At 28.0% G+C, this 101516-nt stretch carries 114 protein-coding genes, 1 pseudogene and 1 riboswitch (1 of these 116 running past the window's edge); of the genes and pseudogenes, 90 read left to right on the plus strand and 25 right to left on the minus strand.

Going from position 1 to position 101516, the window contains the following annotated elements; all coding sequences use genetic code 11:
• A protein-coding gene (locus I2A66_RS04125) for an AbgT family transporter (protein ID WP_195251004.1) crosses the window boundary here: on the plus strand, positions 1-866 show its 3' portion. It extends 676 nt beyond the left edge of the window; 866 of the gene's 1542 nt are visible here — the last part of the coding sequence; its start codon lies off the left edge, out of view; its stop codon occupies positions 864-866.
• Positions 867-960: 94 nt separating this feature from the next.
• Complete coding sequence (locus tag I2A66_RS04130) at positions 961-2124, plus strand: amidohydrolase (protein WP_122640561.1); 1164 nt, start codon at positions 961-963, stop codon at positions 2122-2124.
• A 46-nt stretch (positions 2125-2170) separates the two neighbouring features.
• Here I2A66_RS04130 and I2A66_RS04135 read toward each other — a convergent pair whose 3' ends face one another.
• Positions 2171-2692, minus strand: a complete 522-nt coding sequence (locus tag I2A66_RS04135; RefSeq protein ID WP_122640560.1) for a cob(I)yrinic acid a,c-diamide adenosyltransferase — start codon at positions 2690-2692, stop codon at positions 2171-2173.
• A gap of 162 nt (positions 2693-2854) precedes the next feature.
• Between I2A66_RS04135 and I2A66_RS04140 the strand changes: the two genes are divergently transcribed.
• A complete protein-coding gene (locus tag I2A66_RS04140) occupies positions 2855-3997 on the plus strand; it encodes a DUF362 domain-containing protein (protein WP_147516577.1) in 1143 nt (380 codons plus the stop codon).
• Between the two features lie 51 nt (positions 3998-4048).
• A complete protein-coding gene (locus I2A66_RS04145) occupies positions 4049-4402 on the plus strand; it encodes a hypothetical protein (protein ID WP_122640558.1) in 354 nt (117 codons plus the stop codon).
• 60 nt (positions 4403-4462) lie between these two features.
• Here the strand turns inward: I2A66_RS04145 and I2A66_RS04150 are convergent, their stop codons facing one another.
• The gene (locus tag I2A66_RS04150) at positions 4463-5158 is read right to left on the minus strand and encodes a YczE/YyaS/YitT family protein (RefSeq protein ID WP_442970297.1); all 696 of its coding nucleotides are present in this window, start codon (positions 5156-5158) and stop codon (positions 4463-4465) included.
• Between the two features lie 266 nt (positions 5159-5424).
• On the opposite strand from I2A66_RS04150, the gene I2A66_RS17385 reads away from it, so the two are divergent.
• Together I2A66_RS17385 and I2A66_RS04160 are read left to right on the plus strand one after the other, a co-directional pair.
• A complete protein-coding gene (locus tag I2A66_RS17385; RefSeq protein ID WP_195251005.1) occupies positions 5425-7140 on the plus strand; it encodes an ammonium transporter in 1716 nt (571 codons plus the stop codon).
• A gap of 83 nt (positions 7141-7223) precedes the next feature.
• Positions 7224-7589: a hypothetical protein gene (locus I2A66_RS04160; RefSeq protein WP_122640556.1), complete on the plus strand. Its 366-nt coding sequence runs from the start codon at positions 7224-7226 to the stop codon at positions 7587-7589.
• A 15-nt stretch (positions 7590-7604) separates the two neighbouring features.
• Here the strand turns inward: I2A66_RS04160 and I2A66_RS04165 are convergent, their stop codons facing one another.
• Positions 7605-7742, minus strand: a complete 138-nt coding sequence (locus tag I2A66_RS04165; protein ID WP_195251007.1) for a hypothetical protein — start codon at positions 7740-7742, stop codon at positions 7605-7607.
• A gap of 492 nt (positions 7743-8234) precedes the next feature.
• Between I2A66_RS04165 and I2A66_RS04170 the strand changes: the two genes are divergently transcribed.
• Both I2A66_RS04170 and I2A66_RS04175 read left to right on the plus strand, forming a co-directional pair.
• Positions 8235-9353, plus strand: coding sequence for a DUF1648 domain-containing protein (locus I2A66_RS04170; RefSeq protein ID WP_195251009.1), 1119 nt, complete (start codon positions 8235-8237; stop codon positions 9351-9353).
• Positions 9354-9381: 28 nt separating this feature from the next.
• Entirely contained in the window at positions 9382-10050 is a 669-nt protein-coding gene (locus I2A66_RS04175) for a metal-dependent hydrolase (RefSeq protein ID WP_122640552.1), read from the plus strand.
• 61 nt (positions 10051-10111) lie between these two features.
• Here the strand turns inward: I2A66_RS04175 and I2A66_RS04180 are convergent, their stop codons facing one another.
• Together I2A66_RS04180 and I2A66_RS04185 are read right to left on the minus strand one after the other, a co-directional pair.
• Positions 10112-10453 (minus strand): PqqD family peptide modification chaperone, encoded by a 342-nt coding sequence (locus tag I2A66_RS04180; RefSeq protein ID WP_122640551.1) that lies wholly within the window; start codon positions 10451-10453, stop codon positions 10112-10114.
• A complete protein-coding gene (locus tag I2A66_RS04185; protein WP_195251012.1) occupies positions 10446-12362 on the minus strand; it encodes an OPT family oligopeptide transporter in 1917 nt (638 codons plus the stop codon). Before I2A66_RS04185 ends, I2A66_RS04180 begins: the two co-directional genes overlap by 8 nt.
• Positions 12363-12507: 145 nt before the next feature.
• On the opposite strand from I2A66_RS04185, the gene I2A66_RS04190 reads away from it, so the two are divergent.
• Entirely contained in the window at positions 12508-12768 is a 261-nt protein-coding gene (locus I2A66_RS04190; protein WP_122640549.1) for a YkgJ family cysteine cluster protein, read from the plus strand.
• Positions 12769-12818: 50 nt separating this feature from the next.
• Here I2A66_RS04190 and I2A66_RS04195 read toward each other — a convergent pair whose 3' ends face one another.
• Together I2A66_RS04195 and nhaA are read right to left on the minus strand one after the other, a co-directional pair.
• Positions 12819-13691, minus strand: coding sequence for a YitT family protein (locus I2A66_RS04195; RefSeq protein WP_122640548.1), 873 nt, complete (start codon positions 13689-13691; stop codon positions 12819-12821).
• Positions 13692-13879: 188 nt separating this feature from the next.
• The gene (nhaA, locus tag I2A66_RS04200) at positions 13880-15082 is read right to left on the minus strand and encodes a Na+/H+ antiporter NhaA (RefSeq protein ID WP_147516573.1); all 1203 of its coding nucleotides are present in this window, start codon (positions 15080-15082) and stop codon (positions 13880-13882) included.
• Positions 15083-15198: 116 nt separating this feature from the next.
• Here nhaA and I2A66_RS04205 point away from each other — a divergent pair, with 116 nt between their 5' ends.
• Positions 15199-16128 (plus strand): DUF362 domain-containing protein, encoded by a 930-nt coding sequence (locus I2A66_RS04205; protein ID WP_147516572.1) that lies wholly within the window; start codon positions 15199-15201, stop codon positions 16126-16128.
• A 54-nt stretch (positions 16129-16182) separates the two neighbouring features.
• On the opposite strand, the gene I2A66_RS04210 is transcribed toward I2A66_RS04205, so the two are convergent.
• Together I2A66_RS04210 and I2A66_RS04215 are read right to left on the minus strand one after the other, a co-directional pair.
• A complete protein-coding gene (locus I2A66_RS04210; RefSeq protein ID WP_124097570.1) occupies positions 16183-16389 on the minus strand; it encodes a hypothetical protein in 207 nt (68 codons plus the stop codon).
• Positions 16377-16550, minus strand: coding sequence for a hypothetical protein (locus I2A66_RS04215; RefSeq protein WP_164489069.1), 174 nt, complete (start codon positions 16548-16550; stop codon positions 16377-16379). The genes I2A66_RS04210 and I2A66_RS04215 overlap by 13 nt, the downstream gene beginning before the upstream one ends.
• Positions 16551-16823: 273 nt before the next feature.
• Between I2A66_RS04215 and I2A66_RS04220 the strand changes: the two genes are divergently transcribed.
• The 8 genes from I2A66_RS04220 (at position 16824) to I2A66_RS04255 (ending at position 25779) form a co-directional block, all read left to right on the plus strand.
• The gene (locus I2A66_RS04220; RefSeq protein WP_147516571.1) at positions 16824-17324 is read left to right on the plus strand and encodes a QueT transporter family protein; all 501 of its coding nucleotides are present in this window, start codon (positions 16824-16826) and stop codon (positions 17322-17324) included.
• 36 nt (positions 17325-17360) lie between these two features.
• Positions 17361-18086 carry a cell division protein gene (locus tag I2A66_RS04225; protein WP_195251014.1) on the plus strand — a complete coding sequence of 242 codons (726 nt, stop codon included), beginning with the start codon at positions 17361-17363 and terminating at the stop codon, positions 18084-18086.
• Positions 18087-18194: 108 nt separating this feature from the next.
• Positions 18195-18881, plus strand: a complete 687-nt coding sequence (gene yqeC / locus I2A66_RS04230) for a selenium cofactor biosynthesis protein YqeC (RefSeq protein WP_122640543.1) — start codon at positions 18195-18197, stop codon at positions 18879-18881.
• A gap of 5 nt (positions 18882-18886) precedes the next feature.
• Positions 18887-19453 (plus strand): molybdenum cofactor cytidylyltransferase, encoded by a 567-nt coding sequence (gene mocA, locus I2A66_RS04235; protein ID WP_195251016.1) that lies wholly within the window; start codon positions 18887-18889, stop codon positions 19451-19453.
• A gap of 3 nt (positions 19454-19456) precedes the next feature.
• A complete protein-coding gene (locus I2A66_RS04240) occupies positions 19457-20476 on the plus strand; it encodes a molybdopterin-binding protein (RefSeq protein ID WP_195251018.1) in 1020 nt (339 codons plus the stop codon).
• Between the two features lie 230 nt (positions 20477-20706).
• Complete coding sequence (locus I2A66_RS04245; RefSeq protein ID WP_195251020.1) at positions 20707-23298, plus strand: cation-translocating P-type ATPase; 2592 nt, start codon at positions 20707-20709, stop codon at positions 23296-23298.
• A 108-nt stretch (positions 23299-23406) separates the two neighbouring features.
• Complete coding sequence (locus I2A66_RS04250; RefSeq protein WP_122640541.1) at positions 23407-25032, plus strand: ABC-F family ATP-binding cassette domain-containing protein; 1626 nt, start codon at positions 23407-23409, stop codon at positions 25030-25032.
• 432 nt (positions 25033-25464) lie between these two features.
• Positions 25465-25779: a Thoeris anti-defense Tad2 family protein gene (locus I2A66_RS04255; protein ID WP_122640540.1), complete on the plus strand. Its 315-nt coding sequence runs from the start codon at positions 25465-25467 to the stop codon at positions 25777-25779.
• Positions 25780-25947: 168 nt separating this feature from the next.
• On the opposite strand, the gene I2A66_RS04260 is transcribed toward I2A66_RS04255, so the two are convergent.
• Complete coding sequence (locus I2A66_RS04260) at positions 25948-26937, minus strand: HD domain-containing protein (protein ID WP_122640539.1); 990 nt, start codon at positions 26935-26937, stop codon at positions 25948-25950.
• Positions 26938-27093: 156 nt separating this feature from the next.
• Here I2A66_RS04260 and I2A66_RS04265 point away from each other — a divergent pair, with 156 nt between their 5' ends.
• From I2A66_RS04265 to I2A66_RS04315, 11 genes are all read left to right on the plus strand, one after another.
• Complete coding sequence (locus I2A66_RS04265; protein WP_195251022.1) at positions 27094-28311, plus strand: voltage-gated chloride channel family protein; 1218 nt, start codon at positions 27094-27096, stop codon at positions 28309-28311.
• A gap of 42 nt (positions 28312-28353) precedes the next feature.
• Positions 28354-29436: a glycoside hydrolase family 10 protein gene (locus I2A66_RS04270; RefSeq protein ID WP_147516536.1), complete on the plus strand. Its 1083-nt coding sequence runs from the start codon at positions 28354-28356 to the stop codon at positions 29434-29436.
• Between the two features lie 276 nt (positions 29437-29712).
• Positions 29713-30501, plus strand: a complete 789-nt coding sequence (locus tag I2A66_RS04275) for a transporter substrate-binding domain-containing protein (protein WP_147516535.1) — start codon at positions 29713-29715, stop codon at positions 30499-30501.
• 70 nt (positions 30502-30571) lie between these two features.
• Positions 30572-31222, plus strand: coding sequence for an amino acid ABC transporter permease (locus I2A66_RS04280; RefSeq protein ID WP_122640535.1), 651 nt, complete (start codon positions 30572-30574; stop codon positions 31220-31222).
• Positions 31222-31950, plus strand: coding sequence for an amino acid ABC transporter ATP-binding protein (locus tag I2A66_RS04285; RefSeq protein ID WP_147516625.1), 729 nt, complete (start codon positions 31222-31224; stop codon positions 31948-31950). Before I2A66_RS04280 ends, I2A66_RS04285 begins: the two co-directional genes overlap by 1 nt.
• A 308-nt stretch (positions 31951-32258) precedes the next feature.
• Complete coding sequence (locus I2A66_RS04290) at positions 32259-33566, plus strand: amidohydrolase (RefSeq protein WP_122640534.1); 1308 nt, start codon at positions 32259-32261, stop codon at positions 33564-33566.
• A 2-nt stretch (positions 33567-33568) separates the two neighbouring features.
• Positions 33569-34681 carry a BMP family ABC transporter substrate-binding protein gene (locus I2A66_RS04295; protein ID WP_122640533.1) on the plus strand — a complete coding sequence of 371 codons (1113 nt, stop codon included), beginning with the start codon at positions 33569-33571 and terminating at the stop codon, positions 34679-34681.
• 26 nt (positions 34682-34707) lie between these two features.
• Positions 34708-36261, plus strand: a complete 1554-nt coding sequence (locus I2A66_RS04300) for an ABC transporter ATP-binding protein (protein ID WP_122640532.1) — start codon at positions 34708-34710, stop codon at positions 36259-36261.
• Entirely contained in the window at positions 36254-37342 is a 1089-nt protein-coding gene (locus I2A66_RS04305) for an ABC transporter permease (protein ID WP_122640531.1), read from the plus strand. Before I2A66_RS04300 ends, I2A66_RS04305 begins: the two co-directional genes overlap by 8 nt.
• Complete coding sequence (locus I2A66_RS04310; RefSeq protein ID WP_122640530.1) at positions 37342-38259, plus strand: ABC transporter permease; 918 nt, start codon at positions 37342-37344, stop codon at positions 38257-38259. Before I2A66_RS04305 ends, I2A66_RS04310 begins: the two co-directional genes overlap by 1 nt.
• A 118-nt stretch (positions 38260-38377) precedes the next feature.
• Entirely contained in the window at positions 38378-38587 is a 210-nt protein-coding gene (locus I2A66_RS04315) for a cold-shock protein (protein ID WP_122640529.1), read from the plus strand.
• A gap of 76 nt (positions 38588-38663) precedes the next feature.
• On the opposite strand, the gene I2A66_RS04320 is transcribed toward I2A66_RS04315, so the two are convergent.
• On the minus strand, positions 38664-39602 hold the full coding sequence (locus I2A66_RS04320; RefSeq protein ID WP_195251024.1) for an alpha/beta hydrolase: 939 nt from the start codon (positions 39600-39602) through the stop codon (positions 38664-38666).
• A gap of 176 nt (positions 39603-39778) precedes the next feature.
• Here I2A66_RS04320 and I2A66_RS04325 point away from each other — a divergent pair, with 176 nt between their 5' ends.
• The gene (locus I2A66_RS04325; RefSeq protein ID WP_122640527.1) at positions 39779-40270 is read left to right on the plus strand and encodes a hypothetical protein; all 492 of its coding nucleotides are present in this window, start codon (positions 39779-39781) and stop codon (positions 40268-40270) included.
• 63 nt (positions 40271-40333) lie between these two features.
• Here I2A66_RS04325 and I2A66_RS04330 read toward each other — a convergent pair whose 3' ends face one another.
• Positions 40334-41545, minus strand: coding sequence for a pyridoxal phosphate-dependent aminotransferase (locus I2A66_RS04330; protein WP_147516534.1), 1212 nt, complete (start codon positions 41543-41545; stop codon positions 40334-40336).
• A gap of 346 nt (positions 41546-41891) precedes the next feature.
• On the opposite strand from I2A66_RS04330, the gene I2A66_RS04335 reads away from it, so the two are divergent.
• From I2A66_RS04335 to I2A66_RS04360, 7 genes are all read left to right on the plus strand, one after another.
• Positions 41892-42797, plus strand: coding sequence for an ABC transporter substrate-binding protein (locus I2A66_RS04335; RefSeq protein ID WP_243238638.1), 906 nt, complete (start codon positions 41892-41894; stop codon positions 42795-42797).
• Positions 42787-43797: a FecCD family ABC transporter permease gene (locus tag I2A66_RS04340; RefSeq protein WP_122640525.1), complete on the plus strand. Its 1011-nt coding sequence runs from the start codon at positions 42787-42789 to the stop codon at positions 43795-43797. The genes I2A66_RS04335 and I2A66_RS04340 overlap by 11 nt, the downstream gene beginning before the upstream one ends.
• Positions 43798-43808: 11 nt before the next feature.
• Complete coding sequence (locus I2A66_RS04345) at positions 43809-44573, plus strand: ABC transporter ATP-binding protein (RefSeq protein WP_195251026.1); 765 nt, start codon at positions 43809-43811, stop codon at positions 44571-44573.
• Positions 44574-44763: 190 nt separating this feature from the next.
• A complete protein-coding gene (locus I2A66_RS17390) occupies positions 44764-44898 on the plus strand; it encodes a hypothetical protein (protein WP_279265908.1) in 135 nt (44 codons plus the stop codon).
• Between the two features lie 187 nt (positions 44899-45085).
• Positions 45086-46351 carry a 4Fe-4S dicluster domain-containing protein gene (locus tag I2A66_RS04350; RefSeq protein ID WP_195251029.1) on the plus strand — a complete coding sequence of 422 codons (1266 nt, stop codon included), beginning with the start codon at positions 45086-45088 and terminating at the stop codon, positions 46349-46351.
• Between the two features lie 62 nt (positions 46352-46413).
• Entirely contained in the window at positions 46414-47052 is a 639-nt protein-coding gene (locus I2A66_RS04355) for a lactate utilization protein (protein ID WP_207734718.1), read from the plus strand.
• 19 nt (positions 47053-47071) lie between these two features.
• On the plus strand, positions 47072-47959 hold the full coding sequence (locus I2A66_RS04360; RefSeq protein WP_122640521.1) for a YegS/Rv2252/BmrU family lipid kinase: 888 nt from the start codon (positions 47072-47074) through the stop codon (positions 47957-47959).
• A gap of 70 nt (positions 47960-48029) precedes the next feature.
• On the opposite strand, the gene I2A66_RS04365 is transcribed toward I2A66_RS04360, so the two are convergent.
• Positions 48030-49694 (minus strand): glutamine--tRNA ligase/YqeY domain fusion protein, encoded by a 1665-nt coding sequence (locus I2A66_RS04365; protein ID WP_122640520.1) that lies wholly within the window; start codon positions 49692-49694, stop codon positions 48030-48032.
• Between the two features lie 288 nt (positions 49695-49982).
• Between I2A66_RS04365 and I2A66_RS04370 the strand changes: the two genes are divergently transcribed.
• The 10 genes from I2A66_RS04370 (at position 49983) to I2A66_RS04405 (ending at position 58246) form a co-directional block, all read left to right on the plus strand.
• Positions 49983-50633, plus strand: coding sequence for a hypothetical protein (locus I2A66_RS04370; protein WP_122640519.1), 651 nt, complete (start codon positions 49983-49985; stop codon positions 50631-50633).
• 25 nt (positions 50634-50658) lie between these two features.
• Complete coding sequence (locus I2A66_RS04375) at positions 50659-51225, plus strand: TVP38/TMEM64 family protein (RefSeq protein ID WP_122640518.1); 567 nt, start codon at positions 50659-50661, stop codon at positions 51223-51225.
• A gap of 73 nt (positions 51226-51298) precedes the next feature.
• On the plus strand, positions 51299-51862 hold the full coding sequence (locus tag I2A66_RS04380; RefSeq protein WP_147516529.1) for a hypothetical protein: 564 nt from the start codon (positions 51299-51301) through the stop codon (positions 51860-51862).
• Positions 51863-51959: 97 nt separating this feature from the next.
• On the plus strand, positions 51960-53639 hold the full coding sequence (locus I2A66_RS04385) for a hypothetical protein (protein ID WP_122640516.1): 1680 nt from the start codon (positions 51960-51962) through the stop codon (positions 53637-53639).
• A 208-nt stretch (positions 53640-53847) separates the two neighbouring features.
• Positions 53848-54453: a hypothetical protein gene (locus I2A66_RS04390; protein WP_122640515.1), complete on the plus strand. Its 606-nt coding sequence runs from the start codon at positions 53848-53850 to the stop codon at positions 54451-54453.
• 151 nt (positions 54454-54604) lie between these two features.
• Positions 54605-54775, plus strand: a riboswitch (Lysine riboswitch).
• 73 nt (positions 54776-54848) lie between these two features.
• Positions 54849-55028 carry an amino acid kinase family protein gene (locus I2A66_RS17570; RefSeq protein ID WP_330615443.1) on the plus strand — a complete coding sequence of 60 codons (180 nt, stop codon included), beginning with the start codon at positions 54849-54851 and terminating at the stop codon, positions 55026-55028.
• Positions 55009-55710 (plus strand): aspartate kinase, encoded by a 702-nt coding sequence (locus I2A66_RS17575; protein WP_330615444.1) that lies wholly within the window; start codon positions 55009-55011, stop codon positions 55708-55710. The genes I2A66_RS17570 and I2A66_RS17575 overlap by 20 nt, the downstream gene beginning before the upstream one ends.
• Before the next feature lie 8 nt (positions 55711-55718).
• Complete coding sequence (locus I2A66_RS17580; RefSeq protein WP_330615445.1) at positions 55719-56045, plus strand: ACT domain-containing protein; 327 nt, start codon at positions 55719-55721, stop codon at positions 56043-56045.
• Positions 56046-56061: 16 nt separating this feature from the next.
• Entirely contained in the window at positions 56062-57357 is a 1296-nt protein-coding gene (gene lysA, locus I2A66_RS04400; RefSeq protein ID WP_147516528.1) for a diaminopimelate decarboxylase, read from the plus strand.
• A gap of 235 nt (positions 57358-57592) precedes the next feature.
• Positions 57593-58246: a tetratricopeptide repeat protein gene (locus I2A66_RS04405; RefSeq protein WP_147516527.1), complete on the plus strand. Its 654-nt coding sequence runs from the start codon at positions 57593-57595 to the stop codon at positions 58244-58246.
• Positions 58247-58288: 42 nt separating this feature from the next.
• Here I2A66_RS04405 and I2A66_RS04410 read toward each other — a convergent pair whose 3' ends face one another.
• Positions 58289-59383 carry an AI-2E family transporter gene (locus I2A66_RS04410; protein WP_195251030.1) on the minus strand — a complete coding sequence of 365 codons (1095 nt, stop codon included), beginning with the start codon at positions 59381-59383 and terminating at the stop codon, positions 58289-58291.
• Between the two features lie 191 nt (positions 59384-59574).
• On the opposite strand from I2A66_RS04410, the gene I2A66_RS04415 reads away from it, so the two are divergent.
• The 9 genes and pseudogenes from I2A66_RS04415 (at position 59575) to I2A66_RS04455 (ending at position 69818) form a co-directional block, all read left to right on the plus strand.
• The gene (locus tag I2A66_RS04415; RefSeq protein ID WP_122640512.1) at positions 59575-60291 is read left to right on the plus strand and encodes a pseudouridine synthase; all 717 of its coding nucleotides are present in this window, start codon (positions 59575-59577) and stop codon (positions 60289-60291) included.
• Positions 60292-60302: 11 nt separating this feature from the next.
• The gene (locus I2A66_RS04420; RefSeq protein WP_122640511.1) at positions 60303-60884 is read left to right on the plus strand and encodes a tRNA (mnm(5)s(2)U34)-methyltransferase; all 582 of its coding nucleotides are present in this window, start codon (positions 60303-60305) and stop codon (positions 60882-60884) included.
• 131 nt (positions 60885-61015) lie between these two features.
• Positions 61016-61897 (plus strand): MurR/RpiR family transcriptional regulator, encoded by an 882-nt coding sequence (locus I2A66_RS04425; protein ID WP_122640510.1) that lies wholly within the window; start codon positions 61016-61018, stop codon positions 61895-61897.
• Positions 61898-62023: 126 nt separating this feature from the next.
• The gene (locus I2A66_RS04430) at positions 62024-63805 is read left to right on the plus strand and encodes a BglG family transcription antiterminator (protein WP_147516816.1); all 1782 of its coding nucleotides are present in this window, start codon (positions 62024-62026) and stop codon (positions 63803-63805) included.
• Positions 63806-63896: 91 nt separating this feature from the next.
• Positions 63897-64814, plus strand: coding sequence for a 1-phosphofructokinase (pfkB, locus tag I2A66_RS04435; protein ID WP_122640508.1), 918 nt, complete (start codon positions 63897-63899; stop codon positions 64812-64814).
• A 13-nt stretch (positions 64815-64827) separates the two neighbouring features.
• Complete coding sequence (locus tag I2A66_RS04440) at positions 64828-66747, plus strand: PTS fructose transporter subunit IIABC (RefSeq protein WP_147516817.1); 1920 nt, start codon at positions 64828-64830, stop codon at positions 66745-66747.
• A 240-nt stretch (positions 66748-66987) separates the two neighbouring features.
• The gene (locus tag I2A66_RS04445) at positions 66988-68070 is read left to right on the plus strand and encodes an SIR2 family protein (RefSeq protein WP_195251031.1); all 1083 of its coding nucleotides are present in this window, start codon (positions 66988-66990) and stop codon (positions 68068-68070) included.
• A 70-nt stretch (positions 68071-68140) separates the two neighbouring features.
• A pseudogene (locus tag I2A66_RS04450) lies at positions 68141-68830 on the plus strand (DUF554 domain-containing protein).
• A gap of 103 nt (positions 68831-68933) precedes the next feature.
• Entirely contained in the window at positions 68934-69818 is an 885-nt protein-coding gene (locus I2A66_RS04455; protein WP_122640505.1) for a kinase, read from the plus strand.
• 56 nt (positions 69819-69874) lie between these two features.
• Here the strand turns inward: I2A66_RS04455 and I2A66_RS04460 are convergent, their stop codons facing one another.
• Entirely contained in the window at positions 69875-70105 is a 231-nt protein-coding gene (locus tag I2A66_RS04460; RefSeq protein ID WP_122640504.1) for a hypothetical protein, read from the minus strand.
• A gap of 226 nt (positions 70106-70331) precedes the next feature.
• Between I2A66_RS04460 and I2A66_RS04465 the strand changes: the two genes are divergently transcribed.
• Together I2A66_RS04465 and I2A66_RS04470 are read left to right on the plus strand one after the other, a co-directional pair.
• A complete protein-coding gene (locus tag I2A66_RS04465; RefSeq protein ID WP_122640503.1) occupies positions 70332-71603 on the plus strand; it encodes an FAD-dependent oxidoreductase in 1272 nt (423 codons plus the stop codon).
• Positions 71604-71829: 226 nt separating this feature from the next.
• Positions 71830-73017 (plus strand): cytochrome c biogenesis protein/redoxin, encoded by a 1188-nt coding sequence (locus I2A66_RS04470; RefSeq protein WP_147516819.1) that lies wholly within the window; start codon positions 71830-71832, stop codon positions 73015-73017.
• 68 nt (positions 73018-73085) lie between these two features.
• On the opposite strand, the gene I2A66_RS04475 is transcribed toward I2A66_RS04470, so the two are convergent.
• The 9 genes from I2A66_RS04475 to I2A66_RS04515 all read right to left on the minus strand — a co-directional run bounded on the left by I2A66_RS04475 (position 73086) and on the right by I2A66_RS04515 (position 81509).
• Positions 73086-74138 carry an ABC transporter substrate-binding protein gene (locus tag I2A66_RS04475; protein ID WP_147516820.1) on the minus strand — a complete coding sequence of 351 codons (1053 nt, stop codon included), beginning with the start codon at positions 74136-74138 and terminating at the stop codon, positions 73086-73088.
• 137 nt (positions 74139-74275) lie between these two features.
• Positions 74276-75088, minus strand: coding sequence for an ABC transporter permease (locus I2A66_RS04480; RefSeq protein ID WP_195251032.1), 813 nt, complete (start codon positions 75086-75088; stop codon positions 74276-74278).
• Entirely contained in the window at positions 75078-75251 is a 174-nt protein-coding gene (locus tag I2A66_RS04485) for a sulfonate/nitrate/taurine transporter ATP-binding protein (RefSeq protein ID WP_122640500.1), read from the minus strand. Before I2A66_RS04485 ends, I2A66_RS04480 begins: the two co-directional genes overlap by 11 nt.
• A gap of 72 nt (positions 75252-75323) precedes the next feature.
• Complete coding sequence (locus tag I2A66_RS04490; RefSeq protein WP_195251033.1) at positions 75324-76895, minus strand: recombinase family protein; 1572 nt, start codon at positions 76893-76895, stop codon at positions 75324-75326.
• A 320-nt stretch (positions 76896-77215) separates the two neighbouring features.
• Entirely contained in the window at positions 77216-78715 is a 1500-nt protein-coding gene (locus I2A66_RS04495) for an Eco57I restriction-modification methylase domain-containing protein (protein ID WP_195251034.1), read from the minus strand.
• 86 nt (positions 78716-78801) lie between these two features.
• Positions 78802-79512: a hypothetical protein gene (locus I2A66_RS04500; protein ID WP_195251035.1), complete on the minus strand. Its 711-nt coding sequence runs from the start codon at positions 79510-79512 to the stop codon at positions 78802-78804.
• Positions 79505-80647 carry a DUF262 domain-containing protein gene (locus tag I2A66_RS04505; RefSeq protein ID WP_195251037.1) on the minus strand — a complete coding sequence of 381 codons (1143 nt, stop codon included), beginning with the start codon at positions 80645-80647 and terminating at the stop codon, positions 79505-79507. Before I2A66_RS04505 ends, I2A66_RS04500 begins: the two co-directional genes overlap by 8 nt.
• 19 nt (positions 80648-80666) lie before the next feature.
• Positions 80667-81107, minus strand: coding sequence for an ImmA/IrrE family metallo-endopeptidase (locus I2A66_RS04510; protein ID WP_195251039.1), 441 nt, complete (start codon positions 81105-81107; stop codon positions 80667-80669).
• 12 nt (positions 81108-81119) lie between these two features.
• A complete protein-coding gene (locus I2A66_RS04515) occupies positions 81120-81509 on the minus strand; it encodes a helix-turn-helix domain-containing protein (RefSeq protein ID WP_195251041.1) in 390 nt (129 codons plus the stop codon).
• A gap of 216 nt (positions 81510-81725) precedes the next feature.
• Here I2A66_RS04515 and I2A66_RS04520 point away from each other — a divergent pair, with 216 nt between their 5' ends.
• From I2A66_RS04520 to I2A66_RS04530, 3 genes are read left to right on the plus strand one after another with little or no spacing between them, the layout of a single operon-like run.
• Entirely contained in the window at positions 81726-81947 is a 222-nt protein-coding gene (locus tag I2A66_RS04520; protein ID WP_195251043.1) for a transcriptional regulator, read from the plus strand.
• A 35-nt stretch (positions 81948-81982) separates the two neighbouring features.
• The gene (locus I2A66_RS04525; RefSeq protein ID WP_195251045.1) at positions 81983-82711 is read left to right on the plus strand and encodes a Rha family transcriptional regulator; all 729 of its coding nucleotides are present in this window, start codon (positions 81983-81985) and stop codon (positions 82709-82711) included.
• A 37-nt stretch (positions 82712-82748) separates the two neighbouring features.
• Positions 82749-82994: a hypothetical protein gene (locus I2A66_RS04530; RefSeq protein ID WP_195251048.1), complete on the plus strand. Its 246-nt coding sequence runs from the start codon at positions 82749-82751 to the stop codon at positions 82992-82994.
• A 19-nt stretch (positions 82995-83013) separates the two neighbouring features.
• Here the strand turns inward: I2A66_RS04530 and I2A66_RS04535 are convergent, their stop codons facing one another.
• Entirely contained in the window at positions 83014-83379 is a 366-nt protein-coding gene (locus I2A66_RS04535) for a DUF2513 domain-containing protein (RefSeq protein WP_207734719.1), read from the minus strand.
• Positions 83380-83453: 74 nt separating this feature from the next.
• On the opposite strand from I2A66_RS04535, the gene I2A66_RS04540 reads away from it, so the two are divergent.
• From I2A66_RS04540 to I2A66_RS04675, 29 genes are all read left to right on the plus strand, one after another.
• A complete protein-coding gene (locus tag I2A66_RS04540; RefSeq protein ID WP_195251052.1) occupies positions 83454-83648 on the plus strand; it encodes a helix-turn-helix domain-containing protein in 195 nt (64 codons plus the stop codon).
• A gap of 52 nt (positions 83649-83700) precedes the next feature.
• Positions 83701-83949, plus strand: coding sequence for a hypothetical protein (locus I2A66_RS04545; protein WP_195251053.1), 249 nt, complete (start codon positions 83701-83703; stop codon positions 83947-83949).
• 50 nt (positions 83950-83999) lie between these two features.
• Positions 84000-84122 carry a hypothetical protein gene (locus I2A66_RS17395; protein ID WP_279309961.1) on the plus strand — a complete coding sequence of 41 codons (123 nt, stop codon included), beginning with the start codon at positions 84000-84002 and terminating at the stop codon, positions 84120-84122.
• Positions 84123-84497 carry a hypothetical protein gene (locus tag I2A66_RS04550; protein WP_195251055.1) on the plus strand — a complete coding sequence of 125 codons (375 nt, stop codon included), beginning with the start codon at positions 84123-84125 and terminating at the stop codon, positions 84495-84497.
• Between the two features lie 14 nt (positions 84498-84511).
• A complete protein-coding gene (locus tag I2A66_RS04555; RefSeq protein ID WP_195251057.1) occupies positions 84512-85363 on the plus strand; it encodes a DnaD domain-containing protein in 852 nt (283 codons plus the stop codon).
• Positions 85314-86036: an ATP-binding protein gene (locus tag I2A66_RS04560; protein WP_207734720.1), complete on the plus strand. Its 723-nt coding sequence runs from the start codon at positions 85314-85316 to the stop codon at positions 86034-86036. Before I2A66_RS04555 ends, I2A66_RS04560 begins: the two co-directional genes overlap by 50 nt.
• Positions 86037-86169: 133 nt before the next feature.
• Positions 86170-86316 (plus strand): hypothetical protein, encoded by a 147-nt coding sequence (locus I2A66_RS04565; protein WP_195251061.1) that lies wholly within the window; start codon positions 86170-86172, stop codon positions 86314-86316.
• 2 nt (positions 86317-86318) lie between these two features.
• Positions 86319-86498: a Spo0E family sporulation regulatory protein-aspartic acid phosphatase gene (locus I2A66_RS04570; protein WP_195251063.1), complete on the plus strand. Its 180-nt coding sequence runs from the start codon at positions 86319-86321 to the stop codon at positions 86496-86498.
• Entirely contained in the window at positions 86479-86829 is a 351-nt protein-coding gene (locus I2A66_RS04575) for a hypothetical protein (RefSeq protein ID WP_195251065.1), read from the plus strand. The genes I2A66_RS04570 and I2A66_RS04575 overlap by 20 nt, the downstream gene beginning before the upstream one ends.
• A gap of 106 nt (positions 86830-86935) precedes the next feature.
• A complete protein-coding gene (locus tag I2A66_RS04580; RefSeq protein ID WP_195251067.1) occupies positions 86936-87136 on the plus strand; it encodes a hypothetical protein in 201 nt (66 codons plus the stop codon).
• The gene (locus tag I2A66_RS04585; protein ID WP_195251106.1) at positions 87132-87539 is read left to right on the plus strand and encodes a single-stranded DNA-binding protein; all 408 of its coding nucleotides are present in this window, start codon (positions 87132-87134) and stop codon (positions 87537-87539) included. Before I2A66_RS04580 ends, I2A66_RS04585 begins: the two co-directional genes overlap by 5 nt.
• A 78-nt stretch (positions 87540-87617) precedes the next feature.
• Complete coding sequence (locus I2A66_RS04590; RefSeq protein ID WP_195251069.1) at positions 87618-88133, plus strand: hypothetical protein; 516 nt, start codon at positions 87618-87620, stop codon at positions 88131-88133.
• A gap of 155 nt (positions 88134-88288) precedes the next feature.
• Complete coding sequence (locus tag I2A66_RS04595) at positions 88289-88894, plus strand: tyrosine-type recombinase/integrase (RefSeq protein ID WP_122640483.1); 606 nt, start codon at positions 88289-88291, stop codon at positions 88892-88894.
• Between the two features lie 231 nt (positions 88895-89125).
• Positions 89126-89428, plus strand: coding sequence for an HNH endonuclease (locus tag I2A66_RS04600; protein WP_122639849.1), 303 nt, complete (start codon positions 89126-89128; stop codon positions 89426-89428).
• A gap of 86 nt (positions 89429-89514) precedes the next feature.
• Positions 89515-89901 (plus strand): hypothetical protein, encoded by a 387-nt coding sequence (locus I2A66_RS04605; RefSeq protein ID WP_122639848.1) that lies wholly within the window; start codon positions 89515-89517, stop codon positions 89899-89901.
• Positions 89898-91583, plus strand: a complete 1686-nt coding sequence (locus tag I2A66_RS04610) for a terminase large subunit (protein ID WP_122639847.1) — start codon at positions 89898-89900, stop codon at positions 91581-91583. Before I2A66_RS04605 ends, I2A66_RS04610 begins: the two co-directional genes overlap by 4 nt.
• Positions 91584-91599: 16 nt before the next feature.
• Positions 91600-92748: a phage portal protein gene (locus I2A66_RS04615; RefSeq protein WP_122639846.1), complete on the plus strand. Its 1149-nt coding sequence runs from the start codon at positions 91600-91602 to the stop codon at positions 92746-92748.
• Between the two features lie 2 nt (positions 92749-92750).
• On the plus strand, positions 92751-93482 hold the full coding sequence (locus tag I2A66_RS04620; protein WP_243113357.1) for a head maturation protease, ClpP-related: 732 nt from the start codon (positions 92751-92753) through the stop codon (positions 93480-93482).
• 2 nt (positions 93483-93484) lie between these two features.
• Positions 93485-94702 (plus strand): phage major capsid protein, encoded by a 1218-nt coding sequence (locus tag I2A66_RS04625; protein ID WP_195251070.1) that lies wholly within the window; start codon positions 93485-93487, stop codon positions 94700-94702.
• A gap of 14 nt (positions 94703-94716) precedes the next feature.
• Complete coding sequence (locus tag I2A66_RS04630; RefSeq protein ID WP_122639844.1) at positions 94717-94980, plus strand: head-tail connector protein; 264 nt, start codon at positions 94717-94719, stop codon at positions 94978-94980.
• Positions 94973-95278 (plus strand): phage head closure protein, encoded by a 306-nt coding sequence (locus I2A66_RS04635; protein ID WP_122639843.1) that lies wholly within the window; start codon positions 94973-94975, stop codon positions 95276-95278. The genes I2A66_RS04630 and I2A66_RS04635 overlap by 8 nt, the downstream gene beginning before the upstream one ends.
• The gene (locus I2A66_RS04640; protein ID WP_122639842.1) at positions 95271-95627 is read left to right on the plus strand and encodes an HK97 gp10 family phage protein; all 357 of its coding nucleotides are present in this window, start codon (positions 95271-95273) and stop codon (positions 95625-95627) included. Before I2A66_RS04635 ends, I2A66_RS04640 begins: the two co-directional genes overlap by 8 nt.
• The gene (gene gp17 / locus I2A66_RS04645) at positions 95620-95979 is read left to right on the plus strand and encodes a tail completion protein gp17 (RefSeq protein WP_195251071.1); all 360 of its coding nucleotides are present in this window, start codon (positions 95620-95622) and stop codon (positions 95977-95979) included. Before I2A66_RS04640 ends, gp17 begins: the two co-directional genes overlap by 8 nt.
• Before the next feature lie 9 nt (positions 95980-95988).
• Complete coding sequence (locus tag I2A66_RS04650; protein WP_195251072.1) at positions 95989-96471, plus strand: hypothetical protein; 483 nt, start codon at positions 95989-95991, stop codon at positions 96469-96471.
• 126 nt (positions 96472-96597) lie between these two features.
• Entirely contained in the window at positions 96598-96930 is a 333-nt protein-coding gene (locus tag I2A66_RS04655; RefSeq protein ID WP_195251073.1) for a hypothetical protein, read from the plus strand.
• Between the two features lie 56 nt (positions 96931-96986).
• Positions 96987-97223 (plus strand): hypothetical protein, encoded by a 237-nt coding sequence (locus I2A66_RS04660; RefSeq protein WP_122639838.1) that lies wholly within the window; start codon positions 96987-96989, stop codon positions 97221-97223.
• Positions 97224-97226: 3 nt separating this feature from the next.
• Positions 97227-99395 carry a phage tail tape measure protein gene (locus tag I2A66_RS04665; RefSeq protein WP_122639837.1) on the plus strand — a complete coding sequence of 723 codons (2169 nt, stop codon included), beginning with the start codon at positions 97227-97229 and terminating at the stop codon, positions 99393-99395.
• Between the two features lie 11 nt (positions 99396-99406).
• Positions 99407-99796: a hypothetical protein gene (locus tag I2A66_RS04670; RefSeq protein ID WP_122639836.1), complete on the plus strand. Its 390-nt coding sequence runs from the start codon at positions 99407-99409 to the stop codon at positions 99794-99796.
• Positions 99793-101516, plus strand: a 1724-nt coding sequence (locus I2A66_RS04675; protein ID WP_195251074.1) for a phage tail spike protein, incomplete at its 3' end; no start/stop codon positions are given. The genes I2A66_RS04670 and I2A66_RS04675, both read left to right, overlap by 4 nt.

Below are 101516 nucleotides of genomic sequence, written 5' to 3' on the forward strand. Positions count from 1 at the left end.
CACTAGCTACTTGGGTAACTGAAAAAATAATAGCTCCTAGGTTTGGAAAATATGAAGGCAATGCTCAAATAGATGTTGATGGAAGCCTTACAAAAGGAGAGAAAAAAGGCCTTAAATATGCAGGAGTAGCAATACTTATATACATAGCGATAATAGTTGCATTAAGTACAATTGGTGAAAGACCATTCTTAGCAGATCCAGAAACTGGAGACTTACTATCAAAGAATGCTCCTTTAATGCAAGGAATGGTACCAATAATAGCTTTAGCGTTTTTTATACCTGGTGTTGTATATGGTAAAGCCATAGGAAAAATAAAAAGAGATAAAGATGTTGTAGGATTAATGGCAGACTCTATGAGAGATATGGGAGGATATATAATACTTGCTTTTGCAGCATCTCAATTTTTACAATTATTCACTAATAGTAACTTAGGTTTGATATTAGCAGTTAAAGGTGGAGACTTCTTGAAAAATGCAGGAATACAAGGTCCTTTATTATTAATAGGGTTTATATTACTTTCTTGTTTTATAAATTTATTTATAGGTAGTGCATCAGCTAAATGGGCAATACTTGCACCGATTTTTGTACCTATGTTTATGATAGTAGGATATAATCCAGCACTTACTCAAATGGCCTATCGTATAGGAGATTGTATAACAAATCCACTAAGTCCATTGTTCCCATATTTACCTATTATATTAGCATTTACTAAAAAGTATGATGAGGAAGCTGGAATAGGAACTATAATAGCAAATATGATTCCATTCTCAGTCGCATTCTTAGTAGTATGGACTATGTTACTAATAGTATTTATGGTATTTAATTTACCATTAGGTCCAGGAATATATCCTTCTTATAGCTTATAATATAGAGATTAAAATATAAATTAAAGGAAAGAAGGCATGAATTAAGATAATTCATGCCTTTAAATTAAAAAATATTAAAAGGTGGAATTGAGTTATGATATTAATTAAAAATGGAAAAATCTTAACTATGGCAGGAAATACTATTGAAAATGGATGTGTTTTAATAAATGAAGGTAAAATTATAGGAGTATCAAAAGATATAAAAGAAACTGATGAAATGAAAATAATAGATGTAAATGGATCATGGGTTATGCCAGGCCTTATAGATGCACATTGCCATGTAGGTCTATCTCTAGGAGGAGTAGGTTGGGAAGGAGATGATGTAAATGAGCGTATAAATTCAGTAACTCCTTATTTAAGAGGAATAGATAGTATAAATATATTAGATAAAGGATTTGATAGTGCTATAAAAGGTGGAGTAACATCACTTATGACAGGTCCAGGAAGTGCAAATGTATGTGGTGGACAATCTGTATTTATGAAAACTAAAGGAAAGTCATTAGATGATATGATAGTGAAAAATCCAGCAGCTATGAAAGTGGCTTTTGGTGAAAATACGAAAAATGTATATCCTCAGAGATTTACATCACCATCAACAAGAATGGGTACATCAGCTATATTAAGAGAAACTTTATTTGAAGCTAAAAAATATAAAATTAAAAAAGATAAAGCTTTAAAAAATAATGAAGAATTTGATTTAGATTTTAAAAAGGAGCCATGGATAGATGTTTTAGAAAAAAGAATACCACTAAAAGCTCATGCACATAGAGCTGATGACATATTAACTGCAATTAGAATATCTAAAGAATTTGATTTAGATATGACACTAGACCATTGTACAGAAGGTCATTTAATATCACAGTCAGTTAAAAATAGTGGTTTTGATACAATTTTAGGACCTAGCTTTGGAAGTATAACTAAACCAGAAGTTCAAAATAAAACTTTTGCAACTGCAGGAATACTTCATAAAGCTGGATGTAGGGTTGCTATAATGACAGATCATCCAGTAGTACCTATAGAGTATCTTGCATTAAGTGCAGGACTTGCTGTTAAAGCAGGACTTGATTTAGAAGAAGGGTTAAAAGCAATAACAATAAATCCAGCTAAAATATGTAATGTAGATGATAGAGTAGGTAGTATTGAAGTTGGAAAGGATGCAGATATAGCAATATTTACAGGTAATCCTATGGAAACATTTACAGAAACTTTATATACTATAATAGACGGTAAGATAGTTTACTCAAAATTTGATAAATAAAAAAAGGTGTGTAACTAAATAAAATATAAGTTACACACCTTTTTTATTAGAACTTTACATAAATTAATTCTTTTTCGTTATATCTAGCAATTGCATAAAGAACATCAGACAGTCTATTTATATACTTTAGTAAAAGAGGATTAATACTATCAACTTTACTAAGTGTAAGTATTCTTCTTTCAACTCTTCTGCATATAGTTCTAGCAACGTGTAAATTTGCAGATAATACACTAGAACCAGGAACTATAAAAGCATCTATTTTATCAATTTTATCAATATAATTATCGATTATATTTTCTAAATATTTTATGTCATCTTCATTTACAGTATTTTTATAATTTCCTTCTTTTTTAGTAGCAAGCTCTCCCGAAACTGAAAAAAGCTTTAATTGTATCTTTCTTAATATTTTTTTATCTTCTTTATCAGCATGAATTGTACAAAGACCTATATATGAATTTAGTTCATCAAGAGTTCCGTAAGATTCAACTCTTATATCATCCTTATCAACTCTAGTTCCATCATATAGTGATGTCTGACCTTTATCTCCTGTTTTAGTATAAATTTTCAAAGTTTAATCTCCTTATAAGTTATATATTTTTTATAGTTTTTACTATATTACGTTATATATTCAATACATATTTAAATACCCAATTATAATGAAATTAAATAATATGAATTATAAAAAATGTTATAATATTGTAGTGGATATTGAATTAAAAGGAGATTTTATATGAAAGAAGTATCGCTTAGAAGTTGTAATAGTTATGATTATGAAGAAGTAAAGTTACAAATTGATAAGTTAGTAAATGATTTAGGGGGACTTGATAAATATATAAAATATGGCAGCACTGTATTTATAAAATTAAACTTAGTTATAAAGAAAAAGCCAGAGGAAGTGGCAACAACTCATCCGATAGTTTTAAAAGCAATAGCAAATAAGCTTTTAGAGTTAGGGTGTAAGGTAATAGTTGGAGATAGCCCAGGAGGACCTTATACAAAATCATCACTAAAAGGAATATATAAAACCTGTGGTATAGAAGAGGTTTGTAATGAGCTTAATATACAATTGAATTATGATACCTCAGAATTAAAGGTAGAAAATCCAAATGGTATAGTATTAAAGTATATGACAGTAATAAAACCAATAGTAGATGTAGATTATGTTATAAATTTATGTAAATTAAAAACCCATGCTATGGCAACCTTTACAGGTGGAGTTAAAAATTTATTTGGAGTAATACCAGGTGTACTAAAAGCTGAATATCATTTTAAAATGCCTGAGGTTAGAGATTTCACAGATGCTTTGATAGATATATGTTTATTTGTATCACCAACTATTACTATAATGGATGGGATTATAGGTATGGAAGGAGAAGGTCCAACGTCAGGTACTCCTAGAAAAATAGGAGTTCTACTTGCATCATCTAACCCTTATGCTATAGATGTAATAGCTTGTAAACTTATAAACTTAGAGCCAGGTAGAGTTCCGACAGTTCAAAGATGTATAGAAAGAAAATTTATTAATGAAGATTTTTCTGATATACATGTTATTGGTGAAGAAATTGAGAATAAAATAATTAAAGATTTTAAAATACCGTCAAACAGGAGTATAAGTTTTTTAAGAGGTATTGTACCTAAGAAAATAGAGCTTTTTGTTAATAAAAAATTATCAGGAAAACCTGTTATTAATTTTAAGGATTGTATTAAATGTGGCGAATGTAGTAGAGTATGTCCACCTAAAGTAATTTCTATGAAAGAAAATGGTCCAGTGATAGACTTAGATCATTGTATAAGGTGTTTTTGCTGTCACGAGTTATGTCCTAGAAAAGCTGTAGATTTAAAAAGACCATTTATATTTAAATTTTTAAGATAAACTATATTTGTGTATAATAGAATTATAAGTATTTTAAGTAGGAGAGTTGACATGAGTAAGTATAAAGATTTTGTAGACAAAATAATAAATGAAAGCCCAAAATTTATGATAATTGAAGAAGAAAATGAAAAGTATTTATTATTTGATAGATTCGTAACATCACTTAGCGAAAATGCTATGCCATGGTTATTTAAGGTGTATTTAGATAAGAATTATAATATTTTAAAAGATGATAAATTTACAAATGAAATTAAAGATAAGTATAAAGATATAGATATGAAGCTGATTGATGTAAATGGAAACATATTTTTAAATAAAAATAGTTTAGAAGTTATTCTTAATGAATTGGATTTAAATAATCAAATAGAATATAACAAAGAAAATTTAGATTTAAAATTATTATAATTTAAAAACTAAAAAAGTAGAATATATAAGTTAAAATGACAACTTATATATTCTACTTTTTTAGTTTTTAGCTTCCATAATAGGTTTGTCATCTTCATTGATTAAGCATTCTTTTACAAATATAAAGCCATCTCTAAGATTTTTTTGATGGATGGAACTAACATCAAACTTAAGTAGTTTAAAAGTTAGTTGAAGACAATATCCTATACCAAAAGCAGTTATAAGTGTACCAATTCCAACGAGTCCACCTAATATCCATCCTAGCATTAAAACTGTAACTTCGAGAATTCCTCTTATAATCTTGATAGGTTTGTTAGTAATTTGCATAAGAGTAACCATAAGACCATCTCTAGGACCACACCCCATAGCACATCCTATATAGAGATAGGCACCAATTGCCGATATAAATAAACTTCCTATAATCATAATTATTCCACTTAATAAACTATTACAGTTTGGAATGAAGTTAAGGTATGTTATAAAATCAATAAATAATCCTATAACTATCATATTACTTATAGTTCCAAATCCAATTTTGCAACCTAGAAAATAACTAATTGCTACGACTATGATACCCACAAAAATACTAACTTGACCAATGGTAAATCCGCTTATGTTACTGATTCCTTGATGAAATACATCCCATGGGCTTAACCCTAAGTTAGATTTAATAGCCATTACAGTTCCCATTGCACATAAAAAGAAACCAGATATTAATTTTATAATTAAAATTAAAAGCTTTTTCAATAAACTCATCTCCAATTTTGTATTTAATAAATCAATCAATATTTATTTTATCACTCATATTAGGTAATTACCATTTTTTATAATAAACTATAGATTTAATAAATAAAAATTATTAAATCTATAATCAATATTTATTTTATAAAAATTTTATCCATATGTAATAAATTTAGAACTTTATAATAATATATATTAACAAGTGAATTAAAACAACTCACAATGGCGTGTGTTTCCAATGGAGGAATCACACGCTTATTTTATTTTAAGGGGGGATTTTGATGTATTCAGCAACATCAACAATATGGGTTCTTCTTGGTGCAGTTCTTGTATTCTTTATGCAAGCTGGATTTGCAATGGTAGAAACAGGATTTACAAGAGCTAAGAACTCAGGAAATATTATAATGAAAAATTTAATGGACTTTGCAATAGGTAGTACAATATTTTGGTTTATAGGTTTTGGAATTATATTTGCAGGTAGTAGTTCACTAATAGGTGGAATTGATTTACTTACACAAGGCAGTTATACTGATATATTACCATTAGGTGTACCAAAAGAAGCATTCTTTATATTTCAATGTGTATTCTGTGCAACTGCTGCAACAATAGTATCAGGTGCAATGGCAGAACGTACTAAATTTATATCATATTGTATATATAGTGCAATAATTAGTGCTATTATTTATCCTGTATCAGCCCACTGGATATGGGGTGGTGGATGGTTAGCTCAATTAGGATTTCATGATTTTGCTGGTTCTACTGCTGTTCATATGGTAGGTGGAGTGGCTGCATTAGTTGGAGCTAAAATTCTTGGACCTAGAATAGGCAAATATACAAAGGATGGAGAATCAAGAGCTATACCAGGACATAATATACCTCTAGGTGCATTAGGTGTATTTATATTATGGTTTTGTTGGTTTGGATTTAATGGTTGTTCAACAGTTTGTGCTGAAGGTGATGAAATAATTGTTTCAATGGGTCATATATTTTCAACAACTAACTTAGCTGCTGCAGTAGCTACTGTTACAGTTATGATAATTACATGGGTTAAATATAAAAAACCAGATGTCTCTATGACATTAAATGGATCATTAGCAGGGCTTGTAGCTATAACAGCAGGTTGTGATATGGTTTCTAATGTAGGAGCATTTTTTATAGGATTAATTTCTGGATTTTTAGTTGTATATGGCATTGAATTTATAGATAAGAAATTAAAAATTGATGACCCTGTCGGTGCTATAGGTGTTCACTGTATTTGTGGTTTAAGTGGTACTTTATTAACTGGTTTGTTTTCAACTACTGATGGAGTATTTTATGGATATGGATTTAGTTTCTTTGGAGTACAATTACTAGGAGTAGTTGCTGTTTTTGCTTGGGTTGCAATAACAATGGGTACAGTATTTATCATATTAAAAAATACTATAGGATTACGTGTTAGTGAAAGTGAAGAAATTAGTGGTCTAGATTTACCAGAACATGGTCTTGTAAGTGCGTATTCTGACTTTTCAATGTTACCAGTTTCTTTAATAGAAGATTCTAAAGATATTTATATGCCATCTATAAGTATTCCTACCTTATCACCAGAAGTACAAAAAGAAAAAGTTGAAAAAGAATTAACGTCATCACATAAAATATCTCATATAACAATAATTGCAAATCAAAGCAAGTTTGAAGAATTAAAAGCTGCTATGAACAAAATTTGCATAAGTGGTATGACTGTTACTCAAGTATTAGGATGTGGCGTACAAAATGGTTCTACAGAATATTATCGTGGCTCTAAGATGGAAATACATTTACTTCCTAAAGTAAAAGTTGATATAGTTGTATCTAAAGTACCAGTTGAGAAGGTTGTAGAAACTGCTAAGAAAGTGCTTTATACAGGAGGAATTGGTGATGGTAAGATATTTGTTTATGATGTAGAACATGTAGTTAGAGTTCGTACAGGAGAAGAGGATTATGATGCTCTCCAATATCCTGATGAAAAATGTGAAATGTAAATAATATAGTTAGATTCTATAAAAATATAAAGTTAGGGTATTAATAAAGTATTATTATAAATAAGCATAGGAGAAAATTAATAATGAACAATACAGATAAAGAAATAATAAATCAATATGAAAATTATTTAATAAGAGTAAAAATAGATATAAATAATATATACGATAGTATAAAAAAACTAGATGATATAAAAAAATATGAGTCGCTTGTAAAACTAGAATTAGAAAAATTAGAGAAGTTAAGTGAAGAGTATAAATTATATGATAGTAATTATGAAAACTTAATGATAAAAATGGGAAAATTTGCAGTAGGATTAAGAAAAATAGAGAATTTAAATGTAGACTCAGATATTAAGAAAAAATTTATAGAAAAGTTTATAAATTATAATTCAACATTTGAAGACTTACAACGAATAAATATAATGAAAGATGCTTATGTATGGAAGTAAGTATAATAGAAAGAACTAGTCATATAGACTAGTTCTTTCTATTATACTAAATAAAAGGCTTCTAGTATGTAAAACTAACCATACAAATATCCATGTGAATATAAAGGCAGTAGCTAATTCTACAATATCTATCATAGAAAAACTAATACTCATAAGAGTAATATAACATATACTCATAAATACAATATAATTTAAGCTAAATAATAGCGTAACTATTTTTTCATAAAAGCCATTTATATAAAGCCTACAAGGTCTTATAATATTATATCCAAAAAACTTAACTTCTGAAAAAATAGAATATATAGAATAAAGAAGAATTAAAATTGAACATAAACTTATAATATAAGGGACTTTATATATATAACTAATAATACCTGTAACACCTACAAGTATTAGTGCAAAAACAAGTTTTTTAAGTAGATATTTTATTATTATAAATAAAAGAATAACACATATAATTGCAATTATCATTTCCATGATTGACTATTCATCCTTTCTATAATTTATATACATATAATATATATTATCTTCTAAAATATAACAAATAATCAATTTATTACAATACAAATATAAATAACAACTAAAAGTATAGATATTTTAATAAATTTGAAATATAATTATCTAAACTAGGGAGGGGAGAATTAGATGTTTTTTATAAGGTATATGATATTTATATTAATAATTTTATTTACTCATCTTATGACGTATAATACTCAGACAATAAGTAGCAATCAATATTTTTATGGTGTTTTTGTATATAAAATATATCTAGGAGATAATATAAAAAAAGATATAGATAAAAAATTTAAAAATAAACTAAACTTATCATTAATATTAACTATATTAATATATATATTAATTGCAAACACTACAAATATTAATATAGGATTAAATATATCAATAACTATATTTATATATTTGGCTTTATATTTTTTATTATTAAAAAAGTCATATAAATTAGCAAAGTATGCAAAGGAAAAATATTTATCAGAACTTAATATTGAACAGAGTATAAATAAAAGTAATAAAAAATATATAAAAGAAGATAAATTTATAACAAAATCAAAGAAAAAAATTAAGAAAAAGTTTATAATACTATATAGTATATGCATATGTTTATCGTTATTATCATTTTTATATGTGATAATAAGCTACAATAAATTGCCAGATATAATAATTACTCATTGGGGACCTGGAGGGAGAGCTGATGGATTTTCTTCTAAAAATATAATTAATGTATTTTATATTAACTTTATAGATATAACAATGGTAATATTATTTACACTAATTGGAATAGGTAGCATTTCAAGTGCTGTTTATATAGATTATGAAAATATAGAATTAAACAGGAAAAAGGCAATACGATATATTAATGGCATAGGATACTCATTTTTTATACTTACACTTACTATTCAATCTTTAACTACAACTATTCCAATATTTATGGTTAAACAAAAGAATATACCAATACAGTTAGTTTTTGTTGAATGTATATTACCAATTTTTATTGCAATAGTAATAATTTATTTTTATATAATGTTAGGAAGTATAAAGCCTAAAAGTAAAGGCGTATATACTATAGCAAGTGATGATGAAAATTGGATATATGGATTTATATACTATAATAAAGAGGATCCTAACTTTATGGTGGAAAAAAGATTAGGAGCAGGGTGGAATGTTAATATGGCACACCCTTTAGGTAAGTTTTTTACGATATTGACAATACTCATACTTATAGGAAGTTTTTCAGTATGTTTTATATAATAAACAGGTGATATATTCGGAGGTAAATATGATAAATTTAAAATACAATGGACATGCAAATATGTCATTAACTAAAAATAATGTAACTATATTGCTAGATCCATTTTTTACTGATAATCCACTAAATAAAACAAATCCAAATGAAGTAGAATGTGATTACATATTAGTATCTCATGCACATTTTGATCATATAGGAGATGCAATAGATATAGCGAAAAGAACTGGAGCTACTATAATATCAACAGCAGAAATAGCTAATTTGGTAGATAGTAAGGGATGTAAGTCTCATGGAATGAATATTGGTGGAAAATGTAAATTTGATTTTGGATTTGTGAAAGTAACTCAAGCAATACATAGTTCAGGGATAGAAGGTGGACTTGCTTGTGGATTTGTAATAAATTTCTTTAACAAAATCATATATTTTGCAGGTGATACTGCATTATTTGGTGATATGGAACTTATAGGTCGTATGAATAAAATAGACTATGCTTTATTACCTATAGGAGATAATTTTACTATGGGTCCAGAGGAAGCCTTAGAAGCTGTAAAAATGATAAAACCTAAGGTAGCTATACCTATACATTACAATACATGGGAGCCAATATCACAATCACCAGAAGATTTCAAAGGAGAAGTTGAAAAATGCTGTGATACAAAAGTTTTAGTTGTAAACTTTAATGAGAGTATAGAGATATAAATATAAAATAGGAAAGGTAGATAACTAAACAAAATTTAATATCCACCTTTCTTATTATTAATTAAGAAATTCTTTCTATATAATTACAGTTTACATTTATATGATTTAAAAACATTAATAGTCTCTCATAAAGAGGATGTGTACTATCTCCATAAGTACTATCTAAATGCTCTCCAATTTCTTTAACTGTATTTTTACCATCAATTTGTAAAAATACAAAACTACTAAATTTATCTAATGTGACTTCTTTATACATTGGAATTTTAAAATGAAGTCTTCTAAAAAAATTTTGAATTTTGTGATCTTGTTTTTCAAGTATAGTAACAATGTTACTTTCATTAACCTTGTACTCTATCGTATTAGAAACCTTAAATACAATATTTAAAATATCATTATTATTCATGTTTATTCACCTTCGATGTAACAATAGGTATAGAAGTACAAATTATTAAAAGAATTAGTAATATAGCAGCCATTGTATTACTAGCAAAGAATCCTGATGGACCAATTCCTTTTATAACTCCAGAAACTTGAAGTATTATACCTAAAAGTCCTACTATAGAACCACCAGCCACAAGTCCAGAAGATAAACTTATTCCATTTGATACTTTAGATTCTTTTTCTTCTTCAGTTTTACATGATAATTCTATAAAATAACGAACTAATGCACCAACTAAGATTATTGAAGTTGTAGCTATTGGTAAATAAAAACCTATAGCTATAGTCATTATAGGTAGGTTTAACATGAATAAAACTAATCCTATAACAACACCAACTATTATCATAACCCAAGGGAGCTGTCCAGACATTATACCAGAAGTCAAAGTCGACATTAAGTTAGCTTGAGGTAGTGCAAATGGAGGATTATCACCAGTTATTACAAGTTGATTTGCAAGTACTAAAATAGTACCAACAACAACTGTTACACCAACTATACCTGCTAATGAGAAATATCTTTGCATTTCATTTTTATTTCCGCCCATAATGTAAGTCACTTTTTGAGACTGAGAATAACCTCCTGCTATAGCTATGGAAACAACTATAAAATTAGCAAATAGTAGTAGTGATTTATTAGATGCTATATCAGTCCATCCAAGAACTACAAATACTAATGTTATTATAACTAAAGATGCTATAGTCATACCAGAAACAGGAAGATTAGACGTACCTATAGTACCAGTTAAACGACCTGCAACTATAACAAACAATAAAGATAAGAATAAAGCAACTACAACCCCAACTATTGCCATAGTAATATTACGTGACATAAAGAATGAGATAATAGCTAAAATTATAATACCACCCAGTAAAATTATAGTTCCTTGAGATGAACTACTATCATTATCCGAATATTTAGCACTTAGAGTTTCTTGTATAGAAGCTACTATAGTTGGTATAAGTCTAACAGCACCTATTATACCACCACAAAGCATCATACCAGCACCGATATATTTAACATAACTACTAGCAATATTATTAACTTGCATTGCATATATAGCAGTTCCGGGATCATTCCATACTATGGCATCAATACCAGCTAATTCAGCAAAGTAGCCTATTAAAGGTAATATACCAAAATTAGATAAAATAGACCCTGCAAACATAGTAAGTGATACATCTATACCAACTATAAACCCTATTCCTAATAGTAAAGGATTGACCTCAAGTTCAAATTTCCATTTATAGAAGGTTTCATTTACAAAGCTTATTACATTATTAGTTATATTTAAGAATGATCCTGTTAAGACTGTTATTATACCACTTATTCCAAAACCTATTCCCATATATTTCATTGAATCTCCAGCACCTTCTGAAGCAACAAGCGTTTCAGAAATTGCCATTGATTCTGGATACATTAAGTTACCATGTTCTTCAACTATTAAATAGTTATGAACTAAAGAAGCAACTCCAACTCCAAATAAAACACCGCCAACACCAGTTAAAAATCCTTCTAAGAAAGTAACATTAGCACCGATTAAAAGTACAGCTGGTAATACAAATATCATACCACTAGCAACAGATTCGCCACCACTTGCCATACCTTGTACAATATTTTTACCAAGTAATCCTTTTTGCTTAGCAAAGGCAGCTATAAAAGCAGAACCTATTATAGAACCAGGTATACCTGCAGCGACTGTAAGACCAGATTTCATACCAGAATAAGCAGTTGAAGCAGCAAATAAAACAGATAAGACTAGTCCTATTATAATTACTGCAATATTTGCACCTGGTTTAGAGTTATCACTTATGTATGGAACATAGTCTTTTCCATGGACACCACCATATGCGTCTTTAGATAATTTTTTACTCATTCATATTGACCTCCTAGATGTTTATAAATTTTTAATTTCATAAATATATTATTTATATATTTATAGAAATAATACATTTGAACTTTATAAGAAATAGGATTTTATGATATTATATAAAAATATAATAATTAAGGAGAGAATAACTATGAAGTGCAGACCTAATTGTGGAGCATGTTGCATAGCTCCATCTATATCATCTCCTATACCGGGAATGGAAAAAGGAAAACCATCAGGAGTAAGATGTATTCAACTAGATGAAAATAACATGTGTATGATATTTAAAGATCCTAAAAGGCCAAAAGTATGTGGAAAACTTGAGCCCTGTGAAGAAATGTGTAAAAATAATAGGGATGAAGCGATAAGGTATTTAATAGAACTTGAAGAAGCTACGAATCCTAATAAATAAAAATTAATAGCCTAAATAAATAATCTATTATTTATTTAGGCTATTAATTTTTATAAATATTTACCTTTAAATCCACCTCCTCTTACCTCATTAACATCATTTATACAGACTAAGGATTTATCATCAATGGAATAAACTAAATCCTTAAACCTTGCTATTTCACTAGACTTAACAATACAATAAAGTATTTTTTTCTTGTGGTGAGTATAAGCACCTTCTGCTTCTAAATAAGTTACACCCCTACCTAATTTAACCATTATATTTTCAGCTATTTTTTTATCAAAATCAGTAACAACAATTATTGATTTTTGACTATTAAAGGAATCTTTAACAATATCCATTACATGAGAAGTCAAATACATTGCTATTAAGGTATATAAAGCAGGTTTAAACCCAAATAATATTCCACCTAAACTTACTACAAAAAAATTAACAGACAAAAATGTATTTTTCATTTCTATGTTAAATTGTCTTTTGCCACATGCAGCAACTATATCTAAACCACCAACACATGCTTGAGATTTAAATATAATACCTACACCAGCTCCATTTAGTATTCCACCATAAATACATTGAATCATAGGATCATTTAAATTTATGTACTTATATAAGTCTTGAGTTATACCTAATGCAAAAGAAAATAGAAACATATTTATAAAGCTAAAAATTAGGAATTTTTTATCAAGATACTTTATACCTACTAAAAATATAGGTATATTAATTAGAAAGGTACAAATACCTTGGTTGAATCCAAAGACTTGATTTAGTATTACACTTATACCTGCAACACCACCACTTAAGAGTTTTGCAGGCGTTAAAAAAGCATTAATACCTATTGCTGATAAGAATATACCAAAAAACATTAATAAAAATCTAATTAAATTATCATATTTGTTTTTTAGACTTATGAATTTATCTACCATATAATATGACTCTCCCTTATAAATAAACTTAAGTATATAGTACATAATATTAAATATTCATAAGTTATATGATTCAAGATTATTGTAGGAATAATCTTTCTTATTTTAGTGAGTACTAAAACTAAAATAAGAAAAAATAAGCGTTATTAGATTAAAATCAAAATGACGCTTATTTTTATAAATTATAACTATGAGATATGGTATTTATTAGGTTTAATAGAGGAGTTTCTTTGAGACTTATTATTCATATGACTATAGATATATATAGCTATACTAGTCGAGAATATGGATATAACTGCTGAACACAATATAGACATTTTAGCAATATTTATAAGAGCTGCATCTCTTATAAAAGCAACTTCAGAAACGAAAATAGCCATTGTAAATCCTATACCAGCTATTAAAGAAACTAAGAAAATGGAGCTCCAGCTTATATAAGTTGGTTTTTCTGTGATTTTTAATAAACAAGATATGTAGGAAAATAGCATAATTCCAAGTGGTTTACCAATACAAAGTCCTAAAATTATACCTAATGATAGTGTTGGTGCATGAGAAAAAGTTAGATCATATGAAAGAGATACACCAGTATTAGCAAATGCAAATAAAGGAATAATTAATAAACTATTTATTGGAACTAAGAATTTTTGTAATCTTTCCAAGGTACTTACATTTCTTATATTTGATTTAGATGGAACTGCAATTGCAAGTAATATACCACTAATAGTAGAATGAACTCCGCTTAAATGAATAAAATACCAAAGGCAGGCTCCACCTATAAGATAATATGTAACACTTTCTACATTAAAAATTTTGTTTGCAATACAAAGTGTAATTAGTATTAAAAGTCCAATAATTAAGTAAAATAAGTCTATATCTAAAGAGTAGATTATTCCAATAGCAGCAATAGAAATTAAGTCATCTACCACAGCTAAAGATAATAAAAAAATCTTAAGTGAAGGATTTAATTTATTTCTAAATAATAAAAATAGGCCAATAGCAAAAGCTATATCAGTAGATATAGGTATGCAAATACCATTTATTAAAGGTGTATTTTTATTAAAAATGAAATATATCAATGCCGGAACAGTAACTCCTCCAATTGATGCAATAATAGGGAAAGAAGCTTTTTTTAAAGAGGATAAATTACCATATAATATTTCATGCTTAATTTCAAGTCCTGCTACTAGAAAAAATATAGCCATTAAGAAATCATTTATAAACATATGTAATGAAAAGTTTGGAGTTATATAAATTCTATTGAATACATGCTTATAAATGCCTCTAAGAGGGCTATTATAAATAAATAGGGCCAATAAAGTTGAAAATATAAGTAGTAGACTTGTTGCCAGTTCTAACTTAACTGGCTTTTTATATGTTCTAAATAAACGCAAAAAATCACCTGCTAACTAAAATAATATACTTAATGAAATTTATGATTATAAAGGTGTAAATATGAGGATTTTACAAATAATTTAAATATACTAGATTATAAAAAAGAGGTGTAAATATGAGAACTCGTAAAGTTAAAGAGCCTGTGGTTGCTATTACCAAAGCGCTTACTGAAAGTAAATCATTGGAGAAAGCTTTAGATATGTTACCTATAGATAAGGTAATAGAAAAAGGAGATACAGTTATAATAACACCTAACTGGGTGAATGATAAAAAACCAAATACAGGATCTGTAGTAGGATCTAAAACATTAAAAACTTTAATTAGATATGTAAAATCAAAAGAAGTAGATAAAATTTATATTGCAACGGGATCAGGTGGAGCTAAAACACCAGATATAATGATACAAACGGGATATGATAAAATAATTTCACAAGAAGGCGTAGATTTTATAGACTTAAATTATGGACCTTATATAGATTTAAGATTAGACCATGAAATAATTAAATCCACTCCAATTAATAAAATACTAGAAGAAGCAGATGTAATAATATCTTTTACACAGCTAAAAGTTCATGAAGAGGCTACAGTAACAGCTAGTATTAAAAATATTGCAATGGGATGGCCTCCAGCAGAGATTCATGGATATCCTAAAAAGAATACAGGCATACATGAAGACTTACATGGATTTATAAGAGCATTTGCGAAAAAAGTACCTATAGATTTATCTATAGTAAGTTGTGATAAAGCTATGATAGGTACAGGTCCTTCAAGTGGAAAAGCAATAGATACACCAGGACTCATAATTGCAAGTACAGATCCCGTTGCAGCAGACGCAGTAGGTGCTAGATTGTTAGGATTTTTACCTCAAGCTGTTGCATATATTTACGGTCTTTATAAAGATAAAGTTGGAGAAGCAGATATATATAAAATGGATATAAAAGGATTAGATATACAAGAAGCTGAAAAAATATTTAGCAAGGCAGCATACAATGAAAAAGATGCAGTGCTTGATAAAGATAAAGTTAAAGATATTCATGGAGAATAATATAGATTAAGAGTAAAATAAAGACTTATGATTATTAATATTTTCATAAGTCTTTTATTTTTTAGGTATTTTTCTTCTTTTAACCTTTCTACGGATTTTTTTATAATTACGTTTTGAAGGAGTTTTTGATTTACATCTATCGAAATCAAAAACATCTTCAACTTCTATATTAGTATCTTCTGAATTACCTTCTTCAAATTGAGACTTACAAAATATACGAGTTTCAGAAGATAAACCAATTTGCTCACCTAGAACCACCAAAAAGAGCCAAGCAATCCTAAAATTTCATCATCTTCGATTTCTTCTGAAATTATAGAAGCATATATAGTTGCTAAGAAATTGATTTGATTTGATAGATTGTTACAGTATTTATTTATATTATAATAGTTACACTTAGATTTGGAATTATTGTTTTTAGGCATAGTTCCTCCGATATTTCATAATAAATGAACTTAATTAATGTTATGAATTTTTATTTATAAAAATAACTCTATTGAGTTTATAAATGAAATATTATATAATAGATTGAAAACTTAATTAGACAGTTCGTAAACCTCCTGTCTTTAAACAAAACTACGGTAAATTGCATTTTTAAAAATATTCTAATTGTATGTAAACCGTGGATTTCCACGGTTTTTTTATGAAATAATAAAATAAAAAGACTTTATATATAAGTTAGCTATTAGGAGGAAAATATGAAAAATAATACTAAAAGAATAGCTACAACTGCAGTAGTTGCAGCTTTATACGCAGCATTAACATTAGCATTACCAATTTTAAGTTATGGACCAGTACAATTTAGGATATCAGAAGTAATGACGCTATTACCGTTAATAGGTAAAGAATATATATTAGGACTTACATTAGGATGCTTTTTAGCTAATATATTAGGACCATATGGTGTTCCTGATATAATATTTGGTACATTAGCTACATTTATAAGTGTATACTTAGTGTACTTAACAGGAAAATACATGAGAGATAAAAAAAGTACAGTACTTGTTGCATCTTTATGGCCTGTTGTTGTAAATGCTATAATAGTTGGAATACAGCTAAACGTGTTTTTTGGATATCCATTATTTTTATCTATGTTAGAAGTTGGACTTGGACAATTTGTTGTAGTAACTATAGGAGGTGTTATTTTATTCAAAGTTGTTAATAATAAATATGGAAAATATTTAAAGAATATGTTTTAATTGATATATTAGATAAAAACCGTAAGGAGAAGTACAATGGAAAAGATAACTAAAAGTGCAAAGATAATAGGAATAGGGAATGAAGGAATTTCCAACCTAGAGTCTATATATAATGTAGTTAAAGAAAATGTGGATACTGAAAAAATAAATATCAATCAAGATGTAGATAAAGAATATGTTAGAGAATTGCTTGATGGAGTTGATATACTTTTATTAACTTACTCTACACAAGATAAAAGAGCAGTAGACATAGTAAAAGCAATAGCTTTTATGGCAGGAGAAAGAAGAGTATTATCAATAGGTCTTAACTCATCAGATAAAGAACATAAAGAAGAACTAGGATTAAATCAAGAATTCATGATAAGTCAATATAATACTACAAAAATAATGAATATAATAAATATGATGATAGAGGCAGTAAGTGATGATTGTGCTATAAGCATAGACTTAACTGACTTAAAAGAGCTTTTTGCTAGTGAAGGTGGAGTAAGATATAATTTTGAAAACTTCACTAGAGAAAATAGTCCTAGTGAAATAGCAGATAAACTTTTAAGCGAGATGAAAGAAGCAGGTAGCGATTTTATAGAGAAAAAAGGAGTAATGCTTGTAGAAATGGATAAAAGTGAAGATGCAATAGTGTTACTATATGACATATTAACTTGTATTCAAGAAAAATCAGCATCAACATATGATATAATATTCTCATTGTATATGAAGGAAAATTGCAACAACCAAATTAAGTTTGGATTAATTTATAACTAATATATTATATAATATAATTGATCTGTTTTAAAATAAACTTTGTTTAAAAGGTATTTTGAGGCAGGTCTTTTTTTATGTTATTATATAATTATGTGAAAGGATTAAATTATGGAAATTATAACAGTAGTTGGTGCAGGAGGAAAAACATCATTTATAAAACTTTTAGCCCAAAAACATAGAAAATCACTTAGGGTACTGTCAACTACAACTACTAAGATTTATTTGCCTCAAAAAGAAAGCTATGATAAGTTAATTATGAAAAAAAGTGATGATGAATTTAAATTTTTAAAAGATTTTGGAGTTACATTAGCTGGAAGATATATAAATGAGGAAAATAAAGTAGTCGGTTTAAATTTTAAAGAAATAGAAGAAATAGAAGTAAACTTTGACTTAATTCTTATAGAGGGTGATGGTTCTAAAAAAAAGAAGCTAAAAGGATGGAGAGATAATGAACCAGTGATATATCCTAAGAGTAATAAAGTTATAGGTATAGTAGACATAACATCATATGATATGGATATAAATATGGAAAATATACATAATCTAAGTAGATTTATAGAAATAAGTAAATGCAAAGAAGAAAAAGTAAATCTTATACACTTAAAAAATATGATATTAAATGAAAATGGATTATTTAAAAATTCAGTAGGTGAAAAAATTTTATTTATAAATAAAGTTGAGAATGAAAGGTATAAATGTTTAACAAAAGAACTTATCAAACTTATTAAAAAAGAAAATAAATATATAAAAATATTATATGGAAGTGTAAAAGAAAACATTATAATGGAAGGTTAGGACAAATGGTAAATGCAATAGTAATGGCATCTGGTCTTTCGAAAAGGATGGGAGAAAATAAGCTATTATTAAAATACAAAGATATCCCATTAGTAGAGCATATACTAAGAGAAATTAAAAAATGTGATTTTAATGAAGTGATTTTAGTAAGTCAATATGAAGAAATTTTACAATTAGGAAAAAGATATAATTTTAAAATTGTAAAAAATGAAAACTCACATGTTGGGCAAAGTGAGTCTATTAAGTTAGGTATAAATAATAGTTCTGATTGTGATGGGTATATGTTTTTCGTAGGTGATCAACCTAAATTAAAAAGTGAGCATATAAATACTATTATGAATACATTTAAACATAATAAAGATTATATTATAATACCTAAATCAAATAACAAATGTGGAAATCCTGTCATTTTTCCTTATAAAATTAAAGAAGAGTTACTTTTATTAAAACATGATGAAAAGGGTAAAAAAGTAATAAATAACAATTCATCTATTTTATATGTAAATATAGATGAAGATATATTGTTTGACATAGACACAAAATCTGATTATGACAAATTAAGAGGAGAGTAAAGTATGAAGCAAATAAAAACAGTTGATGCAGTAGGTCAAGTTTTATGTCAGGATATAACTCAAATTTTACCAGGTGAGTTCAAAGGTAGAAAATTTAAAAAAGGACATGTTGTAAGAGAAGAAGATATACCTGTATTATTATCGTTAGGGAAAGATAATTTGTATATATGGGAAAAACAGGAAGGTATGATTCATGAAAATGATGCTGCCTTATATCTAAAAGAAATATCAGCTGGAGAAAATCTAGAATTTAGCGAAATAAAAGAGGGTAAAATAGACTTTATATCAAAAATAGATGGATTATTAAAAATAGATGTAGAAAGTTTATTTAAGTTAAACTCTATAGATGATATAATGATGGCTACACTACATAATAATTTTGAAGTTAAAAAAGGAACTAAGGTAGCAGGTACAAGAGTGATACCGTTGTTAATAGAAGAAGAAAAGTTAGAAAAAGCAAAAGAAGTTTTAGGTGGTAAAAATATAGTAAACGTACTTCCTTTTAAAGCTAAAAAAGTAGGTATAGTAACAACTGGGAATGAAATTTATCATAAGAGAATAGTAGATAAATTTGGTCCAGTTATAATAGATAAAGTAGGAAAGTATAATTGTGAAATAATGGGGCAAGTAATATGTCCTGATGATAAAGAAATGATAAAAGAAGCTATAATGAACTTTATAAATGATGGAGCAGAACTTATATGTTGTACAGGAGGAATGAGTGTAGATCCAGATGATGTAACTCCTACAGCTATAAAAGAATGTGGTGGAGATTTAGTAACTTATGGTTCACCTATACTTCCTGGAGCTATGTTTTTACTTGCTTATTATGGAGAAGTTCCGATAATGGGAATACCAGGATGTGCAATGTATAATAAAACAACTGTATTTGATGTAATACTTCCACGATTATTAGTAAATGAAAGGTTAACTAAAAGTGATATAGCAGCATATGGACATGGTGGTCTATGTATGCAATGTGATACATGTACATATCCAGCTTGTAACTTTGCAAAAATATAAAAAATAGTTGCAATAAATTCCTATTGTGTATATAATAAATAAAAAATAGAAAAATTCCCTTGAAGGGGAGTAGCTTTCACAAATATAGTGATAATCAATCGTCATTTCGGAGTAAAATCCCGGTTGATTAGCAAGTAAATAAGCTTGTTAGCAAGACCTTCAGAGTAGATTATTAATCTACTTTGGTGGTCTTTTTTTATTTGAAAAAATTAATTTGTGGAGGGAAATATATGTTTTATAAGAAAACAAGTGAGGAATCAATAAAGCATCTAAGTAGTAATATTAATGGATTGTCACAAGATGAGGCAAGTAAAAGGTTAAAAGAAAATGGATACAATGAATTAAGAGAAAAAGCAAAAATTCCAACATGGAAACTTTTTATAGACAGTTTCAAGGACCCATTAGTTATAATACTTTTAATAGCTGCAATGGTACAAATATTTTTAGGTGAAATAGTTGAGTCGAGTATAATATTTGCAGTTTTAATACTTAACTCAATATTAGGCGTTGTTCAAAGTAAAAAAGCAGAAGGCTCATTAGAAAGTCTAAAACAGTTATCAGTTCCAAATGCAAAAGTAATTAGGGAAGGGCATAAAACTACAATAAAATCTAGAGAACTAGTAGTAGGAGATATTGTTATTCTTGAAGCTGGAGACTATGTGCCTGCAGATGGTAGAATAATAGAATCACAAACATTTAAGGTTGTAGAAGGAATGTTAACAGGTGAATCAGAACCTGTATTAAAAAGCGAAGATAAAATAGATGGTGAGTGTTCATTAGGCGATCAAAAGAATATGGTATTTAGTGGATCCATGGTAGTATATGGTAGGGCAGTGTATATAGTAACAAGTTGTGGAACAAATACAGAAGTTGGTAAAATAGCAAATTTATTAGAAAATGCAGAAAGTAAAGAAACACCGCTTCAAAAGAAACTTGATGATTTTGGAAAGAAGTTAGGAATAGGAATAGTTGGATTATCTATACTAATATTTGCTATTCAAATTATTAGAGGAGGAAACTTAATTGACTCATTCATGTTTGCAATAGCAATAGCCGTAGCTGCAATACCAGAGGCATTAACATCAATAGTAACCATCGTATTGTCAATGGGAACTAATATAATGGCTAAGAAACAAGCTGTTGTAAGAAAATTACCTGCTGTTGAAACTTTAGGATCAACTAGTGTAATATGCACAGATAAAACTGGAACACTAACTCAAAATAAAATGACAGTAGTTGATGCATATATGTATGGAGTTAAAAAAACTGTGAAATATGATAACAATTTATCAAGTCAAGAATTAGCCTTGCTAATCTCATTTGCACTTTGTAATGATTCTGATATAGCTAATGGAGGTATGGAAATAGGTGATCCAACAGAAGTAGCACTTATAAACTATGTAAATAAAAATAATTTATATTATAAACAATTAAGAGAAAATTATGTTAGAATACAAGAATTACCTTTTGATAGTGATAGAAAGCTTATGTCTACTATAAATAAAGTAGAGGATAAAGTATTAATGCTTACAAAGGGAGCACCAGATATAGTATTTAGTAGATGTAAGTATGCATTAAGTAATGGTGAAATAGTAAATATAAATGAAGATATAATAAATGAATATAAAAATATAAATGAAGAATTTTCAAATAAAGCACTTAGAGTTTTAGCTTTTGCAACTAAGGCTGTAGAGAGTGAAAATTTTGTACCATCAATTGAAGATGAAGATGAATTAATATTAATTGGAATAGTTGCAATGATAGACCCTCCAAGAGAAGAGGTTTATGAAGCTGTAAAAGAAGCAAAAGAGTCTGGAATAAAAACAGTAATGATAACTGGAGACCATAAAACGACTGCAGCAGCAATTGCAAAAGATATAGGAATAATGGTTGATGGTGATTTGGCTCTTACAGGTAAAGAATTAGATGATTTAAGTGAAGATGAATTAAATGAAAAATTAGAAAATATATCAGTTTATGCAAGAGTTTCACCAGAAAATAAAATAAGAATAGTTAAAGCATGGCAGAAAAAAGGTAAAATAACAGCAATGACAGGTGACGGTGTAAATGATGCTCCAGCATTAAAACAAGCTGATATTGGAATAGGAATGGGCAGTGGTACAGAAGTGGCTAAAGATGCTTCAGCGATGGTACTTTTAGATGATAATTTTGCTACTATAGTTAATGCAATAGAAGTTGGTAGAACAGTTTATAATAATATAAAAAAATCTATAACTTATTTATTCTCAGGAAATTTAGGAGGAATAATAGCAATATTATTTGCAGTAATGGCCGATTGGGCAAATCCATTTACTACAATACAGTTGCTGTTTATAAATCTAGTTACAGATTCTCTTCCAGCTATAGCATTAGGTTTTGAGCAACCTGAAAAAGATGTAATGAAAAGTTTACCAAGAGATCCCAATGAAAGTATTTTAGCTAAAGGAACATTAAAATCTATTTTAATTAAGGGTAGTATAATAGGTATGGTTACAATATTTGCTCAATATATAGGAATGCAAAGTTCACCGGAATTAGGAACAGCGATGGCTTTTGCTACTCTTACTTTATCAAGGATAACACAAACATTTGCATCAAGATCTAATACTGAAACTATATTTAAATTAGGATTTGGAAGTAATAAGTATGTTTTAGGTGCTGTAGTTGTTTGTTTAGGCATGTTTGTATTAACATTAACTCCATTTATGAGAGGTGTATTTTCTATTCCAACTTCTTATGGATTATATAACTTTATAGTATGTTTTGGATTAGCTATATTTGCTAGTTTAATTATGGAATTTAAGAAATTTTTAATGAGATAAACTTAAAAAACATAAGTCTTAGATTATTGACTTAAATTGAGTTTTAGTATATTATTAATAAAGTTGTATATATAATAATAAATATAGACATGAAAGGAAAAAAAGCGAATGTTACAAGTTACTAATGTAGGACTTAGATTTGGTGATAAAGAGTTATTTAAAGACGTTAACTTAAAATTCACTAAAGGAAATTGTTACGGAATAATAGGTGCTAATGGTGCAGGAAAATCAACTTTCCTAAAAATATTAGCTGGAGATATAGAACCAAATACAGGAAGTGTTTCAATAACTGAAAAAGAAAGAATGTCTGTACTTAGACAGGACCACTTCAAATATGAAGAAGATACAGTTTTAAATGTTGTTATAATGGGACATGAAAGACTATATTCTATAATGCAAGAAAAAGATGCATTATACATGAAGCCAGACTTCACTGAAGAAGATGGTATAAAAGCTGCAGAACTTGAAGGTGAATTTGCTGAACTTGATGGATGGGATGCAGAAACAAATGCAGAGAGATTATTAATGGGTCTAGGAATAGATAAAAGCTTACACTATAAGCAAATGAAGGAATTAACTGGTGGAGAAAAGGTTAAAGTATTACTTGCTCAAGCATTATTTGGTAAACCTGAAATACTAGTAATGGACGAACCGACTAACCACTTAGATTTCCAATCAATAAACTGGTTAAATAACTTTATAATGGATTTAGAAGATTCTATCGTTATAGTTGTATCACATGATAGACATTTCTTAAATCAAATATGTACAAATATAGTTGACGTTGATTTTGGTAAAATACAAATGTACGTTGGTAACTATGACTTCTGGTATGAGTCAAGCCAATTAGCATTACAACTTGCTAAAGATCAAAATAAGAAAGCTGAAGAAAAAATAGCTCAATTAAAAGAGTTCATTGCAAGATTCAGCTCGAATGCTTCTAAAGCAAAACAAGCAACTGCAAGAAAGAAACAATTAGATAAAATAGAAGTTGAAGAAATACAACCTTCTAGAAGAAGATATCCATATGTTGGATTTGCTCCTGAGAGAGAAATAGGAAATGAAGTATTAGAAGTTGAAGGATTAACTAAAACTATAGATGGTGTTAAAGTTTTAGATAATGTATCTTTCAGATTAGATAGAGATGATAAAGTTGCTTTCATGGGTGACGAAATAGCTGTAACTACATTATTCAACATAATAATGGGAGAAGACACTGCTGATAGTGGTACTTTCAAGTGGGGAGTAACTACATCTCAATCATATCTTCCTAAAAATCATAACCAATACTTCGATGGAATAAGTTATTCTTTAGTTGACTGGTTAAGACAGTATTCTGAAGAAAAGAGTGAAAGTTTCATAAGAGGATTCTTAGGTAGAATGTTATTCTCTGGAGAAGAAGCTTTAAAAGAAGCTCAAGTTTTATCTGGAGGAGAAAAAGTTAGATGTATGTTATCTAAGTTAATGTTATCAAATGCTAACGTTTTAGTTTTAGATGATCCAACTAACCACTTAGACTTAGAGTCAATAACTTCTGTAAATAAAGGTTTAGAGAAATTCCCAGGAGTATTATTATTTAACTCTCATGACCAAGAGATGATACAAACTCTTGCAAACAGAATAATAGAAATAACTCCAGGTGGAATAATGGATAGAAAAACTACACTTGAAGAATACTTAGAAAACAAGGATGTACAAAATAAATTAAAAGAAATGTATGCTGTTGCTAAGTAATATAAATAAAACTTAATTAAAATATAAATGCATCTTTTGAATATATGGTAATCTGCATATATTTGGAAGATGTATTTTTTTTATAAAAACTAAGAAGGTAGTCAAAAAATTTCAATCATATCTTACTGAATAATACATAAAATCTATTTTTATAAGGATAGTACTACAAATTTACACATATGTTTACTGATAATCTAATAAAAGATACAGATTATTTTTATTGTAAAATAATACAGATAATATGAATTTAAAATGGAATTAATTAAAAAATGGGTTCATATAATAGAAAATATAAAGATGGGGTATGGAAATCAGGCTAATTAATACTACTTAGTTTTAAAATAATATTTATATTATTAAATAATTTTTTTGTAATTTTATTCTTATATATAACAAATGATAACGAGATTAATTTAGGGGAGGTAGTTATATATGAAATGTTGCATGTGTGGATTTGAATTAGAAGATAATTACTGTCATTTATGTGAGAGAGGTTTAGTATTTTGTTCAATTGAATGTTTGAAAGATAATTATGAGGAAAGAAGTGAAGGGACACTATCAGTAGAAGCACCTAAGATGAATTTTGGAGAGGCTATAACTAAACTAAAAGAAGGATACAAGGTAAGAAAAGTAGATTGGGATGAAAGTCATTATATTTACATGGATGAAGAGGGATATGTCAGAAGAAGAGATGGAAAGAAGTATTTCATTAAGTTAAATAATGATGTCTGGGAAGAATTTAAGTAGAGCATTATAGATTTACTTATTATAACAAATTGATATAAAGATCAGTTTTATGAGTGTATTAAAAATACCCCAAATAAGCTAAAAAATGTATGCTACGAAAGTGTATTTAATAGTTAAAATAAAAATGGTACCTTTGATTTAAGCAGAAGGTACCATTTTTTATTTTATTTATTTTCCACTAAGCCAAATATTAAAATCTACTTTTAAAAATTCATCTATATCTTTTGATAATTTTTTTGATAAATTCGAAACTCTGCCAAGAGAAACTACTTGAGGATTTATGTATCTTCTCTTAGCAGGTATATTGACCCAATATCCATTAAGAGGTTTTGTTTTGCTAGTTAAAACTTGAGAAAACTTTTTAAAGCTATCAAGCATATCTTTTGATTCTTTATCTTTTTCTAACATTGATATAACTTTATATTCAGTAGTGTATAAATCATCTATATTTATAATATCTCTCTCTATAGCTAATTTTAATAAGTCAGCCAAATATTGCATAGCAAATCTATCTTCGTTTGAAGAGTATACCTTGGAATTTAGTAGAGATACAGACGTAAACTCTAAAGCTTTATCTAAAGTTCTAAATGAAATTTCATCTTCTTTAAACTCATTTTTAGATACAGTTAAGTCATCATATATATTTTTAATTTCATTGATATTTTTAAATCCATAGTAAAATGCATTTCCTAAAGTATATTCTAATCTATCAGCACAAAGTAGAGGAGAATTATTATCTGCAATAGGATACATATGATAATCGCAAACATCATCAGTTGTTAAATTATATTTTTTAAGAATACTTTGTATCTCTTGAGAATTTTCTATAATTTCTTTAGTCCTTTCCTCTGTAGATTCTTGATTTTCATGATCTCCATTTAAAAAATCAATTACATGAGCAAAAACAGGAGAGCTTATGTCGTGAAGTAAACCTGCTATTGATTGTTTTATATCTTTTGTAAAATTCCAAATAATAAGTGATACTCCTATACTATGAGTATACCTAGTATAGTTTTTGCCTTTAGAAAATATAGGAAAACCAGTGTACTCACACCCACAATTCATACCTATATTATTTAATCTTTTAAATTCAGGTGTATTTACTAATTCTTCTATAAAAACTGGATAGTCCTTGCTGTATATATTAATTAAATCCAAATTAATGCCTCCTTGAAAATTATATTCAATATATATTATATAGGACAGTATGTTTAATCTGTCAAATAAATTTAATAATGAAATCAAACATACTAATTAAAAGAATATGCTAATTATTATAAAGCTATTGGAAAAGCTAAATAATGAGGTGAAGATATGGATTTTGTAAATAATCATATTAAAGAAAGTCGATTAATAATAGCTCACTTTATTAAATGGTTTTTTTTATCATTAATAAGTGGGATAAGTGTTGGACTAGTAATAACCTTATTTTTAAAAAGTCTAGAATATGTTACACAAACTAGACAGATTTATGCATGGTTACTTTATTTGTTACCAGTAGGAGGATATATAATAAGTTTTTTATACTATAAATATGGTAAAGACTCATCAAAAGGAAATAATTTAATTATAGAAAGAATTAACAATGGTAAAGGGAGAATTCCTTTTAGAATGGCACCTTTAGTATTTTTAGGAACAGTAGCAACTCATTTATTTGGAGGGTCTGCAGGTAGGGAAGGTACTGGAGTACAAATTGGTGCGAGTATATGTTCAGAGTTAGGAGAATTATTAAAATTAGATGAATCTGATAAAAACTTGATAATTATAAGTGGTATAAGTAGTGGATTTGGAGTTGTGTTTGGTACTCCTATATCAGGAACAGTATTTGGATTAGAGGTTACATCTATAGGAAAAATGAGATATGAAGCTATCGTACCTTGTTTTGTAGCTAGTTATATTGGAAACTCAATATCGAACATTTTAAAAGTGCATCATATGAACTATAGTATGGTGGGAGTAATAGATGATGTTAGTATATTTTATAAGGTGACACTTTGTTCTATATTATTTGGTATTACAAGCAAAGTTTTTTCAGAATTAACACATATATTAAAAAAGTATTTTAGTTATCATATAAGAATGCGATATAATAGAAGCTTTTTAGGTGGAGTAATAATTATAGTTTTGGTATTTATAGTGAATAGTAGGATATATTTAGGGTTAAGCTTAGATTTATTAAAATACTCCTTTGAGATACCTGTTAACAATTATGATTTTATACTTAAGTTAATTTTCACATCTATAACACTAGGTAGTGGATATCAAGGAGGAGAGGTAACTCCTTTATTTGTAATAGGGGCTACTTTAGGAAATACTTTAAGTTTTATGATTGGCCTTCCAATGTCATTCTTAGCGGGTCTTGGCATGATAGGTGTATTTTGTGGAGCCACAAAAACTCCGATTGCATCATTTATAATGGGAGTGGAATTATTTGGATCTATGAATATGAAATATTTATTTGTAGCATGTGTAATTAGTTATGTTTTTGCAGGTAAAAGTGGTATATATACATCTCAAGAATATAATATATAAAGTTGTGTATAAAATATATTAACTTTATGAAGGGGTAGTTTTATGAATGATAATTGTAAAAATATAGAACTTAGGGGTGTATGGATAGCTACTGTATACAACATTGATTGGCCGAAAACTTTGAATAATAAAGAGAAACAAAAACAAGAATTTATAAATATCCTTAATATAATAAATGATTTAAATTTTAATTCAGTTTTTGTTCAAATAAGACCATCATCAGATGCTTTTTATAAATCTTGTATAAATCCATGGTCCAAGTATATTACAGGAGAACAAGGATGTAATCCAGGGTACGATCCTCTAGAATTTATGATAGAAGAATCTCATAAAAGGAATATAGAATTTCATGCATGGTTAAATCCATATAGAGTAACAACAAAAGGAATTAATTTAAATGAACTATCAGATAATAATATGGCAAAATTACATCCAGATTGGTTATTATCTTATAATGATGCGTTGTTTTATAATCCAGCAAATATTAATGTTATTAAATATATAGGGGATACTGTTTTTGAAATAATAAGTAATTATGATGTTGATGGAATTCATTTTGATGACTACTTTTATCCATATAATTATCCGTTACCGTATAAAGAAGATAAAAACGGAATTATAGGTAATAGTAGACGTAATTTTATAACTCAAATGATAAAGATGGTAAATAATATAGTTAAAAAAACTAATCCTAGAATTCAGTTTGGAGTTAGTCCATTTGACATATGGAAAAATAAAGCTAGTGACACTAAAGGTTCTAATACTAATGGCTCTGAAAGTTATTATAGTGTTTTTGCAGACTCAGTTAAATGGATAGAGGAAGAAATTATAGATTATATAGCTCCTCAAATTTATTGGACTATAGATAATAAAAATGCTCCTTATGAAGAACTTGTAAAATGGTGGTTAAATATAACAAAAGGTACTAATGTCAAATTATATATAGGTGAAAATATAAGCAATACAGATATATCAAAAGAAATTTCAAAACAAATAGATATAAATAGAAGCTATGAAGAGGTAAATGGGAATATATTATTTAGCATGTCAAGTATAGAAAATAATGAATGCAATATAATTGAACAAATTAGAAGCTCATATTTTTGTAAAGATAAGAAACTATAAAATTTTATAAATTATAGTTCTATATATAAAAATAAATTAATAAATTATAATTAAATATATTTAATAATACTACTTAAAGAAATCGCTGTATTATTTAATAGTAAAATGTGTATACATTATGTAAAAAGTTATAGTTTATATTCAAAATATTTTGACAATTACACTAAAATAGTGTATAAATATATTATAGAAGCAAAGGCGGTTCTATAGTAAGTATTACTATAGCCGTACTTTGCTTTTTTTATTGAATTATCTAATATAAGGGGGAAGTTAAATATGAAAAAAAGCAAATTATTCACGTTAGCTATGTCAGCTATAATGGCAGGTACACTACTTGTAGGTTGCCAATCTAAAAGCTCAGGTTCAGATGAGAGTATATCAGACTCTGGAACAAAATATTTAATAGCAACGGATTCAAAATATGCACCATTTTCATTTGAAGAAGATGGAGAATATAAAGGAATTGATGTGGAGATATTAGCAGCAGTAGCAGAAGAATCTGGATTTGATTATGAATTAAAGCCTATGGATTTTAATGCAATAATACCAGCGCTAACTTCAAATCAACTTGATGGGGCCATAGCTGGTATGAGTATAACTGATGAAAGAAAGGAAGCTTTAGACTTCTCTGATGGTTACTTTGAATCAGGTTTATCAATAGTAGTAGATTCTGATAATACAGAAATCAACGGAGTTAAAGATTTAAATGGAAAAACAGTTGCGGTTAAAAAAGGAACAGCAGGGGAAAATTGGGCTTTAGAAAATCAAGAGAAATATAACTTAGAATTAAAACATTTTGAAGATTCTCCAGCTATGTTTTTAGCAGTTCAAGGTGGAAATGCAGACTTTGCTTTAGAAGATTATCCAGTAATAGCATATAAAATAAAAGTTGATGCTGATAACGAATTAAAAATAGCAGGGGATAAAGTAACAACTGCTGATTATGGATTTGCAGTTAATAAAGGTCAAAATGCAGAGTTATTAGAAAAATTTCAAGAAGGATTAAAAGCTATAAAAGAAAATGGTAAGTATGATGAAATAATTTCTCAATATATAGACCAATAAAATATATCTGCGTATGAAAATTTACTTACACTAAATCAATATAAAATTTAACTAGATATGAGGGATAAATATGGTGAGTTTAGAGTTGTTAAAAAAAAGTTTACCAAGTCTGCTATCAGGGCTTGGAGTAACAGTAAAAATAGCTTTTTTTGCAATAATTATAGCGTGTGTCATAGGTTTAATATTTGGTATTTTAAGCATATCAAAGTATAAAATCATAAGTGGAATAGCATTCATATATACAACAATTATTAGAGGAACTCCACTTATGATACAGGCAATGTTTATATTTTTTGGATTAGGTCAGTTTCTAGGTATAAGATTTAATCCTGTTTCAGCAGGTATTTGGATTTTAGCATTGAATTCAGGTGCGTATCTTTCAGAAATTTTTAGAGGTGGAATACAAGCTGTAGATATAGGTCAAATGGAAGCTGCAAGAAGTTTAGGTATGCCAACATCTATGGCAATGAGAAAAGTAATATTACCACAAGCTATTAAGATTATGATTCCTTCTCTTATGAATCAATTTATAATTGCTATAAAAGATACTTCAATATTATCTGTAATAAGTATTAGAGAGCTTATGCAAAGTGGGCAAATAATAGTTGGTACAACATACAAAGCTTTTGAGATTTATGGAATAGTTGCAATAATGTATTTAGTATTAATAACATTATTAATGTGGGCTTCAAAGCTTGTAGAAAGGAGATTGGCATCGTGATAATAAAGGTAAGCAATTTGAAAAAATACTTTGGAAATTTAGAAGTTTTAAAAGATATAAATTTAGAAATTAAAAAAGGTGAAGTTGTTTGTATAATCGGACCTTCTGGTTCTGGTAAAAGTACACTTTTGAGATGTTTAAATGGATTAGAGCAAATAAATTATGGTAAAGTTACAATACTTGATCATGACTTGTTTGATAAAAAATCGGATATAAATAAATTAAGAGAAAATATAGGAATGGTATTTCAAGGATTTAATTTATTTCCTCATAAAACAGTTTTAGAAAACATAACGATGGCACCTCAGTCTTTAAAGAAAATATCTAAAGAAGAATCAATAGATATTGCAATGAAACTTCTAAGAAAAGTTGGATTAGAAGGCAAGAAAGATAATTACCCAAATAGCTTATCTGGTGGACAAAAACAAAGGGTTGCTATAGCTAGAGCTTTAGCCATGAATCCTAAGGTTATGTTGTTTGATGAACCTACATCAGCTCTTGATCCAGAGATGGTAGGGGAAGTATTAAATGTAATGAAGGACTTAGCGAAAGAAGGTATGACAATGATAGTTGTAACTCATGAAATGGGATTTGCTAGGGAGGTGTCAGATAGAGTAATATTTATGGATGGAGGATATATATTAGAAGATTCTACTCCTGACGAGATATTTACTGATGCTAAAAGTGAAAGATGTATGGAGTTTTTAAATAAAGTTATTTCTCACTAAAAACAGCTATGTTGAAACATAGCTGTTCTTTTATGTATTTATCTACTTGAAATGATTTTAAGTTAAAAATAATTTAAAATCAAAAAAGTCATATTAAAAAATATAAATATAAAGACATAAATATATTTTAGTCGAATTATAATTGGATAATATATAATGAACGTTCGTTAAATGCGCGAAAATATACAAAAATATACAAAATTCATCAAAAAAATAGTTATTATGTATTGAAAAAAAATAAAATATCTATATAATAAAGACGTAAAATAAAATGAATATTGATAATAATATTCGGAACGAGGTAAGTTATGGATAATTTAGATTTTAATTCATTAAAACAAGAAATGATTAATTTAAGTGAAGATATATTTAAAAATCCAGAGCTTGGATTTAAAGAGTTTGAAACTAATAAAAAAATATGCGAAAAATTAGATAAATATAATATAAGTTACGAAAATGATATTGCAATAACAGGAATAAGAGCAACAATAGAGTCTAAAAAGGAAGGTCCTCATATAGCGCTTTTATGTGAACTAGACTCAGTACCTAGTACAGAGCATCAGTTCTTAGGAAAAAAAGATAATTGTGCTCATTCTTGTGGTCATTATGCACAAGTTGGAATGATGCTAGGAACATTTATAGCTTTAAAAGAATCTAATATCATTGAAGAGCTTGGTGGAAAAATATCATTTATAGCAACTCCAGCAGAGGAATATTGTGATTTTGATTATAGAGAAAATCTAGTAAAAGAAAATAAACTTTCATATATATCTGGAAAGCAAGAAATGATTAAGCTTAGTGCATTTGATGATATAGACTTAGTTTTATCAGCACATGCAATGCCACCAGGAACTCAACATTTGGCAGAAGTAAACTCAAGTTTAAATGGATTCTTAGGTAAGAAAATCATATTTAGAGGTGTATCTGCACATGCAGGACTTAATCCTTGTGATGGTGTAAATGCTTTAAATGCAGCAAATATAGCTTTAAATGCAATAGCATACTTAAGGGAAACATTTAAAGAAGAAGATGCAATAAGAGTTCATTACGTTATAAGTGATGGAGGCACAAGTGTTAACAGTGTCCCTGATAAAGTAACAATTGATATGTACATAAGAGCTAAAACTTTAGATGCAATAATGGATGTTAACACAAAAGTAGATAGAGCATTTAGAGGTGGAGCTTTAGCACTTGGTGCAGACCTTGAAATTATAAATACAGGTGGATATTTACCTTTAACACAAGATGAACACCTTACAAAGGCAGTAAAAGATAATATGCTTAAATTTATGGACGAAGATAAAATATTATCAAATTGTCATTCATTTGCAAGTGGAGATATAGGAGATTTATCATATTTAATTCCAACTGTTCAAATAGGTGTATCAGGGTTTTCAGGAAGAGTTCATGGTAATGACTTTAAGACTGAAAATACACATATAGCATATGAATTACCAATTGATTATTTTACAGAGACGGTAAAAGATTTATTAAAAGATAATGGGAAACGTACAAAAGAGATATTATCAAATTATAAGCAAAAGCTTACATTTGATCAATATATAAAGTTATTAAACGACACAAATAAAACTAATAGGTATAATGCGGAGGTTTAAAAATGTTTAAGAAAAAAATATTATCAACACTTTTAGCTGTAGGGCTTAGTGCGACTTTCTTAGTTGGATGTGGTTCAGATGAAGCAGGTTCAGCATCAAATGGAGATAAAGTTAATGTTAAGTTATTGGTAACAGGTGCTTTAGGAGATAAAGCGTTCAATGACTCAGCAAATGCAGGTATGGAAAAAATAAAAGAGCAATTTGGAGATAAGGTTAATGTAGATGTTGTAGAAATGGGATTTGATCAAACTAAATTTGAACCATCATTAATAGATGCATCAGAATCAGATGCTGATGTTATAATAACTGGTGGTTGGGATATGAAAGAGCATGTTGAAAATACAGCAGAAAATTACAAAGATAAAAAATACATAGTTTACGATACAGATGTTAATTATGATGAGTATGATTTAGATAATGTTTATTCAATGACATATAAGCAAAATGAAGCTGGATTCTTAGCAGGTGCATTAGCTGCTTTAGTTACAACTAGTGATATGGAACTTGCTAATGAAGAAAAAGTTATAGGATTCGTTGGAGCAAGAGATACATCAGCTGTTATAAATGACTCTTTAGTAGGATATATAGAAGGAGCTAAATTTATAGATAAAGATGTTAAAGTTGAAGTAGCATATATAGGTTCATTTACAGATACTGCAAAAGCTAAAGAAATAACATTAGCTCAATATTCAAACGGAGCAGATATAGTATTCACAGCAGCTGGACCAGCTTCAGCAGGATCAGTAGAAGCTGCTAAAGATGCTAAGAAATATATAATAGGTGTAGATAGTGACCAAGCTTTAGCTTATGAAGGAAAAGAAGAACAAAAATATATAATATCTTCAGCACTAAAAAATATAGATAAATCTTTAGTTGATACTATGAATGAGTACTTAAATGATTCATTAGAATTTAATACTCATAGCGTATTAGGGATAAAAGAAGATACAGTTGGACTTGCTGAAAATGACATATACACTTCAACAGTAAGTGAAGATATAAGAACTAAAGTAAGTGAAATTACAACTCAATTAAAAGAAGATAAAGTTAAAGTTAGCACTGCTTTAGGAATGGAAGAATCAAAGTTAAAAGAAATGATAAAAAACGCTAAGTAATTAATTTAGAATCGGGGGTGTGTTAAATGAACAAAGAAATATTAAAGGTAAGTAATTTAACAAAAGTCTACCCTGGTGGTGTAGTTGCAAACTACAATGTAAATATTGCTATAAATGAAGGAGAAGTTCATGCACTTATAGGTGAAAATGGTGCGGGAAAATCTACTTTAATGAAAATGCTATTTGGAATGATACCACAAACTAGTGGTGATATATATGTAAATGGAGAGAAAGTTAAATTCTCTTCATCTAAACAGGCTTTGGAAAAAGGTATAGGAATGGTGCATCAGCATTTTATGCTGGTGCCTTCTTTGACTGTAGCAGAAAATTTAATATTAGGTCATGAAACAACAAAATCAGGATTTATAAATATTGAAGAAGCTATAACACAAACAGAAGAAATTTCTAAAAAATATAATTTAAAAGTTGATGCAAGAGCTAAAGTTAAAGACATTTCAATAGCAATGAAACAAAAACTAGAAATATTAAAGGCTTTATATAGAGGAGCTAAAATATTAATACTAGATGAACCAACAGCAGTGCTTACACCACAGGAGATAGAAGAATTATTTAAACAATTAAAATTATTAAAAGAGCAGGGATATACAATTATATTTATATCTCATAAGCTTCATGAGATAAAAGAGCTTTGTGATAGATTAACAGTTTTAAGAGATGGTCAAACAATGGGGACTTACTCAGTTAGTGAACTATCAGAACAGGAAATATCAAGACTTATGGTTGGTCGTGATGTAGACTTAAATATAGAAAAGACTCAAAGAGACTTTAAGGATGTAGTCTTAAGTGTTGATAATTTAACTGTTAAAAACTCATTTAAAAATGTAGTAGTAAATGATATAAGTTTTACAGTTCGTGAAGGTCAAATACTAGGTGTGGCAGGTATAGAAGGTAATGGTCAGTCAGAACTTGTAAATGCAATAATAGGAACTACTCCAATAGTAAATGGTAAAATTGCTTTAAGAAAACAAGATATAACTAAAGAGTCTATATTAAAAAGACAAGAACTTGGTATATCCCATGTTTCTGAAGATAGACTTCACTTTGGTAGTGCACCAAATCTTTCAATTGAAGATAATGCGATATCTAAGATATATTCTTCAAAAGAATTAAATAACAAAGGATTATTAAATTTATCAAAGATAAAAGAATTTACAAGTAATTTAGTAAAAGAATTTATAGTAAAGCATGATAATATAAAGCAGGCTATAAAGGATTTATCTGGTGGTAATATACAAAAGGTTATAGTTGGACGTGAATTTTTATATGATCCAAATCTTTTAATAGTAAATCAACCAACTCGTGGAATAGACGTTGGGGCAATAGAATTTATTAGACACAAAATACTTGATATGAGAGAAGCTAAAAAAGCTATACTGTTAATATCATCAGACTTAGGAGAAGTTTTATCTTTAAGTGATAGCATAATAGTTATGCATGAAGGTAAGATAGTAGCATATATAGATGATGCTAAAAATGTTACTGAAGAAGAATTAGGTCTTTACATGTTAGGTGTTAAGCGTGATAGTGATGAGATAATCGGAGGTGCTTATTATGCGTAAAGACAACAAATTTAATGTTTTAAAATACTTTGATTTATTAAGACTACTAGTTGCAGTAGGGATTGCACTTTTAATAACAACTGGAATAATTTTCTTGTGTAGTGAAAATCCAACTAAAGCTTTATCCACATTACTTACAGGTCCAATAAGTTCAAAAAGATATTTATTTAATGTGCTTGAAATGATGGTACCGCTTATGTTTACTGGTTTATCATTAAGTTTAGTTTTCAAATCAGGAAACTTCTCAATGATAACAGATGCTTCATTTTATATAGGAGCTGTAATAGCATCTTTTATTGCTATAATGATACCTTTACCAAGTGGGATTCATCCAATGGTTTCTATATTAATAGCAGGATTTATTGGTGGAATTATAGGTAGCATACCTGCATGGTGTAAGGTTAAATATAAAGCTAATGAACTTGTTACATCTTTAATGCTTAACTATGTATTTTTCTATACAGGACTTTATATAGTTAATAAGTTTTTAGCTGATAGACAAGCAAGTAACTTTGCTTCACTTAAGTTTTTAAAAACTGCTAGTTTATCTAATATTGTAGATGGAACTAGACTTCATACAGGGTTTATAATAGCGATAATTACATGTGTTTTATTGTATATATTCTTAACTCGTACTAAGTGGGGATATGAAATAAGATTAGTAGGTTCTAATCCCGAGTTTGCAAGATACTCAGGAATAAATACAAAAAAAGTTATACTGTATACTTCATTTATATCAGGATTTGTAGCAGCAATAGGTGGTGCTATAGAAAAATTAGGTATGTATAGACGATTTCAATGGGCATCAGCTCCAAGTTATGCTTGGGATGGAGTTATAATATCTATATTGTCATCTAATAACCCAATATTTGTACCAGTAGCTGCATTCTTCTTATCTTATATACGTGTTGGTGCGGATATAATGGCAAGACAGACAGATGTACAAAATGAAATAGTTTCACTTATACAAGGTATAATAATACTTTTAGTTACAGCTGAAAGATTCTTATTCTTCATAAAGCAAAGAAAAGAAAGTCAATTAGCCTTAGCAAACAATGAAAACAAAGGGGGCGATAAGTAATGGAAGCTCTATTTTCAATATTATTAAAAGAAGATTTTTGGTTTGCAGTTATAAGGTCGACTACTCCAATACTTTTAACAACATTAGGTGCAATGATAGCAGCTCGTGCTGGTGCTAGAAATATAGCACTTGAAGGTACAATGTTAACAGCAGCATTTGTAGGAGTTGCGGCAAGTCACTTTACACAAAGTGCTTTCATAGGGCTATTATTTTCGATACTTTCAGGTGTAATACTTAGTAATATAATTGCTTACTTTGCACTTAAATTAAAATCTAACATAATTATATCTGGTATATCACTTAATTTAATGGCATCAGGTATGACAGTGTTTGGATTATATTTATTAACAGGAGATAAAGGAGCATCTACTTCTTTAAATTCTTTAGCACTTCCTAATATTAATATACCAATTATAGAAAATATGCCTGTAATTGGAAAAATAATATCAGGTCATAATATATTAACTTACGTAGCTTTAATATTAGTAATGCTTGTATATATAATGTTTAAATATACACAATTAGGGCTTAGAATAAAAGCTGTAGGAGAAAGTCCAGAAGCAGCTGAATCAGTAGGAATTAGCGTAAATAGAGTTAAATATATAGCACTTACTATGAGTGGAGTATTATCTGCACTTGGTGGAGCATTCTTATCAATGGGATATGTTACATTATTCTCGGCTGGTATGACATCGGGAAGAGGATATATAGCACTTGCTACTCAGTCTATGGCAGGAGCTAATCCAGTAGTAGGACTTTTAACTTCTAGTTTATTTGGATTTACAGAAAGTATGAGTAACTACTTACAAGGAATAAACCTTCCTGTAGAGTTTATACAAATGCTTCCATATTTAGCAATAGTTATTATATATGTAGTTTACTGTGCTAATAAAAATAAACAAGACAATAAAGCCTAAATAATATAAAAATACTAAATATTAATTATATAATTAATATTTAGTATTTTTTTGTCTAAAGAATAAAAAAATAATATAAACAAATAATATATATATTATTTAATTAAGGAGAAATTTAATGGCAAATTATACAGGTGTTGTAAAATGGTTTAATAATGAAAAAGGTTATGGATTTATAACAAGTAATAGTGGAGATGATGTTTTCGTACACTTTTCTAACATAAAAGAAGAAGGGCATAATAAAGATTTACATGAAGGTGAAGAAGTTAACTTCGATATAGTTCAAGCTGATAGAGGTCCTTCAGCTATAAATGTTCAAAAACGATAGTATTAAAAATAATAGTTGTACAATTGGTTGCAGGATGAAAATAATAAAGACATGGGAATTTTTACCCATGCCTTTATTATTTTACATATTTATTTAAAAAATTACTTACTGTATTCCAATATAATTTAGGATTAACTAAATCAGCATTAGCGTGCTCAGCACCTGTGATAGTAAGTTTTTCTTTTTCTGAGCTTGTAGCATTATATAACTCATCCATCATATAGTAAGGTACGAAAGTATCTTTATTTCCATGAATATATAATATAGGAGTATTAGATTTTTTCACTTGGTCAATAGCTGAAGCTTCTTTTAATGAATATCTAGCCTTAATTTGAGTAACAATATTAGATAAATTCATTACAGGGAATGATTTTAAATTAAATAATGACCTTAATTGATAAGAGAATTCATCCCATACTGAAGTATAGCCACAATCAGCAACAATAGCCTTAACATTAGATGGTAACCTTTCTCCAGAAACCATTAAGACAGTAGAAGCTCCCATAGATGTACCATGAAGTATTATTTCACTATCGTTATTATTATTTATTATGTAATTTATCCAATCTATTATATCTAATCTATCATGCCATCCCATACCTATATAGTTTCCTTCACTCTCTCCATGAGCTCTAAGATCTGGAACTAAAATATTATATCCCATTTCATATAAATATTTAGCTTTAGCGCTAACAAGCTTACCCTCAGATGTATATCCATGTATAACTATGGCCCACTTATTGCTTTTATTTTCATTTATTACTTGGTATGCATGCAATTTTAAATTATCATAAGATAAAATATATTTATCTTCATAGTTTGAATTTTTCAGTAACCAATCCACATCTTCTTGTACTTCTAATCCTTCATCTTCATCATCTCCAAATATCATATTCTTTGAAGTATTAGGGTCTAATGCTAAATTATAAAAATAATTACCTACATAAGAGCCAATTCCAATTGTTGCAAGTAAAATTAATATTAGTATAATTATAATTATTTTTTTCTTCTTCATACTCAATCTCCTTAAACTTAACATAGATATATATTATCATAAAATCAAATAGTTTAACATAGTTAAATTTTGATAATCATAATATTTTAAAGTGAAAACTAAATTAAGTTTTATATTAAGTTTTTGATATATTTGATATAATGTATTTATAAAATATTTTAGGAAGTAGGAAATAAATGAAAGAAATAATAAAATCAATAAATGTAGATTTAAATAAATGCAATGATGCTATAAATACAAATAGTTTAATGGAAATTGCGATAGCTATAGAAGAAATGATAGATAAGTACAGGTATGAAATTAAGGATTTAACTGAATTAGAAAAAAGAAATGTTTGGTCTTATAATAAAAAAGATTTAGAAAAAGTAATTGACTATATAAAAGGGTATGAAGTAAAGTTAAGAAATCAGTATAATCAAACTATCATAAATGAATCTTTTCATAATTCCATAGAAAATATAGAAAGTAGCAATAATTTATCTTGTGAAAGAAAAAAAGAACTTATAGATATTATAAATAAAATAAAAAATATATCTAATGAAGATTGTAATAAGGATGTAAAATGGAGTAAACTAAGGGATTATATAAACTTTATTAGTAATGAAAGCTTTGAAGTTGGATTTGAAATATTAAATCTTTTATACAAAATATGTACATATAGTTTATAAAAAATTATAAAACAAAAACTATAGAGTGTATTAATATAAATAATACACTCTATAGTTTTAATTTTAACTATTTAAATTAACTTTAGGAGTTAAATTATATAATAAAGCTAATTTATCAAATGCATGAAGAGAATTTTTTATGGTATCATAAGATACACAATATGAAATTCTAAAATGACCAGGGCATCCAAATGATGAACCTGGGACTAATAATAAATTAAATTTCTTAGCATCTTCACAGAACTTTTTGTCATCTTCAATAGGAGTTCTTGGAAATAAATAGAATGTGCCGTGAGGTTTGACACAAGTAAATCCTAAGTTGACTAAATGATTATATAATAAATCAAAATTTTTCTTATAAATATCAATATTAACCTCAGAATCTAAACACTTAGCAACAACTCTTTGGAATAAAGAAGGTGCATTTACAAATCCTAAAATTCTATTTGCAATATTTAAAGAATCTATAATTTTACCGAATTCATCCATATTATTATTAATAACTACATACCCAATACGTTCTCCAGGAAGAGATAATGACTTGCTATAGGAGTAAGCTATAAATGTATTTTTATAATATTTAAGTAAGCAAGGTACCTTAGCATTATCGTACACGATTTCTCTGTAAGGCTCATCTGAAATTAAGTATATGCTAGTATTAAATTTTTTTTGCTTATTTTTTAGTAAACTACCTAGGTTAGTTAAAAATTCATTTGAATAAATAATTCCAGTTGGATTATTTGGAGTATTTATTATTATGGCTTTAGTTTTATTTGTAATAGCTTTTTCTAGAGCGTCTAAGTTTGGCTCAAAGTTATTTATGTCTGTAGGAACTACAATTAATTTTCCGTCAAAGTTATTGACATAGTTTTTATATTCTCCAAAAAATGGAGCAAAAGTTATAACTTCATCATTTGGATTTAGCAATGTTTTTAAAATTATATTAAGTCCTCCTGCAGCTCCACAAGTCATAACTATATTTTTATAACTAAGATTTAAATCTTCTTTTTTACTTAAGAATAAAGCAATTTCAGCTCGTACATCTTCATACCCTGAATTATTCATATATCCATGAATTAAATTTGGAGACTGAGAATTTAATATTTCATTAATAGCTATTTTTATACTTTCTGGAGGATCTACATTAGGATTACCAATACTAAAGTCATAAACATTTTCTTCACCGTAAATTTTGGATAATTTTTTTCCTTCTTCAAACATTGATCTTATTATAGAGTTGCCTTGAAGAAGGTTTTCCATTTTACTTGATATCATTTTGACAACACCCCTTATATATTATTAAATATATTTTATCATAATTCATATATGATTTATTTGAAAAATTTGTATATTTTAAATATTACATACAATTGATAATTGTAAAAAATATAATTAGATAATGAATTAGTTTTAAACTTCCTTAATTATGTAAAAATATGTATAATTATGAAGTTACAAAAAGTAATAAATTTAAGTTTTAAAGCTAAAATGTCCAAATTATGACACAATTCAAGTGATTAATTGTGATACTATAGTGTTAGAACTATTAAATATAGTAGTAAATATAGTAAAGAACATACTTAAATTTTAGAATTAAACTTGTAAATATGGGAGGTATAAAATGAAAAAATTATTACTACTACTAACAACATTATCAATGTTTATATTCTCAGGATGCAGTAGCGAAAGTGATAGAACTGTAACTGATAGAGAGGGTACTGAGGTAAGCATACCTAAAAAAATAGAGAAAGTAATATCAACGGCACCATCTAATACAGAGGTAATAATGGGACTTGGCTTAGGTGATAAATTAGTGGCAATTGATACATACTCAACAGATATAGAAGGTATAAATCAAGAATTACCACAAATAGATTTTTCAAATCCAGATGCTGAAACTATAATTAGTTTAGATCCAGATGTAGTGATTGCATCAGGACATAATAAAACCGGATCTACAGAAGATCCATTTAAGGCAATTAGCGAAGCTGGAATTCCAGTTGTCTACATACCAAGTAGTGAAAGTATTGAAGGTGTTTATGAAGATATAAACTTTATAGCAGATGTACTAAATGAAAAGGAAAAAGGACAAGAAATAGTTAATGGTATGAAAGAAAAAGTAGATGAAATAAAAGCTATAGGTGACAAAATAGAAGATAAGAAAACAGTTTATTTTGAAATATCACCAGCTCCAAGTTTATTTAGTTTTGGAAAAGATACATTTTTAAATGAAATGATAGAAATTGTAGGAGCAAAAAATATATTTGCAGATGAAGAGGGATGGGTATCTCCAACTGAAGAATCTGTAATAGATGCTAATCCAGATGTAATAATAACTAATGCATCTTATATGGAAAATCCAACTGAAGAAATAAAGTCTCGTGAAGCTTGGGATGTAATAAATGCTGTAAAAGATAATGCAGTTCATTTAGTAGATAAAAATGCTTCATCACGTCCATCACAAAATGCAACGAAAGCTTTAGAAGAAATAGCAAAAGCTGTATATCCAGAATACTATGGACAATAAAAAGAAATTAATAATAAGCATATTAATAGCATTTTTAATTATAGGTATTGGAACTTCTGTGGGAAGTTCCAATATTAATTTACTAGAAACTATATCAATATTAATGAATAAATGCTTTAATTTTGCTATTAAAGATGGTATAGACCCTAAAAATATAGGGATAGTATGGAAATTAAGATTACCGAGAGTTTTATTGGCATTTTTAGTTGGAGGATGTTTAGCGACTAGTGGTGCAGTAGTTCAATCTATTTTAAAAAATCAATTAGCATCACCATATACATTAGGAGTATCTTCTGGTGCATCATTAGGAGCAGGTCTTATAATAGTTACAGGAATAGCTGTTCCTGTAATAGGGAACTTTACACTTCCTTTAGTTGGTTTTTTATTTGGTTTAGCTACTGTATTTATAGTTATAACTTTTTCAGTAAAAATAGATAGAACTATGTCAAATAATACCATAATCTTATCGGGTATGGTTTTATCTTTATTTGTAAATGCATTATTAACAACTTTAACAGCATTATTTTCAGAAGATATGAAAAGTATATCACTTTGGCAAATGGGTAGTTTTGCTATGAAGGGATGGAGTTATGTAAGGCTTCTAATTCCATTTGTAATAGTAGGTATGATTGGTATAATTAAATTTACAAAAGAGATGGATATTATAACTTTTGGAGAAGAACAAGCAAAAGCAATGGGAGTAGAAACATCAAAAGTAAAGCGTAAACTCTTTATTTATTCTGCAGTGCTTACAGGAGGTGCAATATCATTAAGTGGCACAATTGGATTTATAGATTTAATTGCACCACATGTTGTAAGAAAGGTATTTGGTTCAAATCATAAGTATGTTATACCGATGTCATTTTTATACGGAGGTTGTTTTATGGTTATAGCAGATATTGTAGCAAGAACTGTTATAGTACCATCAGAACTTCCTGTAGGAGCAGTAACAGCTCTAATTGGAGCTCCATTTTTTGCATATGTATATTTTAAGAAATAAAGGTGATAGTTATGTTAAAAATTAAAAATCTTTATAGTGGTTACAATGATGTAGATGTAATAAAGGATATAACTATAGATGTAAATAAAGGAGAAAGTGTATTTATCATAGGTCCAAATGGTTGTGGAAAGAGTACTTTTTTAAAGTCTATAGCTAATATTATAGAATATCGTGGAAGTATACAAATTGAAAATAAAGAAATATCATCTTTTAAAAGAAAAGATTTAGCTAAAAAAGTTGGGCTAATGAGTCAAATTTCAGAAATATATTTTCCTTATACAATTTATGATACGGTGTCACTTGGAAGGTATCCTTATACTAAGGGGATGTTTGATAAACTATCTAAGGATGATCATAAAATAATTATGGACAGTATTGAAAAGGTTGGTCTAACAGAATATAAAGATAAAATGATAACTGAATTGTCTGGAGGACAACTTCAAAGAGTTTTTTTAGCAAAACTACTTGCTCAGAACCCAGATATAATACTTCTTGACGAGCCAACTAATCATCTTGATTTTAAATATCAAATTGAGTTACTAGAATATGTTAAGAAGTGGTCAATGTCGAATAATAAAATTGTAATAGGAGTGTTACATGATTTAAATTTAGTACATAACTTTGCAGACTCGGTAATTTTATTAAATCAAGGAAGAGTTATATCATCTGGAAAGCCAGTCGAGGTTTTAAATAATGATATAATAAAAGATGTATATGATATAGATATAAAAGGCTTTATGCTAGATACATTAGAGAAGTGGAAAGATTGTATATAGACTAGAATTAATTGATTACTTCTAATCTAATAAGAAGTTAAAACTTATAAGTACTTATAAGTTATAACTTCTTATTTTTTATAAAATATATGTTATATTATAATTAATTTTAAAATTTCTATTGACTATATACCGTATATTGTATACAATATACTTGTAAGAAAAAAGGAACAAATGGAGATGATTAAAAATGAAAAAAATAGAAAGAATAATAACTACTATAAAAGGTATATCAAAATACATGTTAGTAAATGAAAGAATAAATAGTCAAAGATGTGTAGCTCAAAATATAGATACAACAAAGACTATAATAGAACATAACTAAGCTTATTCCTGATGATTTATATATATATATTCCTAAAAAGCTGAACTTGAAAAAGTTCAGCTTTTTTATTTTATAATATAAATTAATTATAAAATTTAAATTTTAGTTACATAATGTGAAGTGAGGTTAGAGGTTATGCTAGAATATGTAATATATATAATATAAATAAAATAAAAAGGGTGATTATATGTCGCATATAAATGCAAAAGAGGCTTATAAAAGTTTGGAAGAGAGATTAAATAGATTTCCTCAAGGTGCACCGCCATCAAAAACATTATACAAAATACTAGAAATGCTATTTACAGAAAAAGAAGCTGCTTTGGTTGCTCAATTACCTATAAAAGCTTTTAGAGTGAAAACTGCAGCTAAAATTTGGAGTGTAAGTGAAAGTGAAGCATTAAAAATATTAGATACGTTAGCTAGTAGAGCAATACTGTTAGATATTGAAGATGGAAAGGGTAAAAAATATATACTACCACCTCCTATGGCTGGGTTTATCGAATTCGCTTTAATGAGAACTAGAGATGATATTGATCAAAAACTTTTAGCAGAACTTTATTATCAGTATTTGAATGTAGAAGAAGATTTTATAAAGGAGTTATTTTACTCATCAGATACAAAGTTAGGGAGGATTTATGTTCAAGAAGAAGTTCTAACTAATGATAATGAAGTGACTATACTTGATTATGAAAGAGCAACTCATATAATAGAAGAAGCAAGTCATATAGCGGTAGGAATGTGCTATTGTAGACATAAGATGCATCATATGGGTAAAGCTTGTGAAGCACCTATGGATATATGTATGACATTCGGTAATACTGCAAATTCATTGATAAAAAATAATTATGCAAGAAGGGTTGATGCATCAGAATGTAAAGAGTTACTACATCAAGCATATGAACATAATTTAGTTCAATGTGGTGAAAATGTAAGAAAGGGAGTAACGTTTATATGCAACTGCTGTGGATGTTGTTGTGAAGCTATGTTAGCAGCGAGGAAGTTTGGTAATTTACACCCAGTAGCAACAAGTAGTTTTATACCAAAGATAAATTATGATAATTGTGTTAACTGTGGAAAGTGTGTTAAAGCATGTCCTATTGGAGCAATTGATAAGATAAAAGAAAATGATAAAACTATAGTTAAAATAGATGAAGATAGATGTTTAGGTTGTGGAGTATGTGTTAGAAATTGCTATAAAAAAAGCATAACTTTATTAAAAAGAAAAGAAAAAATTATAACGCCAGCTAATTCGGTACATAGAGTTGTTTTAATGGCTATAGAAAAAGGTCAATTACAAGAATTAATATTTGATAATAAAGCTTTATCTAGTCATAGAGCAATGGCAGCAATACTTTCTTCAATATTAAAATTACCTACAGCAAAGAGAGTTCTTGCTAATGAGCAATTAAAGTCTGTTTATTTAGATAAACTATTAAGTATGAATCAAAAGTAAATGTTAAAAATATGCAAATATGATACTATAATATAGTAGATATAAATAATGGAGGAGATATAATGGAGAGTATTAAATGGGTAAATCAAAAAAAAATAGAAAGAACTATTAAGGCTTTAGAGAAAAATAATATGAGTGGATATTTTGCTAAAGATGAAAAAGAACTTTTTAATATAATAGAAGGTCTATTAAAAGAAGGAGACTTAGTAGCTTGTGGGGGCTCTATGAGCTTATTTAATACGAAGATAATAGATTATTTAAAAAATGGAAAATACAACTTCTTAGATAGACATAATTCTAATCTTAAGCCAGAAGATGTTAAAGAAATATATAGAAAATCATTTTTTGCAGATGCATACTTTGCAAGTACTAATGCCATAACTGAAAATGGGGAATTATATAATGTAGATGGAAATGGAAATAGAGTAGCTGCAATGCTTTATGGTCCAGATAAAGTGATTTTAATAGTTGGAGTAAACAAAATAGTTAAAGATGTACAAGAGGCTATAAATAGAAATAAATATGTCTGTGCACCAGCTAATGCAAAAAGGTTAGGGACTAGAACACCTTGCCAAGCAACAGGTGTATGTATGGATTGTTCAAGTCCAGAAAGAATATGTTGTGAATATACTTTAATAAAAAAACAAAGAACGGCAGGAAGGATGCATGTAATTTTCATAAATGAAAACATTGGATATTAACATGAGATAAGGAGGCATTATGAAAAAGGTTAAACTTGTGTATAACCCTAATTCTGGAGAGAAATCTATCGTAGGCAAATTAGACACTATAATAGAAGTATATCAAAAATATGGATATGAGGTAGTACCATATAGACTAAATAAAGAAAATCCTACAAAAAATGCATTTAATGGAATGGATGGAAGCTATCATCATGTATTGATTTCGGGTGGAGATGGAACAGTAGATATTGTTTTGAATGCTATGAAAGAATTAGATATAGAAATTCCTATTGGAATTTTACCATCAGGGACGGCAAATGATTTTGCTAATGCCTTAGGTTTACCTTTTGATGTAAGAAATGCTATAGAGAATATAATTGTTTCAAAATCTAAAAAGATAGACATAGGCAAGGTTAATGATAAATATTTTATAAATGTAGCTAGTGCAGGAATGTTTACAGATGTATCTCAAAAAATAAATCCAGATTTTAAAAATTCAATGGGAAGAGTATCATATTATATAAAAGGTATAGAAGAAGCATTACACCTAAGGGAATTTAATATAAGTGTAAATTCAGAAGAAATAACATATAACGGTAAAATGTATTTAATGCTTGTATTTAATGGTAAGACAGCAGGGAATCTTAATTTAGCATATAAATCAGAATTAGATGATGGATACTTAGATGTTATTATATTTAAGGCAACGCCACCACCAAAGTCAATTCCAGTTTTTATAAATATTCTAAAAGGAGAACATCTAGATCATTATAATGAAGATGATTTGCTATATTTTAGAACTAAAAAAGTAACCATAAATTGTAGTGATGACTTAGTAACAGATATAGATGGTGAAAGGGGTCCTGATTTTCCTTTAGAAATTGAATGTATAGAAGATGGTATGGAAATTTTAGGTATTTATTAAAATTTAATAATTTATATAGAAAATGCTAGCTATTAAATTTTTAATAACTAGCATTTTTATTTTATATAAATTATTTTCCTGGTTTGAATGAGCTCTTAAGTGGAACTATTCTATTAAATACTAATTTATCTTCTGTAGTATACTTTGGATCAACACTGTAGAATCCATTTCTAACAAATTGGAATTTATCATAAGGTTTAGCATTTTCTAATTGAGTAGTTTCAGCAAATCCTTGTAATATTTCTATAGAGTTTTCATTTATTTGATCTAAGAAGTGCTTTCCTTCATTTTCTGGAGCATCATCTAATATTAATGGTTCAAATAATCTAAATTCACATGGTTTACAGTTATTAGCATCTACCCAGTGAATAGTTGCCTTAACTTTACGTCCAGTGAAACCTGATCCACTCTTAGTTTCTGGATCGTATGTACAGTGAATTTCAATAACTTCTCCGTTTTCATCTTTTACAACATCTGTACATTTAACGAAGTAAGCACCTTTTAAGCGAACCTCATTTCCTGGGAACAGTCTAAAGTACTTTTTAACTGGTTCCTCCATAAAGTCTTCTTGTTCTATATATAATTCTCTAGAGAATGAAACTTGTCTAGTTCCTTTAGACTCATCTTTAGCGTTATTTTCTATATCTAACATTTCAGATTGACCTTCAGGATAGTTAGTTATAACTAATTTTAAAGGCTTAAGTACACCCATTACAAGAGGAGCTTTAGGCTGTAAGTCTTCTCTTAAGAAGTGATCTAACAATTGACTATCAACCTTAGAATCAGCTCTAGCAACTCCTATTTCAGAGCAGAAGTTACGGATTGATTCTGGAGTATATCCTCTTCTTCTAACACCTGATATAGTAGGCATACGAGGATCATTCCATCCATCAACTACACCTTCATCAACAAGTTGTTTTAATTTTCTTTTACTCATAACTGTATTTGTTAAGTTAAGTCTAGCAAACTCTATTTGTCTTGGGATATTTTCCATTTCACATTCTCTTACAAACCAATCATAAAGTGGTCTTTGATCTTCGAATTCAAGGGTACATATAGAGTGAGTTATTCCTTCTATAGCATCTTCTAGTGGATGAGCAAAGCAATACATTGGATATATACACCACTTATCTCCTGTATTGTGGTGAGTAGAGTGTGCTATTCTATATATTATTGGATCTCTAAAGTTTATATTAGGAGAAGACATATCTATCTTAGCTCTTAAAACTTTTTCACCATCTTTGAATTCACCATTTTTCATTCTTTCGAATAAATCAAGGTTTTCTTCTATAGTTCTATTTCTGTATGGACTATCCTTACCTGGCTCAGTTAATGTACCACGGTATTCTCTCATTTCTTCTGGAGTTAAATCACATACATAAGCTTTTCCTTTTTTTATTAACAGGATAGCTCTTTTATACATTTCATCGAAGTAATCAGATGCAAAGAATAAGTTATTCCACTCAAATCCTAACCACTTAACATCTTCTTTTATAGAGTTTACATATTCAACATCTTCTTTAACTGGATTTGTATCATCAAATCTTAAGTTAACTTTTCCGTTAAATTCTTTTGCAAGCCCGAAGTTTAAGCATATACTTTTTGCATGACCTATATGTAAGTACCCGTTTGGTTCCGGAGGGAAACGAGTTATTATGCTGTCATGTTTACCTGTATCTAAATCATTTATAATTATATTTCTTATAAAGTTAGATGAATTAGTTTCATTTGACATATTTTGTACCTCTCAATTTAAATAAATTTCTATATAGTAAAAAGATACTATAATTCCATATTATTAATTTTAATCCAATCTGGCAAAAAAATAAAGATATAAATAACAAATAAAGATGAAATAATTTAATTTACGACAGATAGGAATTAAATATTATATTTAAGAGTATGAAACAAAATTAAATATTTTATGATAGTATTAGAAAGTTTTTTCTTGTAAATTATAATCATATAAAGTTAATTAAATCATTGTTATTTAAATATAAGTTTAATTATAAACTAAAAGGATGTGATCATTATAAAAGGAAAAAATATAATTATAGTAATAGTTGTAATAATAGCGATACTTATAGCAGGAATTTACTATATATTAACACCAGATAAAAAAGTAAGCATAAATACTCAATCCAATAGCATAACAATTGAAGAATTACTAAAAGGCGATTTTTTGGATTCATTTGAGATATTAAAAAATCCAATAAGACTAGAAGGGCGTTTATTATTATCAGAAAGTGAATTTAGAGATATAGTTTATACGGTAATGAATAATTATAATATTGAAGAATTCAAATATAGCAATATAAGTCTTCAGGAAAAGTACATAAAAGTAATATCACCATATAAATTCTTAAACTTAATTGATACACAATATGAAGTGAATATATATCCTACTATAGTTGATAATAATTTATATCTAACATTAAAGAATTTTAGAATAGGAAAATTGAAAATTAGTGATAGTATAGTACAGTCAGTTTTAAAATCAAAAGCAAATGCTTTACCTTTTGAAATTAATAAAAATGTAATTATAGTTGATAAGAGCTATATGCAACCTATTAATATAAAAACTATTGATATTAAAGATGATGAAGTTATTGTATATGTGTTGGTGACTACGACAGATATTATTCAATTTATAGGTGATTATAATACAAAATAATATGACAGCAAAGTAGGTGGAATAAGTGGAGCAATTATTATACTCAGTTTCTGAATATAAATTTTTAGCTGCAATTGTGGCTTTTTTATTAACTGCAATAGAGAGTTTTATACCTGTTTTACCACTAGTTGCTATAATACTGTTCAATGTATTTGTATTTGGATTATGGTTAGGCTTTTTTATATCATGGGCAGGTTCATGTATAGCAGCAGTACTACTATATTTACTAGCAAATAAGTTTTCAAAGTTAAAAATATTTGATAAGTATAAACATAAGTTTAATGATAAAAGAATTTCTAGCTATATAAAAAAACGAGGATTCAGCATAATTTTTATAACTTATGTTTGTCCATTTATTTCAGACTTTCTTATTAATATAATGAGTGGATTTATTGACTTAGATTTAAAAACTTTTATAAGTGGAATGGTTAGTGGGAAGTTTGTAATGTTTCTTTTTATAAGTTATGTAGGTGAAGATGTGACAGTTTTTTTTCATAGCCCGATTAAGGTTTTATTATTTTCGATATTTATTTTAATATCATGGATAATTGGACGAAATATGAATAATAAAATGCATTTAAATGAAGATTAGATTTGAAATCTTATGATATATGTGCTAAAATATATAAAGTTGATAAAACGTAAAATTAATTTAGGGGGAAAAAATGAAAAAGATATATATAGTAACAACTTATACAGGAACCGTATTATCTTATCTAATAAGAAAAATAAGTAAAACCCCGTATGCACATGTATCATTAGCATTAAATCAAGAATTAAGGCCAATGTACTCATTTGGAAGACTTAATCCCAAAACACCAATATTTGCAGGATTCGTTGAAGAAAATATAGATGAAGGTCTATATGCAATTAGAAAAAATACTATGTGTAGGGTGTACTCATTAGAAGTTACAGACGCACAATATTATCGTATATATAACAATATAATGTTTGTAAGTGAAAATAGAAAGAAATATGATTATGATGTAATGGCTCTTATATATTTAACTCTAAATAGACCAAGACAAGCAGATTATAAGTATGTGTGTTCTCATTTTGTTGCAGATATGTTAATTAAAAGTGATGTTGGTTTATTTGAAAGACCGTCATGTGGAATAAGACCAGATTCTTTTTATAATAATGAAAAGCTTAATTTAGAATATGAGGGACTTTTATCTCAATATGGTAAAGAGCAAAGAAGTTATGTATCTTATGTTGCAAAAATATAATAAACTACAATAAATACTCCTTATTTTATAAGGGGTATTTATTTTTTTGAAATAAATGGCTATAATGGTAATAACAACCATTTTGAAAGGAGTATTTATGAAAAAAATTATAAGATCATATGGTATAGCGCTAATTTTAGTTGCAATTTATGCATTTATAAAGCTTCCTGTACTTAGATTAGATTTTACCTCTGGTTTTTCAATGTTAATAGTATTCTTTATTATTGCTGGGGTATTAGATATGATGTTCGACAAAGGAGAGAGAACATCAAAAGCTGCAAAATACAATTTCTTTATAGCAATAGCTATGATAATATTTGTATCAGTAGTGCCATTTATTACTTCTTCCCCAATAATTCATGCAAAAGCATATAGAAATCTTATAGGAAACGTTGAAGAAAGTGATTTTGATAAAGATGTAAGTCCTGTAAGTGTAAATGATATTCGTATAGTAGATGAAGAAATGGCTATGAAGCTTGGAGATAAAAAGTTAGGAGAAATACCAGCTGTAGGGAGTGTATCGAAGCTTGGAGATTTCCATATACAAAATGTAAATGGTGAACTATACTGGGTTGCACCGCTTGTACATAGAGATATTGTTAAATGGATAACTAATTTAGACGGAACAAATGGATATGTAATGGTGTCTGCAAGTAATCCTCAAGATGTTAGGCTTGTACAAGAAATTGATGGTAAGCCAATAAAGATAGTGTATCAGCCTCAAGCGTATTTCCTTCAAGATTTACATAGACATATGTATATAAATGGAATTGTAAATTCTGGAATGACAGAGTTTTCATTAGAAATAAATGATGAAGGTAGACCATATTGGGTAACAAGCTTATATGAACATAAGATAGGTTTTAGTGGATCAGATGCTACAGGAGTGGCGGTAGTTGATGCTCAAACCGGTGAAGTTAAAAAATATTCTATAGAAGATGCACCAGAATGGATAGATAGAATTCAGCCAGAGCAATTTGTAGTAAATCAAATTAATGACTGGGGATTATACATAAAAGGTTTCTTAAATTCCGTAATCTCTGAAGAAGGAGTTTTGGTTGCTACTGAGGGAACGTCTTTAGTATATGGAGATGATGATAAATCATATTGGTATACAGGAATAACTTCTGCTGGTGCAGATGAGTCTACTATTGGATTTATTTTAGTAGATACTCGTACAAAAGAAGCTAAGTTATATAAGCAACCGGGAGCAACGGAAACTGCAGCAATGAGTTCTGCAGAAGGAAAGGTACAAGAGAAAAACTATGAAGCTACATTCCCTGTAATGTATAATATATTAGGAACACCTACATATGTTTCTGCACTTAAAGATAAAGCAGGTCTTGTTAAGATGGTGGCATTTGTATCAGTTGAAGATTTTGCAATTTTAGGACTTGGAGAAACAAAAGATGAAGCTTTAATAAATTATAGAGAAGCATTATCTAGCGAAGGTAACAATATAAGTATTGAAAATGATACAAGCAAAGCTAGTATAGAAGGTAAGGTTACTAGAATTAGTCCAGATGTAAAAAGTGGAAACACTAATTATTATTTAACATTAGATACAAATGAAAATATAATATTTACAGCAACATCAAAAGTATCTACAGAATTACCTTTAACAGCAGTTTCAGATCAAGTTAAGATTGATTATCAAGAAGGAAAGTCTGGAGTAGTTGAGATAATTTCATTTGATAACTTAAACATAGGTTCAAGTAAAGAAGAAGAGAAAGTAAAAAGTGACTCATCAACTAAAACTATAGAAGAAAATCAATAAAAATATATAAATAGTTATTAAGTTTTTAATTAAAAATAAAAAGAACATATCTTAGTATTTTATATACTAAGATATGTTCTTTTTTGTTATTCATAAAATGTGAATTATTATTTTTAGAAAAATATAGAAAAACAATCAATTTTTATAGGGACAATTAATATAATATTATTACAACTTGGTAAATTAATGACTCGAGGAGATATGCATTATGATGGGGTTAGAAAAAGATATACTGCTTTTAATTAGTAGGGTTAGATGTATGACAGAAACTCAGGTTGGTAAAGTTTTTTCAAGTAAAAAAAGACGTGGAAGAAAACCATTTAAGAAAACTTTAAGAAAAATGTGTAATGAATATACACTTAAAAAATATCCTTGCAATATAAACTATAGTGGATATAGAGATAATTCGTATGTATATTATTTAAATGGGAGTAAACAGTATAAGGGCAAGGAATTAGCTAAAACAGTAATAGGTTCTGAATTAGCAATTAGATTTAATTTAGGTGGATATGAGGTAAAAAGATTTTATAGAAATGTTAGAATAGATAACAAAAAATTTGATATATTTATAGAATATACAGACCACTATAATGAACTAAATCAACTTTTAGTAGATATAGATTTAGATCAAAAAATTGACAAGTCTAAATACTATAACCTAGAGAATAAAATTAAAAACTCGACGATTCCTTTTTTTGAAGTACCAAGAGTTTTAATAATAACATCAGAAATGAGAAATTTAGGAGACTTTGATTTTGATTCTGATGTTTGTGTTGTTGATTTAAGCTTAAATAAACTATTTAAGTATATATAGGCCTATTTTTTATATATAGGTCTATTTAATCATCAACATAAAAAGATATAGATTAATAAAATTTTACATAAATAAAAAATTAAAATAGTTGTAAAATTAAGAATAGTGTGATAAAAATTAATTATAAAATAAAACTTAATATATGAAATTTACCTAGGGTAGAGGTGCTGTAATTAATAGTAGTTTATAGAAGCTGGCAAGTGTTGATTATAAATGAAAGGAAGTGCAGCCGAAGAAAAATTATTGGCAAATAATTTTTCTGGTACTATACATAATATGTATAATACTGTCACTTAGTAATAAGTGGTGAGCTACAAGGTTACTTTGTGTATAAAAAAAACACCCAAAGTATACCTTTGGGTGTTTTTTATTTTACAACTTTCTAGGAGGGGGATATGAGTAGTATTATAGTTCAAAAGTATGGTGGGAGCTCTGTAGAAACTACAGAGAAAATTAAAAGAATAGCAGAAAATATAATTGATAGAAAAAAAACTAATGAAAAAATAGTTGTAGTAGTTTCAGCCATGGGAGATACTACTGATAATTATATAAAACTTGCAAAAAAATATAAGTAAAAATCCTAATAAAAGAGAATTAGATGCACTTATGTCAACAGGTGAAATTATATCAGCGTCATTACTTGCTATGTGCCTATCATCATTAGGATGCCAATCAATAAGTTATAATGCGTATCAACTTAATATACATACTAGTGGAGATCATGGAAAATCTCAAATAGATGATATAAATGTATCTAAGATAGAAGAAAGTTTAGATCATGGAAAGGTAGTAATAGTGACAGGATTTCAGGGATTAAATGATGAGGGTGATATTACAACTTTAGGAAGAGGAGGTTCTGATACATCAGCGGTAGCTTTAGCAGTTAAACTAAATGCTAAATGTGAAATTTATACAGATGTAGATGGAATTTACTTTACCGACCCTAGAAAGTATAGTAAGGCTAAAAAACTTAAAGAAATAGAATACGAAGAAATGCTAGAATTAGCTAGTTTAGGTGCACAAGTAATGCACTCAAGAAGTATAGAACTAGCACAAAAATATAATACAGAAATATATGTAGGTCTTTCATGTGGAGAGCGAAATGGAACATATATAAAGGGAGAAAATAAAATGAGATTAGAGGAAAAAGTCATAACAGGACTTGCAACTAGCGATGATGATGTTGCTATAACTATAAAAGATTTTAATTTAGATAAGGTTTTTAGTTTATTTGAAGATATTGCAAGTAAAAAATAAGTATAGATATGATCAGTCAAACAGCACCAATAAATGAAATTATAAATGTATCTTTTACTATACCTAAAGAAGATCTAGATGAATGTAAAGAGATAGCTAAAAAATATTCAGATAGCAAAAATATTGTTATTGATGATCATATAACAAAGTTTTCATTAGTAGGGTCTGGAATGAAAAACACAGCAGGTGTTATATCAAAAGTATTTAAAATATTCAAGGAAAATAATATTAATGTTAAGCTTATAACTACATCAGAAATAAGAATAACTTGTGCTATAAACTCTTTTGATAAAGATGTTGCAATAAATGAAGTGGCAAGAGAATTTAATGTATAAAATTTAGGAGGCTATTATGAAACTACATGGAAATATGTCTATTAGAAATAACACGCTATATATTGGAGGCGTTAGTTGTACAGAATTAGTTAATAAGTACTCTACACCACTTTATGTATTTGATGAAGGTTTAATTAGAGAGAATTGCAGAAAATATAATAAGTATTTTAAAGTAGAGGAAAATAAAAATAAAGTTGCTTATGCAGGTAAGGCATTTTTAACTTTATATATGTGTAAAATCATAAAAGAAGAAAACTTATGCCTAGATGTAGTTTCAGGAGGAGAATTATATACTGCTCATAAAGCAGGTTTTCCAATGGAAAATGTATTATTTCATGGAAATAACAAAACTATAGATGAAATTAATATGGGCATAGAATTAGGAGTAGGTAGATTTGTTGTAGATAACTTTTATGAACTTGATATAATTGAAGATATTTGCAAAAAGAGAAATAAAGTACAAGAGATATACTTTAGAATAACTCCTGGAATAGAAGCTCATACTCATGATTATATAAAAACAGGTCAAATAGATTCTAAATTTGGATTTGTATTAATAAATGGAGACTTATATGAAGCTATAGAAAAACTATATAAGTATAAAAATATAAAGTTAGTTGGTTTACATGCACATATAGGTTCACAGATTTTTGATATAGAGCCATACATGGACGAAGTTGATATAATGATGGATTTAGTTAAAGAAATAAAAATAAAGTATAATATAGATTTAAAAGAAATAGACTTAGGAGGAGGTATAGGAGTATATTATACCAAAGAGGATAATCCTAAAAGTATACAAGATTTTTGTGAAGCTATAATAAAAAGGGCAGAGCAAAAATGTAAAAAAATTGGAATAAAAGTACCAAAGCTCATTATAGAGCCGGGAAGATCAATAAGTGCAAATGCAGGCAGTACACTGTATACAATAGGATCTATTAAAGATATAAAAGATGTAAGGACATATGTTAGTGTAGATGGAGGTATGACTGATAATATTAGACCTTCATTATATAAAGCGGGATATGAATGTAGTGTTGTAAATAAAATGAAATATGAAAAAGTAAATAAAGTGACTGTAGCTGGAAAGTGCTGTGAAAGTGGAGATATATTGATAACTCATGCTAATGTAATGGATATAGAAAGTGGAGATATATTAATAACGACTTCAACTGGAGCTTATGGTTACTCAATGGCATCTAATTATAATAAAATACCTAAACCAGCAGTAGTAATGGTATCTAATGGAAATCATAGGCTTATATGCAAAAGACAAAATTATGAAGAGGTAATAAACTTGGAGTTAATATAAAAAAAACCTTGAAAGCAAATTATTCTTTCAAGGTTTTTTTTATATTAAAGTTAAAAATTCTCAAATAATAAGCTTAGTAATTTGTAAGAATATAAGAATAAGATTAAATATAATTCTTTGAGAGTATAAGTATAAATTAGGACGGAAAATGCGATTTTAAATAATATTAACCTAAAATATGACAAAATATGTTGAATTATGGTAAAATTAAGTTAAGGTAATAAGGAGGTAACAAATGAAGATAAAAATAGTTTTAATCGTAGCTTTATTATCAATACTTATGGTAGGATGTACTAAAGGTGAATCTGAAAGTACATTTGTTGAAGATGGAAAAGTAGCTTTAGAATCACAAAAATATGGTGAAGCAATGAAATTACTTTCAAGTGCGTTAGAAGAAGATAATGCTGATGAATATGCAAGAGCAATGTATATGCAAGCAATGAAAATGTTAAGTGTAGAAGAGTATAAAGGACAAGGAAATTATAAAAAAGCTATAGAAGAACTTGAGGCTATAACTAGCATCAAAAACGGATCTAGTAAAATAAAAAGTACAGCATCAAGTGAATTAAGTGAAATGAAAAAATTATATGAAGAACAACAAGAAGCTGAAGCTAAAAGAAAAAAAGATGCTAAGTTGGCTGCAAGTAAAGGAGCAAGCAAAGCTAGTTGGGAATTGAAAAAATATGAGGAAGAGTCTAAAAAAGAAGATGAGGAAATAATAGAAGAAGGTAGTAACCAAGAAAATAGTAATGAAGGAGAGCAACAAACTCCTAATATTCAAAATCCAACAAATCAAATACCTTCTAATGGATCAAATCAACCACTTCAAAATAATAATATAACGACAAATACTCCAAATAACATTACTCAGGAGCCTATAATACAATAAAAGTTGTCCATAAATTTGGACAACTTTTTTATTTAATATATTTTATTTTGAATCATTTATATATAATCTTTTTTCTACATATTTATCAATAGAAGATTTTATAATAGCTGCAACAGGAACAGATAAGAAAACGCCTATTAATCCGAATAGACTTGAACCTATCAATACTGCAGAAATTATCCAAAGTGGACTGAGTCCTACTTGATCTCCCATTACCTTAGGTCCTATAAAGTTTCCATCTACTTGTTGTAGAATTAGTATAAATATAGCAACCCAAAGTGCCTTTACAGGACTATATACTAATGTCATAAGTATAGGTGGAACTGCACCTATAAATGGACCAAAGTAAGGTATTATATTTGTTACAAAAACTATAAATGATAAGAATAGTGAATTCTCTATCTTTATAACAAATTGGAATACAACAAATGCAATTAAACCAACAATAAGTGAGTCAATAATTTTACCTATCATATAGTTATAAAATATCTCATGAGACATTTTAAAAAATGAAACAGTTTCATCAGCTTTAATCTTATTAACTGAAGCATAAAGAATCTTTTTACAACCTAAACCTATTTTCTCTTTATCAAATATCATATATATAGAAAGTATTAATCCCATTATTATATCAAACAATAAAGATGTAATACTTGATATATGAATTAAAAGGTTTGAAGAAAATGCAGTAAGAATATTTACTACATTAGTTAATATACTATTTAAGTTATCTTGTATATGAGGGGCTATTGTATTGAAAAACTCAGCTTTAGTCATATACTTTCCTAAAATTTCATTGAACATATCAACATACGTTGGAATCTCTTTTATTAATGTATTTAAAGTATCAACTATTGAAGGAATAAGTAGCTTAAATCCTAAGAAAATAAGTATAAATACTAATATATAAGATATAAGTATGTTCAATAGTCTATGAAGATTAAACCTCTTTTCAAAAAACATTACCAATGGATTAATTAATAATGCAATTAATATCCCTATTAAGAATGGACTGAAAAAGCTTGCAATTCCGCCTATTCCAGATATAACCTGCATAGGATTATTGATAAATTTATAAAGCAATATAGTTATAAAAGCCAAGAATATGTAATGATTTATATCTTGTTTTGAAACCATGTGACCTCCTACTTGTTAAATATTTTAAAATAAGTATATACTATAATTAATAGAAGTTAAAGGTATATTATAATTAAATATTTAATATTAAGAAATTTGTAATAAAAACTTTGATTTTACATTGTATGTATTATATTATAATAAGGAAATAAAAATAGTATTTAATAAAATTTACAAGAAAAGGTGAACATATGAGAATTAATAAATATATAGCTTCTTGTGGGATAGCATCAAGAAGAAAAGCAGAAGAAATAATATTAGATAGAAGAGTAAAAGTTAATGGAGAATTAGTTACTGAATTATCTTTTAATATAGAGGAAGCTAAAGATATAGTTGAAGTTGATGGAAAGGTAATATCATTAAGTGAAAATTTAGTATACATAGTATTAAATAAACCAGAAGGATATATTACAACTGTAAAGGATCAATTTGATAGGCCAAGTGTATTAGATTTAGTAAGCGATATAAAAGAAAGAGTTTATCCAATTGGTAGACTTGATTATGAAACAAGTGGGCTTTTAATACTTACGAATGATGGAGATTTAACATATAAATTAACACATCCAAAGCATGAGGTAGATAAAACATATGTAGCTTTAATAAAAGGAGAACCTACATATGAAGAACTTAAAAACTTTAGAGAAGGATTAGAAATAGAAGATTATAAAACCGCTCCAGCAAAAATAAGAATAGTAGATAAAAATGAAGAAAAGAATTACTGTAAATGTGAAATAAAAATACATGAAGGTAGAAATAGACAAGTTAGAAAAATGTGTAGGGCAATAAATCATCCCGTACTTAGACTTAGAAGAGTTGCTATGGGAGACATAAAGCTTAGAGGAATTAAGGTTGGAGAGTATAGACATTTAACTAAAGAAGAAGTGGAGTACTTAAAAGGTATAAAATAGAGGTGTAGTAAATGATAAAGGCAAAATTTTTAACTAAGATTACAGAAATAAATAAATTATTTATAGAAGATGTAATAAGTGATGGAGATGTAGTAATAGATGCTACTATGGGTAATGGATATGACACAAAATATCTAGCAGAAAAAGTAGGACAAAATGGATTTGTATATAGTTTTGATATACAAGAAGAAGCTATTAAGTCAACTAAAAAAAGATTAGAAAAAGCTGACTTACTTGATCGTGTGCAATTAATACTTGATGGTCATGAAAATCTAGAAAACTATGTAGATAAAGAAGTATCATGTGTATTGTTTAACTTAGGGTATTTACCAAGGGCTGATCATAATGTAATAACTAAACCAGATACAACACTAAGAGCAATAGAATCATCTTTAAAACTTCTAAAACCTCACGGTATAGTTAGTTTAGCAATATATACAGGTCATGAAGGTGGTATGGAAGAAAGAAATTGCGTTTATGAGTATGTACAAGGTTTAGATCAAAATGAGTTTAATGTACTTGAAAGTAAGTTTATAAATCAAATAAACAATCCACCTCAACTTATATTAATAGAAAAGAAAAAAGAATATTAAAAATCTAAATTGTGCATAATTAAATTTTTTAGAATCACTATTTAAAAAATATATACAAAAGTGATATAATAATTTTAGAAACTCTAAAGGTTTAAAAGAACAGTGTTTATACTGCTTAAAAGGAGAAATTTATGGACAATAGTGAAAGAATAGATATGAAAGATGGTAAACGTCTTATTTCAAATATACAAACTCAATATGCTAGGCTTAGTAAAGGTCAAAAGCTTATTGCACAATATATATTAAATAACTATGATAAAGTAGCATTTATGACAGCATGTAAATTAGGTGAGACTGTAGGTGTAAGTGAATCAACTGTAGTTAGATTTGCAAATGCTTTAGGATACTCAGGTTACCCAAAATTACAAGAAGCATTACAAGAACTTATAAAAAATAAATTGACTACAGTTCAAAGAGTTGAAATGACTCATAGTGAATATACAGATGATACAACTATACTTAATAAAGTATTAAAAAGTGATATAGAGAACATAAGAGATACTTTAGAAGGTATAGATGAAAATGCCTTTAAAGGTGCAGCAGATAAAATACTAAAGGCAAGAAAAATATATATACTAGGTATGAGAAGCTCATTTACAATAGCTCAATACTTAGGATTCTACCTAGATATAATACTTGATAATGTTCATATAATAAGAATGGATATGGGGGATGCTTTTGAACAAGTTGTTAGAGTTAATGAAGAAGATGTACTTATAACAATAAGCTTCCCAAGATATTCAAGAAAATCCTATCAAGTAGCTAAATATGCTAAAAGTAAAGGTGCTCATATAATATCAATAACTGACAGTATGTTTGCTCCAGTAGCATCTATTTCAGATAATAAATTACTTGTAAAGAGTAATATGGCTTCTTTTGTTGATTCATTAGTACCAGCACTTAGTGTTGCTAATGCACTAGTAATATCAGTTGGAATGAAAGAAAAAGAAGACATAAAAGAGTATTTTAATGATTTAGAGAATATATGGAAAGAATATTCGGTGTATGAATAAAAATATATAACCCAAATAAGACATGTTAGAGAGAATAATAATATTGTTTCTAATATGTCTTTTTTTATTAAAAATAAAGTGATATTATAAATTTAGCAATAAAATTACATAAAAATGGGTGAATTCATGAGTATAAATATGAACAATAGAGAATTAAAAATAGTCAAAATATTAAGAAATTCTGTAGAGCCAATGAGTAGCATTGCTTTAAGCGAGGAAATTGGTTGTTCTACAAAAACTATACAAAGTGATATAAAAAGTATAAATAAAGCTTTACATAAAAGCAAGATAGTATCTATAAGAGGTATTGGATATAAACTAGAAGGAAGCCTTGAAGAGTTAGACGTACAAACTAATTTGTATGATGATATAGACAGAGTAAGCTTTATTTTAAAAAAGTTGATAAATATAAGTAAAGAAAAAGAAAATTTTATTAGAATAGAAGATTTAGCTGACTTAATGTATGTTAGTTCTTCCACAGTAAAAAATGATTTAAAGGAAGTAAAAAGGATATTAAGTCAAAATGATTTAAAAATAATTACTAAGCATAAACAAGGTATTTGTATAGATGGTGATGAAGAACAAGTAGCAAAACAAATAGTTAATTTATGTAATAATAAAAATAATAAATTAGGTTTAAGTGACTTTTTAAGTAATGAAGTAAGTAACAGTATGTTTGATATAAAAAATAGAGTCTTAAATGTATTAGAAAGTGAAGAACTTTTAGTTACTGATTTGGAATTTAAAAATATAGTTGATTATATATTAATATTTTTAAGTAGGAGCACAGAAAATGAAGATTTAATTATCAATGAATATTTAAGATATTATAAAGTAAAAAGAAATGAAATTATAAACAATGATGTTTATAAGGAGAAAATAATAAATTCTATAAGAACTTTTTGTATGGAACTAAAAATAGTTACCAATATAGATATTACTAAGGATACAATATTTGAAGAGTGTTTATACAGTCATATAAGTAATTTGTATAAAAAGATAGAGCTAGGAATAAATGATTCTTATTATATAAGTTCAAATGAAATAAAATTAAAGTATGCTTTTGCTTTTGAACTTGCAAAAATTGCAAAAAAGGTTATAGAAGGTAACTTAAATATAATAATAGATGAAGATGAAACAGCAAATATAGCAATACATATAGGAGGAGCTATAGAAAGAAGTAATAATTATAATAGGAAAAAAGTTTATAAAGCAGTTATTGTATGTACTTCTGGTATTGGTACATCAATGCTTATAAAATCAAAATTGGAAAACTTATTTGCTGGAAAAATAGAAATAATTAAGGTAATACCAGCATATTTAACGGATTATTTAAAAGTAATAGATACGGACTTTGTAATTTCAACTGTACCTATAGAGTTAGATAATACACCTTTAATAAAAATATCACCTTTATTAACAGAAAAAGAAATTAAAATTATAGAAAAGTATATAGAAACTGAAAAAATATATAAAGATATAAAAGTGGAAGAACTTCTAGATAAAGATCTATTTCATAAAAATTTAGATTTCTCTACAAAGGAAGAGGTTATAGAATATATGTCTAATTTTCTATTAGAAAAAAATTATATAGATATAGATATGAAAAATTCTTATTTTGAAAGAGAAAAAATTGCAACAACAGAAATAGGCAATATGCTAGCAATGCCACATAGCTCAAAAGGTAAAGTTTTTAAAAATAAGATAAGCATAGGCATTTTAAAAAATCCTATATACTGGGAAGTAGGAGAAGTAAGATTAGTTATAATGCTAGCCATAGATAAAGATCATATATTAGATTATGAAGAATTATTTTCTAATATTTATAAAAGAGTAGACTCAATAGCAAAAGTAATAAGTATATGTGAGAATAAAAATTATGAAAAGTTTAAAAATATGTTTAAGTAAATTTCTCTTTTGACTAAGAGAAATTTTCTAACTTTCAGAGAAAATGTTTTCTATGTAATATAAAGATATAAAAAAAGATAGAGGTGAAGTCATGATATATACAGTAACATTAAATCCTGCAATTGACTATTTAATAAAACTAGATAGCCTAAACTTAGGTAGTGTAAACAGGGTTGAAGATGAAAAAGTTTATGCTGGAGGAAAAGGTATAAACGTATCAAATATGCTACAACAGCTAGACTGTCAGAGTACAGCTTTAGGTTTTGTAAGTGGATTCACTGGAGATTTTATAATAAAAAGCTTAGAAGAAAAAGGAATTGAAAATAAATTTATAAAATTAAAAAATGGATTTACAAGAATTAATGTAAAGATTAAAGGGAATGAAGAAACAGAGATAAACGGTCAAGGTCCACTTATAAATGAAAATGAACTAAACGAGCTTTATAAAATAATAGATGAATTAAATAGTGAGGATATATTAGTTTTAGCAGGGAGTATACCATCAACACTTAGTGATAAATTATATGAGAATATAATGGAAAGAATAAAAAATAAGGAAATAAAGGTAGTAGTTGATGCAACCAAAAGTTTATTATTAAATGTATTAAAATATAAGCCATTTTTAATAAAACCAAATAATCATGAATTAGAAGAAATTTTTAATGTAAAGTTAAGTTCAAATAAGGACATAATAAAATATGCTAATAAATTAAAAGAAATGGGTGCAAGAAATGTATTAGTATCTATGGGAAAAGAGGGAGCATTATTAGTTACTGAAAATGGTGATATTTATACAAGTAATGTAGCTAAGGGTGAAGTTAAAAATTCTGTAGGAGCAGGAGATTCTATGGTTGCAGGTTTTTTAAGTGGATATGTAATGACAAATAAATTTGATGAAGCTCTAAAGCAAGGTGCTGCATGTGGCGGAGCAACAGCATTTTCTTATGATATAGCAACAAGAGAATTTATAGATGAAGTTAAAAAGCAGATTATAGTAGAAAAAATATAAGGAGTGATATATTATGAAAATTACAGATTTAATAGATAAAAAATCTATTAATTTAAATTTAAAGTCAAGTAATAAGCCTGATGTAATAGATGAATTAGTTGAATTAATGGATGATAGCGGAAATTTAAATAATAAAGATGAGTATAAAAAGGCAATACTTTCTCGTGAAGAATTAAGTACAACAGGAATAGGAGAAGGAATAGCAATTCCCCATGCTAAAACTAAAGCAGTAAATAAAGCATATCTTGCAACTGGTGTGAGTAAAGAAGGAATAGACTATGAAGCCTTTGACGGAAGCTTAGCACATCTTTTCTTTATGATAGCGGCCCCAGATGGAGCAAATGATACACACCTTCAAGTACTAGCAAGACTTTCAACAATACTTATGGATGAAGAGTTTAGGAAAAAGCTTATAAATGCATCTTCTAAAGATGAGTTTATAGAATTAATAAATGAAAAAGAGAAAGAAAAATTCCCAGAAGAATATGAAGCGGATGAATTAGAAAAAGATGCAAAGGAAATAAAAGAAGATATATTAGATGAGAAATATCCTAAAGTATTAGCTGTAACTGCTTGTCCAACAGGAATTGCACATACTTTTATGGCAGCAGAAAGTTTAAATAAAACAGCTAATCAAAAAGGGATTTCAATAAAAGTAGAAACAAATGGTTCTTCAGGAGCTAAAAATGTATTAACTAAAGAAGAAATAGCTAATGCAACCTGTATAATAGTTGCAGCTGATAAAAATGTTGAAATGGCAAGATTTGATGGTAAGAAAGTTATAATAACTAAGGTTGCTAATGGTATACACAAAGCAGATGAGCTTATAGATAGAGCTAAAAATGGAGATGCGCCAATATATCATCATAGTGGAGAAAATTCAGGATTAAATGATGGTTCTAGTGAAGACGAAAGTGCTTTAAGAAAAGTATATAAAAATCTAATGAATGGTGTTTCAAATATGTTACCATTTGTTGTTGCAGGAGGTATATTAATAGCTTTATCATTCTTATTTGATAACTACTCAATAGATCCTTCAAATTTTGGTAATAATACGCCATTAGCTTCATACTTAAATACAATAGGTAACTATGCATTTGGATTTATGTTACCAGTACTTGCAGGTTATATAGCATTCTCTATAGCAGATAGACCAGCAATGGTAGTTGGTTTTGTTGGAGGATTAATGGCAAAAGAAGGTGGAGCTGGCTTTTTAGGAGCATTAATAGCTGGTTTCTTAGCAGGATATATAGTAGTTGGACTTAAAAAGTTATTTAGTTTCCTTCCACAATCTTTAGACGGAATAAAACCAGTGCTTTTATTTCCACTGTTTGGAACATTATTGATAGCGATATTAATGACTTACATAGTAATGCCTCCAGTAGTTGTGATAAATGAAGCGATGAATAGTTTCTTAATGGGACTTGGAGGAAGTTCAAAAATTATACTTGGTATAGTTGTAGGAGCAATGATGGCTGTTGACATGGGTGGACCAATAAATAAAGCAGCATATGTATTTGGGATAGCAGCTTTAGATGCAGGTCAGTATGAAGTAATGGCAGCAGTAATGGCAGGTGGAATGGTTCCTCCTCTTGCAATAGCACTTGCTACAACATTCTTTAAAAATAGATTTACAGAAGATCAAAGAAAATCTGGTATAGTTAACTATGTAATGGGACTATCATTTATAACTGAAGGTGCAATACCTTTTGCAGCAGCAGATCCACTTCATGTAATACCTGCATGTGTAGCTGGTTCAGCAGTGGCTGGAGCATTAAGTATGGTATTTGGATCACAACTTAGAGCTCCTCATGGAGGAATATTTGTTTTACCAGTTATATCTAATCCATTAGGATATGCTATAGCAATAGTTGTAGGTTCACTAGTAGGAATGTTATTATTATCAATACTTAAAAAACCAATAGAAAAATAAATAAAATATCTGCTTAAGTTAAGTTTTACTTAGGGGCAGACATAAAATAAAAATTCTAGTTATATAGCTGAAATAATGCTACAAATAGCTAGAATTTTTATTTTGTGCTTTGTGACCTAGAAAAACTTACAAATAAGCAGTTTTTTTATTTTATAGAAGAAGATTAAGAATATCTTGTGTAAAAAGTCATAAGATAATTGAATAAGACGTTTGACTATAGGATAGTTAGGAGGATGAGTAATGAAGATTTCTATATTTTTAGGAGCAGGTGCGTCTGCTGCTGAGCATTTACCTATTCAAAGCGAATTATTTAGTGAGTACTTTAGAGATCTTAAGCCTAGTGATTATAACAAGGAAATGAATAAGGAGCTACATAGATTTTTTAAACAAATGTTTAATATAGATTTGAAGAAAGATGATATAGATAAAGTTAATTTTCCTACTTTTGAAGAAGTTCTTGGACTTTTAGATTTAGCAGAGCAAAGAAGAGAATTTTTTAAAAATTTTGCTCTTGAGCTAGTTAATAAAGAAAGTGATAGTATAAGATTTATTAGACAATATCTAATTCTTTTAATGGCTTATTCTGTTAATAAGAAAAATACTAATAAATATCATAAAATGCTCATTGATAATTTACTTAAATCAAACTTACTTTTAAATACTACTTTTATTAGTGCAAATTACGACATTATTATAGATAATACTATTGCAAAACTATATGATAAAGAAAAATTACCTATTATGCTGGATTATGGTATAAATTTTGCAAATTTTAATAAAGATGGAAATTGGGTAAAACCACTTGATCCTATGATTAAGTTGTATAAGATACATGGATCATTAAATTGGATGTATTGTCCTATTTGTAGTAGCTTGACTTTAACTCCTTATGAAGGAGGAGTAATGAGAATATTAGAAGATTCAGAAGGAGCTAAATGTCTAAATTGTGGAGAAAGTACAGTTCCCATAATAGTGCCTCCTACTTATTTTAAAGATATATCGAATGTATTTTTGAGTAATGTATGGAATGAAAGTGAAAAAGCTTTAAGAGATAGTGATATATTAATATTTTGTGGTTATTCATTTCCAGATGCAGATATACATATAAAGTATATGATAAAAAGAGTACAAACAAGTAGAAAGAAACCTCCTCTTAAAATATTAGTATTCAACAATCATCAAAATAAGCCAAGAAGTTCTTTAAAAAAAGAAGAAGATAGATATAAAAGATTTTTAGGTGAATATGTTATTTTTACAAATAAATCTTTTCAAGATTTTGCTAAAAACCCTACTGAATATATAAATTTAGTATTTAGAGAATAAAAGTTAATTGAGAATATTCATATAGTAATATAGACTAATAAGTAAAATAAATTAATTGGGGGAGCATATGATGCTAGGAACAATAGTAAATACATTAGCTGTAATATGTGGATGTGTAGTAGGATTATTAGTAAAAGGTGGTATACCTGAAAAAGTAAGTAATACTGTTATGAATGGAATTGCTTTATGTGTCATATATATAGGTATATCAGGCTCATTAGAAGGTGGTAATATTTTAATTACTATTATGTCTATGGCAATTGGATCAGTAATAGGAGAGCTAATAGATTTAGACAAACATCTTAATCAATTGGGGAGATATTTAGAAATGAAATTTTCTAAGAAATCTGACATAGATATATCAATAGCACAAGGTTTTATATCAGCAAGTTTATTATTTTGTGTTGGAGCAATGGCAGTAGTTGGCTCGTTAGAAAGTGGATTAAGAGGTAATCATTCAATATTATTTGCAAAATCAATATTAGATGGAATTTCATCTATAATATTTACGGCATCTATGGGAATTGGTGTAATATTTTCATCTATAGCAGTATTTTTGTACCAAGGTATAATAACTATAGGAGCATCATATTTATCAGCTATACTAAGTAATGATGTAGTAAGCTAAATGACCGCAGTAGGCAGTTTATTAATTATGGCATTAGGGCTTAATATGATAAAAGCATGTAATATTAAAGTTGCAAATTTGCTACCAACTATGTTTATTCCTGTAATTTTGGCGATTTTCGGCATAGTTTAAAAAAACTTTAGACAAATTCCTCATTTAGAAGGAATATTGATAAAATAATCAAATTAATTATATATTAATTTATTTAATTTAATAAAAAGGAGGCAAATGATATATGATTACATTTGATATAAATGGGGCTATTGTAGAATTTGATGATAGTATGGATAACTATAACAGTATAAGGAAGTTATTTCAAACTTGTGCTTTTGATACATCTAATACGTTTGAAGAAGATTGTTTAAATAATACCCATACTATGAAGCAAATTGCAGATAAAGCACTTATATTAGGAGAAGAATTAATTGATAATGTCATAAAAAAAGGAGTAGAGACAATAGTTACTTATAGAGTAATAACTATAGACTTTAATATTTTTAAAGAGCAATACTGTAAAAAATATTTAGATTTTAGAAGGCTATTTAATAATCTTATAAAAGAACATACAAATTCACATGGTAGAGGTAAAAAGAATAATAACGTAACTAAGTTTTATGAAATAAAACCAGTAATTAAAAAACTCGCAGAATATGTATATAATGATTGTTTTAATATCCATTATGCAGTTATAGATGCATTATTAGATAATAATGTAAATAAGGTACATAGATACATAGATAATAAAGCCATAAGACAAGCAAATGCACTATTTAATAACTATAAGGATGGATTCATAGGAAAACCTGATGAATGTAAGGTAGTAAAGCAAATAATATCATTAAATCCATATAGATTAGATATATATGAGTATTTTATAAAAGAAGATGGAGATTTTTCAGGGGAAATAGAAAGACTAACTAACTATTTAGGGTATGACATAAAAGAATATAAAGGAAGATTAATGGATATGTATATAAAAACATTAATGGAAAATGATAATGGACTAGATATAGAAGTATCAAAAGAAAAAGTAAAGAAATATGCAAAGTATATAGGGTGTGAAGATGATTTAATTTATATTACTAGACTTGATGCAATATATACTTTTGAAAATGCTTAATTAAGAATTTAAAAGTAAAAAGCTTCTACTGCTAATAAAGTAGAAGCTTTAATCTATTATTCAATATAGTCATAATCATCCATATCATAGTAAAAATCAATTTGGCTCTTATTATCCAAAGGAAAATCATAAAAATCATTATCGTAATAAATATCTTGGTCTAAAAATAATGTATCATCGTAGTCATCGTAACTTAAGTTTTCGTCAGATAAAATATTACCTTTAAATATAGAAGTACTATTTTTTTTATTATAGCGTTTTCTAAACAAACTAAATTTCTTGATCATAGACCACACCTCTTAAATAATTTATCACAACTTAATTATATGCTTATAAATATAGTTTTGACAATTATGAAATAAAAATAATTTAAAAATTCCCGTAGTTAGTAAAAATGTATTATACTTAAAATATGAAAACGTTTTTCAAGAAGGCAACTCAATAAACATAGAATAATATAATACTAAAATAAATAGGTTATTAAGAAGTTATTTTCTTAAGGGGGTTATAAAAATGAATAATGTAGGATATTTAACTGAATCAGGTAAGTATTTTACCAAAGAAGAGGCTATATCAGAAGCTAAAAGATGTTTATTATGTGAAGCATCTTATTGTAGCAAAAACTGCCCAATCGAAATAGATCCTAAATATATTATAAGCTTAGTTGCAGAAGAAAGAATAGATGAAGCTGTAAAAGTTATAAGAGAAAGAAACCCATTAGCTGCAATATGCTCTAGAGTTTGCCCTTATGAAACATACTGTGTAGGAGGATGCAAAAATACAGAACTAAAAGAACCAATAATGATACCGTATATTGAAAAATTCTTAACTGAATATGAAAAAGAAAGTAATTGGAAGATTAGTGATAAAAAAATACAATCAAATTCTAATGGTAAGAAGGTAGCTATAATAGGATCAGGTCCATCGGGATTAGCAGCTTCTGCTATATTAGCAAGGATAGGTTATGACGTAACAGTTATTGAAGCTAGAGAAGGCATAGGTGGATGGTTAACATATGGGATACCACCACATAGGTTACCTAAGCATGCTATAAATCAAGATGTAGAATATATAAAGAGTCTTGGTGTTAAATTTAGAACTAATACACTTGTAGGAAAGGATGTTACGTTAGATGCATTGAGGGAAGAAGGATTTGATGCATTTTTATTATCAAGTGGTCTAAATAAAGGTAGAGTATTAAAAATAAAAGGATCTGATTTAGATGGAGTTTTAAGTGCAGTTAATTTTTTAGCTGAAGCAAAAAGTAAAGACGGTCATATAAATGTAGGCAAAAGTGCAGTAATAATAGGTGGTGGAGACGTTGCTATGGATTGTGGAACCACTGCAAAATTAACTGGATATGAAAAAGTTAGAGTTGTAGTAAGAACAGGAATAGAAGAGATGAATGCTAGCCAAAAGGAATTAAATTATTTGAAGTTTGTAAACGTACCTATATTTGATCACTTTGATTCAGTAGAAATTCTAGGGGATGAAAATAATAAAGTTAGAGCAATAGAGTTTAAGGGGACAGATGACAGTTCAGACTTAATCTTAGAAGCAGATACAATAATATTTGCAGTTGGTCAAATGTCAGATGGAATTCAATCAATTGCACCAGTAGAATTAGATCAAAGAGGTACTGTAATAACTAATGATTTCCAAACTAGTATAGAGGATGTTTTTGCAACTGGAGATATAATACAAGGTCAAAAAACTGCTTGTTTTGCAACTTCATTAGGTAAAAAAGTTGCAGAAGCTATTGATGCTTATTTAAGAAATAAGTAAGCTTTATAAAGAATTAAAATAGTGATTAAAAATGATTTATTTTATTTTTTAATCACTATTTTTTATTAACTACAAAAAACTATCTACTTGAGATAGAAACTTTCATTGTTGTAGTTTATTTATATAGTGAATTATTAAGGAGATTATTTAATAAATGATATAATTTTACTGCTAATAGGTAGAAAAACTAATGGTAAGAATATATTTACAAATAAAGGAGATGTTAATGGAAAAACTAAATTTAATAGTGGTGTTTTTAGAAGGGATGTTGTCCTTCCTATCCCCATGTATATTACCTATACTACCAATATATTTGAGTAAATTATCTAATACTAGTATAGATAATTTAAAAACTGGAAAGTTTACAAAAAGTGATTTATTTAAAAATACATTGTTCTTTATAATTGGTATATCGACAACATTCTTTATACTAGGATCATCAGTAAGTGTACTAAGTTCATTCTTAAAGACAAACAAAGACTTAATAATGACTTTAGGTGGACTAATAATAGTATTTATGGGTCTATTTTATATGGGAATTATAAAATCTAAATTATTAAACTCTGAAAAGAGATTTAATATGAATACTAAAGAAATAAATATAGTAACAGCATTTTTATTAGGATTTACATTTAGCTTTGGATGGACTCCATGTATAGGACCAATACTTGCATCGGTACTTATAATCTCATCAAGTTCCAATAGCTTTTTAGTATCAAACTTATTGGTATTAGTTTATACAATAGGATTTGTATTTCCATTTATACTTGTGGCATTATTTTATAATAAATTATTTAATACAATAAATTCTATAAAAAAGTATATGGGTAAAATTAAAATAATAGGTGGAATAATAATTATATTATCTGGTCTGGCAATGTTTTCAAGTGGACTTGAAAGAGCTATAAATAACTTTAATTTACAAACAAAAAGTCAAGCTCAAAGGAATGAAAATATAGAGAATGAAGAAAATCAAAGTAGTAAGAAAATAAAAGCTTTAGACTTTGAATTATATGACCAATATGGAGAAATACATAAGTTAAGTGATTATAAAGGAAAAATAATATTTTTTAATATATGGGCTACATGGTGTCCTCAATGTAGAGAAGAAATGCCTTATATAGAAGAGCTTTATAAAGAATATAACGAAAATAAAGAAGATATAATAATACTTGAATTAGCATCACCTAATATTGGAAGGGAAGGAGATGTAGAACATATAAAAGATTTTTTAAAAGAAGAAGGATATACTTTCCCTGTTGTATTAGATGAAAGTGGAAGTCAAATATATCAATATGGAATAAATTCATTTCCATCAACACTTATAATAGATGAAGACGGATATATTACTAAATATGTTCCAGGTGCAATGAATAAAGAAACTATGAAGTATATTATAGAAAGTTGTAAGTAGTGATATTTTATTGAAAACAAATTTAATAAAAATGATTCCTAAAAATTATAGGAATCATTTTTATTAAACTATTTATTATTATCTATAGCTTGTTGTGCAAAGTCAGTATTTACAATCTTATCATAAGGAGGTCTTTCACTAAGTTCGCCAGCAGATTCCATTACTGTCATTAAATTATTTAAGCTCTCTTCTTCTAAAACTGGTTCAGAACACCAAGCATCTATTTCTCTATATTTTTGAGCAACTATAATTAAATCGTCTAAGTCGTTATCTTCAAAGAATGGTTGCATAGCTTTAGCTACTTCTTCATCAGATGCAGTCTGACACCATTGTTGAGCTTTATATAAAGCATTAGTAAATCGTTGAATTAATTCAGGATTTTTTTCTAAGTAAGATTTAGTTGCAGAATAAGCTGTATAAGGAATATCTCCAGAATCTTCACCAATTGATGCTACTACATATCCAGAACCATCTTTTTCAAGTTGAGTAGCAGTTGGTTCAAAAGCTGTTGTATAATCAGCTTCACCAGCAGCAAAAGCACCAGCCATAGCACTAAATTGTACATCAGTTCTTACATTAATATCAGCGCTTGGATCATTTTCACCAATATTTAAACCATGTTGTTTTAAAACATACTCTAAAGTCATTAAAGGAACTCCACCTTTTCTACCACCAAGGATTTCACTACCCTTTAAATCGTCATAGTTAAAGTTATCATTTTTTTCTCTAGAAACTAAGAAACTACCATCTCTTTGAGTAAGTTGAGCAAAGTTTACAGCGTAGTCTTCACTACCTTGATTATAAACGTAAATAGAAGCTTCAGGTCCCATAAGTCCTATATCAGCTTCACCTGATACTAATGCAGACATAGTTTTATCGGCACCTTGAGTATTAAGGAGCTCTACATCAATACCTTCTTCTTCAAAAAAACCTTTAGAAATAGCAACATATTGAGGTGCATAAAAAACTGAATGAGCAACCTCTGCTATAGTTATTTTATCTAATTTTTCTGAGCTATCTTGAATACCTGAGTTGCTAGATGAATCTTGGTTGCTACAACCTGTAAAGCACACCAATCCAATAGCGAATGAGCTAATAACAGATACTAGCTTTTTAAACATAAGTTATCCTCCTTTAAAAATTATTACATAATATAAGTTATTATTAAGAGCTAGTACATGTTCCTTAAATATAGACGTATGGCTTATACTATTTTTAAAGAAAAACAGACTGTAGAAAAACTACAGTCTAGTTAAATTTAGTGTTTATTTTTGTTATAAAGTTTTTCCACTATATTAAGTATTTCATACATGATCCATGCACAAAATGCAAGAATAAATACACCCATCATTACTAAATCAAGTTTAAATACTTGGCTACCATAAACTATTAGATAACCGATTCCATATCTAGAAACTAAGAATTCACCAACTATAACACCTACCCAAGCAAGACCAATGTTAATTTTTGTTAAATTAATTAAATTACCTATATTTGCAGGTAATATAAGTTTAGTTAAAATTTGAGATTTAGAAGCTCCAAAACTTTTTAACATTTTTACTTTTTCTTCATCAACACTAATAAAGTAATTATATGCTGAAAGTATTGTTACGACTATGGAAATAGTAATGGCAGTTACTATTATTCCTTTAACACCAGCGCCAACCCAAACTATTATAATAGGTGCAAGTGCTGTTTTAGGAAGTGCATTAAGTACAACTAAGAATGGGTCTAGTATTCTAGATAATCTTTTAGACCACCAAAGCATTATAGCAACTATAACGCCCAAGATTGTACCAACAAAAAGTCCTACACAAGTTTCATATACAGATACTTTAATATGTGTCATTAATTGTCCGCTTTCAAGGTATTTTACAAACAATTTATATATAGCACTAGGTTGACTAAATAAAAATGTTTTTATTATACCTTGATCAGCAAGGTATTCCCAAAGTAAAAGTAAGCCAATAAATAGAACTATTTGGCAAATAAAAATTTTATATTTTTCAACTTTAAGGTCTTTAAGGTAATTTTTATAACCTAAGGAGTACTGTTTAGAATCATTTTTCATATGCGTCTAGCTCCTTCCATAGAATATCGAAGTAATTTTGAAATGCTGGAGCTTTACGTGCTTTGAGAGGTGTTTTTTCTTCAGAAGGTATTCCTAAGTCTATGTCGTACACTCCTTTTATTGTAGCTGGTCTTCTAGAAAGCATAGCAACTTGGTCTGACATACTAATAGCTTCTGCTACTTTGACAAAAAGACAAACTAGAACATTCTTTTATGGAAGAGTGATAGTCATTAATTACTTTTTTTTTAGACCTAAAATATGAACCGTTACTTTTTCTTCATCTGGTATCCATTCAATATAATCAACTATATTAGATAGTAGTAATCTCTTTTTATTTAAATCAGCTGTATCAACTTCATTAGCAAACTTGTTTAAACTATCGCAAATTAAATCTATATTTAAATCTACTGTATTAAGTTCTTTTGATACGGATTTTATTAAATCTAATTCCTTTTTTAAATTCTCTATTTCTTTATTTAGTTCTTCTATCTTATTAATTATATATGTAGATGCAGAACTATCTGTATTTCTACCCAATTGCATTATTAAAGTATCTATTATATTTTGTTTTTCTTTTATATTAGAATTTATATTTTTAGTTTTAGATTCTATTTCTTTATTATTTTTATTATTTTCTAATTTAGTATCTCTATATGAGCTTACAATTAATTGTGCATTAGTATTTTTGATTTCATCTATTACCTTATCTTCAATTACATCTGCTTTTATATTTTTACAGTTACAAGCTGACACTCCTAATAACTTTTTAGTACCACAAATGTAATAGTAAGAAACATTACCTGCAGAAGTTTTGGTATAAGAATATCTCATATTAGCACCACACTTAGAACATTTTAATAATCCCGATAATAATGCTTTTCCAGTTCCAGCTCTAGGAGCTTTATCTTTATTTTTATCTAATAAGCTTTGTACTTGAATCCATTTATCAGAGTCAATGATACCTTTATGCTTAGCTATAGCACCTACAGGAGATGAAGTATTTTTAGCATAAGTTAATATACCATGCTCACCGTCGGGATTTCCGACAACGTCGATATTTTTGTCTTTAAGATAATTTATTACATTTTCATCTGCTTTAACATATGCAGCATTTCTTAAAATTACAGATACAGATCCTGGAGAAAACTTACCATCTCTAGAACCCCTTATCCCTGCATTATATAAATATTTATATAGCTTAGTAAGAGATTTAAGTTCTAAATATTTATCAAAAATAAGTTTAACAGTATCCATTGATTCGGGATCTTCTTCAAGTTGGTACATTTTTCTTTGAGCCATGTTTTCATCATAATAAGTAATTTGAGTAGACGTAAAACCTAGTGGAGTAGTTCCTCCTAACCACCTACCAGTACGAGCTAATTCGTACATATTATCTTTTATACGTTCAGCTATAGTTTCCCTTTCTAATTGAGCGAATACACTTGATATATACATCATAGCTCTTCCCATTGGTGTAGAAGTATCAAACTGTTCTTTGATAGATATAAATGATATATCGAGTTTATTAAGTTCTTCAATTAGAGTAGAGAAGTCAGATACATTTCTACTGATTCTATCTAATCGGTAACATATTAAGTAATTGAATTTTTTATTTTTAGCATCTTGAAGCATTTCTTGGAATCTTGGTCTATTTGTAGACCATCCACTGAATCCTTCATCTTCGTATATTAAAAAATCTGTTATGCCTAAATTTTTAGCATACTCCATACATAGTTGAATTTGATTTTCTATAGACTCACCTTTACCGGTGAATTTTGATTTTCTCGAGTATATAGCAGCAATCATAGTAATTTCTCCTTTCAGTAAATTAATTTTACAAGTATGAATAAAATCCTTTATAAAATCGAAAAGAACGTAAGTTCTATATAGAGATAATATTTACATTAAAACATTCATATTAAATATATGTCAATATATAAATATACTAAGAAAAATTAAATTTTATACAAAATAATGTTGGATGAGATAGTATTTAAATAATAAAGAATTATATAGAATCAAAATATAATAGTATATGTAGGAAATGTAGTGAAAACTTATAAAAAATATTAAAAGACTAGGATAGTTAAATTTCCTAGTCTTTCTAGTGTTTATACTTTTAATTATTAATGTATTTCTAAATATTTTTCTACTAAAATAGAACAAGTTATTTCTGAATAATCACTATTCATAATACTAGTACCTAACTTACTTAAAGTATCTATATCTGGAAATTTTATATTATTAAAATCAGTAACATTGATAGTATGAGTACCGTTGATAGAGAAATAGAATTCTTTAAACTGTTTTGAATTCATAAAACAATAAAGACCATAGCAAAGACTTATTTCCATTTCAGATTTATCAATACTATGAAGATATAATAAATTATTATCAAAACCAATGAAATCATGATTAAAATAATTTTTATCTAATACAGAAGTAACAATTAAGTCTATGTCATCTTTGGCCGTTACTTTACGGATAAGCAAATAATTGGAATTTTTAACTAACCATCTATTTTTATTATATATAGACTTATTATGTGTTTTTCTCTTATTTTCTCTATCAAAATAACATATTTTATTATTTGGCTGAATATCAGCACTAATTAATAGAGGTGCATAATCATCTGTATAAGTATCTTTTTTTATATCATTTTCATTTCTAAATTGAACAATTGGGCCTACACTAACTTTGAGACCTAAATCATTAAGTGTGTATTTTAAAGTTTTTATATTTTTTAATAATGCAATATCATTTATTGTTCTAGGAACTAATATAGACATTGAATCTTTGTCAAATATAATATCATCAAAATTGATTGAAAAATCAGATGAATCATTGAATGATATATTGACTTTATTATGTTTTTTATTATTTATAAAAGTTGAAATAATAACCTCTTGATTAACTGATTTAAACATACTTCGTTTTTCAAATGAATGTATATTAGTAAGTGAGTAGTTAGAGAAAATAAATTTTCTTAACTTTTTTGAATACTCACCACTGAGATAATTCCTTGGGCTTAGCAAAATATATACTCCATTCTGCTTTAATAGCTTTAATGACATAGCAATAAATAATGTATAAATATTAGGTTGGCCATATACTATATTACTCATAACTATTGCCTCGTCTGAAGATTGATTAATTTTTTTATATGGTGGATTAGATATAATAATATCATATTTACCATGATCATTAGACTTAATCCACTCATTTTTATTTTTAGTTATAAAATTTTCATTTAAAATATTGTACGAAAATTTTATGCTAGAGGTTTTATTTACATATTTAGCTAAAATATTTAAATTATCATAAAGTATATTAGATACATCGATATCAAACTCATAAGCATCCACATGAATATTTTTTATATTTGAGCAAGTATTAATTATATGTAAGATTAAGCTAGCTATTAGTATCCCACATCCACCAGAAGGCTCAAGTATAAATAGTGTATCTGAATTTCTGAAAATATTAAAATCTATAGTAGAAATCATCTTACATGCAGTATCATATGGAGTAAAAAATTGAGATTTATCTTTTAAATAAGATTTATCTTTTGTTTCTAAATATTTATTTTGAGATTCCTCAAAAATATTTATAATAGTACTACTCATTATGTATTAACTCCTGTTCTTTTTATTCATTAATAATTCTACTATAGGAAAAAGAAAAAAGCTATAGGAAAAAAATACTTACACTTTTAAAGTGCCTTTTTAGTTGTATCAATATACAAATCAATGTCATCCAATAAGTTTAATATTTTACGTTCAAAGTCATTTATTAAGTCTAATAAATCCTTTTTTGTTTTATCATTAAGTTTAAAGTTATTATGGATATAATCATCTACTTGCTCAATAGTAAGGTTTTGCCTAGATTCATTAAATCTTTTTAGTTCATTTATATAATCACCATGAGATAAGCTCATTCGAACATTACACAAATTCTTCATAGTAGCTGCAGGTATTTTTAGTAATGGTTCATTTTTGTTTAAGTCTAGAACATTAACAATATGCGATAATGACTTATCATTAATGCTATCTCTAGAATTGAAGTATGATTTATGTCCATTATAGTCTAGATTATGGCTAGAGCTAGGATTCTTTTTGTAGTGCATAACTAAATCAAATATTTCATCTATTTTATTTTTATTTTTTATAATACACATTAAATCTCTTACGTTATTAAAAAAATATTCATTTTCAATTATTACTGAAAGAGCATATCCAGATAAGTTTTTTATAAACTTTTCTACTGTTCCATATGAAAATACAACAACACTGCGAGCTAAAAAGTATTTATCCAAAGGATTGCCATCAAAGGATTCCAACTGAGAAAACATATAGTTGATTTCCATAATTCTATATTTTGATTCCTGCGCGATGTCTTTTCTAATACTATTAAAATTACTCATTAGGTTCAAAGTACTCCAGACTTAGATTTAACAATCTTTTCATTCGGTCAATAGCTTTTGGATTTGTAGCAGTAGCTGATTTATAGGGACTATTATCTGAATATAAACTCTTTATTTTATCTGCAAGCAAAACTTTATTATGTGAATAATACTCTAAATTTTTAGAAACACCTGGAACTATAACTTCAAATATAGATTCACTTATTTTACCTGAAAACTTATTTGTTTTAATATTGTATTTTTTAAATACATCTTCTCCAATTGTAGAATATAATAATTCAAATGTTTTTATGAAATTAATTTGAACATCATATCTATTAAAAGTACTATCATTAGCAATATTTTCAACTACCTGATCGAATAAATCATCAAGCTTTCCATCATTATTAGAATTAAACTTAATTAATGTATCTTTTTCATAAAGAGTTAAATATCTTATAAAAAATTCATAATGTTTTTTATCTGATATTTCTTTACACTTAGCTGTTCCTATATTTTTAAATGGTAAACATTTTAAAAATACTTCATTATTACTCATATTATCTATAAAATTAAATAATTCCGGATTTAAAAGAAGAGCAAGTGCGTTACGCAATTCTTGGCTATTAAGCTTTGTACCGAATCCATTTAATCGTCTAAATACTTCTAATTTAATATCTTTTTTACTTTTCTTAGATATTATTATCAAATCAAGTTTACATTTTTTAAATGAACGTTGTAATTCTTTTGTAAAATCTTCGTACTTAAGGTTTTCTAAATAAGTAAGTTTAGGTGCTGATGTTAATACGAATGCATCAGAATTTTTACCATCTTCATTTTTTAAGTTTCCTACAAATTCAAATATTGTTGAAAGCCTTTGAATACCATCAACAACTTCCCAAAGTGCATGTTCATCTTGATATAAAAATATAGGGGGGATAGGTAATCCTAAAAGTATAGATTCTATGAATTTAGTTTTTTGTTCATCGGTCCATTTAAAGACTCTTTGATATTCAGCTTTTAAGTTAATATCTCCATCATTATAAAGTGAAATTAATTCACTAATAGACATTGGATATGAATCAACGTAAATATCATAACCTGACTCATCAATTTGTTTTTGTAAAAGTTTAATTTGCGTTTCAATATCACTCATATTTTATTACAACTCCTTTTTATTTAATATATTTATACATGACAAGTTCCACAGGAACTCTGAAATGTTTACTCATTTGTTCTATGGTTATGTAATCATAACCCTCTGAAAAACTATTTAAAGCATCATCTGTAATTAATAGATGTGCGGCAAATTCATTTGCTTCATTTTCAAGTTTATTTGTATTAGAGTATGTATAATTTTTTAAGAAGCAAATATTTGTATTTTTATGTAAAAGAGCATGCCCCAATTCATGTGCAAGAACAACAGGTTCTTCCCATTCTTCTAAATCTGTATTTAAAGTTATAAAGTATTCCCCAGAAATATTTAAGAAGTAGCCTTTAGTACTACCTAAAGGATCTTTTTTTATATTAATATTTAAGTAGTCGCATAGTTCATATATATTAGATGTTTCATATCTGCTTATTAAACTATTTACTTTTTGCTTTATTTTACTCAAGTTAATCCCTCATTACTTTTTGTTTTTCATATTTTTAGCCATTTCAATTGTACTTCTTATTGAATTTCTAAGTAATATCATATCTTGCTCACTCATTGGCTCTCCACAAAGCATAAGTCCTTGTTGATTCATTAACTCATCAATCATTTTTTCTATATCTTTTTCTTGATTAGCTTCTTTAGAGGACTCTTTTTTTATAACTTTCTCATTATTTAATAAAAAATCCGTTGTTACATTAAAATATTGAGCTATTTTTACTATATTATCATTATCTATATTTCTTCTTCCTTTTTCCCAGTTACTAAGGGTAGAAGGACTTATTCCTAAATGAGCCGCTAAATCTTGTGATGGAATATCTCTTTCTTCTCTTAATTCTTTAACTTTATTTCCGATACTTTTCATTTTGACAACCTCCTCTGTCTATAATATATCTGAAATGAAAAGTTTTTTGCTGATTATTTTCAAAATGAAAATAAGTAAATTTCAACGTTATATGATATTTTATAAAATAAACTTTTCAAAATGTAAAAAATTTTTAAAAAAAGTATTGATTATTTTCAAAATGAAAAGTATAATTAAAACATAGTAAATCAAGAAAGAAAAAGAGGTGATGAAAAAATGCCTAATAAATTAGTAGGAATTAGAAAAAGCATAAACAAAACTCAAAGTGATTTCGCTGAATTACTTGGGATTAGTAGGCCTACATACTTAGTAAAGGAGAAATCTTATGGTGATGAGTTTACAGGACGTGAAATGAAAATTTTAACTAGTTATATAAAAAAGTTTTACCCTAATATAACTATGGAGGAAATTTTTTTTAATCAATGCTTTTCGAAATGAAAAGTAGCAACTGAATAATATATGGAGGTATGATAATGCAACTAAAATTAGTAGATAAAACAGAAGTTAAAAAAATAGTAAATATACAAGAATTAGATGGAGTATTACTGGTAAGTAGTAGAGAAATAGCTACACATTTTGAAAAGAGGCACTCAGATGTAATAGATAAAATAGAGGAACTTATCAAAGCGGAAAATTCCGTTATGAGTATGTTTATAGGTAGTACCTATAAAGCTGGGACTGGTAAAAATTATAAAGAATATTTAATGAATAGAGATGGATTTAGTCTATTGGTTATGGGATTTACTGGATCTAAAGCGCTAACATGGAAACTTAAATACATAGAAGCATTTAACAAAATGGAAGAACAACTTAAAAATCCATTTTCAAATATGAGTAAAGAGCTACAAGCAATACTTATGGTGGATAAGAAACAACAAGAGCAAGAAAAACGAATAGCTGATATAGAAAATAAAATGACTATTAATTATGAGTTAGCTGAAAATTTAAGAACTGCAATAAATTACAGAGCTATAGAACTATTAGGTGGTAAAAATACACCAGCGTATAGGAAGTTAAATAAAAAGTTATTTTCGGCTTTTTATAAAGATATAAGAAGAACTTTCAATGTAAATAGTTATAAAAATCTATCTGTTAAGAATTATGACTTAGCTATGGATTACATAAGAACTTGGAAAGTAGATGAGATTTTAAAATATGCAATTCAAGGGGTTAATAGTCAGTTAGTATTTGAAGTTAATTAAAAGGAATATATAAATATTATTAGTTTAGGAGCATGTTATGGATGAATTGGAATTGAAGATAGATAAATTAATAGAGTTTGGATATTTTGAAATTAATGATGAATATATAAAAGAATATTGTATTGAAAATTTAAAAGATAATGCTAGAGCAATAGAAAAATTCAAAAATAAAAACTATATAGTAGCGAGAAAAATTGATGGTTTGATTATATTTTATTCTAAACAATATATAAATGATAAAAGCATAGAGGAACTAAAGAGAATTCCGTTATGGATGGAGTAGACCCATCCATGAATAAAAATTATAAACCTAAAAATTTAGATAGTTCTCTTTCTGCAACAGAGCTTAGTATAGGTAAAGAAACAGAAGATAATTTAGTAACAATTTTTTTAGTAGATGACCATACTTTATTATCTCTAATATTATCTACAAAATTTCTACCTAAAGGAGTTAAGTCTCCTATAAAGTATGGATTGTCATCAGCATATTCAACAAAATCAACATAGTCATATTTATGTATCTGTCTTATGTGATAAAAAATTTCATCTTCTGTGTACTTAGTTAAGTTATGAATTAAAAAATCAGTATCAACACATAAATTATTATTATCTGTTGATTTTTCAATAAGAAGAAGAATATCTCTAACACAATCATCATTAAGTCTCATAATGTCACTACCTTTCATAATTATATTTGGAATTATATTCTACACATAAATTATAACATAAAGGAGTTAGAAAAATGAAAATAAATGACAATTTGAATCGAATTTTAAAAGAGAGAAATATAAATGCACGAATATTATCTAGGGGTTCAGGTGTACCCCACGAAAATATATATAAAATTTTAAAAGAAAAAAATAAAAATCCTGGAGTATATACAGTAAAGAAACTAGCGGATTATTTAGGATTAACAATAGATGAGTTAATTAAATAATCACAGGACAAAATCTAGTATTCATAAGATATAGAAAAAGGGGGGAAGTGATATGGCTAGAAAAACTATGAACTTAAAAGTTGAAGTTGTATGGCCAGAAGATCCAGAAGCTGTTTTAGAAATAGAAAAAAGAAAAGCTCAGTGGATATTTGATAGACAAAGAGAAAGATTTGGAGATGAAGCACTTTCCATAGTCTATCCAATATTTATAAGGACAAAAGAGCTAGAAGAAACAGGATTAGGTTATGAGGAAGCTAAACAGATAGCTATAAAAGAGTATAGAGAAAGACAGAGGGCTTAAGTCCCTTTGATTAATAAAAATGTACAAGTTAGTAAATAGGAGGTATAGAAATGGCAATTAAAGATATTTTAAATATCACAGTAGAAGAAGCTAGACAAATATATGAACAAATGAACATATCTTTCATATGTAGAGATGGAAAGCTTAAAGGATTTAAGAAGGAGGGGAAATAGGTGATAAAAACAGATGCAATAGAAGTTATAGATAGTGCTTTTAGAGGGATTATAGCTGATGATAAATACAAGCTTGTAAAAGCAAATTTAAATAAAGGTAGATATGTTGAAGCTACATACAAATATAAAAATAAATATATAGATAGAGAAATTGAACTTAACTTTTTAATACCAAGGTTTTATATAGGGGACAATGATCCTATAGCTGATATTGGAACTTTATCTAGTGTATGTAGGGGTTTAAAGCTACATGATAACTATTATATGGATAACTTAAGAATATCAAAAGAAAAGATAGATGTTGAATTTTATAATAAGCTTGATTTTACAAGAATATCAGTTAGAACGCTAAGAGATAGTTTACTTGAGGTTTAGGAGATGGAGAAAATATGGCTATTGTAAGAGTTATAAAAGATAAAAGTAATCCTTATGTAATGTTAAATAAGGCATGTTTAAATGATGATAGAGCATCTTGGAAGGCTAAAGGGTTACATACATATTTATTAAGCTTACCAGATGATTGGCAAATATATGTAAAGGATTTAAAGAATAGAAGTAAGGATGGAAGAGATTCAACATTAACTGCAATGAATGAGCTTATAGATTTAGGATATGTAAAAAGAAATCCTAGGAAAGATGATGAGTCAGGAAAATTTACTGGTGGATTTGATTATGAGGTATATGAAATACCAATAAAAGTAGCTGAAAGCCGAGATACGGAAAATCCGGAATACGGAAAAACCGGAAGTCGGAAAATCCGAAATCCGGAAAATCCGAAACTACTAAATAATAAATATAAACTAAATAATAAATATAACAAATTAATAATAGGCTACTACCAAAAACATATTGGCGTTATAACTCCTAATCTTTCTTTGAAGCTTTTAAGTTTTTTAGATGATGGTATGGAAGCAGATGTAATTATAAGAGCTATAGATGAAACTGTAGGAGCAGGTATAAGAAATTTTAATTATCTTCTAAAGATATTAAATAATTGGTTAGAAGAAGGCATAAAAGAAGGTGCTCAGTTAACTGAACACCAAAACAAATATAAAAATAAAAAAACGATTAATAATAGTATAAATGAAAATAAAGAAAAAAATAACAGTTTTGGGGGAAATAGTTATGGAAAGTCTTCAACATACAATGACAATAAACGAGAAGTGGATTCAAGCTCAGAAGTCGAAGTGGATGTCAAAGAACTTGCAGAACAATATGGAATTGACATTGAAGAAATATAATTGTCCTAAATGTGAGGATAAAGAATATCTATTTACAGCAGAAGGTGAAGTGTATTGGTGCGATTGTAGGAGTATTAGACTTGCTAAGGAAAGAATTGAAAAAAGTGGGCTTAGTAATAGATTTGAGAAAAATAAGTTTAATAATTATAAGGCTAATAATGAACAGAGACAAAAAGCTATTGAGACTTGTCTAAAGTATATAAAGAATTTTGATAAGACTAAAAACTTATTATTAACTGGACAAGTTGGAAGTGGTAAAACTCATTTAGCAATTGCTACATCAAGAGTATTGTTAAAGACAGTTGGAGTTAAATATGCTGATTTTGTAAATGAAATATCCAGAATGAAGTTTAATCAGTTGGACCAAGAAGATTTTACAAAATCATTAGATTCATATAGAAATGCATCAGTACTTTTTATAGATGATTTATATAAGGGAGATACATCTCCAGCAACACAAAGAATTGTACAGGATATAGTTAATTACAGATATAACAATAATAAGGCAATGATAATAACTACAGAGCTTGATAAAATTGGGCTTTTGGATATAAATGAAGCTACAGCCAGTAGAATAATTGAAATGTGTAGTTATGAAGAAGATAATGACTGGGGTGAGTATATTGTTGAATTTAAAGGAAGAGAACTTAATTACAGACTCTTTAAAAAATAAGTCTAAGCATGTTTTAAAGAGATTTGAGTGTAATAAGTGTAATCAAATATATATTTATATAGTCAAAGAAGATATAGATGAAGTTAGATGTAATATATGTGATATAAATATTAAAGTTAAGGGTGAGATTTAAATGTCAATTTTAGAGATGATGACAATCAGAGAAGCTGCAGAGCATCTAAGAGATATGTCATTAAAAATAGCAAATGAAAAAGGGATAACAAAAGAAGAGGCATGGGATTTGCTAATGGAGGAATTAAAAATACAACTAGGGGGATAAGCATGTTAGAGGAGAAGCAGCTTGAAAATGTAAAACAAATATTAGGAGATCTATATATAAAGCACGGTTTAACAGAAGAAGTTGTAAGATTAAGCCAATGGATAGATGAAGTAGTAGTAAAAATACAAAAAGAAAAATATATGACAATGGAGGATAAGAAACATGTTAATGCTAAAAAGTAGACATGAAGAAGTAGTTAAATTAGAGAAAGTAGCATCTTTTGAAGAGGGATACCAAACAGGGTATGACTTAGCAAAGTTTGATAAAGACAAAGAAATTAAATCTTTAATAAATACTATAAAGACAAAGGAAAAACTTATAGAGGATATACAGATAGAGAATGAAATAAATAGTAAGAAGGTTGAAATATTGAGATTCTTCTTAGCTTGTAATTATAGAAAAGATGTAGCAAGATATGAAGCTATAGCTAAGAAAACTAAAAAATATAGAATCAGAAAAAAAGCAGAAGCTAAAATAATTAAATTAAAGGAGTTACAGATAGCTTTTGAATAATTATAATTTGAATTTATTAGTAATTGTGATACTAACTTTATTAGTTGGTATCACAGTTGAATTAAATAGAATTAGGAAAAAATAACATTAGTTTAGGGTGGAGAAGATGAAGCTTACAGAGGATTTTATAGTACCAGTAAATTTAAAGTTAGGTTGTTGGGATAATGAAGCTAAGGTTTTAAAGCATAAGTATAAGAGTGAATATGATAATGAGGTTAAGATTTATAAGTTGATCAAAAAACAATTAGAAAAATATTTAGATGGAATTGATAATAGGCAAGTTCCGAGGAGGAAGAGTAATGATTAATAATGTTGTACTAGTTGGTAGATTAACTAAAGATCCAGAGTTAAGGTATATACCAGGAACAGGTACTGCAGTTGCTAATTTCAGCTTGGCAATTGATAGAGATTATACTAAAAAAGATGGAACAAAGGATACTGACTTTATACCAGTTGAAGTAATAGGGAAAGGTGCTGAGTTTTGTGCAAATTATCTTCAAAAGGGAAGATTAGTTGGAATACAAGGTAGTATAAGGGTTGATAATTATAAGACGCAACAAGGTGAAAATAGAACATTTACAAAAGTTCATACAATGAAAGTAAATGCATTGGATAGTAAGAAAGAAAATCATGAAAATGATAGGTTTGAGCCTGCAGGATTAGATCCACAAGGTTTTCAGGCTATAGAAGATGATGATTTACCATTCTAGGGATATAAAATAGGATAGAGAATTTAAAGAGGTTATTAGGGGGATGCACTAAAAATTATATTATGAGGTGCATCAAATATGAATATTAGAGAAGAGTATATCATTAAGACTAGAAATTACTTAAAAGCATTATCATCTAGATTAGATAGTATCAAAATGATTGAATTAGAAATAGATGAATTAAAAAGTAAAGATAATAGCTATAAAGATATTAGGTTTGATAATTTAGGTATAAAATCAAAAGGATCTACAAAAGGCATAGATGATATGATTATAAGTGCTAAAGATATGATTTATATAAAAGAATCAGAAATTGATTTTATAAGAAAAAAATATAAGTTTATAAAATCAATTATAGAAAATATGGAAAAATGCGACCAGGATATAATCGAATACAGATATTTTAAAAGAAATAAGTTAAATGAGCATTATAAAATATCTGAGATAGCTAATGAGATTAATTATTCTAAAGCTACAGTGAAGAGAAGAGAATTAAAGATTATAAAGCATATAGCATATAGCATATATGGGAATAGTTCACTTAAAGAAGAATGTGAAAGTGAGCCGATAATGAGCCACACATTAGCTGTATAATGTGATAATATGTTAATATAGCAAAAAAGACACAGTATCAATAAAAATGACATAAAAAGATTAACATCATAGGATAATACCATCTCATATTGAGGTGGTATTTTTTATGTGAAATTTTTATAAAAGCAAGAAAGGGGAAAGAGGATGTTTTAAAAATGAAGAAAGTAAAAAGACCTTCAAAACCAATAAAAGACATAAGAAAGGTTTATGATATCCAAGACTATTTAAAATATAGGAGTGAAAGAAACTATATACTTTTTTTACTTGGAATTACTACTGGATATCGTGCAGGAGATTTAGTAGAGCTTAAAGTTAGAGATGTAAGAGAGGCTTTAAGAAGAGGTAGGTTTGAAATTTTAGAAGGTAAAAAGAAAAATAGTAAAAATATTAGAGAAAAAAATAGGAAACCAAGAGAAGCAGAAATACTTCCAGAGGTAGAAACTGTATTAAAAAGATACATAAGAGATAAGAAAGATTATGAGTATATGTTTCCATCTAGAAAAGGGAAAAGTCATATTAAAGTTGATAGAGTTACAGCAATATTAAAAGAAGCAGCAGAGTATTTTGATATGGATGATATAACAGCTCATAGTATGAGAAAGACTTATGCATATACAGTTTATATGGAGAATGACTGTGATATTATAGCAGTTAAAGAAATGTTAGGTCATAGTTCAATCGAAGAAACAAAAGCTTACTTAGGTTTAGATAAGGAAAAGTATCATCAATACAGCCAAGTTTTGAGAAGGCTTATTAGATGATTTTTTTATTTTTCTATTTTTGAATGTCTTATAATTTGGTGATTATTTATTCAAGGTTACAAAATGAAGATATATATAAGAAGAAAAATTATAAAATGAATATGGTATTCCCTAAGAAAACCATTGATTCAAAAGGTACAAACACAGACGATAACTGGATTACAAATAATAATATTCGTATAAATATTAGGCTTTTTTAGTACAGTTTTAAAACACTAAATGAGGTGGAGTATGGCTCGAGAATTTAGTAGAAAGTTTTATAAAAGTAAAGCATGGAAACAATGCAGAGAATATATATTCAATAAGTATCATGGGCTATGTAACAAATGTGGAGAACCTGGAGAAGAAGTACATCATGTTACATGGTTAAGTCCTAAGAACATAGATAATCCAGAGATAACATTAGGAGAAGATAATCTAGTATTACTTTGTAGAAACTGTCATGTAGCGATACATAGGAAAGTAAACGCAACAAAAGATGAATATACATTCAATGAGAATGGGGAATTGGTTCCTATTGAGACCCCCCTATAATTTTTTTTATAAAGGCTCATAGGAGACCGTCGGAGTGGACCTATATTTTCCTCCACATGAAATTTTCAAAATTAGGGAGGGGTAAAATGAAAATCAAAAATGAACAATTATTACAGAAATTAGAAAAAGAAAAAAAGATTAAAACTGAAATAAATAGACTTAAAAAAATATATAAAGATTTTCCAAAAGAAAAGGTTAAGGTCCTAGAAGGGTTAATTCAAGAAGCAGCATTCATGAAAATATCACTTGAAGAAATGCGAGAAGATTTATTAACTAATGGTTTAACTGAAATATTTGAGCAGGGATCCCAAAGTTTTGATAGAGAAAGACCTCAAGTTAAAATATATACAACCTTTATGCAAAGATATTCTAGAGTAATGAAACAGCTTATAGATCTTTTACCAGAAGAAGAGAAAAAAGAAGAAGCAGATGAACTATTAGCCTTTTTATCAAAAGGGAAGATTAAAAAATGACAGGTACGTATATAGAAGAATACTATCAAAAAATTCTATCTGGTGAAATAGTTGCTTGCCAAAGAATAAGGCAAGTATATGCTAAATTAGTTGATGATATATATAATCCTAAAGGTGATTATATATTTGATTTAGAATTGAGCCTTAAGCCTATTGAGTTTATAGAAACATTTTGTAAACAAGCTCAAGGAGCTATGGGTACAACTTTAAAATTAGAATTATTTCAGAAGGCAAAATTTCAAGCGATATTTGGGTTTGTACATAAGGACACAGGGCTTAGAAAATATAAAGAAAGCTTAACTATAGAAGGTCGTAAGAATGGAAAGACTACAGAACTTGCTGCAGTAAATCTTTATATGCTTATAGGAGATGGAGAAGGAGCAGCAGAAAATTATTGTGTTGCTACTAAACTAGAACAGGCTCAAAAGTGTTTCATGGAGATTCATAACATGGTGAAACAGTCTCCTTTACTTAGTAAGCATATAAGAAAAAGAAAATCTGACTTATTCTTTAATCCAACTTTATCATTTATAAAAGCATTAGCATCTAATTCTAATGGTCTTGATGGACTTAATGGACACATGATAACTATAGATGAGTTGGCAGCTATTAAGAATAGAGATTTATATGACCTAATGAAACAGTCAATGACTGCAAGGAGACAACCTTTATTATTTTGTATAACTACAAATGGATTTGTTAGAGAATCTATATTTGATGCTCAGTATGATTATGCTTGTAAAGTTTTAGATGGATATACAAGCAATGATCCAGATAAAGTAGTTGATGAGACTTTTTTACCATTTATCTATGAGTTAGATGATAAAGATGAATGGGATAAAGAGGAGCGTTGGATAAAAGCTAATCCTGGATTAGGAACAATAAAGAATATACAAGATTTAAGAGATTTTGTTAATAAGGCTAAAAATGATCCATCATTTAAGGCTACAGTTATGGTTAAAGATTTTAACATGAAGGAAAACTCATCTAGTGCATGGCTTAGATGGGATGAACTTAATAATGAAACTAAGTTTAATATAAAAGATATGGGATTCAGGTATGGAATAGGATGTTTTGACTTGGCAGAAACTACAGACTTAGCAAGTGCAAAAGTTTTATGCATGAGACCTAATGATGAAAACATCTATGCAATGTCAATGTACTTTATTCCAGAAGGAAAACTTAATAATTTGGAAGATAATAAGGAAGCTGACGGAGTTCCTTATAAGTTATGGGAAAAGCAAGGATTATTAAGAGTATGTCCTGGTAATAAGGTTAATAAATTTCATATGTTAGAGTGGTTTAAAGAAATTAGAGATGAATATGATATTTATATTCCTTGGATAGGATATGATCCTTGGCATGTTGATGATAGTTTATTACAGGCATATGAAAATGAATTTGGGAAAGAAGCAATGATTAAAGTTAGACAAGGAGTTCTTACTTTATCATCTCCTATGAAAGAGCTAAGAGCGGATTTAATGGCTCATAGAGTTATATACAATAATAATCCTATAGATAAATGGTGTTTATCTAATACAGAGATAAAAACTGATATAAACGGGAACATTCAACCTATAAAAGGTGTTGATAGTAGAAAACGTATAGATGGAGCTGTCAGTTTAATTATAGGTTATGTTGTATTAAAAGATAAGATGTCGGAGTATCTAGCTATAATTTAGATAGGAGGTGAGAAAAATGGGGATACTAAGTAAGTTTTTCAATAAAAGTCCTTCATTAACTAGATATGAAATGATAACAGATAAAGGAAATGGATTTTATGCTTGGAATGGTAAATTATATCAATCTGATATAGTGCGTTCTTGCATAAGACCGAAAGCTAAAGCTATAGGTAAGCTAGTTCCTAGTCATATAAGGAATTCTGCAGAAGGATTTGCAGTCAATCCAGAACCGTATATTAGATTTTTACTAGAAGATCCTAACCCGTATATGACAGGACAAGTGCTATTTGAAAAAATAACAAATCAACTAGAATTAAATAATAATGCCTTTATATATATACATAGAGATGAAAATAATTATCCTATGGAATTGTATCCTATAATAGCTGATAGTATAGAAGCCTTATATGATAAAGATGGTTTTTTATACCTAAGATTTAATATGAAAAATGGCAAGATAGTTAGTTATCCTTATGAGGATATAATACATATTAGAAAAGATTTCAATGAAAATGACATATTTGGAGATAGTCCAACAAAAGCCCTTACTTCATTGATGGAAATAGTAAATACAACAGACCAAGGTATTGTAAAAGCTGTTAGAAATGGCGGTATAATACGTTGGTTACTTAAATTTAATCAAACTCTTAGACCAGAAGATATGGAAGAGCAGACTAAAAAGTTTACTGATACATTCTTAAATATTGAGAATAGTGGAGGAGCCGCTGCTACAGATTCCAAGTTTGATGCTAAACAAGTAGATCCAAAAGACTATGTACCTAATGCAACTCAAACTGAAAAAACTGTACAACGTATTTATTCATTTTTTAATACAAATGAAAAAATAGTACAAAGTAAATATACTGAAGATGAATGGATTTCATATTTTGAAGCTGAAATAGAACCGTTAGCTATGCAGTTAAGTAATGAATTTACTAGAAAAATATTTACTAGAAGAGAAAGAGGATTTGGTAACAAAATTGTATTCGAAGCGTCTAATTTACAATATGCTAGTATGTCTACTAAATTAAATTTGGTTCAAATGGTAGATAGAGGTTCATTAACACCGAATGAATGGAGAGGAGCTCTTAATTTGCCTCCAATTGAAGGTGGAGATATAGCAATAAGAAGATTAGATACGGCAGTTGTGAAAGGGGGTGAGTAATATTGATATTTGTTGATGTAAAAGGTGAAGTAGTCGCAAGTGGTAATGAATGGCTTTACTCTTGGTATGGAATACAGGCAGTATCGCCTAAAATGGTACAAAATACACTAAGTAGAGCAAATGGTCAGCCTATAACTGTTAGAATCAACAGTGGTGGTGGAGATGTATTTGCTGGATGCGATATCTATAACATGCTTAAAACCTATCAAGGTGATGTAACAATTGAAATTCATGGACTATGTGCAAGTATAGCAAGTGTTATAGCTATGGCAGGTAAATGTAAAATGTCTCCTCTTGCAGAAATTATGGTACATAATGTTTCAACACAAGCTAGTGGAGATTATAGAGATATGGAGCATACTGTAGAAGTATTGAAAAAGGCAAATAAGACAATTGCAAATGCTTATATAATGAAAGCTGGACTAAATGAAAAAGAAATTAAGCAAATGATGGATAAAGAAACGTGGCTTACAGCAGAAGAGGCACTAGAGTTAGGACTTATTGATGAAATAATGTTTACCAATGAAAAAGTAGATAAATCAATGGTAGATTTATTAAAAAATAGTGCAGTAAGCATGTGTAATTCAATAGGTAAGATAGATAATAATCTACTTCAAAGATTTAGAAACTTTAATCCAATAATCAATCAACCTAAAGAAAATAAGGTTGATATTTTTATGCAAAAAAAACTAGAAGCACAATTAAAATTATTAAAATTAAAAGGAGAAATATAAATATGAATAAAGAACAATATTTACAACTAAGAAATGGGTTATACAATGAAGCAGAATCATTTATAAATGAAGGGAAAATAGAAGAAGCTAATGCTAAAATGACAGAAATAAAAGATTTAGACAATAAGTATGAACAAGAAGCTAAAGCAGCAGCTAATTTAAATGCATTAAAAGATAATTCTAAAATAACAAATATAGCTAATAATTCTAGAAATGTAGCTGGAGCAGTAGTTTTAGATACTACTAATAATACAACTACAGAGGATTTAACTAATACAGTAGAGTACAGAAAAGCATTTATGAATTATGTATCAAGAGGTATATCTATGCCTAAAGAATTTGTAAATTCAAATGAAAGTACTAAGACTACTGATGCATCAGTAATGATACCTACAACTGTATTAGAAAAAATAATAGAAAAAATAGAAGCTACAGGTATGATATTACCTTTAGTAACTAGAACATCTATAAAAGGTGGAGTAACAGTTCCAACATCTACAGTTAAACCAGTTGCATCATGGGTATCAGAAGGAGCGACAAGTAACAAACAAAAGAAAGCAGTACAAGGAACTATAACTTTTGCTTATTATAAATTAAGATGCGCAGTATCTATGTCTTTAGAAATGGATACTATAGCATTACCTGTATTTGAAAAAACTCTTATAAATAATGTCGTTGAAGCTATGACAAAAGCTATAGAACAATCTGTAATATCTGGAACTGGCGTAGGTCAACCTAAAGGGATATTAACTGAAACTCCAGTTGAAGGACAATCTATAGATATAGCTAAAGCTGAGGGATTAGGATATGACACTTTAATAGAAGCAGAAGCAGCATTACCATTAGCGTATGAAAGTGGAGCACTATGGTTCATGACTAAAAAAACATTCATGAAATTCCAAGCTATAAAAGACTCTACAGGACAACCTATAGCTAGAGTTAATTATGGAATAAATGGAGCGCCGGAAAGAACTTTATTAGGAAGAAAAGCAATATTAAATGACTATATGGAAAGCTATGTAGAGTCTCCAGAATCAGATAATAAATTTGCTTTCTTATTCAATCCAAAAGATTATGTATTAAATACAAATTTAAATATGACTATGAAAAGATATGAAGATGATAATACTGATGACCAAATAACTAAAACAATAATGTTAGTAGATGGTAAGGTGTTAGATAAAAATTCATTAGTAATATTAACTCATAAATCAGTTTAAAGTAGGTGATTCTAATGTTAGAATCAATAAAATTGGCACTACGAATAAAAAGTAGTGCCTTTGATGAAGAAATAGATGATTTAATATCAGAAGCTAAGTTAGATTTAAAAATATCAGGTGTAGTTAAAATAGATGAGTATGATCCTTTGATATCAAGAGCAATTAAAACATATTGCAAAGCTAATTTCGGATTAGATAATAAAGATAGTGATAGATATCAAGAATCTTATGAATCGTTAAAACAACATTTAAGTTTGTGTGGTGAATATAATGAGTAGTTTTGATGATGTATTAGAATTAATAAAGATTACATATTCACAAAATGAAATAGGTGATAATGTTGAATCTAAAGAATATAAAGAGATATTTGGTAAGAGAAAAAGTATTAAACAGAGTGAATTTTATCAAGCACAAGCTAGTGGATTTAAACCTGAATTTAAGTTTGAAATAAATTCATTTGAATATGAAGATGAGACACAAGCAAGGTATAATAACAAAGAATATAAGATAATTAGAACTTATGAAGTAAGTGTAGATAAGTTAGAAATTATATTAGAAGGTGCTGTAAATGGCTAAGACTAGGTCAGAGCAAAAATCATATATTTCAAAAGTTGATAAGGCTAAAAAGAAAATACAGGAAAAACCTGAACGTGTATATAACTTCATTGGACAATTTTTAGCTAGTGAAGTAAGAAGAAAAGCACGTAGGAGAAGTGGTAAGTTAAGAAGAAGTATACAATATTGGGCAAGGAAAAGAGAAAAGGACTTACTAATTGGTAGTAAGTCCTTTTACGCACCTGCATGGGAACTTGGTAATAGTCAAATGAGAGCAGAGCCTTTTTTGATGCCTACAGTTCTTGAAAATGTTGATACAATTACTACTTTAACAAAACAAGTATATAGTGAGCTGAATAGTGATGAATAAATTACTTGAATTAATATTGAAAACTTTAAAAACTAAGCATTCAAGAGTGTATCATGAGAATGCACCTCAAAATGCAGAGTATCCATATATTGTATTTAATATAAATGATGGGTTAAAGAGCCATAGAGATGATTTAATATTAATAATTGATATATGGGATAGAAACGACTCATCAATACGTATAGAGGATTTAACAGATAATATTGATAAGTTATTAGATGAAGCAAATTTACCTAATGAATTTGTATTACCGACATTTTATAGGCAACAAAGATTAAAGATTGAAGATGAAGATAAATCATTAAAGCGAAGACAACTTCGATTTAATGTACAAACATATTTTAAAAAGTAGGAGGTAATTATGATAATTTTAGGACATGGAGTATTCTCTATTGGTGAAAAAGATATAGCTGTTACTAGAGGTGGTGGTCAATTTGTAGTTGAAAGAGAATATAGAGATATAGAAGCAGATGGTGATAGAGGTACTGTAAAAGGTCGAACTTTAATAGACAAATCTGTACCTAAGCTTACAATAAATGCTCTTAGTATGTTACCAGAAGATTTTACGAGTTATTATCCTGGTATGAAATCAACAACAGATACTAATACAACGGTAACCGGTAAAACAGATATATCAACAGAGGATTATAAAACTGTAAAATGGACTGGAAAAACTAAGGCAGGAAAAGGAGTTATTATAACCCTTAAAAATGCAATAAACCTTGAAAATCTTGACTGGACTTTACAAGATAAAGATGAGGTTATACAGGCATTAACATATGTAGGAACATATGATGAAGGAGAATCAGAAACTGAACCTTGGGAGGTTGAATTTATAAAATAATTTATAAAAATAGAACTATTAATTTGGTGCTATTTTTTTATTTAAAAATTGACTTAAATAAATCATTTTTGAGGTACTTAGAAAAATAAAGAAAGGTATTTATACCTTTAAATTCGGAGGGAAGATATGAAATTAAGAAAGTTAAACGGAAATGACATATTTAAAATGTCTAGAATACTAAAAAAAATTGATTTTACAGTAGATATGAGTGGAGTTACTGTTGGTTCAAAAGATACTGAATCTATGCAAATAAATCTAGGTATAAACATGTTTAAAAATGTACTTGAAAATTTACATTTAGCTCAAGATGAAGTTAATGATTTCTTAGGTGATTTATATGGATGTTCTGGAGAAGAATTCGGTAATAAAGAGTTAGATGAAGTTGCAGAGGTAATAGTTGAATTTAAAAATATGGTTAAAGATAGCAATTTTTTTACGCTTGTAAGCAAATTGATGTAGATGATTGCCTAGATCTCCTATTAAGCAGATATTCAAATATTGATTATATTCTTAATATGGAGTGGGAAAATGCGATAAGGCTTATTAATAAAGCATATGAAAAAGAATTTGATAACAAGGCTTTTAGTATGTGGCTTACTTTATATCCTAATATGGATAAAAATACATTTGTAAGCTTTAGTGATTATAAGAGTAAACTTATAATTCCGACTACAAATACACTTTCTAGTATGGATGACATATTAAGAGATGTTGCTGAAATAAGGCAAAAGAAAGCTAGAAAGGAGGTCTAATATATGGAGATTTTCAAACTGTTTGGGAGCATCGTTATTAAAGATGAAGAAGCTTTAAAGAAACTTGATTCCATTGATAAAAAAGGTAGTGGAGTTGGAAAAACCTTTGATAAAATGAGACAAGCAGGTGAAAAGATAACTAGTGTAGGGAAATCACTTACAGTAGGAATAACCTTACCATTAGCAGGCATAGCAGCTGCAAGCGCAAAGACTGCAATGGATTTTGATGCAGGTATGAGGGAAGTATCTGCTATATCTGGTGCAACTGGAACTGATTTAGAGAAACTTAGTAAATTAGCTAAAGAAATGGGAGCTAGTACTAAGTTTAGTGCTACTGAAAGTGCAGAAGCATTAAAATATATGGGTATGGCAGGATGGAAAACGCAAGATATGATGGATGGTTTACCTGGTATTCTTAGTCTTGCAGCTGCAGGTGGAACTGACTTAGCAACAACTAGTGATATAGTTACAGATGGATTAACTGGTTTGGGATTGTCTGCAAAAGATACCCAAGGATTCGTAGACATAATGGCTGCAACCTGTTCTAATGCAAATACTAGTATAGAGTTAATGGGTGAAACCCTTAAATATGCAGGACCAGTAGCAGGAACATTAGGTATAGAAATGGAAGACTTATCTTTAGCGATCGGCCTTATGGGAAATGCTGGAATAAAAGGTAGTGCTGCAGGTACTGCATTAAGAGGAGGTTTAACAAATCTTGTAAAACCTACAGATTCTATGACTGCTGCTATGGAAAAATATGGTGTTGAGTTAGTAAAAAATGATGATGGATCTGTAAGTCTTATGGGAACAATGATGAATCTTAGAGATAAGATTGGATCTTTAGATGAAACAACACAAGCTAATGCGCTTGCTACTATATTTGGTAAAGAGGCTATGTCAGGATGGGCTTCTATTGTAAATGCGAGTAAAGAAGATTTCGATAAATTAGCATTTGCAATAGGCGATTCATCAGGGAAAGCGAATGAAATGGCGGATACTATGATGGGAGGAGCTAAAGGAGCACTAACAGAAATGAAATCTGCCCTAGAAGGGGTAGCTATAACTATTGGAGAAAGAATGTTACCTCATATAGAAAGGGCCGCTGATTTTGTATCTAAACTATGTACAGGATTCCAAAATCTTAGTCCAGAAACGCAAAACGTCATATTAGTTATAGGTGGACTTTTGGCCGCACTTGGTCCAGTTTTAGTTATATTAGGTATACTTGTTTCATTTGTAGGAAATGTAGGACTTGCATTTACAACATTTTCTCCAATTATCTCAAATGCAGGTGGAGTTGTAGCTTTTCTTAGTGGAGGAATAAGCGGACTAATAGGGACAATGGTAAGCTTACTAGCACCAATATTGGCTGTAGTAGGAGTTGTTGGTGTATTCGTAGCAGCTATAGTAAAGGCTTATAATGAAAATGAAAGTTTTAGAAATAAGGTAAATGAAGTATTTTCACAAATACAATCAATAATATCTAATGTTATGTCAATAGTGAAGGATGTAATATCTATGGCATGGGGAGTAATAAAGGTTGTATGGAATAATGGATTAAGTCAAATATTAGGTTTAGCAGCTAGTATTCTTACATCTATAGTTGGTTTCTTTACGTCTAAGTTAAATACTGCTACTAGCATTGTTAAAACGGCGATATCACTTATTAAGGCAGTTTTTAGTGGTGATTTTCAAGGCGCAGTTAATATAGTAAATACTGTTCTTCAAAAGATAGTTAATGGATTTAATGAAAAAATGGAAAGTGCTAAAAATAAAGTCAATAATGCGATTCAAAAAATTAAATCATTTTTTAATTTTAGTTGGTCCTTACCTAAGTTAAAATTACCTCATATAAATATTAGTGGTAAATTTAGTTTAAATCCTCCATCAGTACCAAAGTTCGGTATAGAATGGTACAAAAATGGAGGGATAATGATGAATCCTACAATGTTTGGGTTCAATCCTATGAGTGGGAAAGCTATGGTAGGTGGAGAAGCAGGTCCAGAGGCTATATTACCATTAAGTAAATTACCAGGTATATTAAGAGAAGCTGGTATCGGTGGAGGAATAAATCTTAATATAGAAAATTTTATAAATAACAGAGAGCAAGATATAGAAAATTTAGCAGAAGAGCTTGCATTCTATTTGCAACGAAAAGGAGCATTTTAGGAGGTGGTTAGATGAAAGAATTTACTTTCAATGGAGTAAGTAGCAGAAATTTTAATTTAAAGGTGAAAAAATCTAATCATCTTTCAAAAGCTAAAAAAAGAATTGAGTTAATAGAAATCCCTGGTAGAACTGGGGATTTAATTGTTTCTGATGGAAGTAGAGAAAATTTAAATTTAGAAATAGTAGTTTATTTAGATGCTAGGGATTTAAATACTAAAGAATATTCAGATAGGATTGACGAATGGCTAAATGGCCATGAAGGATATAAACCTATTGTATTTGATGATGGAACTAAATTAGACGCAGTATTTATAGGACAGATAGATTTTGAAAATATAGTTAAAAACTTTGAAGAAGTAGTATTGTTATTTAGTGCTAAACCAAGTGAGGTGATTAAATGATACCTAAGCTACATGATAAGACAGGAACAGTTATAGGAGAATTAACAGATTGTTTAAAAGGTATAACAATAGAAGAACGAAATGGTATGCTTGAAGCAGAGATAACATATCAATTATTTTCACCTCATTGGGATAAACTTATTAGAGGTAATATATTTACTGCAGATGTTAATGATAAAATTAAAAATCAACAATTTAGAATATATAAAGTAGGTAAGACAATAAAAGGTGTATTTAATGTTTATGCTAGACATATTTCTTATGATGCACAAAGGGATATGATAGAAGGATTAGATATACAAAATCAAAGTTGTGAGTATTGCTTAAATATGATATTTAGAAACTCACAGTTCTCTCAAAAGTTTAAAGGGCATTCAGATATAGTTAATGCTCAAAACTTTAAAATAGGACCTACAAAATTATTAAGTGCAATAGGTGGAGTACGAGGATCTATAATAGATACATTTGGAACTGGTGCTGAAATATTAAGAGATAATTATGATTTTTATGTATTAAATAAACGAGGACATGACAATGATGTAATTATAGAATACTCCAAAAATATGACTGGACTTGATTATACTGAAGATGAAGAAGGTTTAATAACTAGGATTAAAGCTATAGCTAAATATACAGCAGAAAGTGGAGAAGAAACTGAAATATTTACATATGTAGATAGTCCTAAGATATTAGATTATGAAACACCTTTTATAGAGACTATAGATTTTAGTGATAAATTTGAAGATGAAGAAATCCCAACGACTGAAAAATTAAAAATATTAGGAGAAAAATATTTTAAGAATAATAAATGTGACTTCGTAAAGTTTAATTACAAAATATCTTTTATACCTCTTAGTAAATGCGCAGGTTATGAAGATATACAAGATAAAATAGAACTATGTGATACAGTAGGAATTAAAGATTATAGATATAACTTAGATACTAAAGCTAAAGTAATAAAGACTACATATGATTTTTTAAAAGAGAGATATGATAGTATGGAGGTTGGAGAACCAAGGACTACCCTAGGTGATGTTGTAGGTGGAGGAAGCGAAGAATCTAAACCAGGACCGCCTGGTCCACAAGGACCTCCCGGGGCAGATGGGAATATTGGAGATTTCCCCAACAGTTTACCAAGTGTACCTGTTTTATCTAGTAAACTATATGGATTTTCTAGTATTGAGCTTAGTTGGACTTATGAAAATAAAGTCTATTACAATTATGAACTATATGCAAGTAAGATAAAGGACTTTACACCTAATGTATTTGACTTAATACATGCAGGACAAACAAGTTCTTTTTTATTTCAAGCAAAACCTAATGAAATCTGGTATTTCAGAGTATGTTGCGTGAATAGTCATGGAAATAGAACAGAATTTAGTTCTCAAGTTGTAGTTACTACTAAAAAAGTAGATGATTTAAGTAATTATGTAGATAATATGGCTATAAATGATGCTCTTATAGGCACTTTATCACTTGATAGAGGTTGGATAGGTCAATTAAGAGGTAACTGGATAGATGCAAAGAACTTATCTGTAACAGATGGTAATGGTAAAAGAACTTTAGATATAGATAGTTTTGGGAATGTGAATATAACAGCTACTAACATAAAGATGATAGTAGATGGAGAAGAACAAGGAATCGTTGGTCAATCTCAATTTATACAAAATAATAAAGAATTTGAATTTAAAATAACAGAAAGCACTAGTCCGAACTTAGT

This window comes from Romboutsia sp. 1001713B170207_170306_H8 (assembly GCF_015550495.1).
GTDB lineage: Bacteria > Bacillota > Clostridia > Peptostreptococcales > Peptostreptococcaceae > Romboutsia_E.

Excerpts from the sequence above, each read along its gene's own strand:
- I2A66_RS04565 (WP_195251061.1), top strand. The coding sequence starts at position 86,170 with ATGTCAATTTTAGAGATGATGACAATCAGAGAAGCTGCAGAGCATCTA.
- I2A66_RS04570 (WP_195251063.1), top strand. The coding sequence starts at position 86,319 with ATGTTAGAGGAGAAGCAGCTTGAAAATGTAAAACAAATATTAGGAGAT.
- I2A66_RS04540 (WP_195251052.1), top strand. The coding sequence starts at position 83,454 with ATGAAAATAAATGACAATTTGAATCGAATTTTAAAAGAGAGAAATATA.
- I2A66_RS04190 (WP_122640549.1), top strand. The coding sequence starts at position 12,508 with ATGAAGTGCAGACCTAATTGTGGAGCATGTTGCATAGCTCCATCTATA.
- I2A66_RS17390 (WP_279265908.1), top strand. The coding sequence starts at position 44,764 with ATGAAAAAAATAGAAAGAATAATAACTACTATAAAAGGTATATCAAAA.
- I2A66_RS04345 (WP_195251026.1), top strand. The coding sequence starts at position 43,809 with ATGTTAAAAATTAAAAATCTTTATAGTGGTTACAATGATGTAGATGTA.
- I2A66_RS04665 (WP_122639837.1), top strand. The coding sequence starts at position 97,227 with ATGGAGATTTTCAAACTGTTTGGGAGCATCGTTATTAAAGATGAAGAA.
- I2A66_RS04535 (WP_207734719.1), bottom strand. The coding sequence starts at position 83,379 with ATGAGACTTAATGATGATTGTGTTAGAGATATTCTTCTTCTTATTGAA.
- I2A66_RS04360 (WP_122640521.1), top strand. The coding sequence starts at position 47,072 with ATGAAAAAGGTTAAACTTGTGTATAACCCTAATTCTGGAGAGAAATCT.
- I2A66_RS04290 (WP_122640534.1), top strand. The coding sequence starts at position 32,259 with ATGGATAATTTAGATTTTAATTCATTAAAACAAGAAATGATTAATTTA.
- I2A66_RS04640 (WP_122639842.1), top strand. The coding sequence starts at position 95,271 with ATGGCTAAGACTAGGTCAGAGCAAAAATCATATATTTCAAAAGTTGAT.
- I2A66_RS04275 (WP_147516535.1), top strand. The coding sequence starts at position 29,713 with ATGAAAAAAAGCAAATTATTCACGTTAGCTATGTCAGCTATAATGGCA.
- I2A66_RS17395 (WP_279309961.1), top strand. The coding sequence starts at position 84,000 with ATGGCAATTAAAGATATTTTAAATATCACAGTAGAAGAAGCTAGACAA.
- yqeC (WP_122640543.1), top strand. The coding sequence starts at position 18,195 with ATGGAAATTATAACAGTAGTTGGTGCAGGAGGAAAAACATCATTTATA.
- I2A66_RS04300 (WP_122640532.1), top strand. The coding sequence starts at position 34,708 with ATGAACAAAGAAATATTAAAGGTAAGTAATTTAACAAAAGTCTACCCT.
- I2A66_RS04145 (WP_122640558.1), top strand. The coding sequence starts at position 4,049 with ATGAGTAAGTATAAAGATTTTGTAGACAAAATAATAAATGAAAGCCCA.
- pfkB (WP_122640508.1), top strand. The coding sequence starts at position 63,897 with ATGATATATACAGTAACATTAAATCCTGCAATTGACTATTTAATAAAA.
- I2A66_RS04605 (WP_122639848.1), top strand. The coding sequence starts at position 89,515 with ATGAAAATCAAAAATGAACAATTATTACAGAAATTAGAAAAAGAAAAA.
- I2A66_RS04515 (WP_195251041.1), bottom strand. The coding sequence starts at position 81,509 with ATGAAAAGTATCGGAAATAAAGTTAAAGAATTAAGAGAAGAAAGAGAT.
- I2A66_RS04490 (WP_195251033.1), bottom strand. The coding sequence starts at position 76,895 with ATGATTGCTGCTATATACTCGAGAAAATCAAAATTCACCGGTAAAGGT.
- I2A66_RS04670 (WP_122639836.1), top strand. The coding sequence starts at position 99,407 with ATGAAAGAATTTACTTTCAATGGAGTAAGTAGCAGAAATTTTAATTTA.
- I2A66_RS04525 (WP_195251045.1), top strand. The coding sequence starts at position 81,983 with ATGCAACTAAAATTAGTAGATAAAACAGAAGTTAAAAAAATAGTAAAT.
- I2A66_RS04335 (WP_243238638.1), top strand. The coding sequence starts at position 41,892 with ATGAAAAAATTATTACTACTACTAACAACATTATCAATGTTTATATTC.
- I2A66_RS04485 (WP_122640500.1), bottom strand. The coding sequence starts at position 75,251 with ATGTCAGACCAAGTTGCTATGCTTTCTAGAAGACCAGCTACAATAAAA.
- I2A66_RS04660 (WP_122639838.1), top strand. The coding sequence starts at position 96,987 with ATGGAGTGGGAAAATGCGATAAGGCTTATTAATAAAGCATATGAAAAA.
- I2A66_RS04455 (WP_122640505.1), top strand. The coding sequence starts at position 68,934 with ATGATTACATTTGATATAAATGGGGCTATTGTAGAATTTGATGATAGT.
- I2A66_RS04140 (WP_147516577.1), top strand. The coding sequence starts at position 2,855 with ATGAAAGAAGTATCGCTTAGAAGTTGTAATAGTTATGATTATGAAGAA.
- mocA (WP_195251016.1), top strand. The coding sequence starts at position 18,887 with ATGGTAAATGCAATAGTAATGGCATCTGGTCTTTCGAAAAGGATGGGA.
- I2A66_RS04385 (WP_122640516.1), top strand. The coding sequence starts at position 51,960 with ATGAAAAAAATTATAAGATCATATGGTATAGCGCTAATTTTAGTTGCA.
- I2A66_RS04545 (WP_195251053.1), top strand. The coding sequence starts at position 83,701 with ATGGCTAGAAAAACTATGAACTTAAAAGTTGAAGTTGTATGGCCAGAA.
- I2A66_RS04520 (WP_195251043.1), top strand. The coding sequence starts at position 81,726 with ATGCCTAATAAATTAGTAGGAATTAGAAAAAGCATAAACAAAACTCAA.
- I2A66_RS04325 (WP_122640527.1), top strand. The coding sequence starts at position 39,779 with ATGAAAGAAATAATAAAATCAATAAATGTAGATTTAAATAAATGCAAT.
- I2A66_RS04380 (WP_147516529.1), top strand. The coding sequence starts at position 51,299 with ATGAAAAAGATATATATAGTAACAACTTATACAGGAACCGTATTATCT.
- I2A66_RS04625 (WP_195251070.1), top strand. The coding sequence starts at position 93,485 with ATGAATAAAGAACAATATTTACAACTAAGAAATGGGTTATACAATGAA.
- I2A66_RS04465 (WP_122640503.1), top strand. The coding sequence starts at position 70,332 with ATGAATAATGTAGGATATTTAACTGAATCAGGTAAGTATTTTACCAAA.
- I2A66_RS04265 (WP_195251022.1), top strand. The coding sequence starts at position 27,094 with ATGGATTTTGTAAATAATCATATTAAAGAAAGTCGATTAATAATAGCT.
- I2A66_RS04255 (WP_122640540.1), top strand. The coding sequence starts at position 25,465 with ATGAAATGTTGCATGTGTGGATTTGAATTAGAAGATAATTACTGTCAT.
- I2A66_RS04195 (WP_122640548.1), bottom strand. The coding sequence starts at position 13,691 with ATGGTAGATAAATTCATAAGTCTAAAAAACAAATATGATAATTTAATT.
- I2A66_RS04250 (WP_122640541.1), top strand. The coding sequence starts at position 23,407 with ATGTTACAAGTTACTAATGTAGGACTTAGATTTGGTGATAAAGAGTTA.
- I2A66_RS04130 (WP_122640561.1), top strand. The coding sequence starts at position 961 with ATGATATTAATTAAAAATGGAAAAATCTTAACTATGGCAGGAAATACT.
- I2A66_RS04240 (WP_195251018.1), top strand. The coding sequence starts at position 19,457 with ATGAAGCAAATAAAAACAGTTGATGCAGTAGGTCAAGTTTTATGTCAG.
- I2A66_RS17570 (WP_330615443.1), top strand. The coding sequence starts at position 54,849 with ATGAGTAGTATTATAGTTCAAAAGTATGGTGGGAGCTCTGTAGAAACT.
- I2A66_RS04310 (WP_122640530.1), top strand. The coding sequence starts at position 37,342 with ATGGAAGCTCTATTTTCAATATTATTAAAAGAAGATTTTTGGTTTGCA.
- I2A66_RS04185 (WP_195251012.1), bottom strand. The coding sequence starts at position 12,362 with ATGAGTAAAAAATTATCTAAAGACGCATATGGTGGTGTCCATGGAAAA.
- I2A66_RS04560 (WP_207734720.1), top strand. The coding sequence starts at position 85,314 with ATGTCAAAGAACTTGCAGAACAATATGGAATTGACATTGAAGAAATAT.
- I2A66_RS04320 (WP_195251024.1), bottom strand. The coding sequence starts at position 39,602 with ATGAAGAAGAAAAAAATAATTATAATTATACTAATATTAATTTTACTT.
- I2A66_RS04355 (WP_207734718.1), top strand. The coding sequence starts at position 46,414 with ATGGAGAGTATTAAATGGGTAAATCAAAAAAAAATAGAAAGAACTATT.
- I2A66_RS17385 (WP_195251005.1), top strand. The coding sequence starts at position 5,425 with ATGTATTCAGCAACATCAACAATATGGGTTCTTCTTGGTGCAGTTCTT.
- I2A66_RS04655 (WP_195251073.1), top strand. The coding sequence starts at position 96,598 with ATGAAATTAAGAAAGTTAAACGGAAATGACATATTTAAAATGTCTAGA.
- I2A66_RS04295 (WP_122640533.1), top strand. The coding sequence starts at position 33,569 with ATGTTTAAGAAAAAAATATTATCAACACTTTTAGCTGTAGGGCTTAGT.
- I2A66_RS04530 (WP_195251048.1), top strand. The coding sequence starts at position 82,749 with ATGGATGAATTGGAATTGAAGATAGATAAATTAATAGAGTTTGGATAT.
- I2A66_RS04575 (WP_195251065.1), top strand. The coding sequence starts at position 86,479 with ATGTTAATGCTAAAAAGTAGACATGAAGAAGTAGTTAAATTAGAGAAA.
- I2A66_RS04555 (WP_195251057.1), top strand. The coding sequence starts at position 84,512 with ATGGCTATTGTAAGAGTTATAAAAGATAAAAGTAATCCTTATGTAATG.
- I2A66_RS04410 (WP_195251030.1), bottom strand. The coding sequence starts at position 59,383 with ATGGTTTCAAAACAAGATATAAATCATTACATATTCTTGGCTTTTATA.
- I2A66_RS04350 (WP_195251029.1), top strand. The coding sequence starts at position 45,086 with ATGTCGCATATAAATGCAAAAGAGGCTTATAAAAGTTTGGAAGAGAGA.
- I2A66_RS04430 (WP_147516816.1), top strand. The coding sequence starts at position 62,024 with ATGAGTATAAATATGAACAATAGAGAATTAAAAATAGTCAAAATATTA.
- I2A66_RS04445 (WP_195251031.1), top strand. The coding sequence starts at position 66,988 with ATGAAGATTTCTATATTTTTAGGAGCAGGTGCGTCTGCTGCTGAGCAT.
- I2A66_RS17580 (WP_330615445.1), top strand. The coding sequence starts at position 55,719 with ATGATCAGTCAAACAGCACCAATAAATGAAATTATAAATGTATCTTTT.
- I2A66_RS04170 (WP_195251009.1), top strand. The coding sequence starts at position 8,235 with ATGTTTTTTATAAGGTATATGATATTTATATTAATAATTTTATTTACT.
- I2A66_RS04165 (WP_195251007.1), bottom strand. The coding sequence starts at position 7,742 with ATGAGTATTAGTTTTTCTATGATAGATATTGTAGAATTAGCTACTGCC.
- I2A66_RS04470 (WP_147516819.1), top strand. The coding sequence starts at position 71,830 with ATGGAAAAACTAAATTTAATAGTGGTGTTTTTAGAAGGGATGTTGTCC.
- I2A66_RS04420 (WP_122640511.1), top strand. The coding sequence starts at position 60,303 with ATGATAAAGGCAAAATTTTTAACTAAGATTACAGAAATAAATAAATTA.
- I2A66_RS04215 (WP_164489069.1), bottom strand. The coding sequence starts at position 16,550 with ATGCCTAAAAACAATAATTCCAAATCTAAGTGTAACTATTATAATATA.
- I2A66_RS04440 (WP_147516817.1), top strand. The coding sequence starts at position 64,828 with ATGAAAATTACAGATTTAATAGATAAAAAATCTATTAATTTAAATTTA.
- I2A66_RS04305 (WP_122640531.1), top strand. The coding sequence starts at position 36,254 with ATGCGTAAAGACAACAAATTTAATGTTTTAAAATACTTTGATTTATTA.
- I2A66_RS04160 (WP_122640556.1), top strand. The coding sequence starts at position 7,224 with ATGAACAATACAGATAAAGAAATAATAAATCAATATGAAAATTATTTA.
- I2A66_RS04460 (WP_122640504.1), bottom strand. The coding sequence starts at position 70,105 with ATGATCAAGAAATTTAGTTTGTTTAGAAAACGCTATAATAAAAAAAAT.
- I2A66_RS04270 (WP_147516536.1), top strand. The coding sequence starts at position 28,354 with ATGAATGATAATTGTAAAAATATAGAACTTAGGGGTGTATGGATAGCT.
- I2A66_RS04610 (WP_122639847.1), top strand. The coding sequence starts at position 89,898 with ATGACAGGTACGTATATAGAAGAATACTATCAAAAAATTCTATCTGGT.
- I2A66_RS04365 (WP_122640520.1), bottom strand. The coding sequence starts at position 49,694 with ATGTCAAATGAAACTAATTCATCTAACTTTATAAGAAATATAATTATA.
- I2A66_RS04405 (WP_147516527.1), top strand. The coding sequence starts at position 57,593 with ATGAAGATAAAAATAGTTTTAATCGTAGCTTTATTATCAATACTTATG.
- I2A66_RS04205 (WP_147516572.1), top strand. The coding sequence starts at position 15,199 with ATGAGAACTCGTAAAGTTAAAGAGCCTGTGGTTGCTATTACCAAAGCG.
- gp17 (WP_195251071.1), top strand. The coding sequence starts at position 95,620 with ATGAATAAATTACTTGAATTAATATTGAAAACTTTAAAAACTAAGCAT.
- I2A66_RS04415 (WP_122640512.1), top strand. The coding sequence starts at position 59,575 with ATGAGAATTAATAAATATATAGCTTCTTGTGGGATAGCATCAAGAAGA.
- I2A66_RS04650 (WP_195251072.1), top strand. The coding sequence starts at position 95,989 with ATGATAATTTTAGGACATGGAGTATTCTCTATTGGTGAAAAAGATATA.
- lysA (WP_147516528.1), top strand. The coding sequence starts at position 56,062 with ATGAAACTACATGGAAATATGTCTATTAGAAATAACACGCTATATATT.
- I2A66_RS04600 (WP_122639849.1), top strand. The coding sequence starts at position 89,126 with ATGGCTCGAGAATTTAGTAGAAAGTTTTATAAAAGTAAAGCATGGAAA.
- I2A66_RS04480 (WP_195251032.1), bottom strand. The coding sequence starts at position 75,088 with ATGAAAAATGATTCTAAACAGTACTCCTTAGGTTATAAAAATTACCTT.
- I2A66_RS04500 (WP_195251035.1), bottom strand. The coding sequence starts at position 79,512 with ATGAGTAATTTTAATAGTATTAGAAAAGACATCGCGCAGGAATCAAAA.
- I2A66_RS04595 (WP_122640483.1), top strand. The coding sequence starts at position 88,289 with ATGAAGAAAGTAAAAAGACCTTCAAAACCAATAAAAGACATAAGAAAG.
- I2A66_RS04495 (WP_195251034.1), bottom strand. The coding sequence starts at position 78,715 with ATGAGTAGTACTATTATAAATATTTTTGAGGAATCTCAAAATAAATAT.
- I2A66_RS04615 (WP_122639846.1), top strand. The coding sequence starts at position 91,600 with ATGGGGATACTAAGTAAGTTTTTCAATAAAAGTCCTTCATTAACTAGA.
- I2A66_RS04330 (WP_147516534.1), bottom strand. The coding sequence starts at position 41,545 with ATGATATCAAGTAAAATGGAAAACCTTCTTCAAGGCAACTCTATAATA.
- I2A66_RS04315 (WP_122640529.1), top strand. The coding sequence starts at position 38,378 with ATGGCAAATTATACAGGTGTTGTAAAATGGTTTAATAATGAAAAAGGT.
- I2A66_RS04505 (WP_195251037.1), bottom strand. The coding sequence starts at position 80,647 with ATGAGTGATATTGAAACGCAAATTAAACTTTTACAAAAACAAATTGAT.
- I2A66_RS04425 (WP_122640510.1), top strand. The coding sequence starts at position 61,016 with ATGGACAATAGTGAAAGAATAGATATGAAAGATGGTAAACGTCTTATT.
- I2A66_RS04630 (WP_122639844.1), top strand. The coding sequence starts at position 94,717 with ATGTTAGAATCAATAAAATTGGCACTACGAATAAAAAGTAGTGCCTTT.
- I2A66_RS04175 (WP_122640552.1), top strand. The coding sequence starts at position 9,382 with ATGATAAATTTAAAATACAATGGACATGCAAATATGTCATTAACTAAA.
- I2A66_RS04225 (WP_195251014.1), top strand. The coding sequence starts at position 17,361 with ATGGAAAAGATAACTAAAAGTGCAAAGATAATAGGAATAGGGAATGAA.
- I2A66_RS04635 (WP_122639843.1), top strand. The coding sequence starts at position 94,973 with ATGAGTAGTTTTGATGATGTATTAGAATTAATAAAGATTACATATTCA.
- I2A66_RS04280 (WP_122640535.1), top strand. The coding sequence starts at position 30,572 with ATGGTGAGTTTAGAGTTGTTAAAAAAAAGTTTACCAAGTCTGCTATCA.
- I2A66_RS04150 (WP_442970297.1), bottom strand. The coding sequence starts at position 5,158 with ATGAGTTTATTGAAAAAGCTTTTAATTTTAATTATAAAATTAATATCT.
- I2A66_RS04580 (WP_195251067.1), top strand. The coding sequence starts at position 86,936 with ATGAAGCTTACAGAGGATTTTATAGTACCAGTAAATTTAAAGTTAGGT.
- I2A66_RS04340 (WP_122640525.1), top strand. The coding sequence starts at position 42,787 with ATGGACAATAAAAAGAAATTAATAATAAGCATATTAATAGCATTTTTA.
- I2A66_RS04245 (WP_195251020.1), top strand. The coding sequence starts at position 20,707 with ATGTTTTATAAGAAAACAAGTGAGGAATCAATAAAGCATCTAAGTAGT.
- I2A66_RS04590 (WP_195251069.1), top strand. The coding sequence starts at position 87,618 with ATGAATATTAGAGAAGAGTATATCATTAAGACTAGAAATTACTTAAAA.
- I2A66_RS04220 (WP_147516571.1), top strand. The coding sequence starts at position 16,824 with ATGAAAAATAATACTAAAAGAATAGCTACAACTGCAGTAGTTGCAGCT.
- I2A66_RS04390 (WP_122640515.1), top strand. The coding sequence starts at position 53,848 with ATGATGGGGTTAGAAAAAGATATACTGCTTTTAATTAGTAGGGTTAGA.
- I2A66_RS04180 (WP_122640551.1), bottom strand. The coding sequence starts at position 10,453 with ATGAATAATAATGATATTTTAAATATTGTATTTAAGGTTTCTAATACG.
- I2A66_RS04475 (WP_147516820.1), bottom strand. The coding sequence starts at position 74,138 with ATGTTTAAAAAGCTAGTATCTGTTATTAGCTCATTCGCTATTGGATTG.